General features: G+C 73.3%; 94 protein-coding genes and 5 pseudogenes (1 of these 99 running past the window's edge). 44 read left to right on the top strand and 55 right to left on the bottom strand.

Translation table 11 applies throughout. The annotated features are described in order from the left end of the window. Positions 1–784 precede the first annotated feature (784 nt). The 3 genes and pseudogenes from ACGFYH_RS09840 to ACGFYH_RS09850 form a co-directional block, all read right to left on the bottom strand. Positions 785–1,108 carry a helix-turn-helix domain-containing protein gene (locus ACGFYH_RS09840; protein WP_393802617.1) on the bottom strand — a complete coding sequence of 108 codons (324 nt, stop codon included), beginning with the start codon at positions 1,106–1,108 and terminating at the stop codon, positions 785–787. Next, a complete protein-coding gene (locus ACGFYH_RS09845; protein WP_393802618.1) occupies positions 1,108–1,476 on the bottom strand; it encodes a type II toxin-antitoxin system RelE/ParE family toxin in 369 nt (122 codons plus the stop codon). Before ACGFYH_RS09845 ends, ACGFYH_RS09840 begins: the two co-directional genes overlap by 1 nt. Positions 1,477–2,059: 583 nt before the next feature. After that, a pseudogene (locus ACGFYH_RS09850) lies at positions 2,060–2,212 on the bottom strand (cyclic nucleotide-binding domain-containing protein); the annotation flags it as partial. Between the two features lie 472 nt (positions 2,213–2,684). Here ACGFYH_RS09850 and ACGFYH_RS09855 point away from each other — a divergent pair. Further along, positions 2,685–3,251, top strand: a complete 567-nt coding sequence (locus ACGFYH_RS09855) for a Uma2 family endonuclease (protein ID WP_393802619.1) — start codon at positions 2,685–2,687, stop codon at positions 3,249–3,251. A 337-nt stretch (positions 3,252–3,588) separates the two neighbouring features. Here ACGFYH_RS09855 and ACGFYH_RS09860 read toward each other — a convergent pair whose 3' ends face one another. The 4 genes from ACGFYH_RS09860 to ACGFYH_RS09875 all read right to left on the bottom strand — a co-directional run bounded on the left by ACGFYH_RS09860 (position 3,589) and on the right by ACGFYH_RS09875 (position 7,261). After that, positions 3,589–4,848: an oxidoreductase gene (locus ACGFYH_RS09860; protein ID WP_393802620.1), complete on the bottom strand. Its 1,260-nt coding sequence runs from the start codon at positions 4,846–4,848 to the stop codon at positions 3,589–3,591. Positions 4,849–4,859: 11 nt separating this feature from the next. Then, the gene (locus tag ACGFYH_RS09865; protein ID WP_393802621.1) at positions 4,860–5,351 is read right to left on the bottom strand and encodes a hypothetical protein; all 492 of its coding nucleotides are present in this window, start codon (positions 5,349–5,351) and stop codon (positions 4,860–4,862) included. A 135-nt stretch (positions 5,352–5,486) separates the two neighbouring features. Continuing rightward, the gene (locus ACGFYH_RS09870; protein ID WP_393802863.1) at positions 5,487–6,290 is read right to left on the bottom strand and encodes an MBL fold metallo-hydrolase; all 804 of its coding nucleotides are present in this window, start codon (positions 6,288–6,290) and stop codon (positions 5,487–5,489) included. 410 nt (positions 6,291–6,700) lie between these two features. Beyond that, a complete protein-coding gene (locus ACGFYH_RS09875; protein ID WP_393802622.1) occupies positions 6,701–7,261 on the bottom strand; it encodes a hypothetical protein in 561 nt (186 codons plus the stop codon). A gap of 167 nt (positions 7,262–7,428) precedes the next feature. Between ACGFYH_RS09875 and ACGFYH_RS09880 the strand changes: the two genes are divergently transcribed. From ACGFYH_RS09880 to ACGFYH_RS09890, 3 genes are read left to right on the top strand one after another with little or no spacing between them, the layout of a single operon-like run. Then, positions 7,429–8,169, top strand: a complete 741-nt coding sequence (locus ACGFYH_RS09880) for a TetR/AcrR family transcriptional regulator (protein WP_393802623.1) — start codon at positions 7,429–7,431, stop codon at positions 8,167–8,169. A gap of 42 nt (positions 8,170–8,211) precedes the next feature. Next, positions 8,212–8,619 carry a YciI family protein gene (locus ACGFYH_RS09885; protein ID WP_393802624.1) on the top strand — a complete coding sequence of 136 codons (408 nt, stop codon included), beginning with the start codon at positions 8,212–8,214 and terminating at the stop codon, positions 8,617–8,619. Between the two features lie 8 nt (positions 8,620–8,627). Continuing rightward, positions 8,628–9,773, top strand: a complete 1,146-nt coding sequence (locus ACGFYH_RS09890; protein WP_393802864.1) for an RNA polymerase sigma factor — start codon at positions 8,628–8,630, stop codon at positions 9,771–9,773. Between the two features lie 368 nt (positions 9,774–10,141). On the opposite strand, the gene ACGFYH_RS09895 is transcribed toward ACGFYH_RS09890, so the two are convergent. Then, entirely contained in the window at positions 10,142–11,260 is a 1,119-nt protein-coding gene (locus ACGFYH_RS09895) for a PP2C family protein-serine/threonine phosphatase (protein WP_393802625.1), read from the bottom strand. Between the two features lie 156 nt (positions 11,261–11,416). After that, a complete protein-coding gene (locus ACGFYH_RS09900; RefSeq protein ID WP_393802626.1) occupies positions 11,417–12,634 on the bottom strand; it encodes an MFS transporter in 1,218 nt (405 codons plus the stop codon). A gap of 90 nt (positions 12,635–12,724) precedes the next feature. Between ACGFYH_RS09900 and ACGFYH_RS09905 the strand changes: the two genes are divergently transcribed. Together ACGFYH_RS09905 and ACGFYH_RS09910 are read left to right on the top strand one after the other, a co-directional pair. Continuing rightward, on the top strand, positions 12,725–13,708 hold the full coding sequence (locus ACGFYH_RS09905) for a transcriptional regulator (RefSeq protein WP_393802627.1): 984 nt from the start codon (positions 12,725–12,727) through the stop codon (positions 13,706–13,708). 10 nt (positions 13,709–13,718) lie between these two features. Continuing rightward, complete coding sequence (locus tag ACGFYH_RS09910) at positions 13,719–14,240, top strand: glutathione peroxidase (protein ID WP_393802628.1); 522 nt, start codon at positions 13,719–13,721, stop codon at positions 14,238–14,240. 295 nt (positions 14,241–14,535) lie between these two features. On the opposite strand, the gene ACGFYH_RS09915 is transcribed toward ACGFYH_RS09910, so the two are convergent. The 3 genes from ACGFYH_RS09915 to ACGFYH_RS09925 form a co-directional block, all read right to left on the bottom strand. Next, positions 14,536–14,727, bottom strand: a complete 192-nt coding sequence (locus ACGFYH_RS09915; RefSeq protein WP_007388670.1) for a DUF397 domain-containing protein — start codon at positions 14,725–14,727, stop codon at positions 14,536–14,538. A 182-nt stretch (positions 14,728–14,909) separates the two neighbouring features. After that, the gene (locus ACGFYH_RS09920; RefSeq protein WP_198601382.1) at positions 14,910–15,767 is read right to left on the bottom strand and encodes a helix-turn-helix transcriptional regulator; all 858 of its coding nucleotides are present in this window, start codon (positions 15,765–15,767) and stop codon (positions 14,910–14,912) included. Between the two features lie 328 nt (positions 15,768–16,095). Further along, positions 16,096–16,854 (bottom strand): GPP34 family phosphoprotein, encoded by a 759-nt coding sequence (locus ACGFYH_RS09925; RefSeq protein ID WP_393802629.1) that lies wholly within the window; start codon positions 16,852–16,854, stop codon positions 16,096–16,098. 204 nt (positions 16,855–17,058) lie between these two features. Here ACGFYH_RS09925 and ACGFYH_RS09930 point away from each other — a divergent pair, with 204 nt between their 5' ends. The 3 genes from ACGFYH_RS09930 to ACGFYH_RS09940 all read left to right on the top strand — a co-directional run bounded on the left by ACGFYH_RS09930 (position 17,059) and on the right by ACGFYH_RS09940 (position 24,088). Continuing rightward, the gene (locus ACGFYH_RS09930) at positions 17,059–20,067 is read left to right on the top strand and encodes a D-alanyl-D-alanine carboxypeptidase (RefSeq protein ID WP_393802865.1); all 3,009 of its coding nucleotides are present in this window, start codon (positions 17,059–17,061) and stop codon (positions 20,065–20,067) included. Between the two features lie 229 nt (positions 20,068–20,296). After that, the gene (locus tag ACGFYH_RS09935; protein ID WP_393802630.1) at positions 20,297–22,279 is read left to right on the top strand and encodes an MFS transporter; all 1,983 of its coding nucleotides are present in this window, start codon (positions 20,297–20,299) and stop codon (positions 22,277–22,279) included. 225 nt (positions 22,280–22,504) lie between these two features. Further along, positions 22,505–24,088, top strand: coding sequence for a sodium:solute symporter family protein (locus ACGFYH_RS09940; RefSeq protein WP_393802631.1), 1,584 nt, complete (start codon positions 22,505–22,507; stop codon positions 24,086–24,088). Between the two features lie 67 nt (positions 24,089–24,155). Here ACGFYH_RS09940 and ACGFYH_RS09945 read toward each other — a convergent pair whose 3' ends face one another. The 4 genes and pseudogenes from ACGFYH_RS09945 to ACGFYH_RS09960 form a co-directional block, all read right to left on the bottom strand. Beyond that, the gene (locus ACGFYH_RS09945) at positions 24,156–24,566 is read right to left on the bottom strand and encodes a VOC family protein (protein WP_393802632.1); all 411 of its coding nucleotides are present in this window, start codon (positions 24,564–24,566) and stop codon (positions 24,156–24,158) included. Between the two features lie 79 nt (positions 24,567–24,645). After that, positions 24,646–25,761 carry an ADP-ribosylglycohydrolase family protein gene (locus ACGFYH_RS09950; RefSeq protein WP_393802633.1) on the bottom strand — a complete coding sequence of 372 codons (1,116 nt, stop codon included), beginning with the start codon at positions 25,759–25,761 and terminating at the stop codon, positions 24,646–24,648. A 1,261-nt stretch (positions 25,762–27,022) separates the two neighbouring features. After that, a pseudogene (locus ACGFYH_RS09955) lies at positions 27,023–27,330 on the bottom strand (response regulator transcription factor); the annotation flags it as partial. An 8-nt stretch (positions 27,331–27,338) separates the two neighbouring features. Continuing rightward, positions 27,339–28,154, bottom strand: coding sequence for an alpha/beta hydrolase (locus ACGFYH_RS09960; RefSeq protein ID WP_393802634.1), 816 nt, complete (start codon positions 28,152–28,154; stop codon positions 27,339–27,341). Positions 28,155–28,452: 298 nt separating this feature from the next. On the opposite strand from ACGFYH_RS09960, the gene ACGFYH_RS09965 reads away from it, so the two are divergent. Beyond that, the gene (locus ACGFYH_RS09965; RefSeq protein ID WP_393802635.1) at positions 28,453–28,956 is read left to right on the top strand and encodes a DUF2165 domain-containing protein; all 504 of its coding nucleotides are present in this window, start codon (positions 28,453–28,455) and stop codon (positions 28,954–28,956) included. Here ACGFYH_RS09965 and ACGFYH_RS09970 read toward each other — a convergent pair. Together ACGFYH_RS09970 and ACGFYH_RS09975 are read right to left on the bottom strand one after the other, a co-directional pair. Beyond that, entirely contained in the window at positions 28,953–29,516 is a 564-nt protein-coding gene (locus ACGFYH_RS09970) for a hypothetical protein (protein ID WP_393802636.1), read from the bottom strand. The genes ACGFYH_RS09965 and ACGFYH_RS09970 overlap by 4 nt on opposite strands. A gap of 90 nt (positions 29,517–29,606) precedes the next feature. Beyond that, positions 29,607–32,210, bottom strand: coding sequence for a bifunctional FO biosynthesis protein CofGH (locus ACGFYH_RS09975; protein WP_393802637.1), 2,604 nt, complete (start codon positions 32,208–32,210; stop codon positions 29,607–29,609). A gap of 322 nt (positions 32,211–32,532) precedes the next feature. On the opposite strand from ACGFYH_RS09975, the gene ACGFYH_RS09980 reads away from it, so the two are divergent. Both ACGFYH_RS09980 and ACGFYH_RS09985 read left to right on the top strand, forming a co-directional pair. After that, the gene (locus ACGFYH_RS09980; RefSeq protein ID WP_393802638.1) at positions 32,533–32,673 is read left to right on the top strand and encodes a hypothetical protein; all 141 of its coding nucleotides are present in this window, start codon (positions 32,533–32,535) and stop codon (positions 32,671–32,673) included. Further along, positions 32,643–32,936: pseudogene (locus tag ACGFYH_RS09985) on the top strand (phosphoesterase); the annotation flags it as partial. The gene ACGFYH_RS09980 and the pseudogene ACGFYH_RS09985, both read left to right, overlap by 31 nt. Here the strand turns inward: ACGFYH_RS09985 and ACGFYH_RS09990 are convergent. After that, positions 32,896–33,738, bottom strand: coding sequence for an endonuclease/exonuclease/phosphatase family protein (locus ACGFYH_RS09990; RefSeq protein WP_393802639.1), 843 nt, complete (start codon positions 33,736–33,738; stop codon positions 32,896–32,898). The pseudogene ACGFYH_RS09985 and the gene ACGFYH_RS09990 sit on opposite strands and share 41 nt — an antisense overlap. Before the next feature lie 91 nt (positions 33,739–33,829). On the opposite strand from ACGFYH_RS09990, the gene ACGFYH_RS09995 reads away from it, so the two are divergent. From ACGFYH_RS09995 to ACGFYH_RS10005, 3 genes are all read left to right on the top strand, one after another. Then, positions 33,830–34,255, top strand: a complete 426-nt coding sequence (locus tag ACGFYH_RS09995) for a nitroreductase/quinone reductase family protein (RefSeq protein ID WP_393802640.1) — start codon at positions 33,830–33,832, stop codon at positions 34,253–34,255. Between the two features lie 90 nt (positions 34,256–34,345). Beyond that, complete coding sequence (locus ACGFYH_RS10000) at positions 34,346–37,321, top strand: BTAD domain-containing putative transcriptional regulator (RefSeq protein WP_393802641.1); 2,976 nt, start codon at positions 34,346–34,348, stop codon at positions 37,319–37,321. A 199-nt stretch (positions 37,322–37,520) separates the two neighbouring features. Beyond that, positions 37,521–37,712: a hypothetical protein gene (locus ACGFYH_RS10005; RefSeq protein WP_393802642.1), complete on the top strand. Its 192-nt coding sequence runs from the start codon at positions 37,521–37,523 to the stop codon at positions 37,710–37,712. Between the two features lie 94 nt (positions 37,713–37,806). Here ACGFYH_RS10005 and ACGFYH_RS10010 read toward each other — a convergent pair whose 3' ends face one another. The 4 genes from ACGFYH_RS10010 to ACGFYH_RS10025 form a co-directional block, all read right to left on the bottom strand. Next, the gene (locus ACGFYH_RS10010) at positions 37,807–38,415 is read right to left on the bottom strand and encodes a hypothetical protein (RefSeq protein ID WP_393802643.1); all 609 of its coding nucleotides are present in this window, start codon (positions 38,413–38,415) and stop codon (positions 37,807–37,809) included. Between the two features lie 14 nt (positions 38,416–38,429). Continuing rightward, complete coding sequence (locus ACGFYH_RS10015) at positions 38,430–38,999, bottom strand: hypothetical protein (RefSeq protein ID WP_393802644.1); 570 nt, start codon at positions 38,997–38,999, stop codon at positions 38,430–38,432. A gap of 139 nt (positions 39,000–39,138) precedes the next feature. After that, positions 39,139–41,514: a PQQ-binding-like beta-propeller repeat protein gene (locus tag ACGFYH_RS10020; protein ID WP_393802645.1), complete on the bottom strand. Its 2,376-nt coding sequence runs from the start codon at positions 41,512–41,514 to the stop codon at positions 39,139–39,141. 202 nt (positions 41,515–41,716) lie between these two features. Further along, on the bottom strand, positions 41,717–42,481 hold the full coding sequence (locus ACGFYH_RS10025; RefSeq protein WP_393802646.1) for a VOC family protein: 765 nt from the start codon (positions 42,479–42,481) through the stop codon (positions 41,717–41,719). A gap of 134 nt (positions 42,482–42,615) precedes the next feature. On the opposite strand from ACGFYH_RS10025, the gene ACGFYH_RS10030 reads away from it, so the two are divergent. From ACGFYH_RS10030 to ACGFYH_RS10040, 3 genes are all read left to right on the top strand, one after another. After that, a complete protein-coding gene (locus ACGFYH_RS10030; RefSeq protein WP_393802647.1) occupies positions 42,616–43,251 on the top strand; it encodes a TetR family transcriptional regulator in 636 nt (211 codons plus the stop codon). Positions 43,252–43,549: 298 nt separating this feature from the next. Next, the gene (locus ACGFYH_RS10035) at positions 43,550–43,975 is read left to right on the top strand and encodes a pyridoxamine 5'-phosphate oxidase family protein (RefSeq protein ID WP_393802648.1); all 426 of its coding nucleotides are present in this window, start codon (positions 43,550–43,552) and stop codon (positions 43,973–43,975) included. A gap of 35 nt (positions 43,976–44,010) precedes the next feature. Then, positions 44,011–44,679, top strand: coding sequence for a pyridoxal 5'-phosphate synthase (locus ACGFYH_RS10040; RefSeq protein WP_393802649.1), 669 nt, complete (start codon positions 44,011–44,013; stop codon positions 44,677–44,679). Positions 44,680–44,686: 7 nt separating this feature from the next. Here ACGFYH_RS10040 and ACGFYH_RS10045 read toward each other — a convergent pair whose 3' ends face one another. After that, the gene (locus ACGFYH_RS10045) at positions 44,687–45,304 is read right to left on the bottom strand and encodes a GNAT family N-acetyltransferase (RefSeq protein ID WP_393802650.1); all 618 of its coding nucleotides are present in this window, start codon (positions 45,302–45,304) and stop codon (positions 44,687–44,689) included. A gap of 98 nt (positions 45,305–45,402) precedes the next feature. On the opposite strand from ACGFYH_RS10045, the gene ACGFYH_RS10050 reads away from it, so the two are divergent. Beyond that, positions 45,403–46,608 carry a flavin-containing monooxygenase gene (locus tag ACGFYH_RS10050; RefSeq protein ID WP_393802651.1) on the top strand — a complete coding sequence of 402 codons (1,206 nt, stop codon included), beginning with the start codon at positions 45,403–45,405 and terminating at the stop codon, positions 46,606–46,608. A gap of 188 nt (positions 46,609–46,796) precedes the next feature. Continuing rightward, positions 46,797–47,054, top strand: a pseudogene (locus tag ACGFYH_RS10055) (hypothetical protein); the annotation flags it as partial. 302 nt (positions 47,055–47,356) lie between these two features. Here ACGFYH_RS10055 and ACGFYH_RS10060 read toward each other — a convergent pair. From ACGFYH_RS10060 to ACGFYH_RS10070, 3 genes are all read right to left on the bottom strand, one after another. After that, positions 47,357–47,833 (bottom strand): ATP-binding protein, encoded by a 477-nt coding sequence (locus ACGFYH_RS10060; RefSeq protein ID WP_393802866.1) that lies wholly within the window; start codon positions 47,831–47,833, stop codon positions 47,357–47,359. Between the two features lie 614 nt (positions 47,834–48,447). After that, positions 48,448–48,960: a calcium binding protein CalD gene (gene calD, locus ACGFYH_RS10065; RefSeq protein WP_393802652.1), complete on the bottom strand. Its 513-nt coding sequence runs from the start codon at positions 48,958–48,960 to the stop codon at positions 48,448–48,450. A 93-nt stretch (positions 48,961–49,053) separates the two neighbouring features. Continuing rightward, positions 49,054–49,434, bottom strand: coding sequence for an STAS domain-containing protein (locus tag ACGFYH_RS10070; RefSeq protein ID WP_007388697.1), 381 nt, complete (start codon positions 49,432–49,434; stop codon positions 49,054–49,056). A gap of 377 nt (positions 49,435–49,811) precedes the next feature. Here ACGFYH_RS10070 and ACGFYH_RS10075 point away from each other — a divergent pair, with 377 nt between their 5' ends. After that, positions 49,812–50,405 (top strand): sigma-70 family RNA polymerase sigma factor, encoded by a 594-nt coding sequence (locus ACGFYH_RS10075; RefSeq protein ID WP_393802653.1) that lies wholly within the window; start codon positions 49,812–49,814, stop codon positions 50,403–50,405. Beyond that, positions 50,402–51,691, top strand: a complete 1,290-nt coding sequence (locus ACGFYH_RS10080) for a maleylpyruvate isomerase N-terminal domain-containing protein (RefSeq protein ID WP_393802654.1) — start codon at positions 50,402–50,404, stop codon at positions 51,689–51,691. The genes ACGFYH_RS10075 and ACGFYH_RS10080 overlap by 4 nt, the downstream gene beginning before the upstream one ends. Before the next feature lie 169 nt (positions 51,692–51,860). On the opposite strand, the gene purU is transcribed toward ACGFYH_RS10080, so the two are convergent. Both purU and ACGFYH_RS10090 read right to left on the bottom strand, forming a co-directional pair. After that, a complete protein-coding gene (gene purU, locus ACGFYH_RS10085; RefSeq protein ID WP_393802655.1) occupies positions 51,861–52,754 on the bottom strand; it encodes a formyltetrahydrofolate deformylase in 894 nt (297 codons plus the stop codon). Between the two features lie 47 nt (positions 52,755–52,801). After that, complete coding sequence (locus tag ACGFYH_RS10090; protein WP_393802656.1) at positions 52,802–53,302, bottom strand: hypothetical protein; 501 nt, start codon at positions 53,300–53,302, stop codon at positions 52,802–52,804. Between the two features lie 116 nt (positions 53,303–53,418). On the opposite strand from ACGFYH_RS10090, the gene ACGFYH_RS10095 reads away from it, so the two are divergent. Further along, positions 53,419–54,735 carry an ABC transporter substrate-binding protein gene (locus tag ACGFYH_RS10095; RefSeq protein WP_393802657.1) on the top strand — a complete coding sequence of 439 codons (1,317 nt, stop codon included), beginning with the start codon at positions 53,419–53,421 and terminating at the stop codon, positions 54,733–54,735. Positions 54,736–54,894: 159 nt separating this feature from the next. Here the strand turns inward: ACGFYH_RS10095 and ACGFYH_RS10100 are convergent, their stop codons facing one another. Both ACGFYH_RS10100 and ACGFYH_RS10105 read right to left on the bottom strand, forming a co-directional pair. Then, a complete protein-coding gene (locus tag ACGFYH_RS10100; RefSeq protein ID WP_393802658.1) occupies positions 54,895–56,676 on the bottom strand; it encodes a hypothetical protein in 1,782 nt (593 codons plus the stop codon). Positions 56,677–56,877: 201 nt separating this feature from the next. Continuing rightward, positions 56,878–58,263 (bottom strand): transcriptional regulator, encoded by a 1,386-nt coding sequence (locus ACGFYH_RS10105; RefSeq protein WP_393802659.1) that lies wholly within the window; start codon positions 58,261–58,263, stop codon positions 56,878–56,880. Between the two features lie 309 nt (positions 58,264–58,572). Between ACGFYH_RS10105 and ACGFYH_RS10110 the strand changes: the two genes are divergently transcribed. The 3 genes from ACGFYH_RS10110 (at position 58,573) to ACGFYH_RS10120 (ending at position 61,782) form a co-directional block, all read left to right on the top strand. Continuing rightward, positions 58,573–59,226: a bifunctional DNA primase/polymerase gene (locus ACGFYH_RS10110; RefSeq protein ID WP_393802660.1), complete on the top strand. Its 654-nt coding sequence runs from the start codon at positions 58,573–58,575 to the stop codon at positions 59,224–59,226. Between the two features lie 124 nt (positions 59,227–59,350). Continuing rightward, positions 59,351–60,142, top strand: a complete 792-nt coding sequence (locus ACGFYH_RS10115; protein ID WP_393802661.1) for an ABC transporter ATP-binding protein — start codon at positions 59,351–59,353, stop codon at positions 60,140–60,142. Next, positions 60,139–61,782 carry a transporter gene (locus tag ACGFYH_RS10120; protein ID WP_393802662.1) on the top strand — a complete coding sequence of 548 codons (1,644 nt, stop codon included), beginning with the start codon at positions 60,139–60,141 and terminating at the stop codon, positions 61,780–61,782. The genes ACGFYH_RS10115 and ACGFYH_RS10120 overlap by 4 nt, the downstream gene beginning before the upstream one ends. Before the next feature lie 274 nt (positions 61,783–62,056). Here the strand turns inward: ACGFYH_RS10120 and ACGFYH_RS10125 are convergent, their stop codons facing one another. Continuing rightward, positions 62,057–63,013 (bottom strand): alpha/beta fold hydrolase, encoded by a 957-nt coding sequence (locus ACGFYH_RS10125; protein ID WP_393802663.1) that lies wholly within the window; start codon positions 63,011–63,013, stop codon positions 62,057–62,059. Between the two features lie 706 nt (positions 63,014–63,719). Next, entirely contained in the window at positions 63,720–64,412 is a 693-nt protein-coding gene (locus tag ACGFYH_RS10130; protein ID WP_393802664.1) for a metal-dependent transcriptional regulator, read from the bottom strand. A gap of 210 nt (positions 64,413–64,622) precedes the next feature. Here ACGFYH_RS10130 and ACGFYH_RS10135 point away from each other — a divergent pair, with 210 nt between their 5' ends. Next, positions 64,623–65,378: an SIS domain-containing protein gene (locus ACGFYH_RS10135; RefSeq protein WP_393802665.1), complete on the top strand. Its 756-nt coding sequence runs from the start codon at positions 64,623–64,625 to the stop codon at positions 65,376–65,378. A gap of 247 nt (positions 65,379–65,625) precedes the next feature. On the opposite strand, the gene ACGFYH_RS10140 is transcribed toward ACGFYH_RS10135, so the two are convergent. After that, positions 65,626–67,038 (bottom strand): PAS domain-containing protein, encoded by a 1,413-nt coding sequence (locus ACGFYH_RS10140; RefSeq protein ID WP_393802666.1) that lies wholly within the window; start codon positions 67,036–67,038, stop codon positions 65,626–65,628. A gap of 693 nt (positions 67,039–67,731) precedes the next feature. Beyond that, a complete protein-coding gene (locus tag ACGFYH_RS10145) occupies positions 67,732–68,832 on the bottom strand; it encodes a citrate synthase 2 (protein ID WP_393802667.1) in 1,101 nt (366 codons plus the stop codon). Between the two features lie 273 nt (positions 68,833–69,105). On the opposite strand from ACGFYH_RS10145, the gene pdxH reads away from it, so the two are divergent. Both pdxH and ACGFYH_RS10155 read left to right on the top strand, forming a co-directional pair. After that, complete coding sequence (gene pdxH / locus ACGFYH_RS10150) at positions 69,106–69,792, top strand: pyridoxamine 5'-phosphate oxidase (RefSeq protein WP_393802668.1); 687 nt, start codon at positions 69,106–69,108, stop codon at positions 69,790–69,792. A 28-nt stretch (positions 69,793–69,820) separates the two neighbouring features. Continuing rightward, a pseudogene (locus tag ACGFYH_RS10155) lies at positions 69,821–69,901 on the top strand (pyridoxine 5'-phosphate oxidase C-terminal domain-containing protein); the annotation flags it as partial. Between the two features lie 406 nt (positions 69,902–70,307). Here the strand turns inward: ACGFYH_RS10155 and ACGFYH_RS10160 are convergent. The 9 genes from ACGFYH_RS10160 to ACGFYH_RS10200 form a co-directional block, all read right to left on the bottom strand. Then, positions 70,308–70,946, bottom strand: coding sequence for a TetR/AcrR family transcriptional regulator (locus ACGFYH_RS10160; protein ID WP_393802669.1), 639 nt, complete (start codon positions 70,944–70,946; stop codon positions 70,308–70,310). Continuing rightward, positions 70,934–71,668 (bottom strand): enoyl-CoA hydratase family protein, encoded by a 735-nt coding sequence (locus ACGFYH_RS10165; protein WP_393802670.1) that lies wholly within the window; start codon positions 71,666–71,668, stop codon positions 70,934–70,936. Before ACGFYH_RS10165 ends, ACGFYH_RS10160 begins: the two co-directional genes overlap by 13 nt. After that, a complete protein-coding gene (locus ACGFYH_RS10170) occupies positions 71,665–73,233 on the bottom strand; it encodes a 4-coumarate--CoA ligase family protein (RefSeq protein WP_393802671.1) in 1,569 nt (522 codons plus the stop codon). The genes ACGFYH_RS10165 and ACGFYH_RS10170 overlap by 4 nt, the downstream gene beginning before the upstream one ends. 44 nt (positions 73,234–73,277) lie before the next feature. Then, the gene (locus ACGFYH_RS10175; protein WP_393802672.1) at positions 73,278–74,420 is read right to left on the bottom strand and encodes an acyl-CoA dehydrogenase family protein; all 1,143 of its coding nucleotides are present in this window, start codon (positions 74,418–74,420) and stop codon (positions 73,278–73,280) included. 69 nt (positions 74,421–74,489) lie between these two features. After that, positions 74,490–76,337, bottom strand: coding sequence for a biotin carboxylase N-terminal domain-containing protein (locus ACGFYH_RS10180; RefSeq protein WP_393802867.1), 1,848 nt, complete (start codon positions 76,335–76,337; stop codon positions 74,490–74,492). 79 nt (positions 76,338–76,416) lie between these two features. Further along, positions 76,417–78,015 (bottom strand): acyl-CoA carboxylase subunit beta, encoded by a 1,599-nt coding sequence (locus ACGFYH_RS10185; RefSeq protein WP_393802673.1) that lies wholly within the window; start codon positions 78,013–78,015, stop codon positions 76,417–76,419. Beyond that, the gene (locus ACGFYH_RS10190) at positions 78,012–79,682 is read right to left on the bottom strand and encodes an acyclic terpene utilization AtuA family protein (protein ID WP_393802674.1); all 1,671 of its coding nucleotides are present in this window, start codon (positions 79,680–79,682) and stop codon (positions 78,012–78,014) included. The genes ACGFYH_RS10185 and ACGFYH_RS10190 overlap by 4 nt, the downstream gene beginning before the upstream one ends. Further along, a complete protein-coding gene (locus tag ACGFYH_RS10195) occupies positions 79,679–80,473 on the bottom strand; it encodes a TIGR03084 family metal-binding protein (protein WP_393802675.1) in 795 nt (264 codons plus the stop codon). Before ACGFYH_RS10195 ends, ACGFYH_RS10190 begins: the two co-directional genes overlap by 4 nt. Positions 80,474–80,987: 514 nt before the next feature. After that, positions 80,988–81,974, bottom strand: a complete 987-nt coding sequence (locus ACGFYH_RS10200) for a DMT family transporter (protein ID WP_393802676.1) — start codon at positions 81,972–81,974, stop codon at positions 80,988–80,990. A 197-nt stretch (positions 81,975–82,171) separates the two neighbouring features. Here ACGFYH_RS10200 and ACGFYH_RS10205 point away from each other — a divergent pair, with 197 nt between their 5' ends. Together ACGFYH_RS10205 and ACGFYH_RS10210 are read left to right on the top strand one after the other, a co-directional pair. Next, entirely contained in the window at positions 82,172–82,624 is a 453-nt protein-coding gene (locus tag ACGFYH_RS10205; protein ID WP_393802677.1) for an NUDIX hydrolase, read from the top strand. Positions 82,625–82,724: 100 nt separating this feature from the next. Further along, positions 82,725–83,339 (top strand): dihydrofolate reductase family protein, encoded by a 615-nt coding sequence (locus ACGFYH_RS10210; protein WP_393802678.1) that lies wholly within the window; start codon positions 82,725–82,727, stop codon positions 83,337–83,339. A gap of 22 nt (positions 83,340–83,361) precedes the next feature. Here the strand turns inward: ACGFYH_RS10210 and ACGFYH_RS10215 are convergent, their stop codons facing one another. Together ACGFYH_RS10215 and ACGFYH_RS10220 are read right to left on the bottom strand one after the other, a co-directional pair. Further along, complete coding sequence (locus tag ACGFYH_RS10215) at positions 83,362–83,871, bottom strand: DinB family protein (protein WP_393802868.1); 510 nt, start codon at positions 83,869–83,871, stop codon at positions 83,362–83,364. A gap of 415 nt (positions 83,872–84,286) precedes the next feature. Beyond that, positions 84,287–87,163, bottom strand: coding sequence for an FAD-binding and (Fe-S)-binding domain-containing protein (locus ACGFYH_RS10220; RefSeq protein ID WP_393802679.1), 2,877 nt, complete (start codon positions 87,161–87,163; stop codon positions 84,287–84,289). 111 nt (positions 87,164–87,274) lie between these two features. Here ACGFYH_RS10220 and serC point away from each other — a divergent pair, with 111 nt between their 5' ends. After that, positions 87,275–88,393 (top strand): phosphoserine transaminase, encoded by a 1,119-nt coding sequence (serC, locus tag ACGFYH_RS10225; RefSeq protein WP_393802680.1) that lies wholly within the window; start codon positions 87,275–87,277, stop codon positions 88,391–88,393. A 72-nt stretch (positions 88,394–88,465) separates the two neighbouring features. Here serC and ACGFYH_RS10230 read toward each other — a convergent pair whose 3' ends face one another. Together ACGFYH_RS10230 and ACGFYH_RS10235 are read right to left on the bottom strand one after the other, a co-directional pair. Continuing rightward, a complete protein-coding gene (locus ACGFYH_RS10230; RefSeq protein WP_393802681.1) occupies positions 88,466–88,645 on the bottom strand; it encodes a DUF397 domain-containing protein in 180 nt (59 codons plus the stop codon). After that, entirely contained in the window at positions 88,642–89,511 is an 870-nt protein-coding gene (locus ACGFYH_RS10235; protein WP_393802682.1) for a helix-turn-helix domain-containing protein, read from the bottom strand. Before ACGFYH_RS10235 ends, ACGFYH_RS10230 begins: the two co-directional genes overlap by 4 nt. 137 nt (positions 89,512–89,648) lie before the next feature. On the opposite strand from ACGFYH_RS10235, the gene ACGFYH_RS10240 reads away from it, so the two are divergent. Beyond that, a complete protein-coding gene (locus ACGFYH_RS10240; protein ID WP_393802683.1) occupies positions 89,649–90,068 on the top strand; it encodes an ATP-binding protein in 420 nt (139 codons plus the stop codon). A 383-nt stretch (positions 90,069–90,451) separates the two neighbouring features. On the opposite strand, the gene ACGFYH_RS10245 is transcribed toward ACGFYH_RS10240, so the two are convergent. Beyond that, positions 90,452–91,441, bottom strand: a complete 990-nt coding sequence (locus tag ACGFYH_RS10245) for a WD40 repeat domain-containing protein (protein ID WP_393802684.1) — start codon at positions 91,439–91,441, stop codon at positions 90,452–90,454. A gap of 100 nt (positions 91,442–91,541) precedes the next feature. Between ACGFYH_RS10245 and ACGFYH_RS10250 the strand changes: the two genes are divergently transcribed. From ACGFYH_RS10250 to ACGFYH_RS10260, 3 genes are all read left to right on the top strand, one after another. Beyond that, complete coding sequence (locus ACGFYH_RS10250) at positions 91,542–92,222, top strand: GDSL-type esterase/lipase family protein (RefSeq protein WP_393802685.1); 681 nt, start codon at positions 91,542–91,544, stop codon at positions 92,220–92,222. A gap of 101 nt (positions 92,223–92,323) precedes the next feature. After that, entirely contained in the window at positions 92,324–92,917 is a 594-nt protein-coding gene (locus ACGFYH_RS10255; RefSeq protein WP_393802686.1) for a Uma2 family endonuclease, read from the top strand. A 48-nt stretch (positions 92,918–92,965) separates the two neighbouring features. Then, complete coding sequence (locus ACGFYH_RS10260; RefSeq protein ID WP_393802687.1) at positions 92,966–93,958, top strand: aldo/keto reductase; 993 nt, start codon at positions 92,966–92,968, stop codon at positions 93,956–93,958. Positions 93,959–94,116: 158 nt separating this feature from the next. On the opposite strand, the gene thpR is transcribed toward ACGFYH_RS10260, so the two are convergent. The 3 genes from thpR to ACGFYH_RS10275 all read right to left on the bottom strand — a co-directional run bounded on the left by thpR (position 94,117) and on the right by ACGFYH_RS10275 (position 96,757). Continuing rightward, positions 94,117–94,689, bottom strand: a complete 573-nt coding sequence (gene thpR, locus ACGFYH_RS10265; protein WP_393802688.1) for an RNA 2',3'-cyclic phosphodiesterase — start codon at positions 94,687–94,689, stop codon at positions 94,117–94,119. A 235-nt stretch (positions 94,690–94,924) separates the two neighbouring features. Beyond that, complete coding sequence (locus ACGFYH_RS10270; RefSeq protein WP_393802689.1) at positions 94,925–96,292, bottom strand: MFS transporter; 1,368 nt, start codon at positions 96,290–96,292, stop codon at positions 94,925–94,927. A 27-nt stretch (positions 96,293–96,319) separates the two neighbouring features. Further along, positions 96,320–96,757: a MarR family winged helix-turn-helix transcriptional regulator gene (locus ACGFYH_RS10275; protein WP_393802690.1), complete on the bottom strand. Its 438-nt coding sequence runs from the start codon at positions 96,755–96,757 to the stop codon at positions 96,320–96,322. Positions 96,758–96,914: 157 nt separating this feature from the next. On the opposite strand from ACGFYH_RS10275, the gene ACGFYH_RS10280 reads away from it, so the two are divergent. Further along, positions 96,915–97,097 carry a ribbon-helix-helix protein, CopG family gene (locus ACGFYH_RS10280; RefSeq protein WP_393802691.1) on the top strand — a complete coding sequence of 61 codons (183 nt, stop codon included), beginning with the start codon at positions 96,915–96,917 and terminating at the stop codon, positions 97,095–97,097. A 16-nt stretch (positions 97,098–97,113) separates the two neighbouring features. On the opposite strand, the gene ACGFYH_RS10285 is transcribed toward ACGFYH_RS10280, so the two are convergent. Continuing rightward, entirely contained in the window at positions 97,114–98,571 is a 1,458-nt protein-coding gene (locus ACGFYH_RS10285) for an NCS2 family permease (RefSeq protein WP_393802692.1), read from the bottom strand. 180 nt (positions 98,572–98,751) lie between these two features. On the opposite strand from ACGFYH_RS10285, the gene ACGFYH_RS10290 reads away from it, so the two are divergent. Both ACGFYH_RS10290 and ACGFYH_RS10295 read left to right on the top strand, forming a co-directional pair. Then, the gene (locus ACGFYH_RS10290) at positions 98,752–99,048 is read left to right on the top strand and encodes a DUF2530 domain-containing protein (protein ID WP_393802693.1); all 297 of its coding nucleotides are present in this window, start codon (positions 98,752–98,754) and stop codon (positions 99,046–99,048) included. 98 nt (positions 99,049–99,146) lie between these two features. Further along, entirely contained in the window at positions 99,147–101,537 is a 2,391-nt protein-coding gene (locus tag ACGFYH_RS10295) for an HAD-IC family P-type ATPase (protein WP_393802694.1), read from the top strand. A 108-nt stretch (positions 101,538–101,645) separates the two neighbouring features. Here the strand turns inward: ACGFYH_RS10295 and ACGFYH_RS10300 are convergent, their stop codons facing one another. Then, complete coding sequence (locus ACGFYH_RS10300; protein ID WP_393802869.1) at positions 101,646–104,780, bottom strand: sacsin N-terminal ATP-binding-like domain-containing protein; 3,135 nt, start codon at positions 104,778–104,780, stop codon at positions 101,646–101,648. Positions 104,781–105,257: 477 nt separating this feature from the next. On the opposite strand from ACGFYH_RS10300, the gene ACGFYH_RS10305 reads away from it, so the two are divergent. From ACGFYH_RS10305 to ACGFYH_RS10320, 4 genes are all read left to right on the top strand, one after another. Further along, positions 105,258–106,571, top strand: coding sequence for an MFS transporter (locus ACGFYH_RS10305; protein WP_393802695.1), 1,314 nt, complete (start codon positions 105,258–105,260; stop codon positions 106,569–106,571). Continuing rightward, a complete protein-coding gene (locus tag ACGFYH_RS10310) occupies positions 106,568–108,415 on the top strand; it encodes an alpha/beta hydrolase family protein (protein ID WP_393802696.1) in 1,848 nt (615 codons plus the stop codon). The genes ACGFYH_RS10305 and ACGFYH_RS10310 overlap by 4 nt, the downstream gene beginning before the upstream one ends. 149 nt (positions 108,416–108,564) lie before the next feature. Beyond that, on the top strand, positions 108,565–110,478 hold the full coding sequence (locus ACGFYH_RS10315; RefSeq protein WP_393802697.1) for a RiPP maturation radical SAM C-methyltransferase: 1,914 nt from the start codon (positions 108,565–108,567) through the stop codon (positions 110,476–110,478). 25 nt (positions 110,479–110,503) lie between these two features. After that, positions 110,504–111,199 (top strand): DUF5825 family protein, encoded by a 696-nt coding sequence (locus tag ACGFYH_RS10320; protein ID WP_393802698.1) that lies wholly within the window; start codon positions 110,504–110,506, stop codon positions 111,197–111,199. Between the two features lie 486 nt (positions 111,200–111,685). On the opposite strand, the gene ACGFYH_RS10325 is transcribed toward ACGFYH_RS10320, so the two are convergent. After that, positions 111,686–112,612: a DUF3027 domain-containing protein gene (locus ACGFYH_RS10325; RefSeq protein WP_393802699.1), complete on the bottom strand. Its 927-nt coding sequence runs from the start codon at positions 112,610–112,612 to the stop codon at positions 111,686–111,688. A 332-nt stretch (positions 112,613–112,944) separates the two neighbouring features. Here ACGFYH_RS10325 and ACGFYH_RS10330 point away from each other — a divergent pair, with 332 nt between their 5' ends. Beyond that, positions 112,945–113,858, top strand: the 5' portion of a protein-coding gene (locus ACGFYH_RS10330; protein ID WP_393802700.1) for an MFS transporter. It continues 478 nt past the right edge of the window; only the first 914 of its 1,392 coding nucleotides appear in the window; it begins with the start codon at positions 112,945–112,947; its stop codon lies beyond the right edge, outside the window.

The raw sequence follows: 113,858 nt of genomic DNA on the forward strand, positions 1-113,858 counted from the left end.
GAGATCGCCTCGCGCCATGGCCACTTGCCTACCAGCAGTGATGCGTCACGCGCAGGCGTTCCCGCGAACTCATGATCCGAATTTCAGACAGGACCTAGTGGACCTTCGTCCTGCCATCTCCTGTTTTTGGCCCTCCTGGCGGCAGATCCGACGAGGTGGGTAAGCCGCGGGGAGCCGTTAGACTCCGGCCGCTGTCAGGACGGCCCTCCGCCGGCAGCGAAGTGCCCTTCGTCCTTGAGGGACCGGTCCGGCGCCCCCGGGCACGGCCGACCGCCCCTGACGCACCGGGTGAAGGTGAAGCGAAGGTGGCCACCCCTCTGTCCGCGGACAAGTTCCTGTCCGTTCTCAAAAACGCACGACCTGGCGTTGTCGAACACAGATCCTGGCGCACCCACAACCGCGACCAGCACGGCAACTGGGGCCCCGTGAAAGGGGTGATGATCCACCACACGGGCGCGTACTCCTCCGCGTCTTGTGCCTCCCCCTGGCCACGCCGCGCGCGCCCGCGACCTGTGGCACGAGGTCGCCCCCTGCAGTCGGCCCGGAACGGATTCAGCACACATGAGGCCGGGAAACCCTGAGAACCTGCAAGAACCACCGAGATATGTTTCTCTAGGTCAAACGCGGTCATGGCGGAGTTTCCCCAGGTCACGACCTTGGTCAGAGAAAACTCCTAAAGCGGGTGTCGCAGGTTCGAATCCTGCCGGGGGCACAGAAGAAGGGCACCCGCGAACTCTCGTGAGTGCCCTTCGGGATTTATGGCCGACAGCGCCCTTCCGGTGGCTCAGGCGGCGTGCGGGGTGAAGGTGACATGCGAGTCGTCTTCGTCGATGGTCAGGTTCAGCGTGCCCTCCAGGGCCTTGGCCAAGCGCCGCAGCAGCGGGAGAGTCGGCACGGTGTCGCCGCCCTCCATCCGGGAGACCTGGGGCTGAGTCATCCCGGCCCGCTCTGCCAGGTCCGCCTGGGACAGGCCGAGCTCGATCCGACGGTTGTAGACCGCTTGTCCAAGATCGCCGGCCAGCCGCGCGTCGACGTACTCCTGGTCGTACTCCACCGTCTCACCCGCAAGCTGCCGAGCCCGGCGCGTCCTCCACGTGCTGTGATTCATCAGCTCTCCTTGCGCCGCTCGTACGTGTGCTGGGCGTGGCCATGCTCGGCCTCGCAGACCTTCTGGGCCTGGTGCGCACGCTCGACTTCCGCCGCTTCACGCATCCTCGTCTTACGGAAGACCGTCAGCAGCACGATCCGTTGTCCTGGCGCGGGCCAGTACGGGATGCGTACGGCTTCGGCGTCCAACTCGAAGCGGAGCTCACGCAGCTTGCCACCCAGGTGCCGCGAGTACGGCTCGCCGAGGGTCGTCGGCTCGTCCAGAAGTCGATCCGTCTTGTCCTCGACCCGCCGGTAGAGGCGGAACGGAAGCAGCTCCAGCCAATCCCGTACCTCGGGTTCGATCTCGATCTCCCACCGCTCCGTCATGCGATCAACGGTATATACCTCCAAATGCATAACGCAAGCCGCCGCGAACCTCGGAGCTGCGCCGCCCCAGGCCGCGCTGCCACCTCAACCCACCCGAATGGGTCGCTGCCTTTAGCCGGTCCAGAACGGATTCGGCACACATGAGGCCGGGAAGCCTCGCGAACACTTGAGAACTGCCGAGTCGAGTTTCCCCAGGCCAGACAGCGAGCAGCAGACGTTTACGCAGGTCACAGCCCCGCCCGGAGAAAACTCCTAAAGCGGGTGTCGCAGGTTCGAATCCTGCCGGGGGCACCAGATCAAAGGCGCGGCAGGTACGGATATCCGTGCCTTGCCGCGCCTTTGACATCCACTCGCCGCTCCAGCACCTGGAACGGCGTCCCGTCCGCCACCTCGTGGGTCGCCAGCTCGGCGAGCACGCGGGCAAGCCGCACCTTGACGGGATACCCCCGAACTCCACTCGCCGTTGGTTCGACCAGCGCAGCCGCCGCACGACGATCCGGTTGACTGCGCGCGCCGCCTGGCGATGGGATTCGAGGAACGCCCGGAGGTCGGACTCGCGGACGATGCCGGCGACGATCTCTCCGCAGCCGGTGACCGCGGCCGACCTCGGCGCACCGTCGTCCATGGTGGCCGTCTCGCCGACTATGTCCCCTCCGACACGGATGGCGAGCAAGGACTCGTGGCCGTTGTCCAGGCGAGCGGTGACCTTGACGAATCCGGAGCGCAAGAGAACCACGTGGTGGAGGAATCACCCTCGCGGATCAGCTCGCGGATCAGGATGTCCTCGGGCAGGTAACGGCAGCGGGTACCGATCCCGAGCTGCTTGGTACGGACGGGTTTCGACATGCCACCGAGGAAGCTGCGGGCGGGCCACCCTTCCGGGCCCTGGGACGGGGACTGCGGCGTCAAGAGCGCTCCTCTCCTTCTCCGCACCACTTTGGTCTGCTTCTGATCCGTGCGAACCAGCTGCTCCAGAGAAGCAGTTGTCAGGGGACCAGGGCAGAGTGTGCGGATGGTCCACTTGATGCGCCAGGCGCGCGCCAGGGGGGCACACCAGATCGATGAGCGCCCGTGCAGTGGCCTCGACTGCTGCGCCGATACCGGCGGACGGGAGGGGCGTGAGTGAGATCAGCGTGCCGGACGGGGGGCAGGCAGTACGCTGAATCCACCGGGATCGGGCCCGCAGCACAGTGTCCGGGAGGTGCTTCATGACGGCCGAGATGGTGGCCCCGGCGTGGATGCACGAGCAGATCACGGCGCAGGAGTACGACTCCTGGTCCGAGGATCAGTGCGCCGGTATCGAGATCGTGGACGGGATGGCCGTCGTGAGTCCGAGTGCCTCCAAGCGGCACAACCGGCTGGCCCGGATTCTGGCGAACGCCCTGGATGCCGCCGCGGGCCCGGAGTGGAACGCCGACACGGGCTTCGACGTCCGGCTTCAGGACGTCCCGCTCACCAATCGCCGCCCGGACGTCGTCGTGTACCGCGCAGACACGATCGACATCACCCCCACCCGCCCTGAGCACGTGCTGCTGGTCGCGGAGGTGGTGTCGCCCGGTTCGGAGACCACCGACCGGATCGTGAAGGTCGACCAGTACGCCAAGGCAGGCATCGGCTTCTACTGGCGGATCGAGCAGGCCGCTACAGGCGTCCCTCTCGTGTACACCTACGTTCTCGACCCCGCGACGAAGACCTACCGGGACGGAGACGTGTTCACCGGCGTCCTCAAGGCAGCGGCCCCCTTCCTCGTGGAGATCGACCTCGGGCAGGTCTGACCACGCGCCGCTCAGCAGCCGGCAGCGCGTGAGCGATGCGTGAGCGGACCGCCCGGTACAGGGCGGCACGAGCCGGATCAAGTGGCTCGACGCATGGCTCTGACCTGGGGAAACAGCACCGCGCGGCAGCGCCGGGCACCCCTTGGCATGGATTCGATCCAGGCCAGGCGCCCTGCGGCCACCGTTTCCACAGGTCACAGCCCCGCCCAGGGGAAGCTCTGAAGTGAGTGTCGCAGGTTCGAATCCTGCTGCCGGGGGCGGGGCACAGCACATGACGCTCTGACCTGGGGCTTCCTCTCCAGGGAGGCGCCCTATTCGGGCTGGGAGCAGGCGTCGGTCACTGGCGGCTGACCGCTCGGGAGATGCCCGCCGTGACCGTCGTGGCCAGGATCCAGCCCGCCGCGATCAGGGCGTAGGCCAGCCACTGGCCGGGGCCTCGTGGGGCGAAGGCGCCTTCCTGGCCGAAGGTGATGATCGGTACCAGCAGGTCGAGGGTGTAGAAGACGGCGTTGAAGGGTGGCGCCTTGCCGGTTTCGAGGGGGGCGGGGGTGTGCAGGGCGTAGTACAGGGCTCCGCAGACGAGCAGGGCCAGCAGCCACAGGCCCGCGCGAAGTGGCCGGTAGCCGTAGCCGACGGCCACGTCCTGGACGTGGCCCCAGAGTCGGGTGTGCGCGGGGAGGGTGCCGCGGCGGTGGCGTTGTTTGGCCAGGAGGACCGTGCGCGCTTCGTCCTCGTGGCCGAGTCGGCGGTAGGCCGCCGCCAGTTGCTCGTACGGCTGGGGGAGGTAGCCGCCGGTCGTGCGGCGGATCCAGCGGACTCGTTCGGCGGCCGGCAGGGGGATGGCGAGGGCGTCGTATGTCGTGTCGGTCAGGCGGAGGTCGGCGGGCCAGGTGTCCTGGGCGTCGTACAGCGTGCCCAGCCGGGCGTTGCGCGCGTCCACCGCTCCGTCGATCGGCCGCCGGGTGCGCAGGTCGGTCTCGCGTGCCTGGATCGCCCGTAGGGAGAGCGCCGTCCCGGCGGTGTGGGTCAGTTCCGCGTCTCGGAGGCTGAGTTCCGTACCGACGCGCGTGCCGTCGAGTTTCACGGCGCCGTCGACGGTGAGACCACGGCCGAGGTCGAAGTTGCGGTCGACCGTGACGTCGACCGCCTCCAGGGCGATGTCACCGGCGTTGCTCAGCCGGGCCCCGCAGAAGCCGATCGCCGCCGCGACCGTGGCACCGGAGAGGATGATCCGGCCCTCGGCGCTGAACCCCGGGTGGAAGGTGAAATCCTCGGTGACCCGGACGTGGTAGGCGTCCAGGGCGTTGCCGCCGGGGTTGCGCAGCGAGGCGCCCTCCAGGTCGAACTCGCCGTCGATGGACGCGCCGGACAGCCGGGACGCCCCCTCGACCGACAGGTTCGTGCAGAGCGCGTCGCCGCCGACCCGGGCGTGGATGGCCGATATGGCCTCGCCGGACGGAAAGCCGATCGCCGTGTCACGCAGGTCCAGGTCTCCGTTGATCTGCGTGCGGGTGAGCACGAGGGGGCCGGTCAGGCGGCAGCGGGAGAGCACCAGCCGGGCGTCGATCTGCGCCGTGTCGGCTACGAAACCCGGCATGGCGCAGTCCGTCATGACCAACTCGCGGGTTCGGGCGCCCCGCAGGAGTGGTGCTCGTCGAAGCGGCAGTCGGTCAGGAGGACCGGTACGGCCGTCTCGGTGAACCGGAGATCCAGACGGCCCGTGATGCGCGCGCCGGTCAGACGCAGGGCGGGGCGGTCACCGGGAGTGTGCGTGTGTCCGGTGTCGGCGCCCAGCAACAGTGCCGCCATGACGTCGGCCCGGATCGACGCGGCCGGCGGTGCCGGGTCACCCGGGCCGCCCGGGTCGTGCGGGTCGTGCAGGTCGTGCAGGTCGCCCGGGTCGCCCGGGTCGCCCGGGTCGTGCAGGTCGCCCGGGTCGCCCGGGTCGTGCGGGTCGTGCGGGTCGCCCGGGTCATGTGGGTCGTGCGGGTCATGTGGGGCGTGTCCGGCGCCCGGGTCGAGCCGGACGTCGACCGGGTGCCCCTGCGGAAAGGCGTTCCACAACCGGCGTTCATGGGCGTTGAGTTCGTTGAGGCGCACGATCCACGATCTTGCCGGGGCCACGACGTGGCGGACAAGGCCGCTCCCCGCCTTCCCGGTGCCACGACGTGCCGGACAAGCCGTGTGCCGCGCCCTCCTCGGCCACGCCTCCTCCCGCCTCCTACCCGTCGTGCGTCAAGCGGTGGGCTCGGCGCCGACGGTCACCCGCTCGCCGGGGGCGCAGCGCACCAGGCGGGTGGCATGGCCCCTGCGGCCGGCTTCCGCGAGGAAGTCCTCCAGCGGGGAGCGGAAGACGGTGTAGTCGTCGTAGTGGACGGGCAGCGCTCGGCGTGGGCGCAGCAGGTCGAGCAGGTCGGCGCCCTGCTCGGCGTCCATGGTGACCACGAGGCCCCCGGGGAGGGTCGTGCCGCCGAGGTGCAGGACCGCCAGATGGATGTCCGGGTACCGTGCGGCGATCTCGCGCAGACCGTCGTACATCAGCGTGTCGCCGGAGAGATAGAGGACCAGCCGGGTCTCGCCCGAGCGGTCGCCGAACTCCAGCAGGCTGCCCATCACCGGCGGCAGCAGGTAGCGGGCCGGGCCGGGCGCGTGGCGGCCGGGGAGTGAGGTGACGCGGACGGTGGAGTCACCGTGGCGCAGGGTGTGGCTCTGCCAGGTGCGCAGGCCGGTGGCGCGGTGGAAGCCGTGCAGGTTCCGCAGCAGGAGGGAGCCGTGCGGGGTGGTCAGGAACGGCAGGCCCCGGTCGAGCCCGCGTCGGGCCACCCGGTCGAAGTGGTCGCCGTGCAGATGGGAGAGGACTACGGCGTCCAGGTCCTCGTGCGGCAGCTCCGTCACCTCGAGGGCCGGCTCGGTCACCCGGCGCGAGACCAGCCCGTAACCGAGGTGGGCCCGCTGTCCGCGGTGGAGGAAGTTCGGGTCGGTCAGGAGCGTCAGGTCTCCGTAGCGGATCAGCAGGGTTGCGTTGCCGATGAACTGGATCTCCGCGACACCGTCGGGCGGCTCAGGCCATCCGGTCGGCTCGGGCGGCCCGGGCGACCTGGGCGGCCCGGGCGACCTGGGCGGGTCGAGCGACCCGGGCGGTCCGGGACGCCCGATCGGCTCGGGCGGCCCGGTCGGCCCCGACGGCTCGGACGGACCCGTCGGCTCGGGAGGCTCGGACGGACCCGTCGGCTCGGGAGGCTCGGACGGACCCGTCGGCTCGGGAGGCTCGGACGGACCCGTCGGCTCGGGTGGGTCGGGGGAGTGGTGGTCCACGGCCGGTTCCCTTCCGTCGCTCGCGGCTCCCCCCGGCACTGCCCGAGTGCTCGAAGGGCGCGGAGTCACACCTCTGGTCAGGCCGGGCGGCCCGCCGCCCCGGACAGGCGGCCCGTTCAGGCCGGGCGGCCCGTTCAGGCCGGGCGGCCGACGGCCCGGGACAGGCGGAGCGCCGAGACTAGGAAGAAGACGCCCCCGAGGAAGGCGTACCCCGCGAGGCTCCCCAGCGAGGGATCGTCCGCGCCGGCCTGCGTGATGAACGAGAGGCCGGCGAGCGTCGAGATGGCGCCGCTGATGATCATCGGCCACTGGCCGCCCAGGTGGCGGCGGAGGGCGCCCGCGACGAGCTGGACGATGCCCGCGGTGACGGCCCACGCTCCCCAGACGCGCAGCACGGCCGGGATGCCGGACGTGGTCGCGACCACGAGGGCGATGACCGTCAGGGAGCTGATCGCGATGTTGGCGTACAGGGCCGGGGCCGGGCCGCCGTTCGCCCTGGCCGACCGGACGTCGACGATCGCGGCAGCCACGTCGAACAGCGGATAGACCAGCAGCAGCGTCGTACTCAGGGGGCCCAGCGCGTCGGCCGTGGTGAACACCAGTGCGGCCCATACGGCGGCGAACGCGAAGCGCAGGAAGTACAGCTTCCGGAGGGTGGCGGGGACGCCGGCGAGTGGTGCGACGAGCGTGTCCACAGGAGTGCCTTTCGGTGGGCGTACGGCGACATGAGACGTGAGACCCGAGACCTGGGACTCGAGATGCGAAGAGGTAGAACGTTCGGTCTTGTGCTTGAGTCAAGAGGGTTCCCGTCCCACTGTCAAGACCGAACGTTCTACCTCGCCCTCTTGGTACGGTGGACCGCATGAGTCCGAGTGCAGAAGCCCGCACCCCCTCCGAAGCGCGAGCCCGGCTGCTCGGCACCGCCACCAGGATTTTCTACGCGGAGGGCATCCACTCCGTCGGCATCGACCGGATCACCGCCGAGGCGCACGTCACCCGGGCCACGCTGTACCGGCACTTCTCGGGCAAGGAGGATCTGATCCTCGCCTACCTCGACCAGGCCGACCGGGGGATCCGGGGACAGGTGGCCGCGGCCGTCGCCAGTAGCCCGACGGCCGCCGGGCAGGTCCGGGCCGTCGCGCGGTCGATCGTCGACGGGATCCGGTCCCCCGGTTTCCGCGGCTGTGCCTTCCTCAACGCGGTCGCCGAGTACCCCGACCCCGCCCACCCGGTGCACCAGGCCGTACTGGCCCACCGGCAGTGGTTCCTGGACACCGTCACGGAGCTGCTGGCGCGGGCCGGCGACGGCGACGGCGACGCACCCGGCCGTGCCGCCGCCGAAGCCGCCCAAGCCTCCGATACCGCCGAGGCCGCCCAAGCCGCCGATACCGCCCATGCCGCCCATGCCGCCCATGCCGCCGGGCGGCACCTTGTCATGCTGCGGGACGGTGCGATGGCGGCCGGGTGTCTCTTCGACCCGGAGCTGGTGTCCGGGACCTTCTTGCACGGCGTGGAAGGCGTGCTGAAAGAGGTGCTGGAAAAAACCCCGGACCGGCCGTCCTCCCGTGTCGAGAACCCGCGTCCCGCTCCGTCCCAGGGGTGAAGGCGGCCACAATGGACCGCACCGGCACCAAGGAGACGCACCATGGCCAAGTACCTGCTGCTCAAGCACTACCGAGGCGCCCCGGCACCCGTGAACGGCGCGCCGATGGACCAGTGGACGCCGGAGGAGGTCTCGGCCCACATGAAGTACATGCAGGACTTCGCGGACCGGCTCGAGAAGACCGGGGAGTTCGTCGACGGGCAGGCGCTCGCGCCCGAGGGGGCCTGGGTCCGGTACGACGGTGAGGGGCGGCCGCCGGTCACCGACGGACCGTTCGCCGAGACCAAGGACCTCATCGCCGGCTGGATGGTGATCGACGTCGACAGCTACGAGCGCGCCGTCGAGCTGACCGGGGAGCTGTCGGCCGCCCCGGGCGCGGGCGGGAAGCCGATCCACGAGTGGCTGGAACTGCGTCCCTTCATGGCCTCGCCCCCGACCGTCACGGAGTGACCAGGACGATGGACGAGGCTCTGGTCAGGAGCCTCACGCCCAGCGTGCTGACCGTCCTCGTCCGCCGCGGCGCCGACTTCGCGGCGGCCGAGGACGCGGTCCAGGACGCGCTGGTCGAGGCGGTCCGTGTGTGGGCGGCCGAGCCGCCGCGGGATCCCAAGGGCTGGCTGGTCACCGTGGCCTGGCGGCGGTTCCTCGACGCGACCCGCGCCGACACGGCCCGCCGCCGGCGCGAGGACCGCGTCGAGGAGGAACCGGGGCCCGGCCCGGCACCGGACGTGGACGACACGCTCCAGCTCTATTTCCTGTGCGCCCATCCCTCGCTGACGCCGTCCTCCGCGGTCGCGCTCACGCTGCGTGCCGTCGGTGGTCTGACCACGCGGCAGATCGCCCAGGCCTACCTGGTGCCCGAGGCGACCATGGCGCAGCGGATCAGCCGGGCCAAGCGCACCGTGTCCGGTGTACGGTTCGACCGGCCCGGCGACGTCGCCACCGTGCTGCGGGTCCTCTATCTCGTCTTCAACGAGGGCTACTCCGGTGACGTCGACCTCGCCGCCGAGGCCATCCGGCTCACCCGGCAGCTCGCGGTCGCCGTCGACCACCCGGAGGTGGCGGGGCTCCTCGCGCTGATGCTGCTCCACCAAGCGCGGCGCGCCGCGCGGACCGCGCCCGACGGCGGCCTGGTGCCGCTCGCCGAGCAGGACCGCGGGCTGTGGGACACCGCGTCGATCGCCGAGGGCGTGGAGATCCTGCAGGGGGCGCTCGCCCGGGACCGGCTGGGCGAGTTCCAGGCCCAGGCCGCCGTCGCCGCCCTGCATGCCGACGCGCCCACCGCCGGGGAGACCGACTGGGTGCAGATCGTGGAGTGGTACGACGAGCTCACCCGCCTGACCGACAGTCCCGTCGTCCGGCTCAACCGCGCGGTGGCCGTCGGGGAGGCCGACGGCCCGCGCGCCGGTCTGGCGGCACTCGCGGCGCTGGACGACGCGCTGCCCCGGCACACCGCGGTGGCCGCGTACCTGCACGAGCGCGACGGCGACCTGGACGCGGCGGCGCGGCTTTACGCCGAGGCGGCCCGCAAGGCGCCCAACATCGCCGAGCGCGACCACCTGACGCTACAGGCCGCCCGCCTCAACTCCCATGGGCGCCGCTGATCGGTCCCTCCGGGGCCGACGGGCGCGCACCGGCCTCACCGGGCGGCGGCTTCACGTACGGCCGCCCGGGAGCCCGGGTGCCGCGGCGCGCGGAAGCAGCCGACGGCGAGGGCGATGGCCATGCCGTGGAAGACCCGCTGGTCAGCCTCTGCGACGTCGGGGCGGGTTGCGGGCGCGGCGCAGGGCCACTGGTCGTGCGTGGACGGAAGAGGGCGAGCGCGCGCCCGACGCTCGGCCGGTGCCGGGAGGGCGGGCCGCGCACCTGGCTCGGCATGGCGTCCGCCGGGGCGCGCCGGGCCCGAGCGCTCTCACACCGGGTCCGGTGGCTCGGCATGGCGTCCGCCGGGGCGCGCCGGGCCCGAGCGCTCTCACGCCGGGTCCGGGCCCCGGCCTTCGCGGGCCGCTCGCTCCACCGCCGTCCGGCCGTCCTGTCCCCGGTACCGCAGCAGCAGCATCGCCGCGTCGTCGTGCTGGGGCCCCGCCGCGTGCCGTACGAGGTCCTCGCGCAGGGCGTCCAGGGCGCGGTGGAGGTCGGGCTCGCTCAGGAGGTGGGCGCGCTCGGCGAGGGGGTAGAAGCCGCCCTGCCCGTCACGGGCTTCCGTGACGCCGTCTGTGTAGAGGAGCAGCTGGTCACCGGGGCGGAAGGGCACCGGGAACGGCTCGGGGCCGGGGCCGACGTGCGCGGCCAGGCCCAGCGGGAGGGCGTGGGCGGGCGGCTCGGGGAAGTCGGCGGTGCCGTCGCGGTGGACGAGCATCGGCGCCGGGTGGCCGTAGTTGAGGAGGACGGCCTGATGGTCGTAGCCGATCTCGACGAGGATCGCGGTCACGAACTTCTCGTCCTCCCGCTCCCTGGCGACGCTGCGCTCTAGCCGCTCGCCGAGTCTGACGAGGTCCTTCTCGTCGTACGCCGCCTCCCGGAACGCGCCGAGGACCCTGGCCGCGGTCCCCACCGCGGCCAGGCCCTTGCCCTGGGCATCGCCCACGATCACCCGGACGCCGTGCGGCGAGGCCACCACTTCGTACAGGTCGCCGCCGATCCGGGCCTCGGCGAGCGCCGAGGTGTAGGAGACCGCCGCGTGCAGCGGGCCCGCGGTCAGCGGTACCGGGCGCAGCAGGACCCGCTGGGCCACCTCCGCGATCGAGCGCACGCCGGCCAGCTCCGCCTCGCGGCGCGAGCGCATCACGGCCGCCGCGATGCCGACGCCGGTCACGCCGGCCACCGCCGCCATGGCGGTGTAGCCGCGGGGCCGGTCGAAGAGTCCGTTGTACAAGCCGAGGCCGACGCAGAGCAGCAGCGCGGCCAGTCCGATCACGGCGGTGCGCCGCCAGCCGCCGACCAGTCCGGCGAAGGCCGGTCCCAGCGACACCAGTGGCAGCAGCCCCACCCCGGGTCCGGCCGTGACGTCCACGGCGGCGACCACGGTCATGGCCGCGACGGGCATCCAGGAAAGTGCCGCGAAACCGGACGGCGACTTCTTCACGGTCATGACTACTCCGGTGTCGCAGCGGTCAGGAGTCGCCCTCTCCTTGTCCCCAGGCTTCCCTCCCCAGTCTCTTAGACTATGCAAGGGCCGCGGCGCACGGGACTTCTCCGGGCGGTCCTTGACCCGATCGGGGCCGAGTCGCGCCGCCGCACCGGCTCGTCACGCGGACCGTACCGCCACCCGCGTCGGCAGCAGTCCGCCGTCGGCCGCGTTCCGCCGGCTCGCCACCGTCAGTGTGAGCGTCACCGCGAGCGAGGCGAGGGCCATCACGGTCATGGCCGTCGCCGGTGAGCTGAACTGGGCCACCGTGCCGGCCAGGGTCGCGCCGACGCCCTGCATGGTGAGCATCCCGGCGGAGTGCAGTCCGAGGGCGTGCCCGGAGACTTCGCCGGGGGTCAGGGCGACGAGGCGCTCCTGCTGCACCAGGCTCGCGCCGAAGCCCACGGAGGCCAGCGCGACCAGTACGGCGGTCAGCGGCAGGGGTGGGCGCAGGCAGAGGACGAGATACGGCGCGGCCAGCAGGACCAGCAGCGGGATGCCGAGGCGCGGGCGCAGCCGGGCCGGCAGCAGTCGGCCGACCGTCAGGTCCCCGGCCAGCATGCCCAGCGCGGCGCAGGCGAACAGGGTGCCCGCGGCGCGGGGGTCGTAGGAGACGTACAGGGACTCGCAGCCGACGACGAGGCCGTTGGGGATCCACAGGGCCAGGTAGACGTGGCGGCGTGGGCGGGCCGACCACAGCAGGGCGTTGGTGCGCCAGGTGGCCCGCACGGAGGGGCGGCCGGAGGCGCGGGGCGGGCGGCGGGTCAGGCGGAGGTCGAGGGCGGCCGAGGTGCCGAACAGACCGGCCGCCAGCAGCAGGCACAGGCGCGGCGACAGCAGGATCACCAGGACGCCGCCGGCCGCGTATCCGGCGATCTGCATGACGCCGCTCATCATGTTGAAGAGCGAACGCCCCGCCAGGTACCCGTCCTTGGTGAGGATCTCGGTCAGCAGACCCCAGCGGACCCCGCCGCCGAGCGAGGCGAGCATCCCCTCGACGAGGACGATGGCGAGCATCGCCCAGACCGGCAGGCCGGGCAGCGCGAGAGCCGCGGTGGCGGCGGCGAAGGCGAGCGAGAGGCCCGCCAGCGTGGCGCGCGGGGCCAGCCGGTCGGCGCCGGAGAGGAAGAACGTGGCACCGAACACCTGGGCGAGCGCCGGGCCGAACATGCTGACCGCCGACAGCAGCGGCGAGTCCGTGGTCCGGAACACCAGCGTGCCCAGGGCGAGGCCGCTCACCGTCTGGGCGGCGATCCTCGCGGAGGAGGACAGGAAGAGGGGGCCGAATTCGGGGGTGCGGAAGAGTCCCGCGTAGGTCCTGCGGGGCGTGTCCGGCATGCGGGGAGTCTGGGGCGGTGCGGAGTGCGACCGGTATTGTTTCGCGCGGAGGCGAAACGTCGCCGGGGGCATGGCCGGGATCGGGGTCGCATGGGCTGGTGGCAGGTCAACGCCGACACGCTCGCCCGCAGCCGTTTCGTCGTCTCCCCGCTCGCCGAGACCTTCGCCTGTCTGAAGCTGCTGCACGCCGACGTGGCCGGGCACCCCGGCGAACGGGCCTGGCTCCACACCCACCTGCCCGCCCACCGGCGCCGGCTCGCGGCCGACCCGGTGACCGCGCTGCTGGTCCGCACGGGCCTCGGCCGGGAGTGGATCGCCGACTTCCTCACCCCCGCCCCGCGCGAGGGCGAGACCTTCGAGGAGGGCGTCGCGCGGATCCGGTCGGTCTGTCCCGAGGAGGCCCGCGCCGACCTGGCGGTCTCCCTCGGGGGCGTGCTGCCCGCCGCCCTGGACCGCGACGACCTGCCCGATCGGGCCGCCGCGCTGCTGGAGGACGTGTGGGCCGAGGCGGTACGGCCGGACTGGGACCGACGCCGTCGTGTTCTGGAGGCGGATGTCGTCGCGCGGACGGCGCAGGTGAGCCGGGGCGGCTGGGCGGCCGTGCTGGACGCGCTGCGGCCCGGCACCCGCTGGCTGGGCGGCAGCCGGCTCCAGATCAACCTGAACCCGTACCCGCCCCGCGAGCTGTCCGGGGCCGAGCTGGTCCTCGTACCGATCACTCCGCAGCGGCACGGCTGGGTGTCGTGGGAGGAGCCCGAGCGGTACGCGGTGGTCTACCCGTGCGCGGGCGCCCTCGCGGACGGCGGCGCCCGGCGGGTTCCCGCCGCGCTCGGCGCGCTGCTCGGGCCGGCCCGCGCGGGCGTGCTGACGCTGCTCGGCACCCCGATGAGCACCAGTCAGCTGGTCGGCGTGACCGGGCAGGGACTCGGGTCGGTCGGGCGGCACCTGCGGGTGCTGCTCGACGCGGGACTGGTGGAGCGGTGGCGGGCGGGCCGGTCGGTGCTGTACTCGCGGACACCGGCCGGGGAGGTGCTCGTCGAGGCGGGAGACGGGGACCGCGTCGCGCCGGACTAGCATCCGTGCCATGACGACCTCACCGAACACACGGAACGACGACAGCCTGCCCCTCGACGTCGGGATCGGCGCCCTGCAGGGCGGGACCGCAGACCTCTCCCAGTACGCGGGCCGGGTGGTGCTGGTGGTCAACGTGGCCTCCAAGTGCGGACTCACCCCGCAGTACTCCGGCCTTGAGCGACTGCACGAGCGGTACGCGGAGCGGGGGTTCACCGTGCTGGGCGTGCCGTGCAACCAGTTCATGGGCCAGGAGCCGGGCGGCGCCGACGAGATCGCCGAGTTCTGCTCGGCGACGTACGGCGTCACCTTCCCGATGACCGAGAAGGTCGAGGTGAACGGGGAGGGCCGGCATCCGCTGTACGACCGCCTGACCGGCTTCGCCGACGCCGAGGGACACAGCGGGGACATCCGCTGGAACTTCGAGAAGTTCCTGATCGGGCGGGACGGCAAGGTCGCCGCCCGGTTCTCGCCGCAGACCGGGCCCGAGGCGGCCGAGGTCGTGGCGGCCGTGGAGGCGCACCTGGCGGGCTGAGCCCGCGGGCCGGCCGGTCGACCGGGTCGACCCCGTCCCTGGGGGAAGCCCGGTGGATCGCCGCGCACGGCCTGACGGTGGCGGGACCGTGCCGCGAGGTGTAGCTCACCGACTGGGAGGCTGCGGGCCGCGGGGGCCCGGCGGGCGACGTGGCGTCACCGGCGAGGTGAGTGGGGTCCGGTCCGCGTGACGGACGGCCGGGACGGAACGGCCGGGGCTGGACAGAGCCCTCTCGGCAAGGTCGGCGAACTGGTCGAGAGGGCTCCGCCTGCGGTACGGATGGCGCGCGGAGGCGCTACTCCTTGACCGAGGTCACGAAGGTGTTCCACGCGTCGGCGGGGAACGCCAGGACCGGCCCACCGGTCACCTTGGAGTCGCGGACGGCGAGTGCCGCCACGACCGGTGACCTGACCTCGACGCACGCGCCGTTTCCTCCCGAGTAGGAGGACTTGGTCCATGATTCCTGAGCGCCCTGAAGAATTGCCATGTCTGCTCCGATGGCCGGTTGCTGAGTGCGGTTCACGCCAATGACGTGTGATCTTTGGCGTGATCGACGCTACTCGTTGGCCTCCCCTGACGGAGCAGCCATTCACTCGACCGGATGGCATATTCCAGTTCACTCTTCCAGTGCTGCGTGGCTGGGGTGTACCATCCCGCCCGCACCGGGCCTCAGCGCGCGTACTCCTTCGCGACGTCCTCGATGCGCTGCCGTGACTGCTCCACGTTCAGGGCCTGCGCCCGCAGATGCTCGTACATCACCGTGTACTTCTGTACGTCCGGCGCCTTCTCCAGATAGAGGTCGCTGGTCACGCCCTCGATGTACACCACGCTGGAGTCGGCCGTGTCGGCGAACTCCAGGATGGAGTACTGGCCGTTGATGCCGGGGTGCGCCCCGACGTCGAACGGCAGCACCTGCACGGTGATGTGCGGCAGCTGCGACATCTCGGCCACGTGCTCCAACTGCTCCCGCATCACCTGCCTGCCGCCCACCACCCGGTGCAGGCACGCCTCGTCGAGGACCACCCACAGCCGCAGCGGGTTGTGGTCGGCGGAGATGCGCTCCTGCCGCCGTATGCGGACCTGCACCCGTTTCTCGACGTCGGCGACCGACGTCTCGGGCAACGCGCCCTGGATGAGGGCCTCGGCGTAGGGCCGGGTCTGCAACAGGCCGGTGATGATCTGGGGTTCGTAGGTCCGCAGCGACTCCGCGTCGGTCTCCAGACCGATGTAGACGCTGTACGGGATGTCCCCGAAGGCGTGCCACCAGCCCTGCTGGCGCGAGTCCTTCGCCATCTGCATCAGCGAGTCGACGATCCGCTGGTCCTCGACCTCGTACACCCCGCACAGGTCGCGGACGTCCCGCTGACTGATGCTGCGCCGGCCGTTCTCCAGGCGGCTGATCTTCGACTGCGAGACCAGCAGCCGCTCGGCGACCTCCTCGGCCGTCATGCCCTTGAGCTCGCGGAGCCGGCGCAGCTCCTGGCCCAGCCGACGCCGCCTTACGGTGGGATTGACACTCGACGCCACGGGACGTGCACCTCCGGCTGCGTGACTCATACTTGCCACTTTGTGTATCTGCTGCTGAGCAGACTGCCACCAAGGTGCTTTCTACCGCTGGGAAACGGTCGATATGCGCCGCGTACACGCCAGTTCGGGGCTCCACCCTCACACGCGGCCGCGCGGGGCGGCGGAACCTTGGCGCGGTCCGGGCATACCGGACGTACGGTCGGTTCCGCCGCCCCGCGCGGACCCGCGGCTCCCGTGACCGGGCTTGGGGACTGACGGTGCGGCGGTGCGGCGGTGCGGTACTTCAGCGTGCTCGATGTGCTCGATGTGCTCGATCCGCTCGGTGTGCTCAGTGGGCCACCGCTCGCGCCATGGATCCGTGGCGCGGTTGTGCCGGAACACCGCGGGCGGGTTCCGGGGCGGTCCTGGCCCCCGGGCCCGGGGCCTGGCGGCCGACCGGGGCCGGACTGCGGCGTGGCTGGGCCGCAGCACCGTTCTGGACGTCCATCACCGCGTGCGCCACCAGTCCGCCCATGGGGTCGTGCCTGATGAGGTCCCGCAGTCGGGACCGCGACGAGCGTCCTTCGTTGCCCGGGTAGAGGTGCTTGCCGAGACCGACCGCGTGGGCCAGCGCGGCGAGCGCCGCGGTCCGCGGGTCCGGCGGAACGCCGGTGCGGATCGCCGAGTCGAGACGGGCCTTGATCTCCCTGCTGATCGCCGTCTCCGTCGCCTGGTAGCGAGTCGTCGGCAGCACCCCGCACATCTGGCCCTCCACGGCATGCACCATGCCGCAGCGCTCCAGATGCGAGAGATAGGTCTGGCGCAGCCCCAGGCGGGGCCCGCCGATCCAGTTGACCGCCCGTACGGGAGCGCCACGCCTTCGCAGCAACTCCAACGCGCAGTCGAGTGTTGGATCTCCTGTCGGCCGTGGGGCCACCACGGCGATACGATCCCCGTCTGGGGCTATCCGTCCGGCCAGCGCCAGCTCCACCAGCTGTGCTCCGGCCAGACCGAGGTCGAGCGACTGCGGCTGTGCGGTGGTACCCGTGGTCGGGTCCAACGCCAGCAGCAGAAGCTCTTCCGGAAGTGTTCTGCGGCTCCTGCCCATCCATGCCTCCCCGCGTGGATGACAGACAGGGTGACCCCTCTCACATTGGTCTGTCGAGGGTGCGTGACCGCTTCGTAGTGGAACCAGCAGGTATGTCGTTCTCGTCTACCGCGTGGGTTCCCCCCGTACACAGGACACTGGTAGATGGTTTCGGTACGGGATCGGTAGCGCGCACAGGATGTGCGGCGCATGGAGGAGGCATCGGTGGCGGGCGAGTCCCCCGACAGGTCGAAGCAGCGCGAGTCGTCGGAAGAACCGACGTCGGGGAGCGCGGGTCCGGTTCCCGAAGCCAGGACCGAGGCGAGCGAGCCGCGTGATCCGCGGTTGCCGGTGGCACGGGAGGACGCGAAGCGTTCCGCGGGGGCCGCCGGGTCCCGCGGTGGCGTCGACACGGCGACCCGGGTGCTGTCGGTCCGCGAGGCGGAAGCGGAGGCGGAGGCCGAGGCCTCCGGCGAGGACCGCGCGTCCGAGGCGTCCGAACCGGCCGGCGGCTCCGGGGCGGCCGATACGCCGGACCCGTCCGCCGCGCCGGAGAAGTCCGACGCGTCCGGGGGCGGCCCCCCGTCGCCGGCCGTCCCGAACGACGGGCGGCTGCGGGACGCCGTCGCTGCCTGGGTGGCCACCGCGGACGAGCGTGCCGCCGCCGACGCGCGGGGGGCCGGGGACGCGGAGACGCCCGCCGAGGGCGCCGAGGGTGGTCAGGACGGCCCCCAGGAGGATTCCGAGAAGCCCGAGGAGGCCGACGGCGACGCCGCAGCGGGCTCCGCCGGCACCGGCTCGGGTCCGGCCTCGGCGCCCGGCTCGGCCCCGGGCGGGCCGGCACGCGCCGCCTCCGGTCCGGACCCGGCTTCCGGCTCCACATCCGGCCCGGCCTCGGGCCCGGCCTCCGGCTCCTCGTCCGGTTCCACGTCCGGCTCGGACTCCGGCCCGGCCTCGGGCCCGGCCTCCGGCTTCACGTCCGGCCCGGCCTCGGGCCCGGCCTCCGGCTTCACGTCCGGCCCGGCCTCGGGCCCGGCCTCCGGCTTCACGTCCGGCCCGGCCTCGGGCCCGACCTCCGGCTCCACGCCCGGTTCCACATCCGGCTCGGACTCCGGCCCGGCCTCCGGCTCCTCGTCCGGTTCCACGTCCGGCTCGGACTCCGGCCCGGCCTCGGGCCCGGCCTCCGGCTCCACGCCCGGCCCGGCCTCCGGCTCCTCGTCCGGCTCCACGCCCGGCCCGGCCTCCGGCTTCACGTCCGGTTCCACGTCCGGCTTGGACTCGGATGGAGTCTCGGCCCCGGTCGCAGCCTCCGGCTCGGACACGGGTCCCCTCGGGGACGCGGGCCCGGCGTCCGGCTCGGCACCGGTCCCGGCCTCCGCCTCCGGCTCGGACGCGGACAGGTCCTCGGACCCGGCCCCGGGCCCCGCCTCGGGCACGGACGCGGCCTCGGACCGGGGCTCCGCCTCGACGGCCGCTTCCGGCTCGGACGACGTAGGTGCAGGCACGGGGGCGGCCCCGGACGCGGACGCGGACGCAGACACACGTACGGACGCCTCGGAGCCGGGCTCGGGCTCGGGTCCCGGCGTCTCCGCCGGGGAGGTTGGTGAGCGGCAGGTTGATCAGCCCACTGCCGTGTTCAAGGCGCCGCGGCCCGCTGTCGATCAGGCGACGACCACGCTGAAGCTGGGCGACGCCGCCGCCGCGTCCAGGAAGGGCGGCCAGGGCGCCGGCGCCGGCCGGTCCGACGGCGATGCCGAGCGGACCAGCAAGTTCGTGGCGCTGCGGCACCCGGACGACCCGGCGACCCGCAAGCCGCCGCAGCCGCCGCAGACCTCGCGGGCCCAGTCGACCGCGACCGAGGCGCCCAAGGCGCCGCAGACGCCCCGTACCGGGCCCACCGCCGCCGTGCCGCACGTCGGGCCCGACCGGACCACTCAGCAGCCGCTGCCGCCCAAGCCGCCGCTGGACCTGCTGGCGGAGCTGACGAACACCCCGCCGCCCCCGCAGACCCCGCTGCGGACGACGGTGCGCCGGGTCAAGATCTGGACGCCGCTGGTCATCCTGCTGCTGATCGCCTTCGGCGTCGCCCAGTCCATGCGCCCGCTGCCCGCGCCGACCCTGGACCTCACGGCGAAGGACAGTTTCACGTTCGACGGCGGCAAGCCGGAGATCCCGTGGCCGTCCAGCGGGCAGGCGGCGCTCGACGTGCAGGGCATCGGGTCGTTCGGCTCGTCCGGCGACCAGAAGCCCGTGCCGATCGCGAGCGTGGCCAAGGTCATGACCGCGTACGTCATCCTGCGCGACCACTCGCTCAAGAGCGGCGCCGAGGGTCCCGAGATCAGGATCGACCAGGCGGCGGAGGACCAGTCGCAGGCCGGCCAGGAGTCGACGGTCAACGTGTTCGAGGGCGACTCGATCTCCCAGCGCGAGGCCCTGGAGAGCATCCTGATCGCGTCCGCGAACAATGTGGCGCGGCTCCTCGCCCGCTGGGACGCGGGGTCCGAGAAGGCGTTCGTGGAGAAGATGAACGCCGCCGCGAAGGACCTCGGCATGACCAACACGACGTACACGGACCCGTCGGGGCTGGACAACACGACGGTGAGCACGGCCGTGGACCAGGTGAAGCTGGCCAAGGAGGCCATGAAGCAGCCCGCGTTCCGCGAGGTCGCCACGATGATGTCGTACGACGACTACAAGGGTGTCAACCACTCCAACTGGAACCACCTGGTCGGCCACAACGACGTCGTCGGCATCAAGACCGGCACCACCACCTCCGCGCTCGGCAACCTCGTCTTCGCGGCGAAGAAGGAGGTCGGCGGGGAGACCCGGACCATCATCGGCGCCGTGGTGCGCCAGCCGGCCGGCGGCCCGGACAACACCATCCTCGGTGCCGCGCTGGACTCCGGCGACAAGCTGATCCGGGCCGCGCAGGACACCCTGAAGTCGTCGACCATCCTGGAGAAGGGGAGCATCGTCGGGTACGTCGACGACGGTCTCGGCGGCCGTACACCGGTCGTCGCCACGCAGGACGTCAAGGCCGTCGGCTGGGGTGGACTGACCGTGAAGCTGACGTTCGACGGTGATGAGGTTCCGCACACGGCGAAGGCCGGTACCGAGGTCGGCACCCTCACGGTCGGCGACGGTGGTACCAGCGGCGCCGTGAAGGTGCCGGTGGCCCTGCGCGACGACCTCGTCGAGCCCGGTTTCCCGGCCAAGCTGACCCGCCTGGGCTGACCGCCGGCCCGTCCGGTCCGAGCGACGCCCCGCGCCCCCGCGGTCACCTGCCGCGGGGGCGTTCGCGTCCTCGGGGGTGGCAGGGCGCGGGAAGCTCCCGCGGGGTCCCGAAAGGGAGGAAGCCACGGTGCGGGCGTGCGTGCTAGCGTCACGAAACGGGGCAGGTCGTCGGTCGCGGGAACGGGACACGGCCCGAAAGAAGAACACGGGACACGGGGAGTGCCTTCAGGTGGCCACTGCGGAGCCGACACGCGCCGACGACGCCGATCCGGGCCCGGGAGCCGGGCCGCGACCACGCGTACCCGCGCCCCGGAGAGACGACGGGGCGAGCACGGAGAGCACGGAGAGCGGACGGTCCGCCGGACCCGACCCGGCGGACGGCGACGGTGAGCCCGGGTCTTCGGGACCGGAGTCCGCCGGAGCGGAGTCCGCGGGAGGCGAGTCCGGCGGACCCGGGCCTGCGGCTCCAGAAGCGCCGTCGGCGGTGAACGCCGCCTTCCTGGCCCTGCGCGAACGCATGCTGCGCCACCCCGTGCTGTCGGTGACCGTTCTGGCCGGGGTCCTCCACGTCGTCTGGTTCTTCACGTTCGCGAACAGCGGCGGCGACCTCGCGGCGCAGGACGCCTGGGCGGAGTTCGTCGGCCGGTACCCGGACTCGGCGTACAACCTCGCCTGGTACGGCGGTATGCACCCGGTGTCGTACAGCGTGGTCTCGCCGTATCTGATGTCGGTGCTCGGCGTGCGGACGACGATGATGATCGCGGGGACGCTGTCGGCCGGGCTGCTGACGATGCTCCTGATCCGCAGCCGGGTGGTCCGCAATCCGCTGTGGGCGTCGCTGGCGGGCCTGTTCGCGCTGCTGGGCAACGCGGCGTCGGGGCGGGTGACGTTCGGTCTCGGCATGATGTTCGGTCTCGGCGCGGTCGCCGCGGTGTTCTGCTGGCCGTACCGCTGGCGGCACGAACGCTGGGCCAAGGGCCTGTGCGCGGCGCCGCTGGCCGCGCTGTCGACCATGTCCTCGCCGGTCGCGGGCCTGTTCGTGGGCCTGGTGGCGGTCGCCCTTTTCCTGCAGAAGCGCCGACCGGGCGCCTGGTCCCTGGGGCTGGCCCCGAGCGTGGTCGTCGGTCTCTCGGCCTGGCTGTTCCCCTTCTCCGGAACGCAGCCGATGTCGTTCGGCTCGGCGGTGCTGCCCATCCTGTACGCGGGTCTGGTGTACGCGTTCGTGCCGCGCACCTGGACGACCGTGCGGATCACGTCGGCGGTCTACGGCCTGTCCGTGCTGCTGGTCTGGCTGATCAGTTCCCAGATCGGCTCCAACATCACCCGCCTCCCCATGCTCTTCGCCGGAGTGGCGCTGGTGGCGGCGCTGCCGTTCACGGTGCCGAGGTCGCGCAAGTGGTACGCGCTCGTGGTCTCCCTCGCCGGCTTCGTCGGCTGGATCGGCTTCAAGTCGGCCGACGACATCGTCCACACCACGCCGGCCGCCTCCTGGGCGCGCGAGCTGGCGCCGCTCGTCAACGAGTTGCAGGAGGTCGGCGCGGGGCGGGGCCGGGTGGAGGCCGTACCCGCCCGCTCCCACCGGGAGGCCTCGGCGCTCGCGCCGTACGTGAACCTGGCCCGCGGCTGGACCCGCCAGGCCGACATGGAGCGCAACCCGCTCTTCTACGACGACACGCTCAACTCGGCGAACTACCACGAGTGGCTGAAGCGCTGGGCCGTGCACTTCGTGGTGCTGCCCAAGGACGAGCCGGACGGAGACGGCGGCGAGCGCGAGCGGGAGCTGGTGCAGCAGGGGCTGCCGTATCTGAAGCAGATCTGGGGCGACGCCAACTGGCAGCTGTTCCAGGTGGTCAACCCGACTCCGCTGGCGGAGCCGAACGCGGAGGTCCAGCGCGCCGAGCAGGGCGAGTGGACGATCGACGTGAAGGAGCCGGGCCGGATCCTGGTCCGGGTGCCGTACTCGCCGTGGCTGAGCCTCGTCGACGCCGAGGGCAACAAGCTCGAGGCGCCCCGGGAGACGGAGGCCTCCAAGAAGGCCCCGGAGGGCACGCCGAAGACGTACGACAACGTCAACGGCTGCGTGACGGAGACGGAGGAGACCGCCGAGGGCGACAAGTGGACGTGGCTGGTGGCGCCCCGGGAGGGCACGTACCGGCTGGCCGCGCCGTACGGGCTGCAGCGGGGCACGCCGTGCCCGGAGGAGTCGGAGTAGCCCACCGCCCGCGGTGGCCCCACTCGCGCTCTTGTTCACGTAGATGAACAGAGGTCAGCAAGCCGAACATCTTTACCCCCTCTTGACCCGCCCCTTCCTTGTCGTGCCCGCGTCGACGCACCCACGATGAGCGGGCACTTCGCGGCCTGCCTCGCCCCTACCCCGCTCGTGCGAAGTGCCAACCAGCTGAGCGGAGTTCACAAGGCGGACCCCGGAAGGGGGCACATGAACGGTCTCGACTGGTCCGTGCTGATCGGCTACTTCGCCGTCATGGTGGCGATCGGTGTCTGGTCGCACAAACGCGTGGACGACGTCAGCGACTTCTTCACGGCCGGCGGCAAGATGCCCTGGTGGCTGTCCGGCATCTCGCACCACATGTCCGGCTACAGCGCGGTGATGTTCACCGGGTACGCGGGCATCGCCTACACCTACGGCGTCACGTCCTTCGTGACGTGGTCGTTCCCCATCGCGCTCGGCGTGGCGATCGGCTCCAAGCTGTTCGCGCCGCGCATCAACCGGCTGCGCTCACGGCTGCACGTGGCCTCGCCGCTGGAGTACCTCAAGAACCGGTACAACCTGCCCACCCAGCAGGCGCTGGCCTGGTCCGGCATGCTGCTGAAGATCGTGGACGTCGCCGCGAAGTGGGCGGCCATCGCCACCCTCCTGTCGGTGTTCACCGGGATCTCCCTCAACCAGGGCATCCTGATCACCGGCGTCATCACGGGCATCTACTGCACGATCGGCGGCCTGTGGGCGGACGCGCTGACGGAGCTCGGCCAGTTCGTCATCCAGCTGCTGGCCGGTGTCTCGATGTTCGTGGCCGTGGTCATGAAGCTCGGCGACCACGGCGGCTTCTTCGGCGTCTGGGACGAGCCCGCCCTCCAGGGGCACGCGAAGCCGCTGGTCGGCCCGTACGGGACGGTGTTCCTGCTGGCCTTCCTCTTCATCAAGCTCTTCGAGTACAACGGCGGCATGCTCAACCAGGCCCAGCGCTACATGGCCACGCGCAACGCCCGGGAGGCGGCGCGGGGGGCGCGGCTTTCGGCGGTGCTGTGGCTGGTGTGGCCGGTGGTGCTGTTCTTCCCGATGTGGATGTCGCCGCTGCTGGTGGAGTCGCAGAAGACGGACGGCTCCGACTCCTACGCCCTGATGACCGAGCAGCTGCTGCCGCACGGGCTGCTCGGCCTGGTCGTCGTCGGCTTCTTCTCGCACACCATGGCCATGTGCTCCTCGGACGCCAACGCGATCGCGGCCGTCTTCACCCGTGACGTGGCGCCGGTGCTGTCGACACGGGCGCGCGGCTGGGGACGGCGGGCCGGTCTGCTGGCGGCACGGCTGACGACGGTGATCTTCCTCGGGCTCTCGATGGCGGTGGCGACGCAGGTCGATTCGCCGGCGTTCAAGGACATCATCACCGTCGTGATCAAGTGGGTCGCGGGGCTGATGGGTCCGATCGCGATCCCGATGATGCTCGGTCTGCTGCGGCCCTTCCGCCGCTCGGGTCCGACGGCGGCGCTCACCAGCTGGGGGCTCGGCCTGTTCGCCTTCTGGCTGGTCAACTACCCGATCAACTGGAACGTGGAGGGCGGGGTGCCGCTCGAGTACCAGGTCTCCATCCCGCTGGCGGTCTCGCTGGTCCTGTACATCGTGATCGGCTACCTGCGGCCGGAGGACACCCCGGAGCGGCTCGCGATCATCGAGCGGGTCAACACGGACGGCGACGACGACGCCTCGGGCGCGGCGGCCGCGGTTCCGGCGCCCGCGGGCGCCGTGGGCGACGCGGTGGGCCGCAGCCGGGTGGGCGACTAGAGCGGCGCGACGGTGCGGTGCGGTGCGGTGTCCGCGGCTGGGGCACCGCACCGTGTCCGGACCGGGCTCAGCGCAGTTCCTGGATGCGGATCTGGTTGCCGGCGGGGTCCCGGAAGGCGCAGTCGCGGATGCCGTACGGCTGCTCGGTCGGCTCCTGGACGATCTCGGCGTTTCCGGCACGGACCCTCTCGAAGGTCCCGTCGAGGTCCTTGGTGGCCAGGAGGATCCACCCGTAGGTGCCCTTGGCCATCATCTCGGCGATGGTGCGGCGCTCGGCGTCGGTGATGCCGGGGTCGACGGCGGGCGGCGACAGGAGCAGCGAGGTGTCCGGCTGGCCGGCCGGACCGACCGTGATCCAGCGCATCCTGCCGTTCCCGACGTCCTTGCGGACCTCGAAGCCGAGGACGTCCCGGTAGAAGGCGAGGGACGCGTCCGGATCGTCGTGCGGAAGAACGGTGGTGTGAATGCTGATGTCCATGGCAGTCACGCTAGCCGCGGCCCGCCCGGCCGCGCTTCTCGAAACGTGACCGTCCTTCCGGACGCTGCGCGGAGCGTCCCTACGCCCGCGGGTATCGCGCCAGCCAGCCCGGGGACGAGCCCGCCGGACCGTGCAGGGCGGGGCCCTGGGTCATCTCCATGGCGAAGTCGTCGGCCAGTTCCAGGACGGTCGGGCGGCCCTCCAGCTCGGCCAGCCAGGCCGGGGGCAGCGCCGTCTCGCCGTGCAGGGCGCCGAGCAGGCCGCCGGTCAGGGCCCCGGTCGCCGCCGAGGGGCCGTCGTGGTTGACGGCGAGCCGCAGCCCGTGCCGTACGTCCTCGCCGACGAGGGCGCAGTACACGGCGGCGGCGACCAGTCCCTCCGCCGTCCCCGCGCCGATCAGCCCGGTGACGCGTGCCGGGGTCGGCAGCCCCTGCCGTACCGCGCCCAGCGCGTGCCGCAGGGCGTCCACCACGGGCTCGTGCCCCGGCCGCGCGGCGAGCAGCGCGAGCGCCCGCTGCACGGCGGCGTCCAGGCTCTCGCCGCGCGCCAGCCCGTGTACGACCACGGCGTACGCGCCCGCCGTCAGGTAGCCGGTGGGGTGGCCGTGGGTCTGCGCCGCGCACTCCACGGCGAGCTGGGCGACCAGTTGCGGCTCCCAGCCGACCAGCAGCCCGAAGGGCGCCGACCGGGCGGCGGCCTCGGGTCCGTGCTCGCCGGGGTTCTTGGGCGCCTCGGGGGTGCCCATCGTCTCGTCGCCGAGCCCGAGCAGCAGCGCGCGCGGGGCGTCCCGGCGGACGTACAGCCACTCCTCGTGGGCCAGCCAGCCGTCGTCCTTGCGCCGCAGGTCGGGACCCCAGTCGCGCTGGGTGGCGACCCAGCGCCGGTACGCCCGGTGCAGGTCGGTCGGCGGATGCCAGGCGCCGGTGTCCCGCCGCACCTGGGCGCGGATCAGCCCGTCCACGGAGAACAGGGTCAGCTGGGTGAGGTGGGTGACGGCACCGCGCCGGCCGTAGGCGGGGGCCAGATCGGTCAGGCCCTGCGCGCCGTGTGCCTCCCGGATCGCGGCCAGGTCCAGCCCGTCGGCGGGCGCGCCGAGGGCGTCCCCGACGGCCGTGCCGAGCAGTGTCCCGCGCACCCGGCTGCGGAAGTCCTGCTGCTCGGCACGCCCCCAGACGGCACCGGCTGACCCGCCCACCCAGGCCTCCCCTCGACACGGTGCGTACGTGCGACGTCCAGCACTGTATTCGAAGGGGAGGGTCGGTTCAGGGCCGAAACGGTGTGGAAACGTTCACGCACCGACGCATGCCTCACGGCAGCGGCGGGCCAGGTCCCGGCGCGGGGTCGTCGTCGGCCGCGGGGTCCAGTCGGCCCCGGCCCCGCTGGTGCTCTCGCCGGTGACGGGACGGTGGACGACGCCGGGGCGGGGGTGGAAGCGGGCCGCGGATGCGAAGCCGGGGCGACGTCGTGTCCGTCGGCGATCGCGCTGATCCAGTCGTCCGGCTTCTCGGTGACCGCGGATCCAGTCGTCCGGCTTCTCGGTGACCGCGCCGATGGGCGCCGGGTGGCCGTCACGCCCGTCGGCGGCCAGTCAGTGCTGAGGCCAGGGGCCCGTCTCGGGCGGGGCCGCCACGAGGGGTTCGTCCCACAGAGCACGGAAGCCGTTCGTCCGGCGTCCGGCGTCCGGGCAGGGGGCCTGCCGCATCTCGGCCCTCAAGCCCGGCCTGCGGCGGGCGAACTCAGCGGTGATCGACTGCGCCTCGTTGGCGGCACCGGCGATACGGCCGACCCGCGGCACGCGGGCCGCCCGGCTCGCCCCGGACCTCGTCTCCCGCCGTGCCCCTCCCGCCCGGCCGGCGGGGCGGGACCCGATCGGCCGGCACGCGCCCCGGTGCGGTGAGGGGCAGGCCGGTCCTCGACCGGGTGAAAGGGCCCCGCCGAGCCCGGCGCCTCCGACTGCCGGATCTGCTCGGTCAACGCGGGCTGGGAGACGAACAGCCTCTCGGCGGCCCGGACGCTCCTGACGCTCGGCGCCCCCGCCATGCAGACTTCGGTGGCGATCGGTCGAAGCGCGATGGCACAGGGCACCCGCGGCGTGGGTCCCGTGCCTGCCGGGCGCGAGGCAGCCGGAGCCACCGGACTGTCTCGTCGGCCTGCTGGGCCCGCGGCCGTCGGCATCGCCACCGCGACCGGTCTCGTCGTCCTCTTCTTCGTCGGCGCGCTCGTGCTGGTGGTGGCTGTGTGCGCCGGAAAGCGTGAGCAGTTCGACCGCATGTGTCATCAGGGCGCTCAGCTGAGCCGATGGAGGACACTTCCCCGTGAAGTGTTCACGCTTTTCGCACGGCATACCCCGTGGCACGCCCCTCCCGGCATCCGCGACCGCGGCTCCCCGGGCCCGTGGCACGGACGGCGCGTTGGCAGCCGTCGCAGCAGCCGTCGCGGGTCTGGAGGGGGCGGCGCTGATCGCGGGTGACGGCCTGGCCGGCGTCGCGCACCAGCACCCGCAGCAGGTCGGACTCCTTCGCGGTGGGCCGGAGCTCCTCCTCGCCCGTCCAGGCCCGGTGCGACTCGACGTCGATGCGCACACACCGTGGGCGGCGGGCGGCTGCGCGGGCTCGACCGCACCGCGCCGCAGCAGGGCCCGGACCCGGGCGGGCAGCTCGGCGAGGCGGAGGGGCTCGGTGACGCAGTCGTCGGCGCCCGCGTCCGAACCGACGACGGTGTCCACCTCGTCGGCGCGCGCGGTCAGGACCAGGACGGGCACGGCGCCGGCGTTCACCGGCCGGTGGGAGTAGCCCCTCTGCGGCGCGCGAGGGGCGTCCCGCCGGCCGGTGCGGCCGGCGGCTGTCCCAGATGCCGGGTGAAGAACCGGGCGGCGACGTCCCCCGCCCACTGCGGGACGCCGGTGTGCCCGCCCATGTCGGCGTGCAGGGACTTCTCCTTCGAGCCGAAGGCGTCGAACAGGTCCAGGGCGGCCTGCCGGTCGTTCCCCTCGTCGTCCCACTGCAGCAGGACGTGCAGCGGAACGGTGACCCGGCGTGCCTCATCGAAGGTCGCGCGGGGCACGAAACTGCCGGCGAAGAGACCGGCGGCCACGATGCGCGGCTCGACCGCCGCGAGGCGGACGCCGATGGAGATGACTCCGCCCGAGTAGCCGACCGGGCCGCCGATCTCGGGCAGTGCCAGGAGGGCGTCAAGGGCGGCCCGGCATTCCGGGACCGCCTCGTCGACGAGCGGGAGGGTGAGCGCGTCGATGATCTCGTCGCCGACCGGCTCACCGGTTTCCAGAACCCGGCGCAGGTCGGCGCGGGCCCGTTCGAGCGCGGCCCGGCGGGGCCGGTCGCCGCTGCCGGGGAGCTCGATGGTGGCCGCGGCGAAGCCGTCCTTCGCGGCGTGCCGCGCCCGCGTCACGAGCCGGGGGTACATCCTGCCCAGTCCGAGCGTGGGGTGACCGAGCAGGATCAGCGGCGTCGGTGCGGAACCGGACGCGGACGCGGGCGTCCACAGGAAGCCGGGGATGTCACCGAGGGCGAAGGCGCGTTCGAGGACGGTCTCGTCGAGGCGCTGTTCGGAAGTGAAGTGAAGGGCCATGATCGTGCCTTTCGGGAGTGCTGCCGAGCGGCGCTCCCGGACGATCTACCGCCCGACCGTGTCCCCGGAGGAGAGCACCCACGTGGATACGTCCACGGGTACCACCTCCTCGCTCTCCCGCACGGCCGCCACAAACGTAGCAGTGGCCGCCGTGGGCCGCCGAACGGTTTTCGCGGTGGGCGTCGCCCCGGGCCAACCGCCGTCATCCGTCCGGCCGTTCGGCGACGTCGCGCTTCGAAGAGATCACGTTCCCGGGCCTGCCCGCGCACGGGGGCCCCGGCTTCGGGATAGTGCTGTCATGGCCAACATCCCACGCACCACCCTCTCTCTCGCAGCCACCGTCCTGACCGCGGTCCTCGCCCTCTACATCGCCCTCGTGGCCCTGGGGAACATCACCGACTTCGACAGCAACCAGCAGTTCGTGCACCACGTCCTCGCGATGGACACCACCTTCGAGGACGACGACCTGATGTGGCGGGCGATCACGAGCAAGGGTCTCCAGGACACCGCCTACGTGGCGATCATCGTGTGGGAGACCGCCGCCGCGCTCGTGCTGATCTGGGCGGCCTGGCTCTGGATACGCCGGGCGCACGCCTCCGCACGGCGCTTCACCACGTACGGCACCCTCATGCTGGTGCTGCTCTTCGGTGCCGGGTTCATCGGTATCGGCGGGGAGTGGTTCGCGATGTGGCAGTCGGAGGACTGGAACGGGCTCGAAGCGGCGACCCGGGTCCTCCTGCTGAGCGGACTCGTGCTGATCGTCGCCCACCTCCCCGGCGAGCGGCAGCCCGCCGAGGGTTAGCCGACGACGTTGACCTTCGTGCCGGTCGTGGCGAACGCCCAGACGGCCGTGCCGTCGGCCTTGCGGAGCCGTATGCCGCCCGTCTTCGCGCCGGAGGCGGGCGGAGGGGGCGAGGAGCCGTCGACGGCGTTGGAGAAGGCGACGGAGACGCCGTCCTCCTGGGTGAAGTAGACGATCCGCTCGATGCGCACGCCGTCGGAGCCGGTCGTGGCCCCCTCCGCGCGGCTGCCGACCGTGTAGGTGCCCGGGGCGGGGCCGACCGTGCCCGGCCACACCGTGAACGTCCGCCGTGCGGCGTCACTGGCGTCGACCAGCCAGACCCGCTTCTGCCCCAGCGAGTACACGATGCGCCGCCCGGTGCCGGAAGACTCCGGTACCGGGGCCGGCGCGGTCTCCTTCGGTGTGGGGTGCGCGCCGGCCGACACCGTGGGGCTCGGCCCGACGGCCGTGGCGGTGGGCTGGGGTCCCCGGTCCGCCTGTACGGCCAGGACGGTCACCGCCGCGATCGCCCCCACGGTCAGACCGGAGACCCACGCCCAGGAGGGAAGTCGGGCAGGCACGGCACGCATCTCCTCAGCTACGAGAACCCCGACACACCGGGGGCCCGATCATCGTACTGCGAGCCCGGCGTGCCCCCGACGCGCGTGCCCTCAGTCCAGGACCGGGAGCAGCTCCGGCAGATGCCCGTCCGAGTCCCGCGCCGCCCGCTGCCGCTCCTGCGGGACCGGGCCGTACAGGGTGGTGCGCGGCTTCGCCGGGCGGCCCGCCGCCTCCGCGACCGCGATCAGGTCCTTGACCGACTTGTACGACCCGTACGAGGAGCCCGCCATGCGGGAGATGGTCTCCTCCATGAGGGTGCCGCCGAGGTCGTTGGCTCCGGAGCGGAGCATCTCCGCCGCACCCTCGGTGCCCAGTTTCACCCAGCTCGTCTGGATGTTGGGGATGTGCGGGTGCAGGAGGAGGCGGGCCATGGCCGTCACCGCGCGGTTGTCCCGCAGGGAGGGGCCGGGCCGCGCGATGCCCGCCAGGTACACCGGCGCGTTGGTGTGGATGAAGGGGAGCGTCACGAACTCCGTGAAGCCGCCCGTGCGCCGCTGGATGCCGGCGAGCGTGCGCAGGTGGCCCAGCCAGTGGCGGGGCTGGTCGACATGGCCGTACATCATCGTGGACGAGGACCGGATGCCCAGTTCGTGGGCCGTCTCGATCACCTCGATCCAGGTGGCCGTCGGCAGCTTGCCCTTGGTCAGGATCCAGCGGACCTCGTCGTCGAGGATCTCCGCCGCCGTGCCCGGGATGGAGTCGAGGCCCGCCTCCTTGGCGGCGCTCAGCCACTCGCGGACCGGCATCCCCGTGCGGGTCGCGCCGTTGACGACCTCCATCGGGGAGAAGGCGTGCACGTGCATGCCGGGGACGCGGGCCTTCACCGCCCTCGCGATGTCGAAGTACGCCGTGCCGGGCAGATCGGGGTGGATGCCGCCCTGCATGCAGACCTCGACCGCGCCCACGTCCCAGGCCTGTCGGGCGCGGTCGGCGACCTGGTCGAGGGAGAGCGTGTAGGCGTCGGCGTCCGTGCGGCGCTGGGCGAAGGCGCAGAAACGACAGCCGGTGTAGCAGACGTTGGTGAAGTTGATGTTCCGCGTGACGATGTACGTCACGTCGTCGCCGGACACCGACTTGCGCACGTCGTCGGCCACCCGGCACAGGGCGTCCAGCGCCGGGCCGTCGGCGTGCAGCAGGGCCAGCGCCTCGTCGTCCGTCAGCTTCGTCGGGTCGTCGGCCGCCGTCGCAAGGGCCTGGCGTACGTCGGTGTCGATGCGCTCCGGCGCCATGCCGGGCGCGGCGGCCTCACGCAGGGCGCCCCAGTCGCCGTACACCTCGTCGAAGTCGTCGCGGCGGTCGGACGTGCGCCCCTCGGTGTCGATGGTGGCGTGCAGATCGGTGCGGCCGGTCGCGGTGAACGCCTCGTCCGGTTCCTGCCAGGCGTGGCCCTCGACCACCGCGTCCCGGCGGGCCAGGCCCGTCGCCGGGTCGGCGAGGGCGGCCACGTGGGGGCGCAGGCGGGGGTCGAGCCAGGGCTCGCCGCGCCTGACGAACTCCGGGTACACGCAGAGACGTTCCCGCAGCGCGAAACCGGCGGCCCGGGACTTCGCCGCGAGTTCGTCGATCTGCGGCCAGGGTCGCTCGGGGTTCACGTGGTCGATGGTGAGCGGGGAGACGCCGCCCCAGTCGTCGATGCCCGCGCCGATCAGCCGCTCGTACTCCGAGTCCACCAGGTTCGGCGGGGCCTGGAGGCAGGCGGAGGGGCCCATCAGGTGCCGGGCGACGGCGACCGTGGCGACCAGTTCGTCCAGTTCCGCGTCCGGCATGCCGCGCATCGCCGTGTCCGGCTTGGCGCGGAAGTTCTGGATGATCAGCTCCTGGATGCCGTGGTAGGAGCGGGAGACGCGGCGGAGCGCGAAGAGGGACTCGGCCCGTTCCTCGTACGTCTCGCCGATGCCGATGAGCACACCGGAGGTGAAGGGGACCGAGGAACGCCCGGCGTCCTCCAGGACGCGCAGCCTGACGGCGGGCTCCTTGTCCGGTGAACCGTGGTGCGGGCCGCCGGGCTCGGACCACAGGCGGGTGGCGGTGGTCTCCAGCATCATGCCCATGGAGGGCGCGACGGGCTTGAGCCGCTGGAAGTCCGTCCAGGTCAGCACGCCGGGGTTGAGGTGCGGGAGCAGGCCCGTCTCCTCCAGGACACGGATGGAGACGGCGCGGACGTACGCGATCGTGTCGTCGTACCCGTGCGCGTCGAGCCACTCGCGCGCCTCGGGCCAGCGGTCCTCGGGCTTGTCGCCGAGGGTGATGAGGGCTTCCTTGCAGCCGAGGGCCGCGCCCTTGCGCGCGAGGTCGAGCACCTCGTCCGGCGACATGAACATCCCGTGCCCGTCGCGGCGCAGCCTGCCGGGGACGGTGACGAAGGTGCAGTAGTGGCACTTGTCGCGGCACAGCCGGGTCAGCGGGATGAAGACGCTCTTCGAGTACGTGATGACGCCGGGGCGTCCGGCGGCCTCCAGGCCCGCGTCGCGGACCCGGGCGGCGGACGCGGTGAGGGCGTCGAGGTGCTCGCCGCGCGCCTGGAGCAGCACGGCGGCCTCGGACACGTCCAGGGCGACGCCGTCCCTGGCGCGTTTGAGAGCGCGACGCATGGAGTTCTCGGTGGGGCCGGCGCGGTCGGCGGGTCCGGTTCCGGAGGTCGCGGAAGTCGTCATCCTTCGAGCATACGAGCGCGGTGATCAGGACGTCCGCCCCCGTCCGTCCCCGCCCCGGCGGCCCACCGCGCGGTTCCCGTCCCCCGGCCCGTCGAACCCCCTTCCCCGGCCGGGAGTTCACGGCTCGGTACGAGGGTTGCCCGCACCACCCCCGCACCACCGGTGTCAGGTCACTGACGACACCTGGGAGCAGCAGCACGTGCGGGGACGGCCGCACCGGTACCGGCAGACGCGCGGTGTTCGTGACGGGAGCCGCCGCCGCGCTTACGTCGCAAGCGTGAGCTTCGCCTCGGCGGCACACCGTGAGCGGCGCGGGAGAACCGTGCGCGGCACTCTCCCGCCCGGCTCCCCCGGCTTCGTGTACGTCCCCGTCGAAGTCCCCCGGGGAGTGCGCGGGATCCACGTCGCCCACACCTACGACCGCTCCGCGGGCACGCCGGCATCGGCGAGCGGCTGCGCGTGAACGACGACACCCCGGTCACCGTCCGCCTGGAGGTGACGGGCGCCCCGCGCTGCACGGTGCGCCTCGTCACGGACCAGGGCGTGCCGTTCACCGGCGCTCCGCTGCCGGTGTCGGGCGCGGGCGTCGTGGAGTGGGGGACGACCGCGTCGTACGCGGCGTACGTACGGCCGGCGGTGCGGCACGAGGCGGCGGCGGGCCCGCTGCCGGGGGCGCCGGCGGCGTTCACCGACCCGGTCTTCCCGGGCCGGCGGCCGAGGCCCTGACGGCCCTCCCGTCGTCCAGGTCGGCGACGACCGCCGCGTGGTCGGAGGGCCAGACCCCGTCTACGGGGCCGTCGCCGGCCCGCCGTACCGCCCGGACCCGGCCGAGTCCGCCGGGGCCGGGCGGGCCCACGTGGACGTAGTCGATCCGCGCGCTCGGTCCGCCGTCCGCGCGGGCCACGTACGGGTTCGCGGTGTCCCAGGTACCGGACGGCGCGCCCGGTTCGGCGAACTCCCAGGCGTCGCGCAGCCGAGCCGCCCGCAGCAGGCCGAGCTCCGGTGCCCCGGGCCGGGCGTTGAAGTCGCCGGTGACGACGGGCGGGTGCCCGGTGCCGTGCCCGTGCGCGGCGACGAACTCCGCGAGGGCGGCGGCCTGCTCGCGGCGCACGGCGCGGGCGTGGGCGCCCGAGGTCAGGTGGACGGTGAAGAAGGGCACCGGGTGCCCGGGGGCGTCCAGCAGGGTGTGGAGGGCCAGCCGCCCGTCGTCGAGTTCCCCGGGGACGGGCAGCCGCAGCACCGCCCGTGCCACCACGGGCCGGCGGCTGAGCACCGCGGTGCCGATGCCCACCGTGTCGTCCCCGATCCGCCGCTGCCACCGCTCGGGGGCGGGCGAGGGCGCCCAGGCCCAGTGCAGACCGAGGTCGCGGGCCAGCCACTCGGCGAGGTTCTCGCCCCCGTCCACGGCCCACACCTCCTGGAGCCCGACGACATCCGGCTCCAGCTCCCGCAGCACGCCGAGGATCGCCTTGCGCCGCTCGGCCCACGGCCCGAACCGCCACCACAGGTTCCAGGTCACCACCCGCACACCCCACCGCCCCTCTCCGGCCCACTCGCACCCTCCCTCTGAGGTTTTCCGGGGAACATGGAGGCACACGAGACGGGAGCGTGAACGAACGATGTACTCGAAGCCGAAGCCGCCCGACGCAGAGAAGAAGTACCGGACCGTCACGGCCTTCCAGCGCCGCATGAACACCGTGGTGCGCCGGCTGCCCGGCCAGACCCTGCTGGAGACCACCGGCCGTGTCTCCGGCCTGCCCCGCCGCACGCCGGTGGGCGGACGCCGGGTGGGGGACTCCTTCTGGCTGGTGTCGGAGTTCGGCGAACGGTCCCAGTACGTCCGCAACATCCGCGCCGATCCGCGGGTACGGGTACGCGTCCGGGGCCGCTGGCACCCGGGCACCGCCCACCTCCTCCCCGACGACGACCCGCTCGCACGCCTGCGCCGGCTCCCCCGCCTCAACGGCATGGCGGTACGGGCGATGGGCGTCGGGACGGCGCTGCTGACGGTGCGGGTGGAGCTGGAGGGGCAAGGGAGCAGGTGAGGAAGCTGTGATCGGCGTCTCCCACGGCTGACGTGGTCGGCATGAACAAGGCAAACTGGCGTGGTTGCTCAGGATGTCTAGGGGGACGGCATGGACGGTGTACCGCGGGTTCCGGAGCAGCGGCGTCCCGGATTCCCGGCGGAACCGGAGGAAACGGGCACGCTGCGCTTCGGCGTACTGGGGCCGGTGCGTGCCTGGCGCGGCGAGGAGGCGCTGGCCACCGGCTCTCCCCAGCAGCGCGCGCTGCTGGCCGCCCTGCTGCTGCGCGAGGGCCGGACGGCCACGGCGGCCGAGCTGATCGACGCCCTGTGGGGCGAGGAGCCGCCCTCGCAGGCGCTGGCGGCGGTGCGGACGTACGCGTCCCGGCTGCGGAAGGTCCTGGGCCCCGGGGTCCTGGTGAGCGAGTCGGGCGGGTACGCCGTGCGGGGCCTCGCCGAGGAGGCGTTGGACCTGGCGACGGCCCAGATCCTGGCCGCGGAGGCCGAGAAGGCCAGGAACGCCGGGGATCTGGGCCACGCCCGTGACCTGTTGCGCCGTGCGCTGTCCCGGTGGGACGGCGAGGCACTGGCAGGCGTGCCGGGTCCGTACGCGCAGGCACAGCGGGTCCGGCTGGAGGAGTGGCGGCTCCAACTCCTGGAGACGCGCCTCGACCTGGACCTCGACCAGGGCTGTCACGCGGAGGCGGTCTCGGAGTTGACGGCCCTCACGGCCGCGCACCCCCTGCGCGAACGCCTGCGCGAGCTGCTGATGCTGGCCCTCTACCGCAGCGGCCGCCAGGCGGAGGCCCTCGCGGTCTACGCCGACACCCGCCGCCTGCTCGCCGACGAGCTGGGCGTCGACCCCCGCCCCGGCCTCCAGGAACTTCAGCAGCGTGTGCTCAGGGCAGACCCGGGCCTCGCCGAGCCGCCGACGCCGGACCCGGAGCGGACCGTGACCGCGCTCCGCCCGGCCCAGCTGCCCGCCAGTGTCCCCGACTTCACCGGACGCGCGTCCTTCGTCCGCGAACTGGGCGACGTGCTGTCCTCGGCGTCCGGGGACGCGGCCACGGGGCGCGTGATGGCGGTCTCGGCGGTGGCCGGTATCGGCGGCGTCGGCAAGACGACCCTCGCGGTGCACGTCGCCCACCAGGCGCGGGCCGCCTTCCCCGACGGGCAGCTGTACGTCGACCTCCAGGGCGCGGGCGCCCGGCCCGCGGAACCGGAGACGGTACTGGGCTCGTTCCTGCGCGCCCTGGGCACCCCCGACTCGGCCGTCCCCGACTCCCTGGAGGAGCGGGCCGCCCTCTACCGCTCCGTCCTGGACGGCCGCCGCGTCCTCGTCCTTCTCGACAACGCCCGCGACGCCGCCCAGGTGCGGCCCCTGCTGCCCGGCACGGACGGCTGCGCCGCGCTGGTGACGGCACGGGTGCGGATGGTGGACCTCGCCGGGGCGCACCTGGTCGACCTGGACGTGATGTCGCCCGAGGAGGCGCTGGCCCTGTTCACGAGGATCGTGGGCGAGGAGCGGGTCGCCTCGGAGCGGGAGGCCGCCCTCGACGTGGTCGGCGCGTGCGGTTTCCTCCCTCTCGCCATCCGCATCGCCGCCTCCCGCCTGGCGGCCCGCCGTACCTGGACGGTGTCGGTCCTCGCGGCGAAGCTGGCGGACGAGCGACGCCGGCTGGACGAGCTGCAGGCGGGCGACCTGGCCGTCAAGGCCACCTTCGAGCTGGGCTACGGCCAGCTGGAACCGGCCCAGGCCCGTGCCTTCCGGTTGCTGGGCCTGGCGGACGGCCCGGACATCTCCCTGGCGGCCGCGGCGGCGGTCCTGGATCTGCCGGCGCAGGACACGGAGGACCTCCTGGAGGCCCTGGTGGACACGTCGCTGCTCGAGTCGGCGGCCCCGGGCCGCTACCGCTTCCACGACCTCGTCCGCCTCTACGCGCGTGCGTGCGCGCAACGCGACGAGCATCCGCCGAGCGAGCGGGGCGCCGCGCTGTCGCGGTTGCTGGACTTCTATCTGGCCACGGCGGCGGGGGTCTACGCGATCGAGCGGCCGGGCGACCGGCTGGTGGAGGATCTCGAGCCGACCCGGTACCCGGGGCTGCGTTTCGAGGACGGGTCGAAGGCACTGGACTGGCTGTACACGGAATCGTCGGCCCTGCTGGCCTGCGTACGCCAGGCCGCCGGCACGGAGAGACTGCGCCGGGCCGTCGACCTTCTGTGGGCGGCCAAGGACCTGATCGAATCGGGAGCCAACTCCCATCAGTACGAGACCACGGCCCGGGCCATGTGCGAGGCGACGCGGACCGTCGGGGACGCCCGCACCGAAGGACGGGCCCGGACGACGCTGACCAACGTCCTGCTGGTCTACGGCCGCATCCAGCAGGCGCAGGAGGAGGCGCGGTCGGCGATGGAGCGCGCGGCGTCCGCGGGGGACGCCACCGCGGTCAGCTGGGTGGCCAACGACCGCGGGCTCATCTGCCTTCACCAAGGCCGCCACGCGGACGGGAAGGCCTTCTTCGAGCAGGCGATCGAGGGACACCGAGCCGCCGGCAACAGGCTCGGCGAAGCCGTCACGCTCGCCAATCTGTCCCGCTCCTACCTGGAGCTGGGCGACGTGCCCCAGGCCGTGGAGATCGCGCAGCAGAGTCTCGCCGCACACTCACGGCTGGGACGGCCCATGCGGCGCGCCAGCGCCCACTTCGCCCTGGGTCTGGCCCTCGCCAAGGCGAGCAGGCACGCCGAGGCGCTCGGTCAGTTCAGTGCCGCCCAGGGCATCTTCAGCGAGCACCGACAGCGGCTCTGGGTCGGGAACACGCACTTCCGGATGGCGGAGGTGCACCTGGCCGCCGCTCGCTTCGCCGCGGCGGCGCAGCACGCGGAGCAGGCACTGGTCCTGGGCTGTGTCGGCGGTGACCGGATGCGGGGCAATGTCGTGACCCTGCTCGGCCGGGCCCTCGGCTCCCTCGGCCAGGCGGACCGGGCCAGGGCCTGCTGGCAGGACGCGCTCGGCCTCTACGAGCAGAGCGGGGCCGCCGAGGCGAACGAGGTCCGCACCCTCCTCTCCTCCCCCGCGTCCGCCGCCTAGAGCGGGCTGAACGCGGACGTTCAGCAATCGTTTATGTCCGACCGGCACGCTGACGTCAGTCGGACCGCCGCGTCGGGGGCAGAGGGTTCGACGGGAGCCCGACGAGCTAGTGTGCGGCTCCGAACGCCCGTCCGGCGGCCCTCGGGGGAGCTTCCGGGCGGGCGTTTCCGACCTGTCACGACCTGGAGGAAGCAAGCTCATGAGCGACCCGAAGAAGGACGCCGACGTCACCACGCAGGACAACAGCATGCCCGCGCCGCCGACGGACGGGACCGCGACGACGCAGGACAACAGCATGCCGAGCGAGCCCGCCACGGGTGACGCCATCACGACCCTGGACAACAGCATGCCGGCCCCGCCCGCCCTGGACCTGGACCGGAACGGCAAGTAGACCTTCTTCCCACACGGGGATCGGCCGCGGCGGCGCGGAGGGGAGCCGCCGCGGCCGACGTGTGTCCGGGGAAGGCGCGGGGCTCACCCGTGGGTCACGGCCGCCGGCCGGCCGACCGGGCGAGTTCGGCCGCCCGGCGGTGGTCCTTGGGCCGGCCCAGGGCCCGGCGCATGCGGATCAGGTCGTCGAGTGCGGCGTAGCGGATGGTGAAGCCGGCGGGGTCACGGGTCGTCCGGGCCCGGGTCAGGCAGGGGGCGACGTTCATGGCGCCCCAGGGGAGGGCGGGGGTGCACAGGTCGCCGTCGGCGCCGGTCACCCGGTAGGCCACCCGGGCGCGGTCGAGGACGGGCGGTTCGGCGCAGCCGGCCCGGGTCGGGGCCTCGCGCAGGGCGCGCGCCTCCCCGGGGGTGCCGTCCCAGAGCAGGTCGAGGTCTCCGGTCAGTTCGGCGGAGCCGTGCATGATGCCGGCGACCTGGCCGATGACCACGGCGTGCGAGTGGGCGTCGTGGAGCGCTCGGAGGAAGGGGCGCGGGTCGAAGCCGAGTGCGCCGTCGGTGGCGAAGGTGTCCTGGAGGCCGTCGGCCTCCTCGGGGCTCGTGCCGGTGGGGACGCGCTCCCGGGTGGCGTCCTCGGTCCGGGCGATCGCCTGCCGCAGGCGCAGGGCGGCTGTCGGGTCCCTCTCCTCGTCCGGTTCCGTCGTCACCGGCTCCTCCTCGGCTATGAGAGCGGCAGCGGTTCCGCTTCGTCCAGTGCGCAGTGGTCGGGGGTGGTGGAGCCGTCCAGGGGCACGCGGACCTCGGCCACGCCGCGTGCCGGGACCGTGGTCTCCTCGCGGCCGTCGGCGATCGTCGCGTCGGCCGCGTCCTTGAAGAGGACCGTGACGGCGAAGGTGTGCTCGGTGCCGTTCGGGTTGGTGACCTCGACGGTGGCGTACGGGTCGGACTCCGTCGCGCAGGTCACCAGTTCGGCGGTGGCCGCTTCCCGGCCGGTGCCGCCCGTGCCGCCCGTGCTGCCGCTGCCCGTCGTGTCGCCGTCGTAGGTGTCGTCGTCGTGGTCGTGGTAGCCGCCGCCGCTGCTGCTGCCGTAGGTGTCGTCGTCCTTGTAGGCGCCGCCGCCCGACGTGGACGACGAGCTGTCGTGGTCCTGGCCCGAGCTGCTGCAGCCGCCCCCGCCGTCGCCTCCGTGACCGTGACCGTGGCCGTGGCGGCCGGTCGAGAAGCCGGTCAGGCCGAGGACCACCAGTGCCGAGATCGCCGTGAACCTGAGTGCTCGCCCCCGTGTCGTCATGACGATCACGCTATCGAGCGGATGTCACGGACACGTCACCAGCCGGGCACGGCCCCTCACGTCCACGACACGTCGTACGCGCCCGTCCCACCCCTCACGCCCACGACACGTCGTACGCGCCCGTCCCCTCACGCCCACGTCACGTCGTACGCGCCGTCCCCGTGCCCTTCTCCGCGTCCAGCGCGTACACGCAGCGGTCCTTGCTGCACGCGTACACGATGCCGTCGCGGACGACCGGGGAGCCGGTGATCTCGCCGCCGGTGGCGAGCTTCCAGCGGAGGCGGCCGTCGTCGGCCTTCAGCGTGTAGAGCAGGTGGTCCGTCGACCCGAAGTGGACGCGGCCCTCGGCGACCACCGGGGCGCCCACGATGTCGCCCCCGGCCTGGAAGCGCCACTTGGGGGTGCCCGTGACCGCGTCCAGGGTGTAGAGGCCCTTGCCGCTGCCCACGTGGACGTGGCCGGCGGCGACCAGGACCGGGTCGGTCGAGGAGCGGGCCTCGGTCGCGATGCGCCAGCGGTCGCGGCCGTCGGTGGCGTCGAGGGCGTAGACGGTGCCGAGGTAGTCGGCGAGGTAGACGCCGCCGCCGGTCACCGCGGGGCCGGGGACGAAGGCGGGCGGGGCGAGGAAGACGGCGGGGGCCTCGAAGTGCCAGCGGACGTGGCCGGAGGCGACCTCCAGGGCGAGGACCCGGGTGCCGGCCGCGACGTACACGTAACCGTCGGGGGCCTGGGCGACGCGGACCGGGACTCCGCCGCAGGAGGCCGCGTCACCGATCGGGTACGACCATCTCTCGTCGCCGGTACGGGCGTCCAGGGCGCGCAGCCGGGCGTCCTGCCAGACGTACACCGTGCCCTCGTGGACCGAGGCGCCCGCCTCCGGGGACTCGAAGTCGGTCTGGGCGCCGGTGATCTCCCACAGCTTCTGGCCGCCGGAGGACTCCCAGGCCTGGACGCCGCCGCCGCGGGTGGCGGTGACGACCGTGCCCCGGTCGGCCTGGAGGGAGTAGACCCAGGCGTCGGTCTGCAGACGCCAGAGGTCGGCGCCCTCACGGGCGTCGAGGGCGAAGAGGGTCGGTCCGTCGGAGGCGTGGATGCGGCCGTCCGCCACCGCCATCGACCAGGCGACGTCCCGGGTCTTGAAGCGGCGGCGCCCGGTGCCCACGTCCAGGGCGTGCACCTCGAAGGAGGTGACGTAGACCAGGTCCCCGGCGACCCGGGGCGTGCCCCAGACGTCGTTGGACATGCGGAACCGCCAGGGGCGCCAGCCGGCCGGCGAGGCCTCCGGGGGCGCGGGCGACGGGGCCGGTACGGCGGGGTCGGCGCCGTTGACACCGGGGCGCGGGCGGGACCAGGACGCCGAGAGGGCCGACTCGGGCGGGGGCGCGGCGACGGCTGCGACGCGCATGTCGGCGACGCGTGGGCCGGGGCCGATGGGCACCGCCGCTCCGGCCAGCCGGACCGGCCCGCCGTCGGGTGTGCCGGCGGGCCTCGGGACCGCCGGGCCGCGTGCCGGCGGCGCCGGTACGACGGGGTCGTGCGCGGGCGGGGGCGGGGGCGCGGGGACCCCGGGGCGTCCCGGACCGCGGCCGCCGGCCGTCGTGGCGGGCTTGACCGCGGGGCGGCCGTTGCGGCGCCCCTCGATCAGGCCCATGGCCCGCTCCGGCAGCCACGCCGACGCCGTACCGCTGTCGTCGGAGCCCGAGCCGAAGAGGTGCGGGGCGAGCTGGGCCTGGAGGTCGGCGGGGTTGGGGCGGCCGGTGGCCTCCATCTGCATGCAGGACTCGATGAGCGGGCGCAGCTCGTCGGGCAGGCCCTCGAGGTCGGGGCCCTCGCGCAGCAGCATGAACACCGTCTCGACCGGGTTGGCGCCGTGGAAGGGCGGGTGTCCGGTGGCGGCGAAGACCAGCATCGAGCCGAGCGAGAAGACGTCGCTGGCGCCGGTGACGCTGCGGGAGTCCTTCGCCTGCTCCGGTGACATGTAGGCGGGGGTGCCGACGGCCACGTTCGTCATGGTCAGCCGGGTGTTCGAGACGCCGGACGCGATGCCGAAGTCGATCACGCGGGGGCCGTCCTCGACGACGAGGACGTTGGAGGGCTTCAGGTCGCGGTGGACCAGGCCCGCACCGTGGATCGACTGGAGCGCCTCCGCGACGCCCGCCGCCAGCCAGCGCACCGCCTGGGCCGGCATCGGCCCGCACTCGTTCACTATCTCCTCGAGGGAGGGTGCGGGCACGTAGGCCGTGGCCAGCCACGGCACCGCGGCGCGCGGGTCGGCGTCGACCACGGCCGCCGTGTAGAAGCCCGAGACCGCGCGGGCCGCCTCCACCTCGCGGGTGAAGCGGACGCGGAACAACTGGTCCTCCGCCAGCTCCGTGCGCACCGTCTTGATCGCCACGCGCCGCCCGGACGCCGAGCGCGCGAGATAGACCAGCCCCATGCCGCCGGCGCCGAGCCGGCCCAGCACCTCGAACGGCCCGATCCGCCGCGGATCGTGCTGCGTCAGCTGATCCACCACTTGCCTGCCACCTCCCCGTACGAGCCGCGCCACCCACATATGTACGCGACCGAAGTGCAGCGTCTCACCACCGCACGTCCGTGGCGCCACGCACCCCGATTCTTCCTGTCCAGAGCGCTGGTGGCGAACCTGGCGACAATCGGGGTGTCTTACCTTATTCCGGGCAAAGGGTGAGGTTCGCGTCCCCTCTCCGGGGTCCCGTTCAGCGTCGCAGCAGCGCGAACGACGCTCCCTGGCCGTCCGAGACCACGGCCACCCGTCCGTACGACGTCTCGAAGGGCGGCACCCGCACCCGCCCGCCGAGCCGGGCCACCGCCGCGAGCGCGGCGTCGACGTCCGCCACCCGGAAGTGGACGAGGAAGTGCGGCGGCATCTCGGCGGGGAAGACGTCGGAGAGCTGTGCGCGGCCGAAGTCGGGGAAGGCGTCCGGGCCGAAGAGCGCGTCGTGGAACAGGTCGCCGTAGAAGGCGTTGGCGGCCCCGGTGTCCCGGGTGTACAGCTCGGCCCAGGCGAAGGTGCCCGGCTCGTGCCGGCGTCCGAAGCCGGTACGGCGGCCCGGCTGCCACAGCCCGAAGACCGCGCCGTCGGGGTCGGCGGCGAGGGCGGCGGTGCCCAGGTCGCCGACCGGGTGGGGCGGGGTGACGACCTGGCCGCCGCCCGCCCGGATCCGCCCGGCCAGGGCAGCGGCGTCCGGGGTGTGGAAGTACACGGACCACACGGTGGGCATCCGGCCGTCCGTCTTGCGCACCAGAGCGGCGACCGGCTCCCCGTCCAGGCACGCCCGTACGGACTCCCCCGCGTCCCCCGCTTCCCTCTCCTCCCGGAAGGTCCAGCCGAACAGCCCGCCGTAGAAGCGCTTGCCCGCCTCCACGTCGGAGAGCTGTGCGTCCACCCAGCAGGGGACGCCCTCCCGGTCGGCGGACGGACGGGCTGACGCCCTCTTCTCGGATGCCCCTTTTTCGGCCATGTCGTCAAAGTAACCGCGTCGCCCGCACCGCGCAGACCAGGCACACCAGCCTCACTCCGCGCTCGCACCCCATTTGCAGTCGGCCGAATCGCGCTCGGATCACCCGTCGGTAAGCTGACTGCATGACAGGACAAGTGCGTACCGTCGACGGCCGCGTGGCCGGTCGGCGTGGGCAGGCGACCAGGCAGAAACTGCTCGACTGCCTCAGCGAAATGCTCAGCTCCTCTCCCTATCGCGATGTCAAAGTCATCGATGTCGCCCGCAAGGCGGGCACGTCGCCCGCGACCTTCTACCAGTACTTCCCGGACGTCGAGGGCGCCGTTCTGGAGATCGCCGACCACATGGCCGCCGAGAGTTCCTCGCTGGCCGAACTGACGGCGGGCCGCTCGTGGGTCGGCAAGGCCGGCTGGCAGACGGCACAGGAACTCGTCGACGGATTCCTGGAGTTCTGGCGGAAGAACGACGCGATTCTCCGCGTCGTGGATCTCGGCGCGGCGGAGGGCGACAAACGGTTTGCCAAGATCCGCATGAAGATCCTCAACTCGGTGAATTCCTCCCTCACGGATTCCGTCGCCGATCTCCAGGCAAAGGGCAAGGTCGACAAGGACGTGAACCCCGCGGCGATCGCCGGGTCACTGGTCGTCATGCTCGCGGCCGCCGCCTCGCACCAGAAGGGGTTCTCCTCGTGGGGCGTGAAGCAGGCGGAACTCAGGCCCAGTCTCGCCCTGTTGATGCATCTCGGTATCACCGGAAAGAAACCCGCCAAGTAGTACGCCGCGCGGCAGCCTGTCATCCCGGCCGCGTCGTCGCCCACCGCACCCTCCAGAGCCGCCGTGCTCTCCAGAGCCGCAGTATTCTCCAGCCGCCGTACCTCCAGCCCTTCCACCGCCCCGCCGGCCGCCCGCTCGAACTCGGTGCCCGTGTCCCGGCCTCCGGCCGCGCCGACACGACGTCCAGCGCCTCGAAGTTCAGCTCCGCGGTGGCCCCGGACGGGGAACAGCCGCCCGCCCGGCCGATGTTGTGTTGAGCACGTGTGTCCACTGCCCGTATCCGCCGGAGGAGACCATCATGGCCCTGACCCGCGAAGAGCGTGAGACGTTCCTGGCCGAGCCGCACATCGCCGCGCTGGCGGTCGACGCGGGAGCGGGCCGCGCCCCGCTCACCGTGCCGATCTGGTACCAGTACGCGCCCGGCGGCGAGGTGTGGATCATGACGGGGCTCGACAGCCGCAAGAACGAGCTGATCGGCAAGGCGGGCCGGTTCTCACTGATGATCGACCGGCTGGAGCCCACCATCCGCTACGTGTCGGTGGAGGGGCCGGTCGTCGAGACGGTCACCGCGACCGAGGAGCACCTGCGGGAGATCTCCGCGCGCTACCTCCCGGCCGAGAAGGTCGACGGTTACGTCGCCTTCGCCTCGGCGAACCACGGCGATCAGGTCATCGTCCGGATGCGGCCCGAGCGCTGGGTCTCCTCCGACCTGGGCTCGGTGTGAGCGCCCGGCACCCCTGACCGCACGACAATCAGGGCATGGGAACCGAACTTCACGAGCTGCTGAGGTCGCTGCGGGTGTGGGACCCCGCGGTCACCGACCTGCCGCCCCTCGACCCGGCCACCGCGCCCGGCGACCCGCTGGACCTGTTCACCCGGTGGTTCGCCGAGGCCGTCGCGGCCGGGCAGACCGAGCCGCACACGGTGTCGCTGGCGACGGCGGACGCCGAGGGGCTGCCGGACGTGCGCGTCGTGATGCTGCACGGCGCGGACGCGGACGGCTGGGCCTTCGCCACCCACGCCGACAGCCGCAAGGGCCGCCACCTCGCCGCCCGCCCGTACGCCGCGCTCGTCTTCTACTGGCCGGTGCTGGGCCGCCAGGTGCGCCTGCGCGGCCCGGTCGCCGTCGCCCCGGCCGAGGAGGCGGGGGCCGATCTGCACGCGCGCTCCGCCGGCGCCCTGGCCGCGGCCCTCACCGGACGGCAGAGCGGGGAACTGGGGTCGCTCGACGAGCTGGCCCGCGCCTCCGAGGCGGCCTGGGAGCGGGCCGGGCGGGAACCGGACGCGCCGGTCCCGTCCTGGACGCTGTACCGGCTGCGCCCCGACGACGCCGAGTTCTTCCAGGGGGACGCCCGCCGGCGTCACGTACGGCTGTCCTACCGGCGGACGGAGGACGGCGGTTGGGACCGGCGGCTGCTGTGGCCGTGAGCGGCGTTCACCGTGCGCCGGGCGCCGGCGGCTCCTCGTCCGTCGCCAGGCGCGCGTGCAGGTGCACGTCCCGGAACGCGTCGTGCCGCCCGGCCTCGAACATCGCCTCGCGCAGGGTCCCCTCGACGAGGTAGCCGCTCCGCTCGGCGACCCGGCAGGAGGCCTCGTGGCCCACGGCGTGGCCCAGTTCCAGGCGGTGGAGGCCGAGTTCGGCGTAGGCCCAGCGCGAGGCGAGCAGCAGGGCGCGGGTGGCGACCCCCCGGCCCCGGGCCTCGGGGAGCACCCAGTAGCCGACCCGGGCCACCTTCATCCGCGTGCTGATCTCGTTGAGGCCGATGTGTCCCAGCGCCGTACCGCTCGCCTCGTCCGTGATCCGGAAGGACGCCGACCTGCCGTCCGCCGCGTCCCGCGCCCGGGCGCGCAGCGACTCGCGGGCCCCGGCGAGGTCGGTCCACAGCTTGAGCGGCGTGTTCCAGCGCTGGAACTCGGGGTCCAGGCAGCCGCGCAGCCACGTGTGCGCGTCGGTGTCCGAGGCGGCGTCCCAGGCGTGCAGACGGAGGCCGTGCCCGCGCGGTCCGGTGCGGGCGAGGGAGGGGCCGAGGGTGTGCATGCGTGTGTGGGCCATCCGGCCATTCAATCCGACGGCGGCAGTCGTGACCGATCCGCAACCGATTCCGGTCTTGACCGATACCCATCAACCGCGCACGCGATTACGCTCGCCGCATGGCCGACTCCACCCCGTCCGCTGAACCGCAGCGGCCCGCCCACCCCGCGGACCGTCCCGTGTACGTCATAGGCGCAGGCCCCGGCGGTCTCGCCGTCGCGCACGCGCTGCGGGCCCGCGGGCTGCGGGCCGTCGTTCTGGAACGGGCCGGCCACGTCGGCGACTCCTGGCGGCACCACTACGACCGGCTGCGGCTGCACACCACCCGCCGGCTGTCGGCGCTGCCCGGCCTGCCGATGCCGCGCCGCTTCGGACGCTGGGTGGCCCGGGACGACGTGGTGCGGTACCTGGAGAAGTACGCCGAGCACCACCAGCTGGAGATCGTCACCGGCGTCGAGGTCTTCCGCGTCGAGCGGGCGCCCGACGGGGCGGGCTGGCTGCTGCACGCCTCCGGGGGCCGGGAGCTGACCGGTGCCGCGGTGGTCGTCGCCACCGGCTACAACCACACTCCGCGCGTGCCGGACTGGCCCGGCCGTGACACGTACACCGGCGAGTTCCGGCACGCCTGCGAGTACCGCGCCCCGGCGCCGTACGCCGGCCGGGACGTCCTGGTGGCCGGGGCCGGCAACACCGGCGCCGAGATCGCGGTGGACCTGGTGGAGGGCGGGGCCGCCCGGGTCCGGCTCTCCGTGCGCACGGCGCCGCACATCGTCCGCCGCTCGACCGCGGGGTGGGCCGCCCAGTACACCGGCATCCTGGTCCGGCGCCTGCCGGTCGGCCTGGTGGACCGGCTGGCCCGGGCGATGGCCCGGATCAGTGTGCCCGACCTGTCGGCACAGGGGCTGCCGCGTCCCGGCACCGGGCTCTACAGCCGGGTGACGCAGGGCGCCATCCCGGTCCAGGGCGTGGGCCTGATCGGCGCGGTGCGCTCCGGCCGGGTGGAGGTCGTCGCCGCCGTGGACGGCTTCGAGGACGGCAAGGTGCTCCTGGCCGACGGCACCCGCGTCGCCCCGGACGCGGTGATCGCGGCCACGGGGTACCGGCGGGGCCTGGAGGGACTGGTCGGGCACCTCGGGGTCCTCGACGACACCGGCAGACCGGTCGCGCACGGGGGCCGCGCCCCGGCCGCCGCGCCCGGCCTGTACTTCACCGGCTTCACCAATCCCATCAGCGGCATGCTGCGCGAGCTGGCGCTGGACGCGGAGCGCATCGCCAGGGCGGTCGCGCAGCGCGGGGCGGAGCGGGTGTCGCGGCTGCCGGGCTGAGGAACGGCAGGGCTGAGGAACGGCAGGGGTCAGTCCCGGTCGAGGACGATCAGCTCCCCGGCGTCCGGGTCGCCGGACAGCGCGAACACCGCCGACACGGTCGTGGTCCCCGCCTCCTACGGGCTGGGCCCGGTCTACGAGGAGGGCGTGCCGACCGAGGAACTGGCCGCCGCGCCGGCCCACGTGCGGCCCGGCACCTGCTGGAGTCCACCGCCCTGTCCGTCGAACAGGTGACCCACGACGCGGGGTTCGGCACGGCCCAGTCGATGCGGCAGCATCCGCGGGTGGCCCTCGGGGTCACGCCCACCGGGTACCGGCGGACCTTCCGCGCCGAGTTGTCCACAGCCTGGGGGAATGAGATCCCCGTAGATCGAGCCCGCCGGAGAGCGCCCCTGCCCTCGCGGAGCGGGAGCGGAACCTTCGGACCGGGTCCGCCGGGAAAGTAGTCGGCCGGCGGCGCGGCGTGTCCGCCCCGAGCACGGCACCGCGCGCCGCCGCCCGACTCCGGCGCTCCCGCCCGGCTCCCGTCGCCCCCGAGGGAACCGCCGCCGACACGACTCACGCTCGCCGAGGGCTCCGTCACCGAGCCCTCGGCGTCCCCTCGCGGCGAATCGCTGCCTACAAGCGTGAAGAAACGGTGACGATCCGTCAACCGGCCAGGTCGGTTCCCTCACGTGTGCCCTGTTTCGCGGGGGACGCGCACGGAAGCACACCCCGGCGCACTTCCGCATCATGCCGCCACCGGCCGTCACACCGCTTCGTACGCGAACCCCTCGTACGCCACCGCGCCGTCGCCGCTCCCGCGGTCCGGTGCGGTGTCCTCGCGCCCGGCACAGCGGTCCAGTTCGCACCAGATGCGTTTGCCGGCGCCCTCCCGGCTCCAGCCCCAGCGGTCGGCGAGGCCGTCCACGAGGGCGAGGCCGCGGCCGCCGGTCGTCTCGCCGTCCACGCAACGGGGCACGGGGGCACGGTCGCTGGCGTCGTCCACCTCGAGGCGGACGGTCGCCTCCGTCGCCTCCCCGGTCACCGCACCCGGCAGCACCAGCCGCAGTACGGCCGGACACCCGGTGTGCACAACGGCGTTGGTGACGAGTTCGGAGACGAGCAGGACGAGCGTCTCGGCGAGTGGTTCATCGGCCCGTATCCCCGACCCCGTGAGCCGTGAACGCGCCCAGCGTCGGGCACGCCCCACCTCCGAGGGGTCCGGACGGACCTCCAGCTGCACTTGAAGCACCTGCACCGCTCACACCATCCGAACCGGCGGACACAAAGGCTCGCGCCTCATGAGGGCCACGATCGTAGCCATTTCCAGCATGGCCAGAACAACGGCCGGGACGGGGATCACGGAACGTGAATCCCTTATGGGACAGCATGGTTGACGCAAAGTCACGCCAACAAGCGCTTCGGGCATATTCCAGCGCGAAGGAGTACTCGTGCGGCATACTGTGCGACGCACGTTCCGGGGAGTCGAACAGGCGGCGGCCGACCGCCGTTCAGCCCTGCGAGGCAAGGCGCACACCGCCGGTGCCGGAGCCGCCCCGGGGGCGGCTCCGGCACGGCCGGCGCTCGGGGCCACTCGCATCCCACACAAGGTACCGGAGCGTGGCACCGACTCCGGGGCGTGACGGGTCACACGGCGGACGCCACCCGGTATCAACGCTCTGTGACGCCGCGCTGCCACGATCCGCGGCATCCGGCGGGTGCGCCGCCGACGCCGCCCGCCCCGCCCCGTTAGGTACGCGTCGCCCGGGTGCGCTGCCCGGGGCGCGCTGCCCCGGATGCGCTGCCCGGCATGCGCCGCCCGGGGCACGCCCCCGGATGCGCTGCCCGGGGCGCGCGCTACTCGGGCACGGTGAAGTAACGGGCGAAGGCCGGGACGATCTCCGCCTCGCCCACCTTGCCGTCCCCGTCCGCGTCGAGGGCGGCGGCGGCCGACCGGGCGAGGTCCTCGGGCACGCCGAACGCGGTCAGCGCCCGCGCGGTGTCCGCGACGGTGGCGGCCCCGTCACCGTCGGCGTCGGCGACGTCCAGGGCGGCGTGCAGGAAGGGCCGGGCGATCTCGGCGAACCGCTCCGGTTTGTCCCGCAGCCGCTTGACCGCTCCGGTGACGAACTCCTCGCGGGTGATGCGCTGGTCGCCGTCCCGGTCGGCGATGCCCGCCAGTCCCTGCCAGAGGGCCTCGGCGCCGCCGTACAGGGACTGCCCCCGGTCGGAACGGGCCGCGACGCCGAACTCGGCGAGCAGGGCCTTGGCCGCCCCGCTGAAGTCGGATCGGTCGATGTGACCGTTCCCGTCCTGGTCGAAGGTGGTGAACCGCGCGGCGATCCTGCGCTCGTACTCGCTGTTGACCATGGTTCTCTCCGGCCGCCTCACGTCGGTGTTCGGGGTACGTCTCGCCGGGAGCGTACGTCGCCGGACGCCGCCGCGGGCGGGACTTGCCGCGACCTACGCGGACAGGGGCCTGGGCTCGTCCCCGGTCGCCGAGGCGAGGTCGGGGTGGCAGTCGAAGAGCCGGCGCACTCCCAGCGCGCCGAGGACACGGTTGACGTGGGAGCCGTCGACGGCGCCCTGGGCGGGGAGTATCAGGCGCAGCCTGCCCTGGCAGGAGCGGATGAGCCGTCGGGAGGCGATGAGTACGCCGACCCCGCTGGAATCGCAGAACAGCACCTCGGAGAGGTCCAGGACGAGGCTGTGCCGCCCCTCCGCCACCTCGTCGTGCACGCGCTGCCGCAGCACCGGTGACGTCACCAGGTCCAGTTCGCCCGACACCTGGAGCACGGCCCACCGGCCCCGCTCGCCGCCGGTCACGTTGAACGTCACCACCATGCCCTTCATTCGCCGGAACGTCTGGACGTACCCGAAACGGAAGCCATGCCCACGCTTCTTGGCGGCGCGCCTGCCCAGCGGCCGTTCCCGCAAACACCCGGCCGGAAACGGGGCCGGGCCGGAAGAGGCTTGTTCCCGACCCCTTTCGAGTCCTGTTCGATCCCGTTCGATCGAATGCGGTCGCACGCTGGAGGGTACGAGAAGCGCTTACCACCTGCGGCGTGCCGGGGGCGCGCATTGGCACAAAGGGGCGTGCGCTGTCGGACGTGCCCACTACATTCGGGGAGAGAACGGCCGCAGGCTGGACGGCGGAACGGGCCGGAACGGGCCGGAACCGACAGGGACCGACAGGGACCGACAGGGGGTGGAGGGACCGCATGGCGGAGAGAGACGCGCCACTGCGCTGGGACCGCAAGATGCAGCAGCGGCTCGCACGCGGCGAGGCCGCCGCCCTGGGCGAGCTGTACGACCGGTTCGCCTCGCTGGTGCACGGTCTGGCACACCGTGTACTCGACGACGAGCGGGCCGCCGACCGCATCACACGCGACGTCTTCGCGCACGTCTGGGAGCACCCCGACGCCTACGACCCCCGGCAGGGACCGCTGCGCACGTGGGTCGCCACCCTCACCCACCGTTTCGCCGTCCAGCGGCTGCGCGCCACCGAGACGGCGGCCCTCGTCCGGGGCGGGCCGGGCACCGCGGAGGAGCTGGAGACCAAGGTGCGCCAGGCCTCGGTCGCCGCCCGTGCCGACTACATCGTCCAGTCCATGCCGGCTCCCCTGCGCGCCGCCCTTGAGCTGGCCTACTTCCAGCGCCGCGACTACCGCCAGACCGCCGTCGACCTCGGCGTCACGGAGGACGAGGCCCGCCGCCGGCTCCGCCTGGGCCTCCAGCTCCTGTCCACCGCCCGCGAGGCCGGCACCTCCCCGCACCCGCCCGGGGCTCCGCCCGGGCACGGAGGTGCGGCGTGAAGGCGTACGAAGAGAACGACGAGAACGGGGAAGGCCGCGACGCGGGTACCTCCTGCGGCTCCGACGGCCCGGGCCACGAGGACACTGATACCGGGGGCACCGGCACCGGGGCCCGTATCCCGCTGCCCCGTGCCGCCGTCGAGGACGGCGGGCGCCCGCTGCCCGAGGCGGCGCCTGTCGCGCTGGAGCACCAGGTGCTGACCTCGCTGCTGGGCGCGTGGGCGCTGGCCGCCTGCTCGGCGCAGGAGGCGACGGCCGTCGAGGAGCACCTCGGGCAGTGCGACACCTGCGCCGACGAGGCGCTGCGCCTGCGCGAGGCCGTCACGCTGCTCCAGCGCCCGGAGAGCCTCGACCTGGACCCCGCCCTGCGCACCCGCGTCCTGGACGGATGCCTGGAGCGGCGCCCGCCCCGCATTCCGGTGCCCGAGTGGGCCACCCCGTACGACGCCGAGACCGCGCGGCTGGACGCACTGCTCCAGGACTTCGGGGACGCCGAGTGGCACGCGCCGGTCCGGCTGCGCTGGTTCGAGGCCGACAGCGCCGCGAGCCGCCGCACCACCGTCGCCGGGGTCATCGCGCACCTGCTGACGGTCGACGGGACGGTCGCGGTCGCCCTCGGCCTTCCCGACCCGCTGGGTGACATCACCGCGCCCGGCCGCACCCCGTCCGTCCGCACGGAGGCGTACTGGCGGGTCTCCCACGCTCCGCCCGCCCGCGCGGTGCGGGCGCCCTGGCGGGAGCAGAGTCACGGCCTCGTCCGGACGGTGGCGTTCACCGGTGACGCGGGCGGGCTGCCGGTCCCGTACGGCGACTTCGAGCTGCCGTTGCGCGACGCGATGCTGGACCGGGCGTTCGAGTGCTGGGTGCACGCGGAGGACATCGCCGAGGCGGTGGCCTATCCCTACGAGCCGCCCTCCGCGCGCCATCTCAACGGCATGATCGACCTCGCGGCCCGCATGCTGCCGGGCGTCCTGGCGGCCCGCCGCCGGGCGGGTCTGGCCGCACCGGGCGAGCGCCCTCACCTGGTCGCCGCGGGCGAGCCGGGACGCAGCCTGCGGCTGGAGATCGAGGGCTCGGGCGGCGGCGAGTGGCTCATCCCGCTCGACTCCCCCGGTGCGGTGGGCTCCACCGACTACGAGGTGGCCCATGTCGCGCTTGACGGCGTGGAGTTCTGCCGGCTGGCGGCGGGCCGCGTCCCTCCGGCGGAGGCCGCCGCGGGCCAGACCGGGGACCGGGAGGCGATCCGGGACGTGCTGTTCGCAGCGGCGAGCTTGAGCCGGATGTAGGGGCGGGTCGCGGTTTCGCCGGCGGCCGCGGGCAGCCCGCGGCCGCCGGCAGCCGGTGGCCTGTCCTCCGCGCACCCGCGGCCGCCCGCGGGACGGGCGCCGGGCGCCGGGTCCTGTCGTCCAACTCCCGTCTGCCCCGCGGGCGACGACGCGAGTTGGACGACAGGACCTAGGCGAAAACCACCGTCCGGCGCCCGTTGAGAAGGATCCTCCGCTCCGCATGCCACTTCACGGCCCGCGCCAGCGCCTGGCACTCCACGTCCCGGCCGACCGCCACCAGCTGGTCCGGCGTGACGTCATGGCCGACCCGCTCGACCTCCTGCTCGATGATCGGCCCCTCGTCGAGGTCGGCCGTCACATAGTGCGCGGTCGCGCCGATCAGCTTCACACCCCGCGCGTGCGCCTGGTGGTAGGGCTTCGCGCCCTTGAAGCTCGGCAGGAAGGAGTGGTGGATGTTGATGATCCGGCCGCTGAGCCGCTTGCACAGGTCGTCGGAGAGGACCTGCATGTAGCGGGCCAGCACGACGAGTTCGACGTTCTCCTCGCGCACGATCTCCAGGACCCGGGCCTCGGCCTCCGCCTTGGTGTCCTTCGTCACGGGGATGTGGTGGAAGGGGATGTCATAGGACCCCACCAGTTCCGCGAAGTCGGTGTGATTGGACACCACCGCCGCGATCTCCACGGGCAGCGCGCCGATCCGCGCCCGGAACAGCAGGTCGTTGAGGCAGTGCCCGAACCTGCTCACCATCAGCACGACGCGCATCTTCGCGTCGGCCCGGTTGATCTGCCAGTCCATGCGGAAGGCGTCACCGATCGCGGCGAAGCTGGCGCGCAGCTTGTCCACGGTCACCGGCTCGTCGGCCGAGAAGTGGACCCGCATGAAGAACAGACCCGTGTCGTGGTCCCCGAACTGCTGGCTGTCCTCGATGTTGCAGCCGGTCATGAAGAGGTAGCTCGAGACGGCGTGCACGATGCCCTGCTTGTCGGGGCAGGACAGGGTGAGGACGTACTGGTCGGCCGGGGCGTCGGCCGAGGGGACGGCGGCGGAGGACTGCGCGTTCATGCAGCACAGGGTCCCATATCCGGCCCCCCGGCCCGCGTGCCGTCCCGTCAGGCGGACCGGGTCAGGATCTGCAGCACCTCGAGCGAGCGCGGCTCCGCCTCCGGGTCCTCGCCGTCGCTGGTGGCCAGCCGTACGTGCGCGTCGCGCGCCGCCCGCACCGCCTCCGGCCAGTCCGCGTGTTCCAGATACGCGGTCACCGGCGCGTCCGGACCCACCTGGTGCACGATCCGCAGTACGCGCAGTACGGCGGTGTCGACGAGCGCCGCCTCCTGCGAGTCGCGGAAGACCGTGCCCACGTACTTCTCGGCCGACCAGTGGTCCAGCCAGGTGTCCTCGACCAGGCGGTACACGGCGTCGGTGACGTCCCCGTAGCCGTCCACGCCGGCCAGCCAGACGTCCCGCTGGAAGGCGGGGGCGGAGAGCATGTGCAGCGCGGAGCGCACCTGGCTGCGCCAGCGCCACCACGGCATGTCGTTGAGTGGCATGCCGCCCATGGTGGAGGAGCGACGGCCGCGACGGGAAGAGTTCTCCGAACCTTGCACGGTCATCGATCCTACGTTCCTCCCCTCCGGGCCCCGCCGCCCCCCGCAATTCACCTCCGTGTCACCACGTCTTGACCGCGGGTCACTCCCAGGTTGGCCGTGTGACGGAATCGTGCGGGTGCATGACCGGCAGGCGCCCCATCCGCAGCACCCTCCCCGGCGGCCTCCGCCGCCGCTTCCGGGCCATCCGCACCGGCCTCGTGTGCGCGGGCGCGCTGGTGACGTGCGCGTCGCTCACCACCGGCTGCGGGGTCGTCCCCGGTGCCACGGGAGGCTCAGGGGACGATCCGATCACCGTCATGACCTGGGCCCCGCGGGACACCGGCGCGACCAACAAGCCCGGCATGCCCGCCCTCGCCCAGGCCTACGCCCGCTGGATCAACGCCAAGGGCGGTGTCGGCGGACGCGAGCTCAACGTCCTGACCTGCAACGATCACAACGACAGCGTGACCGCCGCGAAGTGCGCCCGCCGTGCCGTCAAGGAGGACGCGGTCGCCGTAGTCGGCTCCTACAGCCAGCACGCCGACTCCTTCTTCCCCGTGCTGGAGGGTGCCGGCGTTCCGTACATCGGCGGCTACGGCATCACCAACACGGAGTTCACCAGTCCGCTGTCGTACCCGGTCAACGGGGGCCAGCCGGCCCTGCTGGCGGGTCTCGGGAGCGCGCTCGCCGACTCCTGCGGCACGGTCACGCTGGTCCGGCCCGACACGATCGCCGGCGACCAGCTGCCCGTGCTGCTGGACTCGGGACTGACCTCGGGCGGCCACGACCCGGCCCGCGACCAGCGGGCGGCGGAGGACGCCACCGAGTACGACGGCCAGTCCGACCAGGCGCTGCGGCGGGCGAGTGCCGACCCGCGGGAGCCGGGCTGCGTGGTGCCCGTCCTGGGGGACCGCACCGGCACCTTCATGGACTCCTTCCGGCGGGCCCGCGGGGACCACCCCGAGGTACGGACGGCGACCGTGCTCGGCAGCGCCGACCAGAGCGCGGTCAACGCGAGCGGCGGGGCGTCCGGGCCCTACGAGGGGGCGTACGTCACCGGCTGGTACCCGGCGGTGAGCGACCCGGCCTGGGCCGGGATGAAGGATTTGATCAAGGAGGAGGCGTTCGGCGACAACGACGTCGACGCTGCGGACGCCGGGGTGCAGACGACCTGGATCGCGTACACCGTCCTCAAGCAGGTCGTCGAGTCGCTCGGCGACGGCGAGGTGAGCGCGGACACCGTCAGGCGGGCCCTGGACGGCGGGCTGAAGGTCGGCACGGGCGGACTCACGCCGACCCTCCGGTGGACCTTCGCGGACAAGCTGGCCTCCATCGGCCTACCGCGCCTGGTCAACGCCGACGTGAACCTCCAGGTGGTGCGGGAAGGGCGTCTGGTCTCGGCCCGCCGGGGCACCGTGGACACCACCCGCACCCTCCAGAACGCGGACGTGGCCTGAGCGGACCACCGGCCCGGTCCCTCGCCCGGGCCGGTCGGGGCCACCCGGGCCACTGAGGGACGCCCGGACCGCCGAGGGCCACCCGGGCCACCGAGGGCCACCCGGACCGCCGAGGGCCACCCGGACCGTTCAGGGCGGCCCGGACCGTTCAGGGCCGGGTCACAGCTGGGTCGGCCGGCGTTCGGTCAGGCCGTACTGCTTGGCGATGGCGTTCCAGAGCTCCGCGGCCTTGGCCTTCTCCTTGCTGGCCGTGCCGCTCGCCCGGTTGGCCACCTGGGGCTGGGTGGCGGCCTTGCCCTTCTTGCAGCCCTTCTTGCCTGCCGTCCGGTCGGCCCAGGCCGCGTAGTGGTTGTCGGCCGACGCAGAGGCCTGCCACGCCTTGGTGAGCGCGGTGGTCAGCTCGGTGTGACGGGGCAGCTTGTCCACCGACAGCTTGGAGAGGCTCTCGACCAGCCCGCTGCGCTGCTTGGCGGCCTCGCGCAGGTCCTCGGCCGCCCGGGACAGGTTGTCGCAGGTCCTCACGTCGCCCACGGCGTTGATCACGGTGGTCCGGCCGGTGCCGCTCTCGGTGAGCAGCTTGTCCAGCTCGACGGCCTGCCGACGGACCGGGTCCACGGACGCCGAGGCGGAGGCGGAGGCGGCCTCGGAGACGGGTGCCGTGGCGGACACCGGCTGGTTGCCGCCCTTGTCCTCGTCGTCTCCCCCGCCGGCCATCATCGCGCCGGCGCCGACCCCGACTACGGCGATGCCCACCCCGACGACCGCGAGGAGCGGCAGACGCGAGCCGCCGCGCCCGCCCCGGCCGCCGCCGTTCCCGCGCCGCCTGCCACCGCCACCGCCACCCGGGCCCTGCGGGGCGTACATGGGCTGGTCGGCGGGGTACTGCGACTGCGGCGCGTCGAAGCGGGGCATCTGCTGGGTGGCCGAGGCGGGGCCGTCGGCACCGGGCGCGCCGCGGAAGAGGTTGTCGAACTCGGAGGGCGGCTGCCGCCCCTCGTCACCGCCGGGAGCGGCCCCGTACGTGTCACCGGTGGGGCCGCCGGGCACGGGCGCGATGAACTGCGTGGCCTCGGCGTCCGGGTGGGGCGGGGATGCGGGCCGGTGCCCGGCCTCGGGCTGGGCGGGGTACCGCGGCCCCTGGCCGAGGAACCGGTCCGACCCGGCGTGCGGCTGCGCGGTGCTCTCCGGGGGCAGCGCTCCCGGAGCCACGGGCGGTAGGTACTGGGTGGCACCCTCGTCCGCGGGCATCCCGACGACCGGCGGTATGTACTGGGTGGCGCCCTCGTCCCCGGGCATCCCGACGACCGGCGGTATGTACTGGGTGGCGCCCTCGTCGGCCGGCGGCAACGGCGCGGACGGCAACGGCCCGACGCCCTCGCCGTGCTGGTGCTGCTGCTGGTGCTGCTGGTGCTGGTGCTGGTGATCCTGGGGTTGCCGGTACTGGTGACCCTGGGGTTGCTGGTGCTGGTGATCCTGGGATTGCTGGAGGTGATCCTGGTACTGCCCGTACGTCGGCTGGGCGCCGTAGGGCTGGTCGCCTGCCGGTGCCCCGTACGACGGGGACCGCGCGCCCTCCGGCGGCAGCGGGCCGGGTGCGGCCTGGGGCGGCAGGGCCCCGGGGGCCTGCGCCGGGTCTCCCTGCGCGGGCGGCCAGGCGTGCGGCGCGGAGTGCCGGTCGGTCTCCGGAGCCTCCCAGGGCTGGGCGCCGGGCGGCGTGGGCCAGCCCTGGCCGGGGGGCGTGCTCTGCTGCTCGGGGCCCCAGGGCCGGTCCCAGGCCTGACCGCCGGGCGGCGCCGAGGCGGGGGCGGGGCCACCGGCCTGCGGGCCGACGGGACCGCCGGCCAGACCGGGCAGCAAGGGCTCGCCACCGTCCGAGGGCAGCACGATGCCTTCGCGCGCTTGCCGCGCCGAGGGCTCCTCGCCCTGTCCACTCTGCGTCACCGGGACTCCTACGAATGGGGGACCTTCGGAATCGTCGGCTCACGCTACCGGGTCCCCCGAGCCCACGGCCACGCCGCATGGGGCGTCAGCTCTTTCCCTGTGACCGCAGTGACAAAACCGCGCCCCGGCGCGCCGTTCACATATCCACGCACTCACCACACCGAAGGTTCACGCGCGTTCAGGCGTCCGCGCCCGCTCCGTTCACGCGGCGGTCTGCAGGTCGAGGCGGGCCCCGAACTCCCTGACCACCGCTTCCTCCCGGTACGGCTCCAGCCGGGCCTGGAAGTCGTCCAGGTACTCGGCGCCCCGGTTGGAGCGCAGCGTCTCCAGGAGTTCCACGGCCTTCGTCGCCGTGTTGCAGGCCTGCTCGATCTCGCGCTGCTGCACCTGGGCCGTGGCCAACAGCACATGGCCGATGGCCCGCCTGCGGGCCCGCGACTCGGGGTGCCCGTCCAGGGACTGCCGCGCGTACCGTGCCGCCGCGTCGGCCTGCCCGAGGTCCCGGTGGCAGTGCGCCAACTCGTCGGCGAGATAGGCGCCGTCGAAGTGCGCGATCCACACCGGGTCGTCCCCGGCGGCCGGATCGGCCGACTCCATCGCGCCCACCGCCCGCCCGGCCGCCTCGTGGGCCGCCCGTACGTCGCCCAGGAGCGCGTGGCCGCGGGCCTCGGCCGCGTGGAACATCGACTCCGCGCGCGGCGTCACCCGCCCGCGTGCGCCCTCCTGCGCCGCCCGGGCCAGCTGGGCGATCTCGCGCGGGTTTCCGAGCTGTGCGGCGAGGTGGCTCATGGACGCGGCCAGCACGTAGCCGCCGTAACCGCGGTCCCCGGCCGCCTGCGCGAGCCGCAGCGACTGGATGTAGTACCGCTGGGCGAGGCCCGGCTGGCCGGTGTCGACGGCCATGTATCCGGCCAGTTCGGTCAGTCGCGCCACCGTGGCGAACAACTCCCGTCCGACCACCTCCCGATAGGAGCCGGCCAGCAGTCCGGAGACGACGCTGTTCAGGTAGTGCACGAGGACCGGGCGCACGTGCCCGCTGCCGTACTGGTGGTCCAGTTCCACCAGGGCCTGCGTCATCGCCTTCACGGCGGCCACGTCGGACTGGCCCACCCGCGGCCCCGCCGAACGCGACACCTGCGGGTCGGGGGCGGAGATCAGCCAGTCCCGGCTGGGCTCGACGAGCGCGGAGGCGGCGACGGAGGAACCGGACAGGAAGTCCCGGCGCCCCACGTCGCTGCGCCACAGCTCGCAGACCTGCTCGATGGCCCCCAGTACCGTCGGCGAGAACTGGAGGCCGACGCCGGACGCGAGGTTCTTGCCGTTGGCCATGCCGATCTCGTCGATCGTGACCGTGCGGCCCAGCTTGCGTCCGAGCGCCTCGGCGATGATCGCCGGTGCCCGGCCCCGCGGTTGCTGTCCGCGCAGCCAGCGGGCCACGGAGGTCTTGTCGTACCGGAGGTCGAGACCGTGCTCGACCCCGCACACGTTGACCCGGCGGGCGAGGCCCGCGTTCGAGCAGCCCGCTTCCTGAATGAGCGCCTGCAGTCGTTCGTTCGGCTGCCGCGCGACGAGAGGCCTTGCGGCCATGGCGTAACCCCCATGCGGTCTCAAGCGATCCCGATGCTGTCCCGGCGGACGAGAAGATCCGGCCGTGAAGAGCAATGCCCCGTCGATGTGCCGACAATGCGAGACTTGTGAAGCTTGCGAGGATTGCCGGGACGACGGCGGACGTCGGCCCGTGGGCCCGTCGGCCCCAGACGTGGCTACCCAGTCCCACGGTGGATCCTCCCGCGCGCCCCCACGTATGCACCCATGCGCCCCGAATGCGGTGTCGATGCACCTCCCCCGCGCGCGCCACGCCCGTAACCCCCGGTGAGCACGGGAGTTGAGACCCACGTGGAAGAGACCATCCCGGGCACCGAAGCCGCTCAGATCCCGCAGCAGCGCGGCACATCGCTGCTGGAGACCGCCGTACGCTACGCCGAGGAGCGTCACTGGGACGTGTTTCCCGGCACCTGGCTGGTGCCCTCCGAGGGGGTGCAGCACTGCTCCTGCGGGGACCCGGCGTGCGCCGCCCCGGGCGCGCACCCGGCGCGCGAGGACTGGGCGGCGCAGGCGACGGGCAGTGCGACCGTCGCGCGGCGGATGTGGCAGAAGCAGCAGACGGCGTCGATCCTGCTGCCCACGGGGCGGACGTTCGACGCGATCGACGTGCCGGAGACCGCCGGATTCCTGGCGCTGGCCCGGATGCAGCGGATGGAGCTGACGCTGGGGCCGGTGACGCTGACGCCGGACCGGCGGATGCTGTTCTTCGTCCTGCCGGGCGCCGCGGCCAAGGTGCCCGATCTCGTACGGCGGCTCGGGTGGTCGCCGTCGGCCCTGGACCTGACCGCGTTGGGCGAGGGGGCGTACGTGGCCGCGCCGCCCACGCGGTACGGGATCCGGGGGGCGGTGCAGTGGGCCTGCCGGCCGACCGCGGTGAACCGGTGGCTGCCGGATGTGGAGGAGCTGATCTCGCCGTTGACGTATGCGTGCGGGCGGGATCGTTAGGGCGCCTGTTCGCCCGCCGGATCGCTGTGCCGGATCGCTGTGCCGGGGCGGGTGCCGCCGGTGTGCGGCTCGTCGCACGGTTCCCCGCGCCCCCTCGGTGCGCTGTCCCCCCGTAGGGTTCGTGGTGACGGAGGGAGTTGTGGTGAGTACTGGCGCCGTGCGGGTTCAGGGGCTCTGGAAGCGGTTCGGGCAGCAGGTTGCCGTGGGTGGGATCGATCTCGAGTTGCCGGCGGGCAAGTTCATCGGGCTCGTCGGGCCCAACGGGGCGGGGAAGACCACGACTCTCTCCATGGTGACCGGGCTGCTGCGGCCGGACCAGGGGTCGGTGGAGGTCGTCGGGCACGACGTGTGGCGCGATCCGGTCGAGGTGAAGGCCAGGATCGGGGTGCTGCCCGAGGGGCTGCGGCTCTTCGAGCGGCTGTCGGGGCGGGAACTGCTCGGCTACACCGGCCGGTTGCGCGGACTGCCGGGCGACGAGGTCGACAAGCGGGCGACGCAGCTCCTTGAGGTGCTCGACCTGGCGGGGGCCCAGCACAAGCTGGTCGTCGACTACTCGACCGGCATGCGGAAGAAGATCGGGCTCGCCGCCGCCCTGCTGCACAACCCGGAAGTGCTGTTCCTCGACGAGCCGTTCGAGGGTGTCGACCCGGTCTCCGCGCAGACCATCCGAGGCGTCCTGGAGCGCTACACCGCCTCCGGCGCCACCGTGGTCTTCTCCTCCCACGTCATGGAACTGGTGGAGTCGCTGTGCGACTGGGTGGCGGTCATGGCCGCCGGCCGCATCCGTGCCACCGGCACGCTCGCCGAGGTGCGGGGCGAGGCGGCCTCGTTGCAGCAGGCGTTCCTCGAACTCGTCGGTGCCGGGGGCCGGGACACCGGGTCCGACCTGGACTGGCTGGGCGGCGGGTCCCGATGAGCGCGCAGGCCACGCCGGCCGCCTCCGTGCCGCCGCCCCCGCCCGCCTCGTCGGTCCCGTCCCTCACCTCGGTCTTCGTACGGCTGAAACTGTCGCTCCTGCGCAACGGGCTGCGGCAGTCCGGCGGACGGCGGGCCGCCTACCTCGCCTCGGCCGTCGTCGTGCTGCTCTTCGCCGCGCTCCAGCTGATCGGCCTGATCGCGCTGCGCGGCTACGCGCACGTGGACTCGCTGGTCGTCCTGTTCACCGCGGTGCTCGCCCTGGGCTGGGCGGTGATGCCGCTGTTCTTCCCGGCCGGGGACGAGACGCTCGACCCCACCCGGCTGGTGATGCTGCCGCTGCGGCCCGGCCCCCTGGTGCGGGCCCTGCTCACGTCCTCGCTGGTGGGCATCGGGCCGCTGTTCACGCTGTGCATGTTCGCCGGGTCCGTGGCCGCGGTCGCGCACGGCGGGGCGGCGTACGCCGTCGGTGTCGTCGGCGCGGTCCTCGCGCTGCTGGTGTGCGTGACCCTCGCGCGGGCCGTCGCCGCCGCCAACGTGCGGCTGCTGACCAGCCGCAAGGGACGCGATCTGGCGGTGCTGAGCGGGCTGGTCGTCGCGGTCGGCGCGCAGTTCGTCAACTTCGGGGCGCAGCGCCTGGGCTCCTCGGGGCTCGGGGAGCTGGATCCGGTGGCCGACGTGGTGCGCTGGGTGCCGCCCGCGTCGGCGATCGGCGCGATGGACGCGGCGAGCGACGGGTCGTACGGCGTCGCGCTCGCCCAGTTGGCGCTGGCCGCGGCGGCCCTGGTGCTGCTGCTGTGGGTGTGGGCGCGCCATCTGACGCGGCTGATGACGACGCCCGACGGCTCCACGATCCAGAGCGACACCCGGCCGGTGCGCGAGCGCGGCTCGGCCGGGCCCGCACGGTGGCTGCCGGCGGGGCGTACCGGCACCACCATGGAACGCACCCTGCGCTATGTGTGGCGCGATCCGAAGACCAAGGCGGCGTGGGTGACCTCGCTGGCCATCGGTCTGATCGTGCCGGTGTTCAACGCGTGGCAGGGCACCGGCTCGGTGTACTTCGCCTGCTTCGCCGCCGGCATGCTCGGTATTCAGATGTACAACCAGTTCGGGCAGGACACGTCCGCGTTCTGGATGGTCGCGATGACCATCTCGTCGTCCCGGGACGCCTATGTCGAGCTGCGGGCCCGTGCGCTGGCGCTGCTGCTGGTCACACTGCCGTACGCCACCCTCGTCACGGTCCTCACCACCGCGATGCTCGACGACTGGCGGACGCTGCCCGAGGCGCTCGGCCTGTCCTTCGCGCTGCTCGGCGCGATGCTGGCGACCGGCGCGTGGACCTCGGCGCGCTTTCCGTACTCCATCCCGCAGGAGGGGTACAAGAACGTCGCTCCCGGTCAGGTCGGGCTGGCCTGGGTCTCGATCTTCGGCGGCATGATGGGCGCGGCCCTGCTGTGCGCGCCGGTGATCGCGCTGACGATCTGGCTGAACCTGAGCGAGGGCGCCGACGGCCTCGGCTGGCTGCTGCTGCCCGTGGGCGCGGTGTACGGCGCGGCGCTGACCCTGACCGGTCTGCGGCTGGCCGCGCCGCGCACGGCGGAGCGACTGCCGGAGATCCTCACGGCGGTCAGCAAGGGCTGACGTGCCTCGCGGGGCGCGGCGGGGCGGGGTGGGCTGCCCGTGGCGGTGAGGGCTGGTGGGCGGCCGTGGTGGTCAGGGCCTGAGGGTGGCCGGTGAGGGCCGGTGGGTGGTCAGACGTCCCCGAGGGTGGCCGACGGAGGCCGCTGGGTCGTCAGACGCCCCTGAGGGTGGCCGGTGAGGGCCGGTGAGTGGTCAGACGCCCCCGAGGGTGGCCGACGGAGGCCGGTGGGTCGTCAGACGCCCCCGAGGGTGGCCGACGGAGGCCGCTGGGTCGTCAGACGCCCCCGAGGGTGGCCAGGAACGGCTCGATGGCCGCCCGCCAGGCCTCCGGCTGGTCGTAGTGGACGAGATGGCCGGCGTCGGCGACCTCCGCGTACTGGCCGCTCGGCAGGACGCGGACCATCTCCTGGGCCTCGGCGCGGCCCAGCTCGCCGTCGAGGCCGCGGACGACCAGGGTGGGGCAGCGGACCTGGGCCAGCTCCTCCCAGTGGGCGTCGTAGACCCAGGTCTCGCGGGAGCGGAGCATCTGCTCCGGTTCGAAGACGGGACGCCAGCCGTCCGGGGACTCGGCCATCACCTCGGCGTAGAACTCGCCGCGGGCCGGATTCGGCCGCTCCACCCAGGGGTCGTCCTCGCCGAACCACTTGCGGACGTCGGCGAGCGTGGCGAAGGGGACCGGCCAGGCGCGGAACCACTCGGTCCAGGTGTGCTGGGAGGCGGCGCCGAGGGCGGAGGCCCGCATGTCGCAGATGATCAGGCCGCGGACCAGGTCGGGGCGTTTGGCGGCGAGCTGCCAGGCGGTCAGCGCGCCCATGGCGTGGCCGATCAGGACGGCCGGTCCGAGGCCGAGCTGCTCCAGCGCGGCCTCGACGTCCTCGACATAGGCCTCCCGGGTGTACGAGCCCCGCGGGGGCTTGTCGCTGCGGCCGTGGCCGCGCTGGTCGAGGGCGACGGCCCGGTGACGGGCGGAGAGCCAGCGGGCCGTGGGGGCCCAGTGGGAGGCGCGCCCCATCAGACCGTGTAGTAACAGCACGCCGGGCAGGTCCCCTGACCCGTGCGCCAGGGGTGTGCCCGCCCGGGGGCCGGGTCCGGGCGCGGACGCGGGTACGGATGCGGGTGGGGAAGTGGATGTGGATGTGTCGTGCGGCCGGTCGGTCTTGGGAGGGTCGCCGAACTCCCAGGCCGCGAGGCGTACACCGCCCGCGCCGGTCACGTCGATGCGCCGCGCCATAGGTCCTGGCACCCCCAAGCTCCGCTCGGACCCGCCCGCCCCTGCGGGCCGGCCGATCCTGTGAACCGTGTCCTGCCTGCCTGCCCTGCCGTCCCGCGTCGTGTCCGCGGACGCCAACGTCCGCAGATTATCGAATCTCCATTCGAAAATGCCGTCTTGGTGAGCAACACCCCTCATTCGAGTGACACCGCTCAGGGATTGATCGCCGCCGCCCAGGGGAGATCTTCAACGGGAGGCGGGCCGCTCGGGGAAAACGGTCCGAGGGGATTGACCTTGAGAGCTCGGGGCTCCAGGTCAGCACGGGGGAGGACAGGCCCCGGCGCCACCAGGCGCCGGGGCCCTCTCCGTCTCTCCGGCATGCCCCTCCCCCTCTCCGGCCCGGGCGACATCGCTGTCAGCCGCGGCCAAGAGCCCCTCACGCCATATGCCTCACGCCACAGCCTCGCACGCGAAGCGTCCGGGCGCTGCGATTCGGCGCACTGGAACCTCCGGTCGACGGGATCCACGCGCCGGCGCGCATCCCCTTCCCGCGACGCGAAGTTGGCGCCCCGGCGCCCGTCCGCGCCCCGTCACCAGCCCGTCCGCCCGTCCGTCCGTCCATCCGCCCGTCCGTCCGTCCATCCATCCGCCCGTCCATCCGCCTGCCCGGCCGGCGCCCGCCGACTCGGCGCCTGCGGCTCAGAGCCTGGCGGTCAGGGCTTGGCGGTCAGGGCTTGGCGACGAACACGTGGGAGGCGGTGTCCGCCTCCAGCTCGGCGGCCTCGCCGCCGCTGCCCACCAGTACGCCGCCCGCCGACTCGGTCACGCTCACCACCGAGCCCGGCTGCACCCCGGCCCGGCGCAGCGTGTACATCAGCTGCGCGTCCGTCTGGATCGGCTCGCCGATACGGCGCACGACGACCGTCTTGCCCTCGGGGCCCGGGGCGAGGTCGGCGAGGGACACCATGCCCTCGCGCAGGAAGGGGTCGGCACCGTCCGTCTCGCCCAGCTCCTCCAGACCCGGGATCGGGTTCCCGTACGGCGACTCGGTCGGGTGCCGCAGCAGCTCAAGCACACGGCGCTCGACCGCCTCGCTCATCACGTGCTCCCAGCGGCAGGCCTCGGCGTGCACCTGCTCCCACTCCAGGCCGATCACGTCGACGAGCAGGCACTCCGCGAGCCGGTGCTTGCGCATCACGCGCGTCGCCAGCCGCCTGCCCTCGTCGGTCAGCTCCAGATGGCGGTCCGCCGCCACGGACACCAGGCCGTCGCGCTCCATCCGCGCCACCGTCTGGCTGACCGTCGGGCCGCTCTGGTCGAGCCGCTCGGCGATCCGGGCGCGCATCGGGACCACACCTTCCTCCTCCAGCTCGAGGATGGTGCGGAGATACATCTCCGTGGTGTCGATCAGTCCGGACATACGTGCCCCTTGATGAGATTGCCGGAGGCTACGGCCCACCGGCGCGTGCGCTGGCCCTGCGACCAATTCTGACGCATACCACCGACAACCGTGTCTCGCCGCGAAAAGCCGGGCCGCGCGGCCCGCTCCGCCGCGTCGCCGCCGTATTGACACCGCACTGGTCCAGACCGCACCGTGATCCGCGACGCAGCCACACCGAAGGGGTCCCGCATGAGCGACCACAAGCCGGCCGGCCAGTTCTTCGACGCGGCGATCGACCTCCTGCGCCGCGTCCGCGACGAGGAGGCGGACAGCGTCGAGGCGGCCGGCACGCTGCTCGCCGACACCGTGCAGAACGGCGGCCGGCTCTTCGCCTTCGGCGCCGGGCACTCCTCCCTCGCCGCCCAGGACGTCGTGTACCGCGCCGGCGGACTCGCCCTGATGAACCTGCTCACCGTGCCCGGCGTCGTCGGCGTGGACGTGATGCCGGCGACGCTCGGCTCCGCGCTGGAACGCATCGACGGCCTCGCGAGCGCCGTCCTGGACTCCTCCCCGCTCCGCGAGGGCGATGCCCTGGTGATCATCTCCTTGTCGGGGCGCAACGCCCTGCCCGTGGAGATGGCCATGAACGCCCGCGCGCTCGGCATCCGGGTCATCGGCGTGACCTCGGTGGCGTACGCGTCCGGGACGACCTCGCGGCACAGCTCCGGCACCTTCCTCAGGGACCACTGCGACATCGTGCTGGACTCCAAGATCGCCGTCGGGGACGCGGAACTCACCCTCGACACCGTCCCGGCGCCCTTCGCGCCCGCCTCCACGGTGGTCACCAGCGCCCTCATGCAGGCCATGACGGCCACGGCGGCCGCCGCCCTCGCCGACCGCGGTATCGAACCCCCGCTGCTGCGCTCGGGCAACGTGGACGGCGGTCACGAATGGAACGGCCGCGTACTGGACCGGTACCGGGACCGCATCTTCTACCGCCGCTGAGCGGGCCGCGCCGCTCAGCGCCGCGCCGCGCCGCACGGAAACTGATGGTGAACGGGCTGCTGGTCGCGTCCCGCTGCCGTCAGGCAGCGGGACGCAGTCGTTCGAAGCGCAAGGTGCGGGTCCCGGCTCGGGCCCACCGGCCTGCCGGGGGCCTCCCGCACGCACCGCCGGCCGGGCACGTACGCGCACCGGAGCCGGTACCTCGCCAACGGGCGGCCCTTCCGCCCGCCGTGTCACCCCCGTCCGGCTACCGCTCCTCCACCGCGCCCGCCAGGTCCAGGGCCGTGGCGATGCGTACCGCGACGTCCTCGGCGTACATCGCGTCGGACCGTTCGAACGCGCTCCGCCCCGCGCCGCGCAGGAACGTCACGACGCCCAGCGTCCGGCCGCGGCTGCGCAGTGCCGCGCACAGGCCGTGCACCGTGTCCGCCGGCCACTGCCGGGCCACCGCCCACTGCCGCACCCGCTCGGCCGGCACCGCGCGCACACCGGCGCTGGCCCGCACCGAGCCCGCCCGCTCCACGCACTGCACGGCGGGGTGCCCCTCGCCGTAGCGCACCGGCATCCCGGCCGTGCCGGACGGCACGCTCGGCCCCGGCGCGCCGGACGGGGTGGCCGCGACCCGGACCAGCCGGACCGGCTCCGCCGCGTCGGTGTCGACCGCCGCCCCGCCCACGACCCGGTCGATCAGGGCGTGGTCGGCGAACCCGGCCAGCGCGAAGTCCAGGTGGACGATCGCCGCCTCCGCAGGGTCCTCGCACTCGGCCGCGGCCCGCGCCGCCCGGTGCAACTGGTTGGCCCGGAAGCGCAGCAGCGCCGCCTCCTGCTCGCCCTGCTTCGTCTCCGTGACGTCCTGGAACAGCCAGCCGACACCCAGCGGCACCGGCTCCTCCGCGAGCGGCGAGGCCAGCCGCACGAAGCCACTGCGCCAGCACCGGCGCCGCTCCCCGTCCGGCGTGCGCAGGCTCACCCACACCTCGGCCGGCGCGGGTGGCGCGCCCTCGGCCAGGACGTGCGTCAGCGCGTTCTCCAGCTCCTCGACGCCCTGGGCGAGCAGATCACCGAGCGGCCGCCCCAGCACGGACGTGCGCCCGGCCCCCAGTGCCCGTGCCGCGTGCGCGTTGACCACCGCGGGCCGCAGGTCCGCGTCCACCAGGACGACGCCCCAGCTCGCGTCCTCCAGCAGGGCCTCGCTCAGCGCGATGGACCGCTCCAGGTCGATCTGCGTGTGCACCTCGCTGAACGCGCAGTACACCCCGGCGGGCCTCCCGTCGGGACCGCGCACCGCCGCGGACTGGGTCCGCACCAGCACCCGGCCGCCGTCCTTGGTCAGCAGCGCGAACTCGTGCACCTGGCGCCCCGGCGCCCGCATGGCGGACAGCAGCCGGTCCTCCACTTCGCCGGCGTCCGCGCCGCGCACGGCCCACCCGGCGAAGCCCTGCCGTCCCACGGCCTCGGCCGCGCTCCAGCCGAGGATGCGCTCCGCCTCGCGGTTCCAATGGGTCACGACCCCGGCCGCGTCGAAGGCGCACAGGGCCGCGTCCATGCCGTCGAGGAGCGCGGCCAACAGGTCCGCGCCGTCCGGCTCGGGCTGCTCCGGCTCGTCCGGCTCTTCCGGCCCCAGCTCGTCGGTGGTCCCACTACGCCGGGAAGCACTCACCTGGACCCCCTGCAGGCTGCGTCCGCCGTACGGTACGTCGGTTCGCTCACTGGCCTTCATTCAACTCGAACGTGATGCAGCACACACCGAGTTCCCGCAAGATTGCAGAAATCGTTGTACCGCGGAAACTCGGCATACGCCCCTGTCATGACGGGTCGTGCCCGGGTGGGCGGCGAGCCTCCGACCGACCCACTCGTCACCCGGTCCGCCGTCGACGACGGCCCGGGCGTACCCGAGCGGTACCCGACCCGTTCCCGATCCGTGCCCCGGACGTCGACCCACTGACCGTCGCCCGCCTCACCAACGGGCCCCCCGTCGTTTCGTCATGTGCGAAACCGTAGGTGACCAGCGAAGACGCGTCCATGGGAGATCGACGACGAATCGGTCCGGAAAACCGATTGATCGGCGGCCGCCCGTTTCCTAGGGTGGGCCGTACACGAGAAGGGAGGTGGTTCGGCAGATGTATGAGAACCGGACGCGTGAGGTGGCTGCGGGCTAGCAGCCCGGCACCACACGGAGTGCGGCGCCGGACCAGCGCGTGACGGATGCGCGCAGCCGGCCCAATCCCAAGCAGTCACCCGACCCGCGAGTCGCCGGTACGTCCGGCCGGCTCCTCCACTGGAGGAACCAGACTCGCGGGTCGCCTGCGTTCAGGGCCTTCAGGGGTCCTCCGGGGCGTGTCCCGGGGGGTGGTCAGTTCGCGATGCCGGTGTAGCCCTCGATCTCGCGCGGGTCGCGGGAACCGGGGCCCACGTAGTGGGCGGAGGGGCGGACCAGGCGGCCGGTGCGCTTCTGTTCGAGGATGTGGGCGGACCAGCCGGCGGTACGGGCACAGGTGAACATCGAGGTGAACATGGGCGCCGGGACCTCGGCGAAGTCCAGCATGATGGCGGCCCAGAACTCGACGTTGGTGGCCAGGACCCGGTCGGGGCGGCGGGCGTGGAGCTCGGCGAGGGCGGCCTTCTCCAGGGCCTCGGCGACCTCGTAGCGCGGGGCGCCCAGTTCGCGGGCGGTACGGCGCAGGACGCGGGCGCGCGGGTCCTCGGCGCGGTAGACCCGGTGTCCGAAGCCCATGAGGCGTTCGCCCGCGTCGAGGGTCTTCCTGACGTAGGCCTCGGCGTCGCCGGTGCGCTCGATCTCCTCGATCATGTGCAGGACGCGGGAGGGGGCGCCGCCGTGCAGCGGCCCGGACATGGCGCCCACGGCTCCGGAGAGGGCGGCCGCCACGTCCGCGCCGGTGGAGGCGATGACGCGGGCGGTGAAGGTGGAGGCGTTCATGCCGTGCTCGGCGGCGGAGGTCCAGTAGGCGTCGACGGCGGCGACGTGCTTGGGGTCGGGCTCGCCGCGCCAGCGGACCATGAAGCGTTCGACCACCGACCGGGCCTTGTCGATCTCGCGCTGCGGGACCATGGGAAGGCTCTGGCCGCGCGCGGACTGGGCGACGTAGGACAGGGCCATGACCGCGGCGCGGGCGAGGTCGTCACGGGCCTGCCCGGCATCGATGTCCAGCAGGGGTCTGAGGCCCCAGGCCGGGGCGAGCATGGCGAGGGCGGACTGGACGTCGACCCTGATGTCGCCGGAGTGCACGGGGATGGGGAAGGGCTCGGCGGGCGGCAGACCGGGGTCGAAGGCCCCGTCGACGAGCAGGCCCCAGACGTTGCCGAAGGAGACGTGCCCGACCAGGTCCTCGATGTCGACGCCGCGGTAGCGAAGGGCGCCGCCCTCCTTGTCGGGTTCGGCGATCTCCGTCTCGAACGCGACGACTCCCTCTAGCCCGGGTACGAAGTCGGACATCAGGCGGCTCCTCGTGATCAGTGTGGTGTGGCGACCCGGGCGGAGGCGGTGCGGCGCCTCCATGGATCCACGGTCGTGTCCTCGACTCGCGGTCCCGGCGGTCACCCCTGTGATGCCCCGGACGGCCGTCGGTCATCCAGCCGGAGCGGGAGCAAGCACGATATCCCCGGGTGCCACGCTTGGGGAGCCCCCACGGCACTCGGTGCCAGGGCGTGACGAAGGACACCGGTCTTCCCCCGGGGCCACGTGGGGCGGCCGCGCGGATGCGGCAGGATGGGCGGCGTGACCGATCGCGAAGCCGATTCCGCCGCCCCCTTCGATCTCGCCTCGATGCGCAAGCAGTACCGGGCCGAGGGGCTGTCCGAGACCGAGCTGGCCGCGACGCCCGTCGAGCAGTTCGCGCGCTGGTTCAAGCAGGCCGCGACGGACGGCGGGCTGTTCGAGCCGAACGCCATGGTCGTCTCCACGGCGGACGGCGAGGGCCGGCCCAGCTCCCGCACGGTGCTGCTGAAGCACTTCGACGAGCGGGGGTTCGTCTTCTACACCAACTACGACTCCCGCAAGGCGCGCGAGCTGGACGAGAACCCGCGCATCTCGCTGCTGTTCCCGTGGCATCCGATGGCCCGCCAGGTCGTGGTGACGGGCGTCGCGCGGCGCACCGGGCGGGACGAGACCGCCGCCTACTTCCGGACCCGGCCGCACGGCTCCCAGCTGGGTGCCTGGGCCAGCGCGCAGTCCACGGTGGTGGCCGGCCGGCGTGCCCTGGACGCCGCGTACGCCGAACTGGACGCGCGCTATCCGGAGGGCGAGCAGGTGCCGGTGCCGCCGCACTGGGGCGGGTTCCGGGTGGCGCCGGAGGCGGTGGAGTTCTGGCAGGGCCGGGAGAACCGGCTGCACGACCGGCTGCGGTACGTGGCCGAGGGGGACGGCGGCTGGCGGGTGGAGCGGCTCAGCCCGTGACGGGGCGCACGGCTCGCCCCGGGCGAGCCGGGAGAACCGGCTGCACGACCGGCTGCGGTACGTGGCCGAGGGGGACGGCGGCTGGCGGGTGGAGCGGCTCAGCCCGTGACGGGGCGCACGGCTCGCCCCGGGCGTACGCGGTGCGGTGGCCCTCCGGGGTCGGCCGCACCGGCCTGGAAGCCGTCGGTGGGGCCGGGCCGGTTCCCGAACCCGGAGCCGAGGTGACCGAGCGCGAGCGGTGCCCGGTCCCGGGTCAGGTCCTGGAGGGGGCGGCCCCGGCACAGGCCTGGCGGTCCACCGCCGCCACGCCCGGTCGTGCCGCGTTCGCGTCCGCGTCGTCGTGCCGAAGCACTGCCGGACCGTGCCGTCGCCGAGTGCGGTGACCGCCGCGCACGACGGGCACAGGCCGCGCCTGCCTCGGTCACCAGCCGCTCCGGGACGCGGCGGGCGAGCCGCTCGGCGTCGCCCTCACCCGCGCCGGGGTCGGCGACCGCCTGGAACCGGTCCCCGTGGCGTCAGCCCGGCTCCTCGCCCAGCGCCCCGTCCAGCAGCCGCGCCCACTGCTCGACCACCCGTTCCCGCCGCGCCCCGTCGTCGGTGAGGAGATGGGCGAGCCCCAGGCCGCGGGCCATGTCCAGAAGACCCTGGACACTTTCCCGGACGCCGGGGCGGGACTCGTCGGCGCCGAGGAGGTCGACGGCCGTGCGGTGGCTCTCGCGGCCGACGCGGGCCTCCAGCTCGGTCACCCGGCCGCGCAGCTGCTCCTCGTTGGAGGCGGCCACCCACAGGTGGAGGGCGGCGCGGAACAGGGGCCCGGTGTAGAGGTCGACCAGGGCGGCGACCACGGCCCGGCGGTCGTCGGCGGCCGCGCCCTCGGGGAACAGGGCGCGCAGCGCCACGGAGCGTTCCTCCGCGACGTACTCCACGGCGGCCGTGAAGAGGTCCTCGCGGGTCGGGAAGTGGTGCTGGGCGGCGCCGCGGGAGACACCGGCGTGTTCGGCGACGACGGAGACCGTGGATCCGGCCCAGCCGCGCTCGGCGAGGCAGGCCACGGCGGCTTGCAGGAGCCGTTGCCGGGTGGCCCGGCTGCGGTCCTGCTTGGGGACGCGCTCCGCGCGGTCGGCCGTGTTCACGGCGCCGCTCACACCACCCATTCCGGATCCCGTCGTTCGAGGAAGGCCGTCATCCCCTCGCGGGCCTGCGGGGAGGCGAACAGCCGGGCCGAGAGCGCGGTCAGGTCGGCCGCGTCCCGGTCGAAGGCCTCCAGCACCCTAGCCGTGAGCAGCCGTTTCGTCTCGGCCAGACCCTGCGGTGAGGCACGGCGCACACCGTCGAGGACGGGTTCGAGTACGGCGTCCACGTCGTCGCCCGCGGCCGTGACCAGGCCGGTGCGGGCGGCCTCGGCGGCGTCGAAGCGCTCGCCGGTGAGGTAGTAGCGGGCGAGGGCGCGGGGGTCGGCGCGCGGCAGCAGGGCCAGGGAGATGACGGCGGGCGCCACGCCGATGCGGACCTCGGTGAAGGCGAACGTGGCCTCGTTCGAGGCCGCCGCGATGTCGCAGGCGGCGACCAGGCCGAGGCCGCCCGCGCGCACGTGCCCGGCGACCCGGGCGATCACCGGTTTCGGTACTTCGGCGATCCGCCGGAACAGTCCCGCCAGGGCGTCCGGGTCGGGCGGGTCGCGCAGGTCGGCGCCCGCGCTGAAGGTGTTGCCGGTGTGGGCGAGGACGACGGCGCGGACGCCGGGGTCCTCGCCCGCCGCGGTGAGGGCGTCGGCCAGGTCGCCGACGAGGGCGGCGGACAGGGCGTTGCGGTTGCGGGGGGAGTCGAGGGTGAGGGTCTCGACGCCCCGCGTGCGCGTGCGGCCGATCAGGATCACCGCTGCTCCCGGAGCTGTCGGCGCAGGATCTTGCCGGACGCGGCCCGGGGGACGGCCTCGACGAAGGTGACCCGGCGGACGCGTTTGTAGGGGGCGACGCGTTCGGCGACGTACATCATGATCTCGCCCTCCGTGAGGCCGGGCGCGGCCCGCCCGCGTACGACGAAGGCGTGCGGTACTTCGTTGCCGTCGTCGTTGTGGGCGCCGATGACGGCCGCGTCGGCGACGCCGGGGTGGGTGAGCAGGAGGGCCTCCAGTTCGGCCGGGGCCACCTGGAAGCCCTTGTACTTGATCAGCTCCTTGACGCGGTCGACGACGAACAGCCAGCCGTCGGCATCGACCTGACCGACGTCCCCGGTGTGCAGCCAGCCGTCCCCGTCGATCATGGCGGCGGTGGCGTCGGGGCGGCCCAGGTAGCCCTTCATGATCTGGGGCCCGCGGATGAGGATCTCCCCGGCCTCCCCGGTGCCGAGGTCCTTGCCGGGTTCGGTGAGGGAGACGACGCGCATCTCGGTACCGGCGATCAGCTTGCCGACGGTGCCGGGCGGCGCCTCGGCCATGGCGTCCAGGGGGACGACGTGGGTGCCCGGGGACAGTTCCGTCATGCCGTACGCCTGGCCGACGGGCGGCAGGCCGAGCCGCCGGGAGCAGGCGGCGGCGAGCCTGGCGTCCAGGGGCGCGGCGGCGCTGACGACGTACTTCAGCGAGGAGAGGTCGTAGTCGGCGACCAGCGGGTGCTTGGCGAGGGCCAGGACGATCGGCGGGGCGACGTACAGGCTGGTGATGCGGTGGTTCTGGATGGCGGCGAGGAACTGCTCCAGGTCGAAGCGGGGCAGTACGACGACGGTGGCGCCGAGCCGCAGCGGGGCGTTCATCAGGGCGGTGAGGCCGTAGATGTGGAAGAACGGCAGCACGGCGAGGACGCGGTCGCCCGGCGCGGCCGGCATCAGCGGTTCGAGCTGGGCGAGGTTGGTGGCGATCTGCCGGTGGGTGAGCATCACCCCCTTGGGCGTGCCGGTGGTGCCCGAGGAGTACGGCAGGGCGGCGACGTCCTCGGCCGGGTCGATGGTGACGGCCGGTTCGGGTGCGGTGGAGGCCAGCATGTCGATCAGCGAGCGGTGGCCGGGCGCGCTGTCGCACACCAGGATCTCCTGGACGCCGCCCGCGAGTTCGGCGGCCCGGCGGGCGGTGTCGAGGAACGGTGAGACGGTGACGATCCAGCGGGCCCGCGCGTCGCTCAGCTGCTTGGCGAACTCCTCGGCGGTGGCGAGCGGATGCACCGTGGTGACGCAGGCGCCCGCGCGGGTGGCGGCGTAGAAGGCCAGCGGGAAGGCGACGGTGTTGGGGCTGTGCAGGGCGAGGACGTCGCCCTTGCGCACGCCGGTCTCGGCGAGGGCGGCGGCGACGCGCCGGTGGAACCGGTCCACCTGCTCGTAGGTGAGGGTGGTGCCGTCGGTGCCGTCGATCAGCGCCGGGGTGCTCCCGAAGGCGGCGGCCCGGCCGAGCACCGCATCGTGGATGGGCAGGTCGACGGGCGGGACGTCTGCGTACTCGCTGCGGAACACGGTTCCTCCGACACGGGCGGCACCGGCAGCGCCGGTGACACGGGCTAGTACGACTTGGGCAGGCCCAGGGTCTGGTGGGAGACGTAGTTGAGGATCATCTCCCGGCTCACGGGTGCGATGCGGGCCACCCGCGATGCCGTTATCAGCTGGGCCAGACCGTACTCGCGGGTGAGGCCGTTGCCGCCGAGGGTGTGCACGGCCTGGTCGACGGCCCTCACACAGGCCTCCCCGGCCGCGTACTTGGCCATGTTGGCGGCCTCGCCCGCGCCCGTGTCGTCACCGGCGTCGTAGAGGTGGGCCGCCTGCCGCGTCATCAGGCGGGCGAGTTCGAGGTCGATGTGCGCCTGGGCGAGGGGGTGGGCGATGGCCTGGTGGGCGCCGATGGGTGTCTTCCAGACGGTGCGCTGGCGGGCGTACTCCAGGGCGCGGGAGAGCGCGTAGCGGCCCATGCCGATCGCGAAGGCGGCGGTCATGACGCGCTCGGGGTTGAGGCCCGCGAAGAGCTGGAGCAGGCCCGCGTCCTCGTCGCCGACGAGGGCGTCGGCCGGCAGCCGTACGTCGTCGAGGACCAGCTCGAACTGCTTCTCCGCGGCGTTGAGTTCCATGTCGATGGGGCGGCGCTCGAAGCCGTCCGCGTCGCGCGGGACGATGAACAGGCAGGGCTTGAGCCTGCCGGTGCGGGCGTCCTCGGTGCGGCCGACGACGAGGGTGGCGTCGGCGATGTCGACGCCGGAGACGAAGACCTTGCGGCCGGTGAGGAGCCAGTCGGTGCCGTCGCGGCGGGCGGTGGTGGTGATGCGGTGGCTGTTGGAGCCGGCGTCGGGTTCCGTGATGCCGAAGGCCATGAGGCGGCTGCCGTCGGCCAGGGACGGGAGCCAGTCCCGCTTCTGCGCCTCGGTGCCGAAGCGGGCGATGACGGTGCCGCAGATCGCCGGGGAGACGATCATCATCAGCAGGGGGTTGCCCGCGGCGCCCATCTCTTCGAGGACGAGGGAGAGTTCGGTGATGCCGCCGCCTCCTCCGCCGTACGCCTCCGGCAGGTTGACGCCGATGTAGCCGAGTTTGGCCGCCTCCTGCCAGAAGTGCCGGTTGCCGGCGGGGCCGGTGGTGCGGGGGTGGCTTCCGGCGAAGGCCGACACCGCTTCGCGGAGGGACTTGCGCTCTTCGGATTCGATGAGGGTGGTCACGGGGCTCCTTCGGTCGCTGTTCGGGTGCGGGCCCGTTGTGGCTGGTCGCGCGGTTCCCCGCGTCCTGGGTCAGCCGGTCTCGACGACCGCCAGGAGCGTGCCCATCTCCACCTGCCGCCCAGGGGCCACGGGCAGCGCGGTCAGCCTTCCGGTGACCGGGGCCGTGATCCGGTGTTCCATCTTCATGGCCTCCAGCCACAGCAAGGGCTGGCCGGCCGTCACCGCGGCCCCCTCCGTCAGGCCCTCCGCGACGCGGACGACGGTGCCCGGCATGGGGGCGAGGAGGGAGCCGGGGGCGTGCTGGGCGGCGGGGCCGGGGAAGCGGGGCAGGGCGGTGAGGGTGGTGGTGTTCACGTGGACCTGGTCGCCGTAGCGGGCGATCTCGAAGCGGCGCTGTACGCCGTCGGTTTCGAGGACGACCCGCTCGGCGTCGGCGTGCACCACGCGTACCCCCTCGGCGGTGAGGCCGTCGCGGGTGTGGTGGTAGCGGACCTCGTGTTCCTCGCCCGCGACCGCGTACCGCTTGGCCTGCGCCTGCGAGGGCAGGTTGCGCCAGCCGCCGAAGCGGGAGCGGGAGGGCGCGCTCGCCTCGGCGAGGGCGGCGGCCAGCGGGGCGAGGGGATCGGCGCCGGGGCGGGTCAGTTCGGGCAGGTGGCGGTCGTAGAAGCCGGTGTCCATGCGACCGGACGTGAACTCCTCGTGGCGCAGGGAGCGGACGAGCAGGTCGCGGTTGGTGACCGGGCCGTGGATCGCCGCCCGTTCCAGCGCGCCGGCGAGGCGGCGGACGGCCTCCGCGCGCGTGGGTGCGTGGGCGACGGCCTTGGCGAGCATCGGGTCGTAGTGGACGCCGATGTCGTCCCCGCCGGTGTAGCCGGTGTCCAGGCGGATGCCCTCCGGGACGGTGAGGCGGTGCAGGCGGCCGGTCTGCGGGGCCCAGCCCCGGGCCGGGTCCTCGGCGTACAGGCGGGCCTCGACGGCGTGGCCCCGCGCGCGCGGGGGGTCGTTCCCGAGGGCGTGGCCCTCGGCGATGCGGAGCTGGAGGGCGACGAGGTCGACGCCGAAGACGGCCTCCGTGACCGGGTGCTCGACCTGGAGGCGGGTGTTCATCTCCAGGAAGTGCGCCGTGCCGTCCGCGACGAGGAACTCGACGGTCCCGGCGCCGACGTAGTCGACGGCGCGGGCGGCGCGTACCGCGAGATCGTGCAGCTCGCCGGTCAGTTCGGGCGTCAGGCCCGGCGCCGGGGCCTCCTCGATCACCTTCTGGTGGCGGCGCTGGAGGGAGCAGTCGCGGGTGCCCAGTGCCCAGACGGTGCCGTGGGTGTCGGCGAAGATCTGCACCTCGACGTGGCGGCCGTTGTCCACATAGGGCTCGACGAAGACCTCGCCGTCGCCGAAGGCGCTCGCGGCCTCGGCGCGGGCGGCGGTCAGCTCGGCGTCGAGGTCGGCGAGGTCCCGTACGACGCGCATGCCGCGCCCGCCGCCGCCCGCCGCCGCCTTCACCAGCACCGGCAGGTCCGCCGCGGTGACGTCCGTGAGGGGCGCGATGCCCATCAGCTCCTTGGCGCGCGTCTTGGACGCCATCGCCTCGATGGCCGCGGGCGGCGGCCCGATCCAGGTGAGCCCGGCGTCGAGGACGGCGCGCGCGAAGTCGGCGTTCTCGGAGAGGAAGCCGTAGCCGGGGTGGACGGCGTCGGCGCCGGCGGTGACGGCGGCCTTCACGATCAGGTCGCCGCGCAGGTAGGTGTCGGCGGGGGCCGCGCCCGGCAGTCGTACGGCGGCGTCGGCCACGCGCGCGTGGAGGGCGTTCCCGTCGGCGTCGGAGTGCACCGCGACCGTCCGGATTCCCGCCGCGCGGCAGGTGCGGAAGACGCGGCAGGCGATCTCGCCCCGGTTGGCGACGAGGACGGTGCCGAGCACGGTGTGTCCCTCGCTGATGCTGATCACGGTGTTCGTCTCGCTGGTCACGGTGTTCGTTTCGCTGGTCACGGTGTGTTCCTCACATCCGGAAGACGCCGAAGCCGCCGCGCGCGCCCTGGTACGGGGCGGTGTGGACGGCGGACAGGCACAGGCCGAGGACGGTGCGGGTGTCGCGCGGATCGATGACGCCGTCGTCGTAGAGCCGCCCGGACAGGAACATGGGCAGCGACTCGGACTCGATCTGCTGCTCCACCATGGCGCGCAGGGCGGCGTCGCCCTCGTCGTCGTACGGCTGCCCCTTCGCTGCGGCCGACTGGCGGGCGACGATGGAGAGCACGCCGGCGAGCTGCTGCGGGCCCATGACGGCGGACTTGGCGCTGGGCCAGGCGAAGAGGAAGCGGGGGTCGTAGGCGCGGCCGCACATGCCGTAGTGACCGGCGCCGTAGGAGGCGCCCATGAGGACGGACAGGTGGGGGACGCGGGAGTTGGAGACCGCGTTGATCATCATCGCGCCGTGTTTGATGATGCCGCCCTGCTCGTACTCCTTGCCGACCATGTAGCCGGTGGTGTTGTGGAGGAAGAGAAGCGGGATGTCGCGCTGGTTGGCGAGCTGGATGAACTGGGCGGCCTTCTGCGACTCCTCGCTGAAGAGGACCCCCTGGGCGTTGGCGAGGATGCCCACCGGATAGCCGTGCAGGGCCGCCCAGCCGGTCGTCAGGCTCGTTCCGTACAGCGGCTTGAACTCGTCGAAGTCGGAGGCGTCGACGATCCGGGCGATCACCTCGCGCGGGTCGAAGGGGACCTTGAGGTCGCCGGGGACGATGCCGAGCAGTTCCTCGGGGTCGTACCTGGGCGGCTCGGCGGGTGCCGGATCGGCGTACGCCTTGCGGTGGTTGAGGCGGGCGACCACCCGGCGGGCCTGGCGCAGGGCGTCCGGCTCGTCGACCGCGAAGTGGTCGGCGAGGCCCGAGGTGCGCGCGTGCATCTCGGCACCGCCCAGCGACTCGTCGTCGCTCTCCTCGCCGGTGGCCATCTTGACCAGCGGCGGACCGCCGAGGAACACCTTGGCGCGCTCCTTGACCATGATCACGTGGTCGGACATGCCGGGGATGTACGCGCCGCCCGCGGTCGAGTTGCCGAAGACGACGGCGATGGTGGGGATTCCGGCCGCGGACAGCCGGGTCAGGTCCCGGAAGATCGCGCCGCCCGGGACGAAGATCTCCTTCTGGGAGGGCAGGTCGGCGCCGCCGGACTCGACCAGGCTGACGCAGGGCAGCCGGTTGGCGAGCGCGATGTCGTTGGCGCGCAGCGCCTTCTTCAGCGACCAGGGATTGCTGGCTCCGCCGCGCACGGTCGGGTCGTTGGCGGTGATGAGGCACTCGACGCCCTCGACCACGCCGATACCGGTGACGAGGGAGCCGCCGGTCGCGTACTCGCTCCCCCAGGCCGCCAGCGGGGACAGCTCCAGGAACGGCGTGTCGGGGTCGAGGAGCAGCTCGACGCGCTCGCGGGCGAGGAGCTTGCCGCGCCCCCGGTGCCGGGCGACGTACTTCTCGCCGCCGCCCGCGAGGGCCTTGGTGTGCTCGGCGTCCAGGCCGGCGAGTTTGGCGAGCATCGCCTCGCGGTGCTCGCGGTGGTCGGGGCCGCTGGGGTCCAGGGCCGACGGCAGGACGGTCACAGGAGGGCCTCCGGGATGTCCAGGTGGCGGGCGCGCAGCCACTCGCCGAGCGCCTTGGCCTGCGGGTCGAAACGGGCCTGCGCGGCGACGCCCTCGCCGAGGATGCCCTCGACGACGAAGTTGAGGGCGCGCAGGTTGGGCAGCGGGTGCCGGGTGACGGGCAGGGCGCGGGCCTCGGGGATCAGCTCGCGGAACCGGTCGGCGGTCAGCTCGTGCGCGAGCCAGCGCCAGGCGTCCTCGGTGCGCGCCCACACGCCGACGTTGGCGTTGCCGCCCTTGTCGCCGCTGCGGGCCCCGGCGACGAGGCCGAGGGGGGCGCTCTTGAGCGGCCCTGCCGGCAGGGGCTCCGGCAGGGGCGGCTCCGGTACGTCCGCCGGTGCGGCGGCGTCCCGGGCCGGTGGCACCGCCACTCGGCGCCCGTCGTGGAGCACGGCGATGTGCCCGACGGTGTCCCGGGGGACGTGAAGGGCGTCGAACACCCCATAGGGCGCCCCCTTTCCGGGTGGGGCGAGCACATGGAACCCGGGGTAACTGGCGAGGGCCAGCTCGATCGCGGCACCGCTCAGCGCCCGGCCGACGACCTGCTGGTCGGCGTCCCGGACGACGAGCCGCAGCAGGGCGCTCGCCGTCTCCTCCGTCGGCGCGTCGGGCCGGTCGGTGCGGGCCAGGTCCCAGCGGACGTCGGCGGCCTGGCCGAGCGCGGGTTCCAGCTGGGCCCGCACCAGCGCGGCCTTGGCCTCGATGTCGAGGCCGGTGAGCACGAAGGCGACCTCGTTGCGGAAGCCGCCGAGCCGGTTCAGGCCGACCTTGAGGGTGGGCGGCGGTGCCTCGCCCCGCACCCCCTCGACGCGGACGCGGTCGGCGCCGTCCCGGGTGAGCCGTACGGTGTCCAGCCGGGCGGTGACGTCGGGCCCCGCGTACCGGGCGCCGCCCGTCTCGTACAGCAGCTGGGCGGTGACGGTGCCGACGTCGACGAAGCCGCCGGTGCCGTCGTGCTTGGTGATGACCGAGGTGCCGTCGGCGTGCAGTTCGGCGAGCGGGAAGCCGGGCCGCCGTACGTCGCCTTCCTGGAAGAACGCGTAGTTGCCGCCGGTCGCCTGCGCCCCGCACTCCAGCACGTGCCCGGCGACGACCGCGCCCGCGAGCCGGTCGTAGTCCGTCGGCCCCCAGCCGAAGTGCGCGGCGGCCGGCCCGGTGACCAGGGCGGCGTCGGTGACCCGCCCGGTGACGACCACGTCGGCGCCCGCGCGCAGGCACGCGGCGATGCCGAAGCCGCCGAGGTAGGCGTGCGCGGCCAGCACGCCCGGGTGGGCGGCGGTGAGGTCGTCGCCCTCGACGTGCGCGACCCGCACCGGGATGCCGAGCCGGCCGGCCAGCGCCCGTACGGCGTCGGCGAGCCCGGCGGGGTTGAGGCCCCCGGCGTTGGCGACGATGCGGACCCCCCGCTCGTGGGCGAGGCCGAGGCACTCCTCCAGTTGCCGCAGGAAGGTGCGGGCGTACCCGGCGCCGGGGTCTTTCAGCCGGTCCCGGCCCAGGATGAGCATGGTCAGCTCGGCGAGGTAGTCGCCGGTGAGGACGTCCAGGGGGCCGTCGGTGAGCATGTCGCGCATGGCGTCGAAGCGGTCGCCGTAGAAGCCGGAGGCGTTGCCGACACGCAGCACGCTCACCGGGGCTCCTCCTTCGGCGGGCGTCCGGTTCCCGGCGGTCCGGCGAAGGCCTGGGCGATGTCCAGCCAGCGGTCGGCGTCCGCGCCCTCGGCGGTGAGGGCGAGGTCGGCGCGGTGGGCGCGCCGGGTGGCCAGGAGGCAGAAGTCGAGCGCCGGGCCGGTGACGCGCTGCGGGGCGTCCTCGGGGCCGTACGCCCACAGGTCGCCGCCGGGGCCGGTGAGTTCGACGCGGAACTGCTCGGCGGGCGGGGTGAGTCCGTGCACGGTGTGGGCGAAGTCCCGGGCGCGGACGCCGATGCGGGCCACGTGCCGCAGGCGGTCGGTGGGCGGGCGTACGACGCCGATCGCGTCCGCGATGTCCAGGCCGTGGGCCCAGGTCTCCATCAGGCGGGCGGTGGCCATGGAGGCGGCGGCCATGGGCGGGCCGTACCAGGGGAAGCGCGCGCCGGGCGCGGCGGCGCGCAGCGCCCGGTCGAGGACGGCGCGGCCCTGCCTCCAGGCCGCCAGCAGCGCGGCGGGTGCCAGCCGGGCACCCTCCTCGGCGCCGTCGTCGACGTACCGGTCGGGCGCGGCGAGGGCCTGTTCGACCAGGCCCTCGAAGCCGTCCTCGTCGGTGACGGCGAGCAGGGCGGCCCGGTCGGTCCAGTTCAGGTGCGCGATCTGGTGGGCGATCGTCCAGCCGGGCGCCGGGGTGGCGAGACGCCACCCCTGAGGGTCCAACTTGGCGACCAGCGCGTCGAGTTCCTCGCTCTCCTCGCGCAGGTCGTCGATCACGGGCGTCGGGTCGGACACGGTCGCTCCCCTCGGGGACGGCGGCTTGCGGCGCGGTGTGGTGAGGAGCATGGCAGGAGCCGTGATAACAATCAAGCACGCTTGCATGATTCTTGGCGAGGGCACCCGCTCGCATGTTCCGGGGTGCTCACCGCGACGGTGCGCCGCTCACGCCCGGTCTGTCACTGTTGCCGGCCAGACCGTCAGGTCCACGGTGAGGAAGCCGATCTCCGGCACGGCGGCCGGCTTCGTCCGGATGACCAGCAGCGCGATGTCGCCGTTGCGGTGCCTGACGCGGATCTCGGTTCCGGCCGACGCCCCGGCCGGCGGGAGCTTGTGGCGCGCCTCCGTGTCGGCGGTCGGCCGACGGCACGTCGTACGTGGCGCCGGGACCGAGGGGGTTCTGGGCGATCACGCCGGTGTCGCTCGTCAGCTCGCGCCCTGCGCTCTCGCCCCGGCAGCCGAAGCGGATGTCTCCCTCGCGGTCCTTGCGGGTGACGGTCCGCCGGGCCGGGGCTTGGCGGGCCCGCGGCGGTTACGGGAGTTCCGGGAGTGCTTTCGTCCGCCGCCGCCCGACCTGGGCCCGCACCGCGCCCATGCTCGCCGCGACGACCAGCGCGATGGCGGCGGACTGGGTGGCGGACAGGGCCTGGTCGAGGATGAGGAAGCCGGCCGCCGCGGCGATGGCGGGTTCCAGGCTCATGAGGACGGCGAAGGTCGGCGCGGGCAGGCGGCGCAGGGCGAGGAGTTCGAGGGTGTACGGCAGGACGGAGGAGAGGACGGCGACCCCGGCGCCCAGCGCGAGCGTCACCGGGTCGATCAGCCTGCCGCCCGACTCGGCGATGCCCAGCGGCAGGAACAGCAGCGCCCCGACCGCCATCGCGAGGGCCAGGCCGTCGGCCTGGGGGAAGCGGCGTCCGGTGCGGGCGCTGAAGACGATGTACGCCGCCCACATCGCGCCCGCCGCCAGCGCGAAGGCGGCACCGGCCGGGTCGAGGCCGTCGAAGCCGCCACCGCCCAGCAGGAAGACGCCGGCCAGCGCGAGCCCGGCCCAGACGAAGTTGACGGCGCGGCGGGAGGCGAAGACGGACAGGGCGAGCGGGCCGAGCACCTCAAGGGTGACGGCCGGGCCGAGCGGGATGCGGTCGACGGCCTGGTAGAAGAGGCCGTTCATACCGGCCATGGCGGTGCCGAAGACCACGACCGTGCCCCAGTCGGCCCTGGAGTGGCCGCGCAGCCGCGGCCGGCAGACCAGGAGCATGACGACGGCCGCCACGACCAGCCGCAGGGTCACCACGCCGAGCGCCCCGGCCCGCGGCATCAGGCTCACGGCCAGCGCGGCGCCGAACTGCACGGAGAGACCACCGGCGAGGACCAGGCCGACCGGCCCGAGGGAACCGAACCGCCCGCCCGGCGCACCGTCCGGCACCGACGCCAGGCCGGTGGCGGGCGCGGCGCCGGGGACGGCCACGGGTGCGGCGGCCGGGGACGAGGTGCCGGGGGCGGCGCTGGGGGTACTCACGGGGACTCCGGGGCGGTCTGCGGGTGGACGTCGTTCATCACGCTGTACGGCATGGTCCAGGGTAATGGACTCTGTCAGGCATGTAGCACTCCTACGCAACTGTCGGCTCCGGGGCGCGCGGCTGTCAACGCACGTCCGGCAGGCGAGCGGGACCACCGCCCGCCCCGGCCGCGGACCGACCGGGTACCGTCCGCCGGGTGAGACGACTCCTGACCCGCCTCTGGCGCCTGCTGCGCCCCGTCCAGAGCCGCGTGATGTGGCTGCTGCACACCAAGTACGTGGTCGGCGTGACCGGTGTCGTGCGCGACGAAGAGGGGCGGGTCCTGCTGCTGAAGCACCGGATGTGGCCCCCGGGCCGCCAGTGGGGTCTGCCGAGCGGCTTCGCCCGCAAGGGCGAGGATTTCCGGCAGACCGTGGTCCGCGAGGTCAAGGAGGAGACCGACCTCGACGTGGAGGTCGGCCGCCTGGTCATGCTCGACAGCGGGCCGCGCACCCGCGTCGAGATGGCGTACGAGGCCCGTCTGCTGGGCGGCGAGCTGCGCCTCGACCCGTTCGAGATCCTGGAGGCCCGCTGGTGCCGCCCGGACGACCTTCCCGAGGGCGTCCAGCCGGTGTGCCGGCCGCTGGCCCGGGGCGAGACGATGCTCTGAGCCGCCTTCGCGGGCGGCTGTCGAAATCGCGGACTCCCGGTCGACGTGGAAGTGAAGGCAGAACGACGACCCCCGCACCCACGACCCCCGGGAGCCCCTCATGACCGTGACCGCGGACCTGGCCATCACCCTCGACGGCTACGTCGCCGGCCCGAACGTCACCCTCGACAACCCGGGCGGCGACGGCGCCGAGCCGATCTTCCAGTGGATCCACACCCTGGCGAGCTGGCGCGAGCGCCAGGGCATGACCGGCGGGGACGAGAACCGCGACTCCGAGCTGGTCCGGGAGTGGTTCGAGGCCACCGGAGCGGTGGTCATGGGCCGGACGATGTACGACACGGGCGAGGAGCCCTGGGGCGACGACCCGCCCTTCCGTACCCCGGTGTTCGTCCTCACCCACCGCCCCCGCCCCACCCTGGTGAAGGAGGGCGGCACCACCTTCACCTTCGTGGCCGACGGCATCCACAGCGCTCTGGAGCGGGCGAGGGCCGCCGCCGGGGACCGGAACGTCGACATCGGGGGCGGCGCGGACACGGTCCGGCAGTACGTCGCGGCGGGGCTCGTCGACGAGCTCCAGCTGCACGTGGTGCCCGCGCTCCTCGGCGACGGGCTGCGGCTCTTCGAGGGGCTGGGCGCGCAGCGACGCGACCTGGAACAGGTGAGGGTCGTCGAGACCCCGTCGGCCACCCACCTTAAGTACCGCTTCGTGAAGTGACCCGGCCGACCGGTGCCGCCGGTCAGCCCATGCTCTTGGCGCCGTCCAGGGACTCGCGGATGATGTCGGCGTGGCCGGCGTGCTGGGCGGTCTCGGCGATGATGTGCATCAGCACCCGGCGGGCCGACCACCGCGCTCCGGCCTCGAACCACGGGGCCTTCGGCAACGGGTGCGTGGCCCCCAGGTCGGGCAGGGTGGCGACCAGCTCGTCGGTCCGGCGGGCCGCCTCGGCGTAGTCGGCCAGCACACCGGCCAGCGTCTCACCGGGCAGCATCCGGAACTCGTCGGCCCGCCGTGCCCAGTCGGCCTCGGTCATGGCCGCGAAGTCCTTCATCGCCGACGGGCCGTTCAGAATGAAGGCCCCCCAATTCCGCTCGCCCGCGGTCATGTGCTTGATCAGGCCGCCCAGGCAGAGCTCGCCGGCGGTGGTCCGGAGCCCGGCCTGCTCGTCGGTGAGGTCACGGGTGGTGAAGCGCAGGAAGTGCCGGTGCTTTGCCAGCATCTCCAGCAGGTCGGCGCGCTCACCGGTCATGGCCGGGGCCTCGGTCGGGTCGTCGGTCGACAGGTCGCTCGTGGTGGTCTCGTCGAAAACCATGGTCTCCGCCTTCCGGTGTTCCTGCTCCGTCGGTCGAGGACCACGCTACGAGCGCTCTAGGTCGGTCCGTGTCCTAGAGCGTGACCGGCGCGGCTCCCGCCCGGCGAGTCCGATCACGGCCTGCTGGATGCCCTGGCCACCGTCACTGCTGATGTACACCGCCGCGCTCCGGGCCCCGTCGCCGGTGGCACCGACCCAGGTGACGCAGCCGGGCAGTTCGTCCCGGTGGCCGTAGTAGCCGCCGCCGGATCGCGCGGTGCCGCCCTCGCGGACGCACTCCGGGTGGCCGAGAGCCGGGGACGGAGGCTGAACGGGCTCAATTGAGCGGGGCGAGGACACACAGGCGGTTCTGTCAGCGTTTCCCGGGACCATCCTCCAGCCCCTCCGCCAGCACCTCCGCGAGATGCCGCCCTCGCACCCCCGCCAGCTGCCCCAGCTGGGTCCGGCAGGAGAAGCCGTCCGCCAGGACCACCGCCCCGTCCGGCGCCTCGCGCACCGCCGGGAGCAGCTGGTCCTCGGCGCAGGCGGCCGACACCTCGTAGTGGCCGTCCTCGAAACCGAAGTTGCCCGCGAGGCCGCAGCAGCCGCCGCTCAGCTCACCGGTCAGGCCCGCCGCCTCGCGCAGCCGGCGGTCGGCCGTGTCGCCCAGGACCGCGTGCTGGTGGCAGTGGGTCTGGCCGGTGACCGGGCGGTCCACCGCGGGCGGGGCCCAGCCGGGGGCGTGGCGTTCCAGGGCCTCGGCGAAGGTCAGGACGCGGGCGGCGAGCCGGGCCGCCCGCGGGTCGTCGTGCAGCAGCTCGGGCAGGTCCGTGCGCAGGGCGGCGGCGCAGCTCGGTTCCAGGACGACGACCGGCGCCGAGGTCTCCAGCACGGGCGTCATCAGGTCCAGCGTGCGGCGCAGCACCGCGCGGGCACGGTCCAGCTGGCCCGTCGACACGTACGTCAGACCGCAGCAGACCCTCCCACGGCGGGCCGTCAGCAGAGACAGGAGCGGGGCCGCCGACCTCGACGTACCGTCGCCGACCACGGCGGGCCCCCGCAGCGTCGGCGGCAGCACCACCCGCAGCCCCGCGGCTTCCAGCACCCGTACGGCCGCCCGGCCCACGGACGGCGACAGGTGCTCGGTGAACGTGTCGGGCCACAGGACGACCAGGGCTCCCCCGCCGGAGGACGCCTCCCGCCCGCGCCACCACCGACTGAACGTCTCCCTGGCCAGCCGCGGCAGCTCCCGCTCCCGCGCGATCCCGCCCAGCCGTTTCGCCACGGCGGTCAACGGCCTCACGGAGGCGAGGGCGTTGACGACCGGCGCCACCCGCGCCCGCGCCGCCCAGCGCAGCCACACCGGCAGCCACCCCATCGCGTAGTGGGCGGCGGGGCGGCGGCGCCCCGCGTAGTGGTGGTGCAGGAACTCCGCCTTGTACGTGGCCATGTCGACCCCGACCGGGCAGTCGGAGCGGCAGCCCTTGCAGGACAGGCACAGGTCCAGGGCGTCGCGGACCTCAGGCGAGCGCCAGCCGTCCGTGACCAGCTCGCCCGCGAGCATCTCGTGCAGCAGGCGGGCCCGCCCGCGCGTGGAGTGCTCCTCCTCTCCCGTCGCCCGGAACGACGGGCACATCACGCCCGAGCCGGACACCGACGTCGTACGGCACTTGGCGACCCCCACGCAGCGGCGCACCGCCGCCGAGAAGTCGCCGCCGTCGGACGGGTAGCCGAACTCCACGTCCACCGGCCCGCGCGGCAGGACGGCGAAACGGAGGTTCGTGTCGAGGGGGGCCGGGCGGACCAGCATCCCGGGGTTGAGAAGGTCGTCCGGGTCCCAGAGCGCCTTCGCACGCCCGAACAGCGCCACCGTCTCCTCCCCGTACATCCTGGGCAGCAGCTCCGCCCGCGCCTGCCCGTCCCCGTGCTCCCCGGACAGCGAACCCCCGTGCGCGACGACCACGTCCGCCAGTTCCTCCGAGAAGCGGCGGAAGCGGGCGACCCCGTCGGCCGTCAGCAGGTCGAAGTCGATGCGTACGTGGATGCAGCCGTCGCCGAAGTGCCCGTACGGCGTGCCGCGCAACGCGTGGGCGGTGAGCAGGCGCCGGAAGTCCCGCAGGTAGCCGCCCAGCCGGGCCGGCGGCACCGCGCAGTCCTCCCACCCCGGCCACGCCTCCGAACCGTCCGGCATCCGCGTCGCCGTGCCGCTCGCGTCCTCCCTGACGCGCCACAGCGCCCGCTGCCCGGCCGGGTCGGTCACCACGAGCGCGTCCACGACATCCGCCGCCCGCACGACCGCCTCCGCGAGCGCGCGTGCCTCCGCCTCCGTGTCGCCGCCCGTCTCCGCGAACAGCCAGGCGCCGCCCCGGGGCAGCCCTTCCGTGGACGGCACCAGGTCCACCGCCATGCCCTCCACCGTCAGCGGGCCCAGCGGCAGCAGCCCGGCGGCCGCCTCCGCCGCTCCGGCCTCGTCGACGTAGCCCAGTACGGCCAGCGCACGCGCGCGCGGCGACTCGACCAGCCGGACGACCGCCTCGGTCAGCACGCCCAGCGTGCCCTCCGAGCCGCAGAAGGAGCGGGCCACGTCCGCGCCCTTCTCCGGCAGCAGCGCGTCCAGCGCGTAGCCGGAGATTCGGCGCGGAAGATCGGGGAAACCGGTGCGCAGACGCGCCAGATCGCCGTCCACCAGTTCGCGCAGGCCGTCCGGCGCCCCGGACCACTCCCGCCCCAGCCGCAGCCGCTCACCGCGCGCGGTGAGCACGGACAGCTCGCGGACGCCGTCCGCCGTCGTGCCCCACGCCACCGAGTGGGAACCGCACGAGTTGTTGCCGATCATGCCGCCGAGCGTGCACCGGCTGTGGGTGGAGGGATCGGGGCCGAAGCGCAGGCCGTGCGGGGCGGCGGCGTCCTGGAGGCGGTCCAGGACCAGGCCGGGCTGGACCACGGCCGTGCGGGCCTCCGGGTCGAGCGAGACCAGCCGGTTCATGTGCCGGGTGAAGTCCACCACCACCCCCGTACCCGTCGCCTGCCCGGCGATCGACGTGCCGCCGCCCCGCGCCACGACCGGCACCCCGCGCTCCCGGCACACCTCCAGCACGGCCGCCACGTCGTCGGCGTCCCTGGGCGCGACCACCCCGAGCGGGACCCTCCGGTAGTTCGACGCGTCCATGGTGGTCAGCGCCCGCGACGTGACGTCGAACCCGACCTCGCCGCGGACGGCCCTGCGCAGTGCTGCCTCCAGATCGGTCATGCCCTCCAGCATGGGCTCTCGTAGCTCGCCACAGGCCCGCACGGCGGAGATCTCGTCTCATCGGACGGACATGTCCTCGCCCGGTTTGGCCGAGGCGATACCCTCCCGCTCGTGGCTGAGATCCAGATTCCTGCTGACATCAAGCCCGCGGACGGTCGATTCGGCGCGGGCCCCTCCAAGGTGCGGGTTCAGGCGCTGGACGCCCTGGCCGCCACCGGTACGTCCCTGCTCGGCACCTCCCACCGCCAGGCGCCCGTCAAGAACCTGGTCGGCAAGGTCCGTGAGGGCATCCACGAGCTGTTCCGGCTCCCCGACGGCTACGAGGTGATCCTCGGCAACGGTGGCTCCACCGCGTTCTGGGACGTCGCGACCCACGGCCTGATCGAGAACAAGTCGCAGCACCTGAGCTTCGGCGAGTTCTCCTCCAAGTTCGCCAAGGCCGCGAAGCTCGCCCCCTGGCTGGCCGAGCCGACCGTCGTCTCCTCCGACCCGGGCACCCACCCCGGGGCGCGCGCCGAGGCCGGCGTGGACGTGTACGGCCTCACGCACAACGAGACCTCCACCGGTGTCGCCATGCCGATCAAGCGCGTGGCCGGTGCCGACGAGGGCGCCCTGGTGCTGGTCGACGCGACGTCCGGCGCGGGCGGCCTGCCGGTGGACGTGTCGGAGACGGACGTCTACTACTTCGCCCCGCAGAAGTCCTTCGCCTCCGACGGCGGCCTGTGGATCGGCGTCTTCTCCCCGGCCGCGATCGAGCGCGCCGAACGCGTGCACGCGTCCGGCCGGCACGTCCCGGAGTTCTTCTCGCTGCCGACGGCGATCGACAACTCCCGCAAGAACCAGACGTACAACACCCCGGCGCTGGCCACCCTCTTCCTCCTCGGCGAGCAACTCGACTGGATGAACGGCCAGGGCGGCCTGGACTTCACCACCGCCCGCACCAAGGACTCCTCGACCCGCCTGTACACCTGGGCGGAGGAGGCCAAGTACGCCACCCCGTTCGTCTCGGACCCGGCCAAGCGCTCGCAGGTCATCGGCACGATCGACTTCTCCGACGACATCGACGCCGCCGCCGTCGCCAAGGTGCTGCGCGCCAACGGCGTCGTCGACACCGAGCCGTACCGCAAGCTCGGCCGCAACCAGCTGCGCGTCGCGATGTTCCCGGCGATCGACCCGGCGGACGTCGAGGCGCTGACGAAGTGCGTGGACTACGTGATCGAGAAGCTCTAGCCGTTTCGTCCCGTACGACGACGGAGGGCGCCCGGCGGATCATCCGCCGGGCGCCCTCCGTGTGTGCGAGGCCTACGCGAACTGACGCAGGAAGGCCTGCCAGCCCTCGCGGGAGACGGTGAGCAGGGGGCCGCCCTGCTGCTTGCTGTCGCGGATGGCGCGACCGCAGGGGGCCGTGTCGGCGACCTCGACGCAGTTGTTCTCCTGGCCCGAGTACGAGGACTTCCAAAAGGGGCTTACGACCTCGGTCACGATGTGTCTTCCTTCAAACTCCGCAGTATGCCCCGGATGAGCTTCTCGCTCGCGTCCGGCGCCAACGCCGACGATCGTAGTAGGTCGAACGCATTGGCGTAAGCGGCGAGATCCTCGGGTGCTTCAAGGACGGACGTGCCACGCAGGTTGTCCATGGTTACCGCTTCGACCGTCGGCTCCTCGTCGAAGCTGAAAGAGGAGAAGGCAGAGGTGTAGCCGACCAGGACACCAGCACTGAACGGCAGCACCTGCACCGTGACGTTCTTCCGCTTCCCGGCGTCAAGCAGCGCGGACAACTGCTCGCGGTGGATCGCGACGCTCACCAACGGGTGTGCGAGGACTGCCTCCGAGAGGATGGCCGTGTAAGACACCGCGCCCTCTTCGATCTTCGCCTGCCGCCCCATGCGCACTTTCACCAACTGTGCGGCCTTCTCCGGCTCCATGTAGTGGGGACCGCCGACGATCACCGCTTCCGCATAGGCCGGAGTCTGCAGAAGTCCCGGCACCATGACAGGCACCCACTCGCGGATGTAGGTCGCGTCGTCCTCCAGAGCGAGGTGATCAACATAGTCGGGCCGCAGGTGCTCCGCGTGTTCGAGCCACCAGCCCCGGTTCTTGGAGTGCTTGGCCAACTCCTCCAATTTGGTGCGTACATCCGGATCCGTGACGCCGTACGCGTCCAGCAGCAGCCGCACCTCGATGACGCGCGCGGTGACATGCCCGCTCTCAAGGCGGCTCACTCTTGCCTGACTTGCCGCGATAATCTCGGCCGCCTGCGGCTGATCGAGCTTCGCAGCATGCCGGTACTGCCTGAGCGCCATCCCCAGGCGCCTACTGCGTACGGTCGGCCGTCCACCTGCGGGCATGGGTCCTCCCCTCTCCTCGCGCCACGATGCCACACCTGCCCTCGCAACGAGAGCGCTTCACTCGATCGAGTGGACGACTGAATGTATTCAGTTGAGTGGGTTGTGCGTGCGTCGTTTGCGGCCCTAGCTTCGGCTCCATGCCCGCAACCGAGAGCTTCCTCGTCCCGAAGCACAGGCGACACGTGCCGACAGCCCGGCAGCGGTTACACAAGGCCCTCGCCGGCTGGGGCGTCGCCGACGAACTCACCGAGGCCGTGGTCCTGCTGGCCAGCGAACTCGTCACCAACGCCGTACTGCACTGCCGCACGTCGTACGCGCAGGTCGGCGTCACCCTCACCCTGGACGGTCCGGACCTGGTCCTGGAGGTCTCCGACCCGGACCGGGACAGACTCCCCCGGCTCCACGACTCCGGCCCCGACGAGGAGGGCGGGCGCGGGCTGGCCCTCGTATCGGCGCTGTCGGAGGACTGGGGGTGCCGTCAGGGCCCGTACACGAAGTGCGTCTGGGCGCGCTTCTCGCTCGCGGGGAGGCCCGATGCGGCTCCGGCGGCTCCTTGACACGCTCGTACGGCGGCGCGCCGACAGGACGACGGCGGCAACCCTCGCCAGTGAGGTACGCGAGCCGGACCCTTACGTGTGGCCGCTCCCCAGCCCGTACGACGCTCGCTGGCGCCGTTGGCACAAGCGCTGCCGAGCTGCGGGGCGCTACTTGCCCTACCCGAGGGACGAGCCCTGCTGGCCCGGACCGGACACGTCGCCGCCGCAGGTGTGGCAGACCGAGGACGACGTGGTGCGGCCGTATGTTCTCAGACCTTGATACCGCGCCGCACCCGCGCGATCACCCGTTGTTGGTGAAGCCGAACGCCATGGTCATCACGAACATGCCCGGCATCAGGAAGACCGCCCGCCGGGCTGCCGACGGCCCGGCCGCCGCGGACGGCTCAGCGGCGGCGGAAGACCCGGCGTAGGCCGAGCAGGGCCGCGAGCGCGACGAGCAGCCCGACCGCGCCGACCTTGAGCGTGATCCCGCCCGGGCCGTCGGACCCGTCGGAGTCCCCGCCCGCGGAGTCGGAACCGCCCCCGCCGGAACCACCGCCCTTTCCGGGCACGTCCTCGGCCTTCACGGGGCTGTTGACGCCCTCCATGCCGAGCAGCAGCTCCTTGCCGTCGGTGGTGTAGGTGGCGGACTCCCCCTGCCCCAGGGGCACGCTGATCCGCTCCCCGCGCTTGATCTTCCCGCCGTTCCAGTCGTACCAGACGCCCCCGAGGTAGCCGCGCACGGCGAGCTGCTCACCGTCCGGGGAGAACGCGGCGTCCGTGGCCCACAGGTCCACGGGCACGGTGGGCTTGAAGACGTTGGTGCCGGAGGGCGACAGCTTCGCCGGGCCCTCGTACAGGTGCCCGCCGTCCTCGTGCTTGTCGATGATGTAGACCCGCCCGGTCTTCGGGTGGACCACCATCGACTCCGCGTCGCGGGAACCGTCCGCGTACTTCACGACGTACTGCGTCGCCTTGACCGTCTGGTCCTTCAGCTCCGACGGCTCGGGCAGCTCGTAGATCCACACGTACGGCCAGGTCACGCCGTCGTTGTCGCCGATGTCGCCGACGAAGATCTTGTTGCCGGGCCCGATGGCGATCGCCTCGACGTCGCGGGGCGTGCCGACGCCGGACAGCGCGACGCGGGCGACGGTCTCGCCGGTGGCGCCGTCCACGGCGTAGAGGTACGGCCCCGTGTCCTGGTCGTTGTGGGTCCAGTAGACGCCGGGGTGCAGGCGGGACGCGGCGAGGCCGCTGGACTCGGTGATGCGCGGGTCCTTGATCGTGAACCCGTCGCTCCCGGCGGGCCGGTCGTCCGCGTCCGCCGCGGAGGCGGGCACGGCGAACGCGCCCACGAGAAGGGCCGAGGCGAGGAGGGCGAAGGGTCGGCGCATGGGCCAAGCCTGCCATCCCGTGCGGGCGTTCACGTCGGCGGTCACCCTGCGTGGTCGGGCTCACATCGCGCCGACCAGGGCGATCGTCCATGATGAGCGGATGCTCAGGTTCATGTTCGTCGGTGACTCCATGACGATCGGGAGCGCCGGCGAACACACGTGGCGCTACCGGCTGTGGCAGCACCTGCGCGACTCCTGCGGCCGCCCCTTCACCTTCGTCGGCCCGCGCGAGGCCCTGCACGACCAGGCGACGGACGCCCCCACCTCGTACGCCTACGCCGACCCCGGCTTCCCCCGCGCCCACCTGGCCGGCTGGGGCGAGGGCTGGCACCACATGGCCCCGCTGGTCGGAGAGGCGGTCCGGTCCTGCCGCGCGGACGTGCTCCTGGTCTCCCTGGGCCTGATCGACCTCGGCTTCTACACGAACGCCGAGCAGACCGCCGCCAACGTCCGCGCCTTCGCGGCGAACGCGCGCTCGGTGAACCCGCGCGTGCGCGTGGCGGTGATGCCGGTGCTGCACAACATCCGGGTGGAGGCCGACGAGTCCTTCGCCGAGCAGGTCACCCGGTTCAACGAACTCCTCGTGAAGACCGTCACCGACCTCGACGACCCGGGCGCCCCGCTGCTGCTCGTCCCGCCTCCGGTTCCGTGGGACTTCCACACGGACACCTACGACGGCACGCATCCCAACGAGAGCGGCGAGCACCGGATCGCGGAGGCGTTCGCGACGGCGATGGACGAGGAGTGGGGTCTGGGCGGGCCGTACTCCGCTCGCCACTAGCGCCCTGGCATATGCGTGCCCTCCCGTGACCAGGTCACCGTGCGTATCGTTGTACCGCGCGGCTGTACTCGTAGTTGGGTCAGCCGGGGAGGAGCGCCACGATGACCGTCCTTGACGACAGGATCGCGATGGCCGAGAGCGACAACACGCGTCGACTCGACGAGATGTTCGAGCGACTCGAGAAGATGCCCGTCCCCGAGGGGTACAAGGTCGAGATCGTCGGGGGGGTTGTCTACATGGCACCGCAGCGGGACATCCACTGGGAAACCATCCGCGAGATCCTTTGGGCTCTGGAAGATCGCTTCGGACGGCGGCAGGCCAGAATTCTCTCGGACGTCCGCATCGATTTCCCCGGTCACGAGAACGGATTCTGCCCGGACGTCGCCAAGATCAAGGGCGGGGCGCAGAAGGGCGACACCGGCAGGTGGCGCTACGAGGATGTCGAGTTCGTCGCTGAGGTCATCTCGAAGGGCACAGCACGTAACGACTACGAAGCCAAAAAGACCGCCTATGCCCTGGCGGAAGTGCCGGTCTATCTCATCGCCGACCCCTATGCGGGCAGGTGCCGATTGTTCACCCAGCCCAAGGACGGCATCTACGTGACCGACGCCTCGATCGAGTACGGCGGAGTCGTCGACATGACAACCACCCACCTGGGCCTCACTCTCGAAACCGCCGACTTCCCCCGCGACTGAGCGGGCCCGCTTGCCTGGAGCGCACTCCAAGCCGTTGGCTTGGGGACCATGAAGTACACGCAGCTGGGACGCACAGGACTCAAGGTCAGCCGGCTCGTCCTCGGGACGATGAACTTCGGTCCGCAGACCGACGAGGCCGACAGCCACGCGATCATGGACGCGGCGCTGGACGCCGGCATCAACTTCTTCGACACCGCCAACGTGTACGGCTGGGGCGAGAACAAGGGCCGTACCGAGGAGATCATCGGCAACTGGTTCGCCAAGGGCGGCGACCGGCGCGACAGGACCGTCATCGCCACCAAGGTGTACGGCAACATGGGCGCCGACGGCGAGGCATGGCCCAACCACGACAAGCTGTCCGCCGTGAACATCCGGCGGGCGGTCGACGCGAGCCTGAAGCGGCTTCGGACGGACCACATCGACCTGTACCAGTTCCACCACATCGACCGCGCCACCGGGTTCGACGAGATCTGGCAGGCCATCGACACACTGGTCCAGCAGGGCAAGGTGCTCTACGCCGGGTCGTCGAACTTCCCCGGATACAAGATCGCGCAGGCCAACGAGACCGCCGCCCGGCGCGGCGGGACCATCGGGCTGGTCAGCGAGCAGTGCCTGTACAACCTGGCCGAGCGCCGCGCCGAGATGGAGGTGATCCCGGCCGCGCGGGAGTACGGACTCGGCGTCATCCCGTGGTCGCCGCTGCAGGGCGGGCTGCTCGGCGGGGTCATCAGGAAGGAGGTCCAGGGCGGGCGCCGCGCCTCGGGGCGGGCGGCCGACACCCTGGCCGATCCGGCGAAGCGGGCGCAAATCCAGGCGTACGAGGACCTGCTCGACAAGCACGGCATCGAGCCGGGCGAGGCCGCGCTGGCCTGGCTGCTGACCCGGCCCGGCGTGACCGGCCCGATCGTCGGCCCGCGCACCGCCGAGCAGCTGGCGTCGGCGCTGCGGGCCGTGGAGCTGGAGCTGTCCAGCGAGCTGCTGACCGGGCTCGACGAGGTCTTCCCGGGCCCGGGGCCCTCTCCGGAGGCCTTCGCCTGGTAGCGGGGTGAGCGGGGGCGGCGGCGCCCGCACGGGGTCACACCCCGGGGCCGCGCACCTGGGCTCAGCCGAGGGCCGCCGCCACCGCCACCACCACGAGCATCAGCACGAGCACACCGGCCATGATCCGGTTCCGGGTCTTCGGGTCCACGGGCCCGAGCCTAACCGGAGGCGCCGAGCGGGCTGCGGGCGACCGTCTCGTAACGCGGCCGCTCGCCGGGCACGCCCGACTCCGGCAGGTTGCTGCGCACCAGCACCAGGTCCGTCACGGTCCAGGTGGCACTGGTGAAGCCGTCCAGTGCCTCGACCCAGGGGCGTACGTCGACCGCCTGCCTGCCGCGCGCCAGGGTCAGGTGGGGCTTGTGGCGCCCGTGCTCGCCCATCGCCACGCCCGCCTTGCGCCCCGCCGACTCCGCGCGGTCGGCCAGCAGCCGCAGCGTCGTGAGGCCGCCCTGCACGCCCGCCCACAGTGCCCGTCCGCGCCCGAACCGGCCGCCGCCGCGCAGCGCCAGCTCGAAGGGCGGGGTGCGACGGGCCGCGTGCTCCAGGCGGGCCGACAGGTCCGGTACGAGGTCGTCGTCGACCTCACCGTAGAAGGCGAGGGTGAGGTGCCAGCCCGGGCGGCCGGTCCAGCGCAGCCCGTCCGCGCCGGGCAGCCCGCGCAGCACGGCCACCTCGGCGGCGAGCGCGGCGGTGACGTCCTCGGGCGGCAGTACGGCGGCGAACAGTCTCATGCCGCCAGCCTCGCAGAGCCCCGCCGCCCGGGTCCCCCGCGGGCCCGGGTCCCCCGGGGGCCGGGGTTCCCTGGGGGCCCGGGTTCCCTGGGGGCCCGGGTTCCCTGGGGGCCCGGGTTCCCTGGGGGCCCGGGTTCCCTGAGGGCCCGGGTTCCCTGGGGGCCCGGGTTCCCTGGGGGCCCGGGTTCCCTGAGGGCCCGGGTTCCCTGGGTTCCCCGCGGGGCCCCGGGTCCCCCTACGCCGCCGGCGCCAGCTCCTCGCGCCGTTCCCGCGGCACGAACCGGACCTGCGGGTGCCCCCGGTGCCAGCCGACCGACAGGCGCAGGTTGCCGACACGGGCCAGGACCAGGCCGATCACGAGGGCCGCCGTGGCCGCGACGGCGCCGCCGGCGGCGAAACCGACCCGGGCGCCGTAGGTGTCGGTGACCCAGCCGACGACCGGCGCGCCCACCGGGGAACCGCCGAGGAAGACCATCATGTACAGGGCCATCACGCGGCCCCGCATGGCCGGGTCGGTGGACATCTGGATGCTGGTGTTGGCGGTGACGTTGACCGTCATGCTGAAGACGCCGATCGGGACCATCAGCAGCGCGAACAGCCACAGGCTGGGCGCCGTCGACGCCACGATCTCCAGGGCACCGAAGCCGAGGGCCGCCGCGATCAGTACGCGCAGCCGGGCCGTGCCGCGCCGGGCGGCCAGCAGCGCGCCGGCGAGTGAGCCGACGGCCATGAGGGTGTTGAAGAGGCTGTACGCGCCGGCCCCCGCGTCGAAGACGTCGTCGGCGAAGGCCGACAGGAAGACCGGGAAGTTGAAGCCGAAGGTGCCGATGAAGCCGACCAGGGTGATCGTCCAGATCAGCTCGGGGCGCCCGGCGACGTAGTGCAGGCCCTCGCGCAGCTGTCCCTTGCCGCGCGCGGCGCGCTGGACGACGTGCAGTTCACGGGCGCGCATCAGCAGCAGGCAGCTCAGCGGCGCGACGAAGGACAGGCCGTTGGCGAGGAACGCCCAGCCGGTGCCCACCCCGGTGATCATCAGACCGGCGACGGCGGGGCCGACCAGGCGGGCGGACTGGAAGTTGGCCGAATTCAGGCTGACCGCGTTCTGCAGCTGGTCCCGGCCGACCAGCTCGGCGACGAAGGACTGCCGGGCCGGGTTGTCCATGACGGTGGCCAGGCCCATCGCGAAGGCGGCGACGTAGACGTGCCAGACCTGTACGTGGCCGCTCAGGGTGAGGACGGCGAGGGCCAGGGCGGTCACGGCCATCGCGGACTGGGTGACCAGCAGCGTGGGCCGCTTGCGCAGGCGGTCGACGAGGACGCCGCCGTAGAGGCCGAAGAGCAGCATCGGCAGGAACTGCAGGGCGGTGGTGATACCGACCGCGGCCGAGGAGCCGGTGAGGCTGAGCACCAGCCAGTCCTGGGCGATGCGCTGCATCCAGGTGCCGATGTTGGAGACGACCTGGCCCAGGAAGAACAGGCGGTAGTTCCTGACCTTCAGGGAGGCGAACATCGAGGTCCTGCGAGGGACGTCGGGCCTGGTGGTGGTCGGGTCGTCGGGGCCGTCGGGTGCGGGGGCGGAAGCTGCTCCGGATCCCGTACTCAAAAAGGTTCGCCTCCTCGCGAGAACTGCTTACCTGTGTGCGAGCTTCTCCAGCACGGGGGCGGCGGCGCGCAGTTTCGCCCACTCGTCCTCGTCGAGCCCCTCGACCAGCGTGGCCAGGAACGCGTTCCGCTTGCGGCGGCTCTCCTCCAGCATCACCACGGCCTGCTCGGTCTGCGTCACGACCTTCTGGCGCCGGTCCTCGGGGTGCGGCTCCAGCCGGACCAAACCCTTGGCCTCGAGGAGTGCCACGATGCGGGTCATCGAGGGCGGCTGGACGTGTTCCTTGCGGGCCAGCTCGCCCGGGGTCGCACTGCCGCAGAGGGACAGGGTGCCCAGCACCGACATCTCGGTGGGGCTGAGCGACTCGTCGACCCGCTGGTGCTTGAGCCGACGGGACAGCCGCATCACGGCGGAGCGCAGGGAGTTCACGGCGGCGGCGTCGTCGCCATGCTTGAGGTCCGGCATGTTCCTTAGCGTAACTCATTAGTCTAGCGAAATACCACCGCTGCACCGCCCGACTGCCCGTGACGCCCGCCACCTGAAACCCACAGTTCACCCGTACGAGTGAGCCGTTTCCGGAAATCGGAGTATTACCAGGCCGGCGGGAGCCACCCTCGTGCGCATGGGGACCAGAGTGCTCAGCCTGCGGATGGACGGGGAGCTGCTCGACCGGCTCCGGCACCATGCGGCCAGAAGAGGAATGAGCGTCCAGGACTACGTCGTCCGGACGCTCATTCGCGATGACTTCGACGAGCGGTTCCAGTCCGCCGTGGAGGAGACGGAACGGTTCTACGGGGTCACCTGAGCGCGCCCCGCGGGCATCACGTCAGGCCCAGGGCCGGCATCAGGTAGTAGAAGGCGAAGACCACCGACACCACGTGCATCGCGGCCGGGACCTCCCGGCCCCGCCCGGCCGCCAGGCGCAGCACCGACAAGGCGATGAAGCCCATGCCGATGCCGTTGGTGATCGAGTAGGTGAACGGCATCATGACCATCGTCACGAAGGCCGGGATGGCGATCGTGAGGTCGGACCAGTCGATCTCCCTGATCGAACCGGCCAGGATCAGGAAGCCGACCGCGATCAGCGCCGGGGTGGCCGCCTGGGACGGGACCATCGTGGCGACCGGCGTCAGGAACAGCGCCAGGGCGAACAGCGCGCCGGTGACGATGTTGGCGAAGCCGGTGCGGGCGCCCTCGCCGACGCCGGCCGTGGACTCCACGAAGCAGGTGGTGGCCGACGCGGAGCTGGCACCGCCCGCGGCGACCGCGACCCCGTCGACGAACAGGACCTTGCTGATGCCCGGCATCTGGCCCTCGCCGTCGGTCAGCTTCGCCTCGTCGCTGACCCCCATGATCGTGCCCATCGCGTCGAAGAAGCACGACAGCAGCACGGTGAAGACGAACAGCACACCGGTCAGGACGCCGACCTTGTCGAACCCGCCGAACAGGCTGACCTCGCCGACCAGCCCGAAGTCGGGCGTGGCGACGGGGTTGCCGGGCCACTCGGGGGTGGTCAGACCCCAGGAGGGGATGTCGGTGACGGCGTTGAGGACCATCGCGAAACCCGTCATCACGACGATCGAGATGAGGATGGCGCCCGGGGTCCTGCGGACGATCAGCGCGAGGGTCAGCAGCACACCGAGGACGAAGACCAGCACCGGCCAGCCGTGCAGGTGGCCGCCGGTACCGAGCTGGATCGGGACCGTCGTCCGGGCGGCGTCCGGCATCCGGGTGATGAAGCCGGAGTCGACGAGACCGATGATCATGATGAACAGGCCGATGCCGATCGCGATGGCCTTGCGCAGGCTGTAGGGCACGGCGTTCATCACGCGCTCACGCAGGCCGGTGGCGACCAGCAGCATGACGATGAAACCGGCCAGGACCACCATGCCCATGGCGTCCGGCCAGGACATCCGCGGGGCGAGCTGGAGGGCGACGACGGAGTTCACGCCGAGGCCCGCGGCCAGCGCGATCGGGACGTTGCCGATCACGCCCATCAGGAGGGTGGTGAAGGCCGCCGTCAGGGCGGTCGCGGTGACCAGCTGCCCGTTGTCGAGCTGGTTGCCGTACATGTCCTTCGCGCTGCCCAGGATGATCGGGTTCAGCACGATGATGTAGGCCATGGCGAAGAAGGTGGCGAAGCCGCCGCGGATCTCGCGGGGCAGGGTGCTGCCGCGCTCGGAGATCTTGAAGTAGCGGTCGAGGCCGTTCTGCGGGGGCCGCCGGTCTTCCGGCGGCTCGGGGGACGGGGGGACCTTGGCGGAGGCCGAGGTGGGCATGCGGGGACCTCGTCACCAACAGGTTCCCCCACGGCCTTGTTGGTGTTTTCTACGAATGAAAGCGGTCAGAGACAAACGGGTTCAGTATGAAGGTATGAGCCGCGGATCGCTATCTCCGCGCGTAGACCCCGGCGTCGCCGCGCCGTCAACCCGTTCGCGCGCTCCTCGTAAGCTGTACGCATGACGAAGTGGACACCCACGCACGAGGCGCCGGAGCCCCTGGAGGGCCCCGTGGTTGCGACCGTCATCGGCGGCACCATCCTCTGGTTCGTCCTCTTCCTGGCGCAGCTGCCCTTCTACGGCTGGTTCGACGACCACGGGCACACCTGGTGGGTGTGGACCTGCCTGGCCGGTGCGGGCCTCGGACTGATCGGCATCTGGTACGTCCGGGGGCGGGAGGCCGCGATCAAGCGGGACTCCGCCGTACCGGAGGCGGGCACGGACCGGTCCGCGGCGCGGGACCGGCCCACCGCGTAGTACCGGGGCAGCACGGCGCGCCGGGCCCCTCGTACCCGGGTCGGATCTTCCGCGCACTCGGTGGGTGAAGCCGTGAAGCCGCACGTACCGTCGAATGCATGACGCATCTCGACGCGGGCGGACTCGATGCCACGCACCCCGTTGACGCGCCCGCCCCCGCGGCCGGGCTCACGGCGGCCGGGGTCGCCGAACGGATCGCGCGCGGTCAGGTCAACGACGTGCCGGTGCGCAGCAGCCGGTCACTGGCCGACATCGTCCGCGCCAACGTCCTCACCCGGTTCAACGCGATCATCGGCGTGCTCTGGGTGATCATGCTGTTCGTCGCGCCGATCCAGGACGGCCTGTTCGGCTTCGTGATCCTCGCCAACACCGGCATCGGCATCGTCCAGGAGTGGCGGGCGAAGAAGACCCTCGACTCGCTGGCCCTGATCGGCGAGGTCCGGCCGACGGTGCGCCGGGACGGGAGCCCCGCCGCGATCAGTACCTCCGAGATCGTGCTGGACGACGTCATCGAGATCGGCCCCGGTGACAAGGCCGTCGTCGACGGCGTGTGCGTCGAGGCGGACGGGCTGGAGATCGACGAGTCGCTGCTGACCGGTGAGGCCGACCCGGTCGTCAAGCGGCCCGGCGACCAGGTCATGTCGGGCAGCTTCGTGGTCGCGGGCGGCGGCGCCTTCCGGGCGACCAAGGTGGGGCGGGAGGCCTACGCCGCGCAGCTCGCCGAGGAGGCGTCCCGCTTCACGCTGGTCCGGTCGGAGCTGCGGTCCGGCATCTCCACGATTCTCAAGTACGTCACGTGGATGATGGTCCCGACCGCGCTCGGCCTGATCCTCAGCCAGCTGCTGGCCGAGGACAACGAGCTGGACGACTCGATCGCGCGGACGGTCGGCGGCATCGTGCCCATGGTCCCCGAGGGCCTGGTCCTGCTCACCTCCGTCGCCTTCGCGATCGGCGTCGTCCGGCTCGGCCGCAAGCAGTGCCTCGTCCAGGAGCTGCCCGCCATCGAGGGACTGGCCCGCGTCGACACCGTCTGCCTGGACAAGACCGGCACCCTCACCGAGGGCGGCATGGACGTCACCGGCCTGCGGCTGCTCGACGGCGCCGACGAGGCGTACGTCCGCACGGTGCTCGGCGCCCTCGGGGCGTCCGACCCCCGCCCGAACGCCTCTCTGCGGGCCGTCGCCGAGGCCTACCCGGCGGACCGCGGACCGCGCCGCACCGAGTCGCTGCCCTTCTCCTCCGCCCGCAAGTACAGCGGCGCCACGCTCGGCGAGGGCGTCGGCACCTCCAGTACGTGGCTGCTGGGCGCGCCGGACGTGCTGCTGGCCGAGGACGACCCGGCGCTCGCCGAGACCGGGCGGCTCAACGAGCGGGGCCTGCGGGTGCTGCTGCTGGCCCGCGCCGTCCGCGACCTCGGCGACCCCGGCGTGGCCGAGGGCGTCGAGCCCTTCGCCCTGGTGGTGCTGGAGCAGCGGCTGCGCGCGGACGCAGCCGACACGCTGCGCTACTTCGCCGACCAGGACGTCCGCGCCAAGGTCATCTCCGGGGACAACGCGGTGTCGGTCGGCGCGGTCGCCGCCAAGCTGGGGCTGTCCGGAACCACCGTCGACGCGCGCCGGCTGCCCGCCGAGCGGGAGGAGATGGCCGTGGCGCTCGACGGGGGCACGGTGTTCGGGCGGGTCACCCCGCAGCAGAAGCGGGACATGGTGGGCGCCCTGCAGTCGCGCGGCCACACGGTCGCGATGACCGGTGACGGCGTCAACGACGTCCTGGCGCTCAAGGACGCGGACATCGGCGTGGCGATGGGCTCGGGCTCGGAGGCGACCCGGGCGGTCGCGCAGATCGTGCTGCTCGACAACAGCTTCGCCGCCCTGCCGTCGGTGGTGGCCGAGGGCCGTCGCGTCATCGGCAACATCACGCGTGTGGCGACCCTGTTCCTGGTGAAGACCGTGTACTCGGTGCTGCTGGCGATCCTGGTGGTCTGCTCGCAGGTGGAGTATCCGTTCCTGCCCCGCCACCTCACCCTGCTCTCGACGCTCACCATCGGCGTCCCCGCCTTCTTCCTGGCCCTCGCCCCGAACGGGGAACGGGCCAGGCCCCGCTTCGTACTGCGTGTGATGCGGTACGCGGTCCCGGGCGGGGTGCTGGCCGGGGCGGCGACCTTCGTGACGTATCTCGTCGCCCGGCGGCACTACTCCGGGCCGGGTGCGCTGGACGCGGAGACGAGCGCGGCGACGCTGACGCTGTTCCTGGTCTCGATGTGGGTACTGGCGATCATCGCCCGGCCCTACACCTGGTGGCGGGCGCTGCTGGTGGCGGCGATGGGCCTGGCCTTCCTGGTGGTTCTGGTGGTGCCGTGGCTCCAGGACTTCTTCGCGCTGAAGCTGGTGGGCGTGACCATGCCGTGGACCGCCGTCGGCGTCGCGGTGATCGCGGCGGGCCTGCTGGAGCTGACGTGGAGGTGGGTGGGCCGGCGGCTCCCGGTGTGAGTGCTCCCCGGAAAGCGTGAGCACATCGGCCCCCAGTGTCCTCGGCGCGCTCTCCTGAGCACGCCGAGGACACATCCACGCCGAGTGTTCACGTAATCGGCGAAGCCCCTAGTCGAACCAGCGGTCCCTGGCCAGCTCCTCCGTGCGGGACTCGTCCTCCAGCAGGGCGGCCACCTCGAAGCGCCGCGGCCACTGACCCGCCGCCCAGGCGAGCCCCGCGGCGACGCCCTCCAGCGTCGCGGCGTGCAGCGCGCCGTCGTCCGCCAGCCGCCAGTCGATCTCCACACCGTCGACGACCAGTTCCTCGTGCTCCACGTACGACGCCGGGGTCCGCGACCCGAGCAGCACCCGCACCGGCTCCGGTACGGCGTGCTCGGTGCCCTCGGAGTCCAGGCGGCCGGTGACGGACTCGCTCAGCCGCCGCACCTGGAACAGCTCCGCCAGCTCGGCGGCCCGGGCCGGCCGCACGGGCAGCAGCGGCACCCCGGACGTGAAGGGCAGCAGGTCCGGCGAGTCCACCACCACGGCGTCGGCGGCGTCCACCACCTCCACCCGGCCGTCGACCACGGCCCGCACCTCGTCCGGCAGGGTGACCTGCTCCGGGTCCAGTTCGGCCAGCGCCCCGTACAGGGCGTGCAACTGGGCGGTTGTGACCGGACGGCCGGGGTCGGCGAGGCGGTCGAGGAGCTCGGCCGCGCCGCCGGGCTCGTCGAGGAGGGCGGCGACGGACGTGCGTACGCCCAGTGCGCGCAGCACCTGCTCGTCCTCGAAGCCGGCCGCGTCGGCCTCCTCGTACAGGCCGCGCAGCAGCGGGTCGCCGCCCGCCGCGCGCAGACCGGCCGGCCGGCGTCCGCCGAGCACCGGATGCCCGCGCAGCCACCACGCGGTGTACGGCCGTACGACCTCGTGGGTGCCGTCGGGCAGCAGGACGCGCACCGGCTGGACGAGCGCGTCGCGCAGGGGCGGGCGGGACAGCAGGGCGAGGGCCTGGGGCCACCGGTCGTCGTCCACGAGGTCGAGGTCGCGCACGGCGACGATCTCGGTGGCGACCGGCGGGACGGGGGTGTCCGGGAAACGGTCGAGGACGTCCTCGCTCCACACGTCCACGGCGTCCAGCAGCCCCGCGTCGTCGGGCTCGGCGAAGTCCCCCTCGCGGGGCTCCAGTTCGTCGGGGTCCAGGACGACGTCGGTGGCGCGGACCAGGGCGAAGGTGACGAGCACGCCGCAGGCGGCCAGCGGCTCGGGGCCCCACCTCCCGGCGAGTTCCGCGTCCACGGCGGCGAGTTCGTCCTCGCGCATGACCTCGGCGAACGGGCTGCCGGGGAAGACGAGTTCGCCCGCAGGGGAGAGTTCGCCGTCCTCGTCGGGCAGCGCGAGGGCGCCCAGCCAGGGCTCGTCCCCGGGGTCGAGTCCGGCGTCGCGGACCAGGCCGAGGACGGTGTCGGCCAGTTCCTCGGCGTCGAGGGCGTCCTCCTCCCAGTTCGCGGCGCCCTCGTCGTCCAGGGAGGCGGCGACGGCGGCCCGGACCTGCGGGGTGGTGAGCACGGCGCGCGGGGTGGCCGCGAGGGCGCCGAGCTTCTCCAGGAGCGGGTGCGCGGCGTCCGGGTGGGCGACCTTGAGACCGAGCCGGGTGAGGACCTCGGGGTCGGACGAGGCCGCGTCGGGGGAGGGCAGCAGTACCTGCCGGGGACCGATGGTCGTACGTCCGTCGGCCAACGGCACCGGCAGCCCGGACAGCCGGTCGGGATCGACCCCGGCGAGACTGTCGTAGAGCCGCCGCCACCAGCCGGGGGCCTTCTCCAGACCCGCCAGCCGGTCCACGGCGTCGGTCAGCGGCACCCGGGCCACGCCCAGCGTGCGCAGTTCGGCGCGGCGCTCCAGCCCTGCGGGCAGCAGGGTCGGCAGTACCTCGGCGAGGACACGCACGGTGTCGGCGCCCGCGCCCTCCACCACCTCGGCGTCGCGGGGCCGCAGGGACCGCGGCAGGTCGTCGTCGTCCTCCGCACGCCGGTCCTCGAAGGGGACGGCGGGCGGCAGGAAGGAGGTGCGCGGCAGCCGGTCGAGGATGGACTGCCGCAGCGCGCCGTCCAGTTCGCCCCTGCCCAGCGCTCCGGGCACCAGGTCGATGAGGCCGGCGGTGACCGGCCGCCAGTCGGCGAGCAGCCCGGCGTAGGCGTCGGCCGCCCGTTCGGTCAGGAAGTCGGTCAGCGGGCCGGGCGCGGCGTGCCGGCGGGTGGCGTCCAGCGGGAAGGACGCGATGAGCAGGGCGGGCACGCCGAGCGGCTCGTCGCTGGGGGTCGGGGCGTGCACGACGGGGCTGGTGCGGGGCCGCGCGGGAGCACCGTCGGCGTCCACCGGCACCGCCCAGGTCACGGACCAGTGGGGGCGCAGCCGCTCCTCGACCGGCCGGTCGGCGAGGAGGTCGGGGGTGAGGGACCCGTGCGCGGCGGCGGTGCGCCAGCGGGTGACGCCCTCCCGGGAGTCCTCCACGACGGTCAGGGAGTCCTCGCTGCGGCGGGAGAGGGTGCGTACGTCGTCCCCGGCCTCGATCACCACCTCCTCAAGGCCCGGCAGGGCGAGGAGCAGGGCGTCGTCCACGGCCCGCAGGAGCCGTTCGGCGAGATCGGCGGCGGCCGTGTCGCGCAGCGGGAGGATGACGGCCGTGTCGTACGGGCCGGGGGCGCTGCCCTCGGCGGGGAACGGCAGCCTCAGCAGCGGAACGTGTCCGTCGCGCCGGCGGATCTCGTCCCCGAGGCCGGGGCTGCGCCCGGCGGTGTCGGCGGCCAGGTCGCGGGCCTCGGCGAGGGACCAGCGCACCCCGCCGTGCCGGCCGACGACGGCGGGCTCGTCGGTGACGGCCAGGACGGCGGCGAAGCCGACCCCGAACCGGCCCACCGCACCGTCCCCGGCCTCACGCTTGGCGGAGGCGCGCAGGGTGGACAGCGACTCGACACCGGTCGCGTCCAGCGGGGCGCCGGTGTTGGCGGCGACGAGGACACCGTCGCGCAGGGTGAGCCGCAGCCGGCCGGGCACCCCGGCGCGCGCGGCGGCGTCGGCGGCGTTCTGCGCGAGCTCGACGACCAGCCGGTCGCGGTAGCCGCCGAGGGCGAGGTCCTCCTCCGCGTTGGCGTCCTCACGGAACCGGGCCGGACTCGTCGCCCAGGCGTCCAGCACCCCGCGCCGCAGACGTGCCGTAGCGAACGGGTCCGCGCCCTCGGCGGCAGGCCGTACGAACATGCTCACGGTCATCTCTCCTCATCGGCCCTCGTCGGCGTGAGGTCGAAGGTACCGGTCCGCCGCGGGCAAGGACGCGTCCGCCGGTGGCCGGGCGTCCCCCGCCGCCCCGGCGCGATGCGCATTGGCAGAAAAGTGACTCCCGTACCGGGGCGGGGCCGGACGGACCACCGGCGCACCGGAGAGAATTCCCGGCCATCGGCCAAAAAGCGCGGGTCATTCTCCTTTCCCAGGCGGGAACAGGGAACAGGCGCGTTCCCCGGCCTGGAATGATCACCGCCGTTTCGCCATTCCCCGAGGTGCCGCCCGTATCGGCCCAAGACGCCGGATTCCAGCCATCGCCGGAGGCACTCTTGCGGGACCCGTGGGGCGACCATAGGCTCCAGCTCGTTTTCAGCTCCCTCACATTTTCTGCATTGATTCGCCATAGCGGTGGGGTGTGCCGTGGAACGGGCAGTGTCGACCGCACGACCGTCCCACCCCGGGGTGGGAACGCGCGATTTCCGGCTTCTGTGGTGGGCCAACGCCACCGACGGAATCGGCAGCCAGGCCAGTGGTGCCGTCCTGCCGCTGCTCCTGCTGCACCTGGGGCACTCGCCGCGGACGGTCGGTCTGATCGCGGGCGTCTCCACCGCCGTGGGGCTGCTGCTCGGCCCGCTCGTCGCGGTGGCCGCCGACCGTGGAGCCCGCAAGCGCGTCATGCTGGCCTCCTCCCTCCTGGCGGCGCTCGCCATGGGCGCTCTGAGCCTCGCCCTGCTCCTCGGCACCCCGCCGCTGGCGCTGATCCTCACCGCCGTCCTGGTGGAACGGTTCGCCACCGCCTGCTTCGAGGCCGCGGCCCGCGGCACCGTCGCGCTGCTCGTCCCCGGCCCCGGCCAGGGCCGGGCGGTGTCCCGGCTCGCCGCCGCCGACCAGGGCGCGCTGATCACCGGCCCGGCCCTGGGCGGCCTGCTCTACCAGGCGTCCCGGGCACTGCCCTTCCTCGCCGACGCGCTGTCCTACGTGGTCGGCGCCCTGTGCGTACGAGCCGTGCGCGCCGACCTGAGCGCGCCCGGACCGTCACCCGCCGCGGACACGGGGACCGGGCCCGCGGACACCGGTCCGGCGGACACCGGCCCCGCCACCGGCCCCGCCACCGGTCCCGCCACCGGTGCGGCCCGGCCCCGCCCGCCCGCGCGGCGCGGCGGCCGGCTGCTGCGGGAGGGGGCGGCCGGGCTGCGGCTGGTGCGCTCCTCACCGCTGCTGCGCCTGGTCCTGGTGTGGGGCACCACCGTCAACCTCGTCGTGGTGATGCTGTATTACGAGGCCGTCTTCACCCTCCAGCGCGGCGGCCACGGCGGTGCCACGCTGGGCGGCGTCCTCACCGCCTCGGGAGCGGCCGGACTCGCCGGGGCGCTGGCCGCGCCGCGGGTCGTCGGGCGGTTCGGCGCCCCGCGGATCGTCCCCGGCGTGACCTGGGCGCTGGTCCCGCTCGCCGCGCTCCTGGCCACGGTCACCGGTGCCTGGGCCTACGGGCTGCTGTTCGCCCTGGTGTGCCTGGCGATGCCGCTGGCCTCGGTCGTCCTCCAGGCCGGAGCGCTGGCGGCCACGGCACCCGCACTCCAGGCCCGTACCGGCGCGGTGCTGGCCACCGCGACCGTCGGTGCCGCCGCCCTGGCGCCCGTCCTGGCCGGCGTGCTCACCGACCGGTTCGCCACCGGCGCGCCGGCGTTGGCCTGCGGGGCGGCCCTGGCCCTGCTGGCCGTGCACACCTCCCGCCGCCCGGTGCGCGGCGCCCTGGCCGGGACGGCCACGGCATGAGCGGGGACTACCGGGTGTACCGGGCCGCGCTGCCGGAGGTGTGCGCCGGTGACCCGGCGAAGATGGTCTTCACCGCCGACTCCGACGGCCGGTGCGAGGTGTTCACCTGGGACGCCGCCACCCGCCGCGCCCGGCAGGTCACCCGGCGCCCCGGCGGCACACTGCACGGTGCCGTGGACCGGGACGGGTACGTGTGGTGGTTCGACGAGGACGCCCGCGGCGCGGGCCGCTGGCAGCACCAGCCGTTCGCGGGCGGACCCGACCGGCCGGGCCTGACGGGTCTGCCGCCCGGCCTGCCGCGGGGCCTCGCGGTGAGCGACCGCGGCACCGTCGCCATCGCGCTCGGCGACGCCCGCGGCACCACCGTCCACACCGGGCCCCGGGGCGGCGCGGCCCGCACCGCGCTGTACGTGGACGGCTCCGCCACCCTCGGCGGCATCACCCCCGACGGCCGCCTGCTCTCGCTCGCCACCCCGGCCGGCGCCACCGTCCGCACCCCCGACGGGGGCCTCCGCGCCGACCTGGCGGCCGCGCCCGGCACCCGGCTGTGGCCCCTGGGCTTCGCCCCGGACACCGGCGACGGCGCCGGCGTCCTGCTGCTGGTCCGCGAGCGCCCGGACGGCTACACGCTGGCCACCTGGCGGGACGGCGGCGGGACGAGCGAGCACGCGTGGCACGTCTTCGACACCGAGATCACCGCCCGCTGGGACGGCGACGGCCGCACCGTCCTGGTCCGGCAGGACCGGCACGGCCGCTCCCTGCTGCACCGGGCCGACCTCGCCGCCCGCACCCTGTCTCCCGTTCCCACGCCGCCCGGCACACTCCTGGACGCCGCCACCCGGCCCGGCGGCGACCTCCACTACCTGTGGACGGCCACCGGCCACCCGCCCCGGCTGTGTTCCACGCACGGCACGGCGCTGCCCGAACTTCCCACCGCGGGCCCGGTCCCCGGCAGTCACCGTGACGTGTGGACACCCGGCCCGGACGGGCCCGTGCACACCCTGCTGAGCCTGCCCGAGGGTCCGCCGGGACCGGCCCCGGCGGTCTTCCTGGTGCACGGCGGTCCCGCCGACCACGACCGCGACGCCTACGACGGCATCGTCCACTCCCTGGTCGCCTCGGGCTTCGCCGTGGCCCGCGTCAACTACCGCGGCTCCACCGGGTACGGGCCGCGCTGGCGCCACGCCTACCGCTCGGGGGTGGGCCTCACCCAGGTCGAGGACCTGGCCTCGGTCCGGGCCGACCTGGTGGCCCGGCGGCTGATCCACGCCGACGCCACCGGCCTGTGGGGCACCTCCTGGGGCGGCTACCTCGTCCTGCTCGCGCTCGGCACCCGGCCGGACCTGTGGCAGGTTGGAGTCGCCGTGAAACCGGTCGCCGACAGCGCGGCCGCCCACCGCACCTCCACCCCCGCCCTGCGCGCCCTGGACGAGCGGCTCTTCGGCGGCACGCCCGAGCAGGTCCCGCGCCGCTACGCGCGCAGCTCCCCCCTCCACTACGCCGCCGCCGTCCGCGCCCCGCTGCTGGTGGCCGCCGCCACCCACGACGCCAAGTGCCCGCCGGGCCAGGTCCGCGGCTATCTGGCCGCCCTCCGCGCCGCCGGGGTCCGGCACGAGGCGCTGTGGCTCGACTCCGGCCACGACGGCTACGACGGCCACGACCACGTCACCGTGCTGCGCCGGGCCGTGGTCTTCCTCGACCGGGAACTGCGCGACCCCGCGCGGCGCCACCCCCAGACGCCCCGCTCCGCCCGGAGCGGGGAGCACCACACCACCGCATCCGGCACAGAAGGGAGAAACGCCCATGCAGAAGGACATCATCCACAACGACCCGCTCGCGGGTGACGAGGAGAACCGCAAGCCGAGCGTCGGCATCACCATCACCGTCCCGTTCCGCAACGCCGAGGACACGGACGAGGACTGACCCACCGGCCGGCCGGCCCGTCGCGGCACCGCGCCGCCGGGCCGGCCGGTCCCACCCCCGAGGAGCCGACATGCGTGTCCTGCTGGTCAACATGCCCTGGTCGCCGATCGACCTCCCGTCCCTCGCGCTGGGAATCCTCAAACGGAGCGTGGACGAGCGCGTGCCCGGTGCCGGGGCCGAAATCCTGCACGCCAATCTGGAATTCACCGACTGGATCACCGAGCGCACCGAATTCACCGGCGAAGACTACGAGTACTACGCCCTCTCCTCCTATTTCCTGGGCTGCGGGGACTGGGTGTTCTCCTCCGCCCTCTACGACGACCCGCACTGGCGCGAGGAGGAGTTCACCTCGGTCATGCGGGGCAAGCTCAACCGATCGCGCATGGAGATGTCGCTGGCGCTGCACCGGGTGGTGCCGGAGTTCGTCGACACGATCGCGCGGCGCATCGTGGCGGCGGAGCCGGACGTCGTCGGCTTCACCTCGACGTTCCAGCAGAACGCCGCGGCGCTCGCCGCCGCCCGGCGGGTCAAGCAGCTCGCCCCGCACATCGTCACCGTGCTCGGCGGGGCCAACTGCGACGGTGCGCAGGGCGCCGCCGTGCACCGCAACTTCCCGTTCGTCGACCACGTGATCCGGGGGGAGGGCGAGGCGGCGTTCCCGCAACTGCTCACCGCGCTCGCCGAGGGCGGCGGACTGGACGGGGTGCCGGGGCTGTGCCACCGCGGGCCTGACGGCGCGAGCACGGCCAACGCCATGGCCACCCGCCCGCTGCCGCCCGCCGCGATCCTGCCGCCCGACTACACCGGCTACTTCGAACGCCTGGCCGCCTCCGCGGCCCGGCACTGGGTCGAGCCCAAGCTCGTCGTGGAGGGCGCGCGCGGCTGCTGGTGGGGCGAGAAGCACCACTGCACGTTCTGCGGGCTCAACGGCTCCTTCATGGAGTTCCGCTCCAAGAGCCCGGACACCTTCTACGACGAGATCATCGAACTGGCCCGCCGCCACCGGGTGCTGGACATGTACGTGGTCGACAACATCCTCGACATGGGCTACCTGACGACCGTGCTGCCCCGGATCATCGACAGCGAGTACGACCTGCGGCTGCACATCGAGATCAAGGCCAACATGCGCCGCCCCCAGCTCCGTACCCTCGCCGAGGCCGGGATGATCTACGTCCAGCCCGGTATCGAGTCGCTCAACGACCGGGTGCTGGACCTGATGGACAAGGGCGTCAGCGGCTGCCAGAACGTCCGGATGCTGCGTGACGGCGCGGAGACCGGGCTGTCCGTCGCCTGGAACTACCTGCACGGCTTCCCCGGCGAGACGGCCGGGGACTACGAGCCGGTGATCGCCCAGATCCCGGCGCTGGAGCACCTCGATCCGCCGGTCGACCTGTCCGCGCGGATCGCCATCGAACGCTTCAGCCCCTACTTCGAACGCCCCGAACTCGGCTTCACCGGTCTGCGGCCCGAGGCGCACTACCGCTTCACCTACGACCTGCCGGAGGACGAGCTGTACGACCTCGCCTACGTCTTCGAGGCGCCGGAGCGGGGCATCGGCGAACCCACCGTCAGCGCCCTCAACGACGCGCTCGCCGCCTGGAAGAAGCACCACGCCGACGCCCGGCTCACCCACCAGGACCTCGGTGACCGGATCGTCCTGGTGTCCCGGCGACGGGCCTTCGACTGGCGTACGGCGGAACTGACCGACCCGTTCGAACTGGCCGTGTTCCGGCTCCTGGACCAGCCGCACACCGCCGCCGCCCTCGCCCGCAAGGCGTCCCGCACGGCACCCGGGGGCGGCCGGGACGAGGCCGCCGTGCGGCGGCTCCTGGACGGGTGGATCGCCCTCGGCCTGGTCTTCACCGACGCCGGGCAGTACGTCCACCTCGCTCCGGCCGCCGTCAACGAGGACCTGCTGCGGCTCGACTTCATGCGCCACGCGTACGCGGCGGAGCCCGCCCCCGCCGAACCCGTCCGGGTATGACCGCGCCCCGAGGAGGAGTCCGCCCATGAGCACCACCCTGAGCCCGCCGCCCGTCCTCGCCTGGCGGGACCACGATCCGGCGGCCTGCGCACTGCCCGGCATGTTCCTGGGCGAGATCGACCCGTCCGGCGACCCGTCCGGCGCGGCCGACCGGCTGTGGCGCCTGGGTGCCCGGCGGGTGCGGCTGCCGGAACCCGTCGACCTCACCGGCGAGGCGGGCCCGGAGCGGGCCGCCCGGACGGTCGCCGCGCTCAGCCTGGTGCGGGACCTGACGGCACGGGCGGTCCTGGTCGACTGGGAGCTGCGGCTCGACCCGGCGGCGAACGCCTGGCAGGTGCTCGGCCACCTTCAGCCGCCCCGAAGCATCGACGCCCCGGACACCGCCGGCGGCCCGGACCAGGACGACGCGGGCGAGGACCCGGCGGAGTCGCTGCGGAGGTGGCGGCGCGGCCACTACCTGTGCAAGTGCCTGTGGCGCGTGGGCCCCGGCTTCGTGCAGATCCGCGACCGCCGCTGGGGCGAGCTGCGCCGCTTCACCGCCGAGGAACCCGAGTACCGGGCGACGATCGAACGCCTGACGTACGGCGTTCCGTCGGACACCCTGCCGACCGCTGTACTGGACGACTTCCGCGCCGAGCGGCTCGCCCTCGACATCGGCCCGCTCGCCTGGTGGGCGCCGTACCGCGTGAGCCGCTGGCTCCAGGAGTCCATGACCATCTGACCCGCCGCCCGGGGCAGCCCGCAGGGACGACGGACGACCCCGTCGAGGCCCGTGGGGCTCCCCGGGGGACGACCCGCCGCTCTGACCCGCCCGCAGGGACGACAGACCACCCGGGCAAGCCCGTACGGCACTCCGGGGACGATCCGGCGCCCCAGGGCCGCCGCCCGGAGCCGTCCACAGGGACGACAAGCCACCCCGGCGAGGCCCGTACGGCACCCCGGGGACGACGCGCCGCCCCCAGCCGCCCACCCGAGAGCCCCCGCGGCCCGGGCCCACCCGAACCGGACGCGGGCTGAGGCGGGCACCGGGCGGAGACGGGCTGAGGCGGGCACCGGATGGAGACGGGCTGAGGCGGGCACCCGGGTGGAGACGGGTGGAACGCGACGGGCGTTGCCGCACGCGAACGTGCGGGGGCCCGGCCGACGGCAACGCCGCGACGGGCCCCGCCGCGTTCCGGACACGCCCGGCAGGGCCCGTGCGGCACTCCTACGAGTGCCCCAGCTCCGCCGACGCCTCGTCCTCGGCCGGGGGAACGGACCCGGAGTCCGACGCCGGCCGCAGCGGGAACGGATCCACCCGGGTCTCGTCGATGACCGGCGGAGCCACCCGGGGCGGCTTCGGCATGACCGCCGCCTCGGAGTGCCCGCCGCAGCCGTAGGCCAGCGACACGACGTGGCCGTCCGCCGGGGAGAACTCGTTGGCGCACACCCCGAAGGCCTGCCCGAGCGAGCCCCCGATCCGGGCGAGGAAACCGCAGCTGACGCAGGAGGCGGGGGCCGCCTGGGCCATCGCGGTCTTCGGGCCGTAGCCCTCCTCCCAGCGGTCGGCGGCCACGTGCAGGCCGTACCGGGAGAGCACCCGGGTGCGGCGCAGGCCCAGTTCCTCGGCGACCGCCGAGATCGTGCCGCGGGCCGGGACGGCCGACAGCTCGGCGGGCGGCCCGGCGGTCACCTCGGCGTCCTCGGCCTCCACCAGGTCGGCCATCTCGTGGGAGACGGCGGAGTTCGGCGGCGGCTCGTCCTCGCCGGTCCAGCCGGGCTCCAGACGCAGATCCTCCGCGTCGGTGGGCAGCAGGTCCCCGGGGCCCATGTCCCCGGGGCGCAGCCGCTCGCTCCACGGCACCCACTCGGGGGCCAGCAGCGCGTCGGGGCCGGGCAGCAGCACCGCCTCGTCCACCGTGACGATCTTGGCGCGGGAGGCTCGGGCCACGGTCACGGCCCAGCGCCAGCCCCGGTACCCCAGCTCCTCGCAGGCGAAGTGGTGCGTGACGACCCGGTCGCCCTCCGACACCACGCCCTCGTGCTCGCCGACGACGCCGGGTGCGGCGGCCTCCTCGGCTGCGGCGCGGGCGAGGTCGACGGCCTCGGCGCACAGACGGTCAGGGGTGCGGCTTCGCGTTGTCGCTGCGCTCACAGGTATCGCTTCTCTCCATACGCCGTCTCACGAGTGCGCCGCTTCCCGCGAGAGGCGGACGGAGCGGACCTGTGGACCGCGTCGACGTCCGCGCCCAGTCGCGCTCGGGCGCACCTACGTCATCCATTCTGCGGGATGGCCGTACGGCGCGCGGCCGAGAACGTTCGCCACGGCGCGCTAGGCACGCTACCTGCTCATGTGCGCTGGGCCTACACCGACGGGAGTTTCGGCCGGGTACGGTCCGGTGTCCGCGGGCGGTGTCACCCGACTCGATCACCGCCATACGTGCCGTGTCAACGCTACAGCGGCCGCCGACGGGGCACTATGACGGGGTGGCAGCCGCACGGACGGAGTTCAAGCGCGGGAGCCGGTGGCACGGCCCCGGCTCCCGGTTCCGTGCGGTCGGCCGGGCCCTGCGCCTGCCGGTGACCGGCACGGCGCGCGGCATCCGCCGGGCGACGCACGCGCACGGCGCGGGCGAGTCGGGCCTCGGCAAGCTGATCGAGCTGCACGGGGTGAACGGTGCGGGCGACGTGATGATCACCGTCGCGCTCGCCTCCACCGTCTTCTTCTCCGTCCCCACCGACGAGGCGCGCGGCCGGGTCGCGCTGTACCTCGCCATCACCATGGCGCCGTTCACGCTCCTCGCGCCGGTGATCGGCCCGCTCCTGGACCGGTTGCCGCACGGCCGCCGCGCGGCGATGGCGACCGCGATGGGAGCCCGGGCGCTGCTCGCCCTGGTGCTGTCGGCGGCCGTCATCTCCGGCGGCATCGAGCTGTACCCGGCCGCGCTGGGCGTACTGGTCGCCTCGAAGGCGTACGGCGTGGTCAGAAGCGCGGTGGTGCCGAGACTGCTGCCGCCCCGCGTTTCCCTGGTGAAGGCGAACTCGCGGGTCACCCTGTGCGGGCTGCTGGCCACCGGCGCCGCCGCGCCGATCGGGGCGGGGCTCCAGCAGGTGGGGCCGCGGTGGCCGCTGTACGGCGCGTTCGTCATCTTCGTCGCGGGCACCGTCCTGTCGTTCACGCTGCCGCGGAAGGTGGACTCGGCGCGCGGCGAGGACCGGGCGCTGCTCGCCGCGGACGAGGACCGTCTGCCCAGGCCGCTGCGGGGGCGGGGCAAGCGCCCGGGGCTGCGCACGGTGGGGCCGGCGGTGACGCACGCGCTGGCCGCCAACGCCGCCATCCGCTGTCTGACCGGCTTCTTGATCTTCTTCCTGGCGTTCCTGCTGCGGGTGCACCCGATGAC

It is taken from the genome of Streptomyces sp. NPDC048392, from assembly GCF_043200575.1.
GTDB lineage: Bacteria > Actinomycetota > Actinomycetes > Streptomycetales > Streptomycetaceae > Streptomyces.

Excerpts from the sequence above, each read along its gene's own strand:
- ACGFYH_RS09840 (WP_393802617.1), bottom strand. The coding sequence starts at position 1,108 with ATGAATCACAGCACGTGGAGGACGCGCCGGGCTCGGCAGCTTGCGGGT.
- ACGFYH_RS09845 (WP_393802618.1), bottom strand. The coding sequence starts at position 1,476 with ATGACGGAGCGGTGGGAGATCGAGATCGAACCCGAGGTACGGGATTGG.
- ACGFYH_RS09855 (WP_393802619.1), top strand. The coding sequence starts at position 2,685 with ATGACGGCCGAGATGGTGGCCCCGGCGTGGATGCACGAGCAGATCACG.
- ACGFYH_RS09860 (WP_393802620.1), bottom strand. The coding sequence starts at position 4,848 with ATGCCGGGTTTCGTAGCCGACACGGCGCAGATCGACGCCCGGCTGGTG.
- ACGFYH_RS09880 (WP_393802623.1), top strand. The coding sequence starts at position 7,429 with ATGAGTCCGAGTGCAGAAGCCCGCACCCCCTCCGAAGCGCGAGCCCGG.
- ACGFYH_RS09885 (WP_393802624.1), top strand. The coding sequence starts at position 8,212 with ATGGCCAAGTACCTGCTGCTCAAGCACTACCGAGGCGCCCCGGCACCC.
- ACGFYH_RS09890 (WP_393802864.1), top strand. The coding sequence starts at position 8,628 with ATGGACGAGGCTCTGGTCAGGAGCCTCACGCCCAGCGTGCTGACCGTC.
- ACGFYH_RS09895 (WP_393802625.1), bottom strand. The coding sequence starts at position 11,260 with ATGACCGTGAAGAAGTCGCCGTCCGGTTTCGCGGCACTTTCCTGGATG.
- ACGFYH_RS09900 (WP_393802626.1), bottom strand. The coding sequence starts at position 12,634 with ATGCCGGACACGCCCCGCAGGACCTACGCGGGACTCTTCCGCACCCCC.
- ACGFYH_RS09905 (WP_393802627.1), top strand. The coding sequence starts at position 12,725 with ATGGGCTGGTGGCAGGTCAACGCCGACACGCTCGCCCGCAGCCGTTTC.
- ACGFYH_RS09910 (WP_393802628.1), top strand. The coding sequence starts at position 13,719 with ATGACGACCTCACCGAACACACGGAACGACGACAGCCTGCCCCTCGAC.
- ACGFYH_RS09915 (WP_007388670.1), bottom strand. The coding sequence starts at position 14,727 with ATGGCAATTCTTCAGGGCGCTCAGGAATCATGGACCAAGTCCTCCTAC.
- ACGFYH_RS09925 (WP_393802629.1), bottom strand. The coding sequence starts at position 16,854 with ATGGGCAGGAGCCGCAGAACACTTCCGGAAGAGCTTCTGCTGCTGGCG.
- ACGFYH_RS09940 (WP_393802631.1), top strand. The coding sequence starts at position 22,505 with ATGAACGGTCTCGACTGGTCCGTGCTGATCGGCTACTTCGCCGTCATG.
- ACGFYH_RS09945 (WP_393802632.1), bottom strand. The coding sequence starts at position 24,566 with ATGGACATCAGCATTCACACCACCGTTCTTCCGCACGACGATCCGGAC.
- ACGFYH_RS09960 (WP_393802634.1), bottom strand. The coding sequence starts at position 28,154 with ATGGCCCTTCACTTCACTTCCGAACAGCGCCTCGACGAGACCGTCCTC.
- ACGFYH_RS09965 (WP_393802635.1), top strand. The coding sequence starts at position 28,453 with ATGGCCAACATCCCACGCACCACCCTCTCTCTCGCAGCCACCGTCCTG.
- ACGFYH_RS09975 (WP_393802637.1), bottom strand. The coding sequence starts at position 32,210 with ATGACGACTTCCGCGACCTCCGGAACCGGACCCGCCGACCGCGCCGGC.
- ACGFYH_RS09995 (WP_393802640.1), top strand. The coding sequence starts at position 33,830 with ATGTACTCGAAGCCGAAGCCGCCCGACGCAGAGAAGAAGTACCGGACC.
- ACGFYH_RS10000 (WP_393802641.1), top strand. The coding sequence starts at position 34,346 with ATGGACGGTGTACCGCGGGTTCCGGAGCAGCGGCGTCCCGGATTCCCG.
- ACGFYH_RS10005 (WP_393802642.1), top strand. The coding sequence starts at position 37,521 with ATGAGCGACCCGAAGAAGGACGCCGACGTCACCACGCAGGACAACAGC.
- ACGFYH_RS10015 (WP_393802644.1), bottom strand. The coding sequence starts at position 38,999 with ATGACGACACGGGGGCGAGCACTCAGGTTCACGGCGATCTCGGCACTG.
- ACGFYH_RS10025 (WP_393802646.1), bottom strand. The coding sequence starts at position 42,481 with ATGGCCGAAAAAGGGGCATCCGAGAAGAGGGCGTCAGCCCGTCCGTCC.
- ACGFYH_RS10035 (WP_393802648.1), top strand. The coding sequence starts at position 43,550 with ATGGCCCTGACCCGCGAAGAGCGTGAGACGTTCCTGGCCGAGCCGCAC.
- ACGFYH_RS10040 (WP_393802649.1), top strand. The coding sequence starts at position 44,011 with ATGGGAACCGAACTTCACGAGCTGCTGAGGTCGCTGCGGGTGTGGGAC.
- ACGFYH_RS10045 (WP_393802650.1), bottom strand. The coding sequence starts at position 45,304 with ATGGCCCACACACGCATGCACACCCTCGGCCCCTCCCTCGCCCGCACC.
- ACGFYH_RS10050 (WP_393802651.1), top strand. The coding sequence starts at position 45,403 with ATGGCCGACTCCACCCCGTCCGCTGAACCGCAGCGGCCCGCCCACCCC.
- calD (WP_393802652.1), bottom strand. The coding sequence starts at position 48,960 with ATGGTCAACAGCGAGTACGAGCGCAGGATCGCCGCGCGGTTCACCACC.
- ACGFYH_RS10070 (WP_007388697.1), bottom strand. The coding sequence starts at position 49,434 with ATGGTGGTGACGTTCAACGTGACCGGCGGCGAGCGGGGCCGGTGGGCC.
- ACGFYH_RS10075 (WP_393802653.1), top strand. The coding sequence starts at position 49,812 with ATGGCGGAGAGAGACGCGCCACTGCGCTGGGACCGCAAGATGCAGCAG.
- purU (WP_393802655.1), bottom strand. The coding sequence starts at position 52,754 with ATGAACGCGCAGTCCTCCGCCGCCGTCCCCTCGGCCGACGCCCCGGCC.
- ACGFYH_RS10090 (WP_393802656.1), bottom strand. The coding sequence starts at position 53,302 with ATGACCGTGCAAGGTTCGGAGAACTCTTCCCGTCGCGGCCGTCGCTCC.
- ACGFYH_RS10095 (WP_393802657.1), top strand. The coding sequence starts at position 53,419 with ATGACCGGCAGGCGCCCCATCCGCAGCACCCTCCCCGGCGGCCTCCGC.
- ACGFYH_RS10105 (WP_393802659.1), bottom strand. The coding sequence starts at position 58,263 with ATGGCCGCAAGGCCTCTCGTCGCGCGGCAGCCGAACGAACGACTGCAG.
- ACGFYH_RS10120 (WP_393802662.1), top strand. The coding sequence starts at position 60,139 with ATGAGCGCGCAGGCCACGCCGGCCGCCTCCGTGCCGCCGCCCCCGCCC.
- ACGFYH_RS10125 (WP_393802663.1), bottom strand. The coding sequence starts at position 63,013 with ATGGCGCGGCGCATCGACGTGACCGGCGCGGGCGGTGTACGCCTCGCG.
- ACGFYH_RS10130 (WP_393802664.1), bottom strand. The coding sequence starts at position 64,412 with ATGTCCGGACTGATCGACACCACGGAGATGTATCTCCGCACCATCCTC.
- ACGFYH_RS10135 (WP_393802665.1), top strand. The coding sequence starts at position 64,623 with ATGAGCGACCACAAGCCGGCCGGCCAGTTCTTCGACGCGGCGATCGAC.
- ACGFYH_RS10145 (WP_393802667.1), bottom strand. The coding sequence starts at position 68,832 with ATGTCCGACTTCGTACCCGGGCTAGAGGGAGTCGTCGCGTTCGAGACG.
- pdxH (WP_393802668.1), top strand. The coding sequence starts at position 69,106 with ATGGGCGGCGTGACCGATCGCGAAGCCGATTCCGCCGCCCCCTTCGAT.
- ACGFYH_RS10160 (WP_393802669.1), bottom strand. The coding sequence starts at position 70,946 with ATGGGTGGTGTGAGCGGCGCCGTGAACACGGCCGACCGCGCGGAGCGC.
- ACGFYH_RS10210 (WP_393802678.1), top strand. The coding sequence starts at position 82,725 with ATGACCGTGACCGCGGACCTGGCCATCACCCTCGACGGCTACGTCGCC.
- ACGFYH_RS10215 (WP_393802868.1), bottom strand. The coding sequence starts at position 83,871 with ATGACCGGTGAGCGCGCCGACCTGCTGGAGATGCTGGCAAAGCACCGG.
- ACGFYH_RS10220 (WP_393802679.1), bottom strand. The coding sequence starts at position 87,163 with ATGACCGATCTGGAGGCAGCACTGCGCAGGGCCGTCCGCGGCGAGGTC.
- ACGFYH_RS10235 (WP_393802682.1), bottom strand. The coding sequence starts at position 89,511 with ATGCCCGCAGGTGGACGGCCGACCGTACGCAGTAGGCGCCTGGGGATG.
- ACGFYH_RS10240 (WP_393802683.1), top strand. The coding sequence starts at position 89,649 with ATGCCCGCAACCGAGAGCTTCCTCGTCCCGAAGCACAGGCGACACGTG.
- ACGFYH_RS10245 (WP_393802684.1), bottom strand. The coding sequence starts at position 91,441 with ATGCGCCGACCCTTCGCCCTCCTCGCCTCGGCCCTTCTCGTGGGCGCG.
- ACGFYH_RS10250 (WP_393802685.1), top strand. The coding sequence starts at position 91,542 with ATGCTCAGGTTCATGTTCGTCGGTGACTCCATGACGATCGGGAGCGCC.
- ACGFYH_RS10255 (WP_393802686.1), top strand. The coding sequence starts at position 92,324 with ATGACCGTCCTTGACGACAGGATCGCGATGGCCGAGAGCGACAACACG.
- ACGFYH_RS10260 (WP_393802687.1), top strand. The coding sequence starts at position 92,966 with ATGAAGTACACGCAGCTGGGACGCACAGGACTCAAGGTCAGCCGGCTC.
- thpR (WP_393802688.1), bottom strand. The coding sequence starts at position 94,689 with ATGAGACTGTTCGCCGCCGTACTGCCGCCCGAGGACGTCACCGCCGCG.
- ACGFYH_RS10275 (WP_393802690.1), bottom strand. The coding sequence starts at position 96,757 with ATGCCGGACCTCAAGCATGGCGACGACGCCGCCGCCGTGAACTCCCTG.
- ACGFYH_RS10280 (WP_393802691.1), top strand. The coding sequence starts at position 96,915 with ATGGGGACCAGAGTGCTCAGCCTGCGGATGGACGGGGAGCTGCTCGAC.
- ACGFYH_RS10285 (WP_393802692.1), bottom strand. The coding sequence starts at position 98,571 with ATGCCCACCTCGGCCTCCGCCAAGGTCCCCCCGTCCCCCGAGCCGCCG.
- ACGFYH_RS10290 (WP_393802693.1), top strand. The coding sequence starts at position 98,752 with ATGACGAAGTGGACACCCACGCACGAGGCGCCGGAGCCCCTGGAGGGC.
- ACGFYH_RS10295 (WP_393802694.1), top strand. The coding sequence starts at position 99,147 with ATGACGCATCTCGACGCGGGCGGACTCGATGCCACGCACCCCGTTGAC.
- ACGFYH_RS10310 (WP_393802696.1), top strand. The coding sequence starts at position 106,568 with ATGAGCGGGGACTACCGGGTGTACCGGGCCGCGCTGCCGGAGGTGTGC.
- ACGFYH_RS10315 (WP_393802697.1), top strand. The coding sequence starts at position 108,565 with ATGCGTGTCCTGCTGGTCAACATGCCCTGGTCGCCGATCGACCTCCCG.
- ACGFYH_RS10320 (WP_393802698.1), top strand. The coding sequence starts at position 110,504 with ATGAGCACCACCCTGAGCCCGCCGCCCGTCCTCGCCTGGCGGGACCAC.